At 67.4% G+C, this 112986-nt stretch carries 114 protein-coding genes and 1 riboswitch (2 of these 115 only partly in view); of the genes, 59 read left to right on the plus strand and 55 right to left on the minus strand.

Annotated features, from left to right (window positions below; all coding sequences use genetic code 11):
* The 3 genes from G6N58_RS04620 to G6N58_RS04630 form a co-directional block, all read right to left on the minus strand.
* Positions 1-847, minus strand: partial view of an Hsp70 family protein gene (locus G6N58_RS04620; protein WP_435406168.1) — the 5' end (the start) only. 902 nt of this gene lie to the left of the window's left edge; the window shows 847 of its 1749 coding nt (coding positions 1-847); its start codon is at positions 845-847; the stop codon falls past the left edge of the window.
* Between the two features lie 160 nt (positions 848-1007).
* Positions 1008-2060: an NAD(P)H-dependent amine dehydrogenase family protein gene (locus G6N58_RS04625; RefSeq protein WP_115279553.1), complete on the minus strand. Its 1053-nt coding sequence runs from the start codon at positions 2058-2060 to the stop codon at positions 1008-1010.
* A complete protein-coding gene (locus G6N58_RS04630) occupies positions 2060-3289 on the minus strand; it encodes a hypothetical protein (protein WP_115279552.1) in 1230 nt (409 codons plus the stop codon). Before G6N58_RS04630 ends, G6N58_RS04625 begins: the two co-directional genes overlap by 1 nt.
* A 38-nt stretch (positions 3290-3327) precedes the next feature.
* On the opposite strand from G6N58_RS04630, the gene G6N58_RS04635 reads away from it, so the two are divergent.
* On the plus strand, positions 3328-3909 hold the full coding sequence (locus G6N58_RS04635) for a TetR/AcrR family transcriptional regulator (protein ID WP_115279551.1): 582 nt from the start codon (positions 3328-3330) through the stop codon (positions 3907-3909).
* Here G6N58_RS04635 and wrbA read toward each other — a convergent pair.
* Both wrbA and G6N58_RS04645 read right to left on the minus strand, forming a co-directional pair.
* The gene (gene wrbA, locus G6N58_RS04640; protein WP_068918792.1) at positions 3902-4498 is read right to left on the minus strand and encodes an NAD(P)H:quinone oxidoreductase; all 597 of its coding nucleotides are present in this window, start codon (positions 4496-4498) and stop codon (positions 3902-3904) included. The genes G6N58_RS04635 and wrbA overlap by 8 nt on opposite strands.
* Entirely contained in the window at positions 4495-5244 is a 750-nt protein-coding gene (locus tag G6N58_RS04645) for a DUF3159 domain-containing protein (RefSeq protein WP_115279550.1), read from the minus strand. Before G6N58_RS04645 ends, wrbA begins: the two co-directional genes overlap by 4 nt.
* Positions 5245-5276: 32 nt before the next feature.
* Between G6N58_RS04645 and G6N58_RS04650 the strand changes: the two genes are divergently transcribed.
* Positions 5277-5735, plus strand: a complete 459-nt coding sequence (locus G6N58_RS04650; protein ID WP_435406167.1) for a nuclear transport factor 2 family protein — start codon at positions 5277-5279, stop codon at positions 5733-5735.
* A gap of 50 nt (positions 5736-5785) precedes the next feature.
* Here the strand turns inward: G6N58_RS04650 and G6N58_RS04655 are convergent, their stop codons facing one another.
* The 3 genes from G6N58_RS04655 to G6N58_RS30535 form a co-directional block, all read right to left on the minus strand.
* Entirely contained in the window at positions 5786-6109 is a 324-nt protein-coding gene (locus G6N58_RS04655) for a hypothetical protein (RefSeq protein ID WP_115279548.1), read from the minus strand.
* A 258-nt stretch (positions 6110-6367) separates the two neighbouring features.
* Positions 6368-6691 carry a hypothetical protein gene (locus tag G6N58_RS04660; protein ID WP_174904647.1) on the minus strand — a complete coding sequence of 108 codons (324 nt, stop codon included), beginning with the start codon at positions 6689-6691 and terminating at the stop codon, positions 6368-6370.
* A 390-nt stretch (positions 6692-7081) separates the two neighbouring features.
* Entirely contained in the window at positions 7082-7384 is a 303-nt protein-coding gene (locus G6N58_RS30535) for a hypothetical protein (RefSeq protein WP_174904646.1), read from the minus strand.
* A 660-nt stretch (positions 7385-8044) separates the two neighbouring features.
* On the opposite strand from G6N58_RS30535, the gene G6N58_RS04670 reads away from it, so the two are divergent.
* Entirely contained in the window at positions 8045-8275 is a 231-nt protein-coding gene (locus G6N58_RS04670) for a hypothetical protein (RefSeq protein ID WP_115279547.1), read from the plus strand.
* A 393-nt stretch (positions 8276-8668) separates the two neighbouring features.
* Positions 8669-9031: a hypothetical protein gene (locus G6N58_RS04675; RefSeq protein WP_115279546.1), complete on the plus strand. Its 363-nt coding sequence runs from the start codon at positions 8669-8671 to the stop codon at positions 9029-9031.
* A 96-nt stretch (positions 9032-9127) separates the two neighbouring features.
* On the opposite strand, the gene G6N58_RS04680 is transcribed toward G6N58_RS04675, so the two are convergent.
* From G6N58_RS04680 to G6N58_RS04695, 4 genes are all read right to left on the minus strand, one after another.
* Complete coding sequence (locus G6N58_RS04680; protein WP_115279545.1) at positions 9128-9784, minus strand: L,D-transpeptidase family protein; 657 nt, start codon at positions 9782-9784, stop codon at positions 9128-9130.
* A gap of 459 nt (positions 9785-10243) precedes the next feature.
* Positions 10244-10579: a hypothetical protein gene (locus G6N58_RS04685; protein ID WP_115279544.1), complete on the minus strand. Its 336-nt coding sequence runs from the start codon at positions 10577-10579 to the stop codon at positions 10244-10246.
* Between the two features lie 9 nt (positions 10580-10588).
* Positions 10589-12091, minus strand: coding sequence for a putative alpha/beta hydrolase (locus G6N58_RS04690; RefSeq protein WP_115279543.1), 1503 nt, complete (start codon positions 12089-12091; stop codon positions 10589-10591).
* On the minus strand, positions 12070-12327 hold the full coding sequence (locus G6N58_RS04695) for a DUF2563 family protein (RefSeq protein ID WP_435406197.1): 258 nt from the start codon (positions 12325-12327) through the stop codon (positions 12070-12072). Before G6N58_RS04695 ends, G6N58_RS04690 begins: the two co-directional genes overlap by 22 nt.
* A 245-nt stretch (positions 12328-12572) precedes the next feature.
* On the opposite strand from G6N58_RS04695, the gene G6N58_RS04700 reads away from it, so the two are divergent.
* The gene (locus tag G6N58_RS04700; protein ID WP_147289359.1) at positions 12573-13139 is read left to right on the plus strand and encodes a hypothetical protein; all 567 of its coding nucleotides are present in this window, start codon (positions 12573-12575) and stop codon (positions 13137-13139) included.
* A gap of 218 nt (positions 13140-13357) precedes the next feature.
* Here G6N58_RS04700 and G6N58_RS04705 read toward each other — a convergent pair whose 3' ends face one another.
* Positions 13358-13528, minus strand: a complete 171-nt coding sequence (locus tag G6N58_RS04705) for a hypothetical protein (protein WP_163907910.1) — start codon at positions 13526-13528, stop codon at positions 13358-13360.
* Between the two features lie 1433 nt (positions 13529-14961).
* Here G6N58_RS04705 and G6N58_RS04710 point away from each other — a divergent pair.
* The 4 genes from G6N58_RS04710 (at position 14962) to G6N58_RS04725 (ending at position 20230) form a co-directional block, all read left to right on the plus strand.
* On the plus strand, positions 14962-15525 hold the full coding sequence (locus tag G6N58_RS04710) for a hypothetical protein (RefSeq protein ID WP_163907912.1): 564 nt from the start codon (positions 14962-14964) through the stop codon (positions 15523-15525).
* Positions 15526-15662: 137 nt separating this feature from the next.
* Positions 15663-17759, plus strand: a complete 2097-nt coding sequence (locus G6N58_RS04715; RefSeq protein ID WP_163907914.1) for a DUF5631 domain-containing protein — start codon at positions 15663-15665, stop codon at positions 17757-17759.
* Positions 17756-18712, plus strand: coding sequence for a hypothetical protein (locus tag G6N58_RS04720; RefSeq protein ID WP_115279538.1), 957 nt, complete (start codon positions 17756-17758; stop codon positions 18710-18712). The genes G6N58_RS04715 and G6N58_RS04720 overlap by 4 nt, the downstream gene beginning before the upstream one ends.
* 24 nt (positions 18713-18736) lie before the next feature.
* Positions 18737-20230 carry a bifunctional phosphatase PAP2/diacylglycerol kinase family protein gene (locus G6N58_RS04725; protein ID WP_115279537.1) on the plus strand — a complete coding sequence of 498 codons (1494 nt, stop codon included), beginning with the start codon at positions 18737-18739 and terminating at the stop codon, positions 20228-20230.
* On the opposite strand, the gene G6N58_RS04730 is transcribed toward G6N58_RS04725, so the two are convergent.
* Positions 20181-20789, minus strand: coding sequence for a phosphatase PAP2 family protein (locus G6N58_RS04730; protein ID WP_115281815.1), 609 nt, complete (start codon positions 20787-20789; stop codon positions 20181-20183). The genes G6N58_RS04725 and G6N58_RS04730 overlap by 50 nt on opposite strands.
* Before the next feature lie 135 nt (positions 20790-20924).
* Between G6N58_RS04730 and G6N58_RS04735 the strand changes: the two genes are divergently transcribed.
* Positions 20925-22532 carry a hypothetical protein gene (locus tag G6N58_RS04735; RefSeq protein WP_147289356.1) on the plus strand — a complete coding sequence of 536 codons (1608 nt, stop codon included), beginning with the start codon at positions 20925-20927 and terminating at the stop codon, positions 22530-22532.
* 10 nt (positions 22533-22542) lie between these two features.
* On the opposite strand, the gene G6N58_RS04740 is transcribed toward G6N58_RS04735, so the two are convergent.
* Positions 22543-23961, minus strand: coding sequence for a 2-hydroxycarboxylate transporter family protein (locus G6N58_RS04740; protein WP_232067732.1), 1419 nt, complete (start codon positions 23959-23961; stop codon positions 22543-22545).
* 142 nt (positions 23962-24103) lie between these two features.
* Here G6N58_RS04740 and G6N58_RS04745 point away from each other — a divergent pair, with 142 nt between their 5' ends.
* From G6N58_RS04745 to cysC, 7 genes are all read left to right on the plus strand, one after another.
* On the plus strand, positions 24104-25330 hold the full coding sequence (locus G6N58_RS04745) for a CaiB/BaiF CoA transferase family protein (RefSeq protein ID WP_115279534.1): 1227 nt from the start codon (positions 24104-24106) through the stop codon (positions 25328-25330).
* Positions 25331-25398: 68 nt separating this feature from the next.
* On the plus strand, positions 25399-26274 hold the full coding sequence (locus tag G6N58_RS04750) for a hydroxymethylglutaryl-CoA lyase-like TIM-barrel protein (RefSeq protein ID WP_232067733.1): 876 nt from the start codon (positions 25399-25401) through the stop codon (positions 26272-26274).
* On the plus strand, positions 26228-26920 hold the full coding sequence (locus G6N58_RS04755; RefSeq protein ID WP_232067734.1) for a GntR family transcriptional regulator: 693 nt from the start codon (positions 26228-26230) through the stop codon (positions 26918-26920). Before G6N58_RS04750 ends, G6N58_RS04755 begins: the two co-directional genes overlap by 47 nt.
* Positions 26921-26951: 31 nt before the next feature.
* A complete protein-coding gene (locus G6N58_RS04760; RefSeq protein WP_115279531.1) occupies positions 26952-28316 on the plus strand; it encodes a sulfatase family protein in 1365 nt (454 codons plus the stop codon).
* Positions 28317-28381: 65 nt separating this feature from the next.
* A complete protein-coding gene (stf0, locus tag G6N58_RS04765; RefSeq protein WP_068918811.1) occupies positions 28382-29185 on the plus strand; it encodes a trehalose 2-sulfotransferase in 804 nt (267 codons plus the stop codon).
* Between the two features lie 10 nt (positions 29186-29195).
* Positions 29196-30107: a sulfate adenylyltransferase subunit CysD gene (cysD, locus tag G6N58_RS04770; protein ID WP_115279530.1), complete on the plus strand. Its 912-nt coding sequence runs from the start codon at positions 29196-29198 to the stop codon at positions 30105-30107.
* 30 nt (positions 30108-30137) lie between these two features.
* Positions 30138-32012, plus strand: a complete 1875-nt coding sequence (cysC, locus tag G6N58_RS04775) for a sulfate adenylyltransferase subunit CysN (RefSeq protein ID WP_115279529.1) — start codon at positions 30138-30140, stop codon at positions 32010-32012.
* Here cysC and G6N58_RS31025 read toward each other — a convergent pair.
* Entirely contained in the window at positions 31996-32733 is a 738-nt protein-coding gene (locus G6N58_RS31025; protein WP_115279528.1) for an IclR family transcriptional regulator, read from the minus strand. The genes cysC and G6N58_RS31025 overlap by 17 nt on opposite strands.
* A 98-nt stretch (positions 32734-32831) precedes the next feature.
* Here G6N58_RS31025 and G6N58_RS04785 point away from each other — a divergent pair, with 98 nt between their 5' ends.
* The 3 genes from G6N58_RS04785 to G6N58_RS04795 are packed head-to-tail and all read left to right on the plus strand — an operon-like array spanning position 32832 to position 35958.
* Positions 32832-34175 (plus strand): SLC13 family permease, encoded by a 1344-nt coding sequence (locus tag G6N58_RS04785; protein ID WP_115281814.1) that lies wholly within the window; start codon positions 32832-32834, stop codon positions 34173-34175.
* On the plus strand, positions 34172-35584 hold the full coding sequence (locus G6N58_RS04790; RefSeq protein WP_115279527.1) for an acyl-CoA synthetase: 1413 nt from the start codon (positions 34172-34174) through the stop codon (positions 35582-35584). Before G6N58_RS04785 ends, G6N58_RS04790 begins: the two co-directional genes overlap by 4 nt.
* Positions 35581-35958 carry a PaaI family thioesterase gene (locus G6N58_RS04795; RefSeq protein ID WP_115279526.1) on the plus strand — a complete coding sequence of 126 codons (378 nt, stop codon included), beginning with the start codon at positions 35581-35583 and terminating at the stop codon, positions 35956-35958. The genes G6N58_RS04790 and G6N58_RS04795 overlap by 4 nt, the downstream gene beginning before the upstream one ends.
* Positions 35959-35983: 25 nt before the next feature.
* Here the strand turns inward: G6N58_RS04795 and G6N58_RS04800 are convergent, their stop codons facing one another.
* Both G6N58_RS04800 and G6N58_RS04805 read right to left on the minus strand, forming a co-directional pair.
* On the minus strand, positions 35984-37390 hold the full coding sequence (locus G6N58_RS04800; protein WP_115279525.1) for an HNH endonuclease signature motif containing protein: 1407 nt from the start codon (positions 37388-37390) through the stop codon (positions 35984-35986).
* Between the two features lie 91 nt (positions 37391-37481).
* Positions 37482-38243, minus strand: a complete 762-nt coding sequence (locus G6N58_RS04805) for a trans-aconitate 2-methyltransferase (protein WP_115279524.1) — start codon at positions 38241-38243, stop codon at positions 37482-37484.
* Between the two features lie 21 nt (positions 38244-38264).
* Between G6N58_RS04805 and G6N58_RS04810 the strand changes: the two genes are divergently transcribed.
* Together G6N58_RS04810 and G6N58_RS04815 are read left to right on the plus strand one after the other, a co-directional pair.
* A complete protein-coding gene (locus G6N58_RS04810; protein WP_115279523.1) occupies positions 38265-39143 on the plus strand; it encodes an amidohydrolase family protein in 879 nt (292 codons plus the stop codon).
* A gap of 24 nt (positions 39144-39167) precedes the next feature.
* On the plus strand, positions 39168-40352 hold the full coding sequence (locus G6N58_RS04815) for an alpha/beta hydrolase family protein (RefSeq protein WP_115281813.1): 1185 nt from the start codon (positions 39168-39170) through the stop codon (positions 40350-40352).
* On the opposite strand, the gene eccE is transcribed toward G6N58_RS04815, so the two are convergent.
* The 12 genes from eccE to G6N58_RS04875 all read right to left on the minus strand — a co-directional run bounded on the left by eccE (position 40342) and on the right by G6N58_RS04875 (position 55762).
* Positions 40342-41208: a type VII secretion protein EccE gene (eccE, locus tag G6N58_RS04820; RefSeq protein WP_115279522.1), complete on the minus strand. Its 867-nt coding sequence runs from the start codon at positions 41206-41208 to the stop codon at positions 40342-40344. The genes G6N58_RS04815 and eccE overlap by 11 nt on opposite strands.
* The gene (mycP, locus tag G6N58_RS04825) at positions 41205-42566 is read right to left on the minus strand and encodes a type VII secretion-associated serine protease mycosin (RefSeq protein ID WP_115279521.1); all 1362 of its coding nucleotides are present in this window, start codon (positions 42564-42566) and stop codon (positions 41205-41207) included. Before mycP ends, eccE begins: the two co-directional genes overlap by 4 nt.
* Positions 42563-43993 (minus strand): type VII secretion integral membrane protein EccD, encoded by a 1431-nt coding sequence (gene eccD / locus G6N58_RS04830; protein WP_115279520.1) that lies wholly within the window; start codon positions 43991-43993, stop codon positions 42563-42565. Before eccD ends, mycP begins: the two co-directional genes overlap by 4 nt.
* A 29-nt stretch (positions 43994-44022) precedes the next feature.
* Positions 44023-44865, minus strand: coding sequence for an ESX secretion-associated protein EspG (locus G6N58_RS04835; RefSeq protein WP_115279519.1), 843 nt, complete (start codon positions 44863-44865; stop codon positions 44023-44025).
* 10 nt (positions 44866-44875) lie between these two features.
* Positions 44876-45163 (minus strand): WXG100 family type VII secretion target, encoded by a 288-nt coding sequence (locus tag G6N58_RS04840; protein WP_068918824.1) that lies wholly within the window; start codon positions 45161-45163, stop codon positions 44876-44878.
* On the minus strand, positions 45163-45456 hold the full coding sequence (locus G6N58_RS04845; protein WP_068918825.1) for a type VII secretion protein EsxS: 294 nt from the start codon (positions 45454-45456) through the stop codon (positions 45163-45165). The genes G6N58_RS04840 and G6N58_RS04845 overlap by 1 nt, the downstream gene beginning before the upstream one ends.
* Before the next feature lie 35 nt (positions 45457-45491).
* On the minus strand, positions 45492-47084 hold the full coding sequence (locus G6N58_RS04850) for a PPE family protein (protein ID WP_115279518.1): 1593 nt from the start codon (positions 47082-47084) through the stop codon (positions 45492-45494).
* Positions 47081-47395, minus strand: coding sequence for a PE family protein (locus tag G6N58_RS04855; RefSeq protein WP_115279517.1), 315 nt, complete (start codon positions 47393-47395; stop codon positions 47081-47083). Before G6N58_RS04855 ends, G6N58_RS04850 begins: the two co-directional genes overlap by 4 nt.
* Positions 47392-51357 (minus strand): type VII secretion protein EccCa, encoded by a 3966-nt coding sequence (eccCa, locus tag G6N58_RS04860; RefSeq protein ID WP_115279516.1) that lies wholly within the window; start codon positions 51355-51357, stop codon positions 47392-47394. Before eccCa ends, G6N58_RS04855 begins: the two co-directional genes overlap by 4 nt.
* Positions 51354-52877, minus strand: coding sequence for a type VII secretion protein EccB (eccB, locus tag G6N58_RS04865; protein WP_115279515.1), 1524 nt, complete (start codon positions 52875-52877; stop codon positions 51354-51356). Before eccB ends, eccCa begins: the two co-directional genes overlap by 4 nt.
* Complete coding sequence (gene eccA, locus G6N58_RS04870; protein WP_115279514.1) at positions 52874-54691, minus strand: type VII secretion AAA-ATPase EccA; 1818 nt, start codon at positions 54689-54691, stop codon at positions 52874-52876. Before eccA ends, eccB begins: the two co-directional genes overlap by 4 nt.
* Before the next feature lie 180 nt (positions 54692-54871).
* Positions 54872-55762, minus strand: a complete 891-nt coding sequence (locus G6N58_RS04875; RefSeq protein WP_115279513.1) for an oxygenase MpaB family protein — start codon at positions 55760-55762, stop codon at positions 54872-54874.
* Positions 55763-55841: 79 nt separating this feature from the next.
* On the opposite strand from G6N58_RS04875, the gene G6N58_RS04880 reads away from it, so the two are divergent.
* From G6N58_RS04880 to G6N58_RS04895, 4 genes are read left to right on the plus strand one after another with little or no spacing between them, the layout of a single operon-like run.
* On the plus strand, positions 55842-56462 hold the full coding sequence (locus G6N58_RS04880) for a TetR/AcrR family transcriptional regulator (RefSeq protein ID WP_115279512.1): 621 nt from the start codon (positions 55842-55844) through the stop codon (positions 56460-56462).
* Between the two features lie 41 nt (positions 56463-56503).
* A complete protein-coding gene (locus G6N58_RS04885; protein ID WP_172545008.1) occupies positions 56504-57484 on the plus strand; it encodes a 2-hydroxyacid dehydrogenase in 981 nt (326 codons plus the stop codon).
* Between the two features lie 49 nt (positions 57485-57533).
* Positions 57534-59708 carry an acyl-CoA dehydrogenase family protein gene (locus tag G6N58_RS04890; protein WP_115279511.1) on the plus strand — a complete coding sequence of 725 codons (2175 nt, stop codon included), beginning with the start codon at positions 57534-57536 and terminating at the stop codon, positions 59706-59708.
* Between the two features lie 45 nt (positions 59709-59753).
* Entirely contained in the window at positions 59754-60533 is a 780-nt protein-coding gene (locus G6N58_RS04895; RefSeq protein WP_115279510.1) for an SDR family NAD(P)-dependent oxidoreductase, read from the plus strand.
* A gap of 73 nt (positions 60534-60606) precedes the next feature.
* Here G6N58_RS04895 and fadD2 read toward each other — a convergent pair whose 3' ends face one another.
* The gene (gene fadD2, locus G6N58_RS04900; RefSeq protein ID WP_115281809.1) at positions 60607-62292 is read right to left on the minus strand and encodes a long-chain-fatty-acid--CoA ligase FadD2; all 1686 of its coding nucleotides are present in this window, start codon (positions 62290-62292) and stop codon (positions 60607-60609) included.
* Between the two features lie 67 nt (positions 62293-62359).
* Between fadD2 and G6N58_RS04905 the strand changes: the two genes are divergently transcribed.
* Together G6N58_RS04905 and G6N58_RS04910 are read left to right on the plus strand one after the other, a co-directional pair.
* Complete coding sequence (locus G6N58_RS04905) at positions 62360-63568, plus strand: DNA polymerase domain-containing protein (RefSeq protein WP_115279509.1); 1209 nt, start codon at positions 62360-62362, stop codon at positions 63566-63568.
* Positions 63569-63674: 106 nt separating this feature from the next.
* Positions 63675-64088, plus strand: a complete 414-nt coding sequence (locus G6N58_RS04910; RefSeq protein WP_115279508.1) for an STAS domain-containing protein — start codon at positions 63675-63677, stop codon at positions 64086-64088.
* A gap of 83 nt (positions 64089-64171) precedes the next feature.
* Here the strand turns inward: G6N58_RS04910 and G6N58_RS04915 are convergent, their stop codons facing one another.
* Positions 64172-66367 (minus strand): molybdopterin-dependent oxidoreductase, encoded by a 2196-nt coding sequence (locus G6N58_RS04915; RefSeq protein ID WP_115279507.1) that lies wholly within the window; start codon positions 66365-66367, stop codon positions 64172-64174.
* 86 nt (positions 66368-66453) lie between these two features.
* Between G6N58_RS04915 and G6N58_RS04920 the strand changes: the two genes are divergently transcribed.
* Positions 66454-67392 (plus strand): DUF808 domain-containing protein, encoded by a 939-nt coding sequence (locus G6N58_RS04920; RefSeq protein ID WP_115279506.1) that lies wholly within the window; start codon positions 66454-66456, stop codon positions 67390-67392.
* Here G6N58_RS04920 and G6N58_RS04925 read toward each other — a convergent pair whose 3' ends face one another.
* Positions 67393-68283 carry a LysR family transcriptional regulator ArgP gene (locus tag G6N58_RS04925; RefSeq protein WP_163907916.1) on the minus strand — a complete coding sequence of 297 codons (891 nt, stop codon included), beginning with the start codon at positions 68281-68283 and terminating at the stop codon, positions 67393-67395.
* A gap of 273 nt (positions 68284-68556) precedes the next feature.
* On the opposite strand from G6N58_RS04925, the gene G6N58_RS04930 reads away from it, so the two are divergent.
* Entirely contained in the window at positions 68557-68955 is a 399-nt protein-coding gene (locus tag G6N58_RS04930) for a heme-binding protein (protein ID WP_068918841.1), read from the plus strand.
* Here G6N58_RS04930 and G6N58_RS04935 read toward each other — a convergent pair.
* Together G6N58_RS04935 and G6N58_RS04940 are read right to left on the minus strand one after the other, a co-directional pair.
* On the minus strand, positions 68931-69320 hold the full coding sequence (locus G6N58_RS04935; RefSeq protein ID WP_115279505.1) for a DMT family transporter: 390 nt from the start codon (positions 69318-69320) through the stop codon (positions 68931-68933). The two genes, G6N58_RS04930 and G6N58_RS04935, sit on opposite strands and share 25 nt — an antisense overlap.
* 2 nt (positions 69321-69322) lie before the next feature.
* On the minus strand, positions 69323-69637 hold the full coding sequence (locus G6N58_RS04940) for a DMT family transporter (protein ID WP_068918843.1): 315 nt from the start codon (positions 69635-69637) through the stop codon (positions 69323-69325).
* Positions 69638-69649: 12 nt separating this feature from the next.
* A riboswitch (guanidine-III (ykkC-III) riboswitch) is annotated at positions 69650-69715 on the minus strand.
* 83 nt (positions 69716-69798) lie between these two features.
* Here G6N58_RS04940 and G6N58_RS04945 point away from each other — a divergent pair.
* Positions 69799-70014, plus strand: coding sequence for a hypervirulence associated TUDOR domain-containing protein (locus G6N58_RS04945; RefSeq protein WP_115279504.1), 216 nt, complete (start codon positions 69799-69801; stop codon positions 70012-70014).
* Between the two features lie 25 nt (positions 70015-70039).
* Here the strand turns inward: G6N58_RS04945 and G6N58_RS04950 are convergent, their stop codons facing one another.
* Complete coding sequence (locus tag G6N58_RS04950) at positions 70040-70321, minus strand: WhiB family transcriptional regulator (protein WP_272866085.1); 282 nt, start codon at positions 70319-70321, stop codon at positions 70040-70042.
* Positions 70322-70480: 159 nt separating this feature from the next.
* On the opposite strand from G6N58_RS04950, the gene G6N58_RS04955 reads away from it, so the two are divergent.
* Positions 70481-71074, plus strand: a complete 594-nt coding sequence (locus tag G6N58_RS04955) for an Rv1733c family protein (protein WP_147289355.1) — start codon at positions 70481-70483, stop codon at positions 71072-71074.
* A gap of 1 nt (position 71075) precedes the next feature.
* On the opposite strand, the gene G6N58_RS04960 is transcribed toward G6N58_RS04955, so the two are convergent.
* Both G6N58_RS04960 and G6N58_RS04965 read right to left on the minus strand, forming a co-directional pair.
* On the minus strand, positions 71076-71633 hold the full coding sequence (locus G6N58_RS04960; RefSeq protein ID WP_115279502.1) for a type 1 glutamine amidotransferase domain-containing protein: 558 nt from the start codon (positions 71631-71633) through the stop codon (positions 71076-71078).
* A gap of 37 nt (positions 71634-71670) precedes the next feature.
* The gene (locus G6N58_RS04965; RefSeq protein ID WP_147289354.1) at positions 71671-71871 is read right to left on the minus strand and encodes a hypothetical protein; all 201 of its coding nucleotides are present in this window, start codon (positions 71869-71871) and stop codon (positions 71671-71673) included.
* A 146-nt stretch (positions 71872-72017) separates the two neighbouring features.
* Between G6N58_RS04965 and G6N58_RS04970 the strand changes: the two genes are divergently transcribed.
* Positions 72018-73358 carry a sensor histidine kinase gene (locus tag G6N58_RS04970; RefSeq protein WP_115279501.1) on the plus strand — a complete coding sequence of 447 codons (1341 nt, stop codon included), beginning with the start codon at positions 72018-72020 and terminating at the stop codon, positions 73356-73358.
* On the plus strand, positions 73355-73972 hold the full coding sequence (locus G6N58_RS04975; RefSeq protein ID WP_115279500.1) for a response regulator: 618 nt from the start codon (positions 73355-73357) through the stop codon (positions 73970-73972). The genes G6N58_RS04970 and G6N58_RS04975 overlap by 4 nt, the downstream gene beginning before the upstream one ends.
* Positions 73973-73979: 7 nt before the next feature.
* Here the strand turns inward: G6N58_RS04975 and G6N58_RS04980 are convergent, their stop codons facing one another.
* The 3 genes from G6N58_RS04980 to G6N58_RS04990 are packed head-to-tail and all read right to left on the minus strand — an operon-like array spanning position 73980 to position 75866.
* Positions 73980-74582: a CbiQ family ECF transporter T component gene (locus tag G6N58_RS04980; RefSeq protein WP_115279499.1), complete on the minus strand. Its 603-nt coding sequence runs from the start codon at positions 74580-74582 to the stop codon at positions 73980-73982.
* Positions 74579-75274: an energy-coupling factor ABC transporter ATP-binding protein gene (locus tag G6N58_RS04985; RefSeq protein WP_115279498.1), complete on the minus strand. Its 696-nt coding sequence runs from the start codon at positions 75272-75274 to the stop codon at positions 74579-74581. The genes G6N58_RS04980 and G6N58_RS04985 overlap by 4 nt, the downstream gene beginning before the upstream one ends.
* Positions 75261-75866, minus strand: a complete 606-nt coding sequence (locus G6N58_RS04990) for a biotin transporter BioY (RefSeq protein WP_115279497.1) — start codon at positions 75864-75866, stop codon at positions 75261-75263. Before G6N58_RS04990 ends, G6N58_RS04985 begins: the two co-directional genes overlap by 14 nt.
* Positions 75867-76049: 183 nt before the next feature.
* On the opposite strand from G6N58_RS04990, the gene G6N58_RS04995 reads away from it, so the two are divergent.
* From G6N58_RS04995 to G6N58_RS05005, 3 genes are all read left to right on the plus strand, one after another.
* Positions 76050-76781 (plus strand): cutinase family protein, encoded by a 732-nt coding sequence (locus G6N58_RS04995; RefSeq protein ID WP_435406166.1) that lies wholly within the window; start codon positions 76050-76052, stop codon positions 76779-76781.
* A gap of 138 nt (positions 76782-76919) precedes the next feature.
* Positions 76920-77384 (plus strand): hypothetical protein, encoded by a 465-nt coding sequence (locus G6N58_RS05000; RefSeq protein WP_115279495.1) that lies wholly within the window; start codon positions 76920-76922, stop codon positions 77382-77384.
* 57 nt (positions 77385-77441) lie between these two features.
* On the plus strand, positions 77442-77759 hold the full coding sequence (locus tag G6N58_RS05005) for a helix-turn-helix domain-containing protein (protein ID WP_115281805.1): 318 nt from the start codon (positions 77442-77444) through the stop codon (positions 77757-77759).
* Here the strand turns inward: G6N58_RS05005 and G6N58_RS05010 are convergent, their stop codons facing one another.
* Both G6N58_RS05010 and G6N58_RS05015 read right to left on the minus strand, forming a co-directional pair.
* Positions 77760-78350 (minus strand): ClpP family protease, encoded by a 591-nt coding sequence (locus G6N58_RS05010; RefSeq protein ID WP_115279494.1) that lies wholly within the window; start codon positions 78348-78350, stop codon positions 77760-77762. It abuts the gene before it with no gap.
* On the minus strand, positions 78347-78949 hold the full coding sequence (locus G6N58_RS05015) for a ClpP family protease (protein ID WP_115279493.1): 603 nt from the start codon (positions 78947-78949) through the stop codon (positions 78347-78349). The genes G6N58_RS05010 and G6N58_RS05015 overlap by 4 nt, the downstream gene beginning before the upstream one ends.
* An 82-nt stretch (positions 78950-79031) precedes the next feature.
* Here G6N58_RS05015 and G6N58_RS05020 point away from each other — a divergent pair, with 82 nt between their 5' ends.
* The 3 genes from G6N58_RS05020 to G6N58_RS05030 all read left to right on the plus strand — a co-directional run bounded on the left by G6N58_RS05020 (position 79032) and on the right by G6N58_RS05030 (position 81916).
* Positions 79032-80639 carry an MFS transporter gene (locus G6N58_RS05020; protein WP_115279492.1) on the plus strand — a complete coding sequence of 536 codons (1608 nt, stop codon included), beginning with the start codon at positions 79032-79034 and terminating at the stop codon, positions 80637-80639.
* A gap of 70 nt (positions 80640-80709) precedes the next feature.
* Entirely contained in the window at positions 80710-81318 is a 609-nt protein-coding gene (gene lysE, locus G6N58_RS05025; RefSeq protein ID WP_115281803.1) for an L-lysine exporter, read from the plus strand.
* A 22-nt stretch (positions 81319-81340) separates the two neighbouring features.
* Positions 81341-81916 carry a TetR/AcrR family transcriptional regulator gene (locus tag G6N58_RS05030; protein ID WP_068918856.1) on the plus strand — a complete coding sequence of 192 codons (576 nt, stop codon included), beginning with the start codon at positions 81341-81343 and terminating at the stop codon, positions 81914-81916.
* Here G6N58_RS05030 and G6N58_RS05035 read toward each other — a convergent pair.
* From G6N58_RS05035 to G6N58_RS05045, 3 genes are read right to left on the minus strand one after another with little or no spacing between them, the layout of a single operon-like run.
* Positions 81913-82197, minus strand: a complete 285-nt coding sequence (locus G6N58_RS05035) for a hypothetical protein (RefSeq protein WP_115279491.1) — start codon at positions 82195-82197, stop codon at positions 81913-81915. The genes G6N58_RS05030 and G6N58_RS05035 overlap by 4 nt on opposite strands.
* 42 nt (positions 82198-82239) lie before the next feature.
* Positions 82240-82608: a heme-binding protein gene (locus G6N58_RS05040; protein ID WP_172545109.1), complete on the minus strand. Its 369-nt coding sequence runs from the start codon at positions 82606-82608 to the stop codon at positions 82240-82242.
* A 47-nt stretch (positions 82609-82655) separates the two neighbouring features.
* Positions 82656-82991, minus strand: coding sequence for a hypothetical protein (locus tag G6N58_RS05045; RefSeq protein ID WP_115279490.1), 336 nt, complete (start codon positions 82989-82991; stop codon positions 82656-82658).
* Between the two features lie 335 nt (positions 82992-83326).
* On the opposite strand from G6N58_RS05045, the gene G6N58_RS05050 reads away from it, so the two are divergent.
* The 8 genes from G6N58_RS05050 to G6N58_RS05085 all read left to right on the plus strand — a co-directional run bounded on the left by G6N58_RS05050 (position 83327) and on the right by G6N58_RS05085 (position 89972).
* Complete coding sequence (locus tag G6N58_RS05050; RefSeq protein WP_115279489.1) at positions 83327-84124, plus strand: SDR family oxidoreductase; 798 nt, start codon at positions 83327-83329, stop codon at positions 84122-84124.
* 20 nt (positions 84125-84144) lie between these two features.
* Positions 84145-85053 (plus strand): ABC transporter substrate-binding protein, encoded by a 909-nt coding sequence (locus G6N58_RS05055; RefSeq protein ID WP_115281799.1) that lies wholly within the window; start codon positions 84145-84147, stop codon positions 85051-85053.
* A gap of 49 nt (positions 85054-85102) precedes the next feature.
* The gene (locus G6N58_RS05060; RefSeq protein WP_115281798.1) at positions 85103-85786 is read left to right on the plus strand and encodes a queuosine precursor transporter; all 684 of its coding nucleotides are present in this window, start codon (positions 85103-85105) and stop codon (positions 85784-85786) included.
* 80 nt (positions 85787-85866) lie between these two features.
* Positions 85867-86511 (plus strand): 5-oxoprolinase subunit B family protein, encoded by a 645-nt coding sequence (locus tag G6N58_RS05065; protein WP_115279488.1) that lies wholly within the window; start codon positions 85867-85869, stop codon positions 86509-86511.
* Positions 86508-87383: a 5-oxoprolinase/urea amidolyase family protein gene (locus G6N58_RS05070; RefSeq protein WP_115279487.1), complete on the plus strand. Its 876-nt coding sequence runs from the start codon at positions 86508-86510 to the stop codon at positions 87381-87383. Before G6N58_RS05065 ends, G6N58_RS05070 begins: the two co-directional genes overlap by 4 nt.
* Before the next feature lie 28 nt (positions 87384-87411).
* A complete protein-coding gene (locus G6N58_RS05075) occupies positions 87412-87957 on the plus strand; it encodes a GNAT family N-acetyltransferase (RefSeq protein ID WP_068918862.1) in 546 nt (181 codons plus the stop codon).
* A gap of 177 nt (positions 87958-88134) precedes the next feature.
* On the plus strand, positions 88135-89268 hold the full coding sequence (locus G6N58_RS05080) for a uroporphyrinogen-III synthase (protein WP_163908593.1): 1134 nt from the start codon (positions 88135-88137) through the stop codon (positions 89266-89268).
* Positions 89265-89972: a sirohydrochlorin chelatase gene (locus G6N58_RS05085; RefSeq protein WP_115279486.1), complete on the plus strand. Its 708-nt coding sequence runs from the start codon at positions 89265-89267 to the stop codon at positions 89970-89972. Before G6N58_RS05080 ends, G6N58_RS05085 begins: the two co-directional genes overlap by 4 nt.
* Positions 89973-89990: 18 nt before the next feature.
* Here the strand turns inward: G6N58_RS05085 and nirD are convergent, their stop codons facing one another.
* The 3 genes from nirD to G6N58_RS05100 form a co-directional block, all read right to left on the minus strand.
* A complete protein-coding gene (nirD, locus tag G6N58_RS05090) occupies positions 89991-90344 on the minus strand; it encodes a nitrite reductase small subunit NirD (protein WP_276016616.1) in 354 nt (117 codons plus the stop codon).
* A gap of 2 nt (positions 90345-90346) precedes the next feature.
* The gene (gene nirB, locus G6N58_RS05095) at positions 90347-92884 is read right to left on the minus strand and encodes a nitrite reductase large subunit NirB (RefSeq protein ID WP_163907918.1); all 2538 of its coding nucleotides are present in this window, start codon (positions 92882-92884) and stop codon (positions 90347-90349) included.
* Positions 92885-92983: 99 nt separating this feature from the next.
* Positions 92984-93742, minus strand: coding sequence for an isocitrate lyase/PEP mutase family protein (locus G6N58_RS05100; RefSeq protein WP_068920177.1), 759 nt, complete (start codon positions 93740-93742; stop codon positions 92984-92986).
* Between the two features lie 165 nt (positions 93743-93907).
* On the opposite strand from G6N58_RS05100, the gene G6N58_RS05105 reads away from it, so the two are divergent.
* From G6N58_RS05105 to G6N58_RS30435, 5 genes are all read left to right on the plus strand, one after another.
* Positions 93908-94207, plus strand: a complete 300-nt coding sequence (locus G6N58_RS05105; RefSeq protein WP_068918867.1) for an Rv0250c family protein — start codon at positions 93908-93910, stop codon at positions 94205-94207.
* A 46-nt stretch (positions 94208-94253) separates the two neighbouring features.
* Positions 94254-95075: a succinate dehydrogenase subunit SdhC gene (gene sdhC / locus G6N58_RS05110; protein WP_068918868.1), complete on the plus strand. Its 822-nt coding sequence runs from the start codon at positions 94254-94256 to the stop codon at positions 95073-95075.
* Positions 95076-95102: 27 nt separating this feature from the next.
* A complete protein-coding gene (locus G6N58_RS05115) occupies positions 95103-97022 on the plus strand; it encodes a fumarate reductase/succinate dehydrogenase flavoprotein subunit (protein ID WP_068918869.1) in 1920 nt (639 codons plus the stop codon).
* Positions 97023-97024: 2 nt separating this feature from the next.
* A complete protein-coding gene (locus G6N58_RS05120; protein ID WP_068918870.1) occupies positions 97025-97777 on the plus strand; it encodes a succinate dehydrogenase/fumarate reductase iron-sulfur subunit in 753 nt (250 codons plus the stop codon).
* Positions 97778-97852: 75 nt separating this feature from the next.
* Entirely contained in the window at positions 97853-98011 is a 159-nt protein-coding gene (locus G6N58_RS30435) for a hypothetical protein (RefSeq protein WP_170314327.1), read from the plus strand.
* 10 nt (positions 98012-98021) lie between these two features.
* On the opposite strand, the gene G6N58_RS05125 is transcribed toward G6N58_RS30435, so the two are convergent.
* Both G6N58_RS05125 and G6N58_RS05130 read right to left on the minus strand, forming a co-directional pair.
* Positions 98022-98510, minus strand: coding sequence for a flavin reductase family protein (locus tag G6N58_RS05125; RefSeq protein ID WP_115279483.1), 489 nt, complete (start codon positions 98508-98510; stop codon positions 98022-98024).
* A gap of 64 nt (positions 98511-98574) precedes the next feature.
* The gene (locus G6N58_RS05130) at positions 98575-99663 is read right to left on the minus strand and encodes an NAD(P)H-dependent amine dehydrogenase family protein (RefSeq protein WP_115281797.1); all 1089 of its coding nucleotides are present in this window, start codon (positions 99661-99663) and stop codon (positions 98575-98577) included.
* Between the two features lie 226 nt (positions 99664-99889).
* Between G6N58_RS05130 and G6N58_RS05135 the strand changes: the two genes are divergently transcribed.
* On the plus strand, positions 99890-101725 hold the full coding sequence (locus G6N58_RS05135; RefSeq protein WP_115279482.1) for an acyl-CoA dehydrogenase: 1836 nt from the start codon (positions 99890-99892) through the stop codon (positions 101723-101725).
* Between the two features lie 253 nt (positions 101726-101978).
* Here G6N58_RS05135 and G6N58_RS05140 read toward each other — a convergent pair whose 3' ends face one another.
* Positions 101979-103286 (minus strand): acetyl-CoA C-acetyltransferase, encoded by a 1308-nt coding sequence (locus tag G6N58_RS05140; protein WP_068918873.1) that lies wholly within the window; start codon positions 103284-103286, stop codon positions 101979-101981.
* Positions 103287-103387: 101 nt separating this feature from the next.
* Between G6N58_RS05140 and G6N58_RS05145 the strand changes: the two genes are divergently transcribed.
* Entirely contained in the window at positions 103388-104755 is a 1368-nt protein-coding gene (locus G6N58_RS05145) for a 3-oxoacyl-ACP reductase (RefSeq protein ID WP_115279481.1), read from the plus strand.
* 2 nt (positions 104756-104757) lie between these two features.
* On the plus strand, positions 104758-105603 hold the full coding sequence (locus G6N58_RS05150) for a MaoC/PaaZ C-terminal domain-containing protein (RefSeq protein WP_068918875.1): 846 nt from the start codon (positions 104758-104760) through the stop codon (positions 105601-105603).
* Here the strand turns inward: G6N58_RS05150 and G6N58_RS05155 are convergent, their stop codons facing one another.
* The 3 genes from G6N58_RS05155 to G6N58_RS05165 are packed head-to-tail and all read right to left on the minus strand — an operon-like array spanning position 105604 to position 108253.
* Complete coding sequence (locus G6N58_RS05155) at positions 105604-106470, minus strand: formylglycine-generating enzyme family protein (protein ID WP_115279480.1); 867 nt, start codon at positions 106468-106470, stop codon at positions 105604-105606.
* Entirely contained in the window at positions 106460-107059 is a 600-nt protein-coding gene (locus G6N58_RS05160) for a TetR/AcrR family transcriptional regulator (RefSeq protein ID WP_115279479.1), read from the minus strand. Before G6N58_RS05160 ends, G6N58_RS05155 begins: the two co-directional genes overlap by 11 nt.
* A gap of 9 nt (positions 107060-107068) precedes the next feature.
* A complete protein-coding gene (locus tag G6N58_RS05165) occupies positions 107069-108253 on the minus strand; it encodes a glycoside hydrolase family 3 N-terminal domain-containing protein (protein WP_115279478.1) in 1185 nt (394 codons plus the stop codon).
* 78 nt (positions 108254-108331) lie between these two features.
* Here G6N58_RS05165 and G6N58_RS05170 point away from each other — a divergent pair, with 78 nt between their 5' ends.
* The 3 genes from G6N58_RS05170 to G6N58_RS05180 form a co-directional block, all read left to right on the plus strand.
* Positions 108332-108790, plus strand: coding sequence for a universal stress protein (locus G6N58_RS05170; RefSeq protein WP_115279477.1), 459 nt, complete (start codon positions 108332-108334; stop codon positions 108788-108790).
* A 67-nt stretch (positions 108791-108857) separates the two neighbouring features.
* On the plus strand, positions 108858-109031 hold the full coding sequence (locus G6N58_RS05175; RefSeq protein WP_068918880.1) for a DUF2613 domain-containing protein: 174 nt from the start codon (positions 108858-108860) through the stop codon (positions 109029-109031).
* Between the two features lie 37 nt (positions 109032-109068).
* A protein-coding gene (locus tag G6N58_RS05180; protein ID WP_115279476.1) for an alpha-(1->3)-arabinofuranosyltransferase crosses the window boundary here: on the plus strand, positions 109069-112986 show its 5' portion. The gene runs 240 nt beyond the window's last position; the window shows 3918 of its 4158 coding nt (coding positions 1-3918); its start codon is at positions 109069-109071; its stop codon lies beyond the right edge, outside the window.

Raw genomic sequence — 112986 nt, forward strand, 5'->3', positions numbered from 1 at the left:
CGCCGCCGACGGTCCCGATCGCGGTGAGCTGCGACCAGCTGATCCGGTTGCGCTGCAGTAGATCGTCGAGCGCGGCCAGGACGCCGGCGAGCGCCGGACGGATGACCTCTTCGAGCTCCCCGCGGGTGACGCGGGATTCGGTGGTGACGCCGGGCAGCGCCACGGTGACGGTGGTCGCCGTCTCCGCAGACAGGCGTTCCTTGGCGCGGCGGCATTCGTCGCGCAGCCGCGCCAGCGACCCCACCGCCGCGGTGGCCGCCGGATCCACGTCGCCGCGGCTGCCGATGTCGGCCAGCACCGCCGTGAGCAGTGCCTGGTCCACCTGGTCGCCCGAGAACTCGGGATACCGCACCGTCTCGGTCACCGGCCGGAACCCCGCGGCCGCGTCGGCCAGGGTGATGCTGGTGCCGCTACCACCGAAGTCCAGCAGCGCGACGACGCCGTTGGCGGCCAGCCCCGGATTGACCTGCAGGGCGGTCAGCGCCGTGACGGCGTCTGAGATCAACCTCGGCGCCACCCCCGACGGAGCGAGTGCGCGGTTGCCGCGTAGGGCGTTCTCGAGTGCGCGGACGGCGCCGGGCGCCCAGTACGCGGGCACCGCGATCACGACGTCGCTACCCGGGGAGGGGCCGCCGGCGGCAGCGGCCACCGCTCCCAGCGCTTCGACCAGCAGTTGGTCAGCCTGGTGCGGCGATCCGTCGACGGCGATCAGTGGCACCGGGTCGCCGATGCGTTCCACGAATCCACGCAGGACCAGGCCGGGTTCGGTGAGATTCGGGTTGTCCGACGGCAGCCCCACCTCCGCGGGCCGGTGTCCGTACAGGGTCAGCACGGAGCGGCGCGTCACCGGTGGGGCTCCGACACGCGCCGCAACCAAGTTGGTTGTTCCGATGGACAACCCGTAGGGGTCGCTCAACTTCTCACACCTTGTACTGGACGGCAGTCGAGAGGCCACCCTAGCCGCTGTGAGCCGCCGACGGGCAACCCGACACCCGCGTTGGTCGAATCTATGAGGTTGCTATGCGCGGCAGCCAGGCCAGCGGCAGCTCGGCCATCGTCACGAAACCCGCTGGTGCGGCGCACACGGCGGGCACCGCATTCACCGCCTGCATGGCCGTGGCGACGCTTGCCGCGTGCACGTGCTCACTCATCGGCACATCCCGGCGGAAGCTGGCCAACGTCACCACATGCGCCTGCAGCGACGGGGCGCCTTCGATGGTGATGGTCCAGCCGTGCTGCGGCGACGGCCAGTGCCGCGGTTGACGCTGGCCCAGCATCCACAGTGTCTCGGTTTCGATGACGGTGGCCCCGGCGCGCCGGCCGCGCCACCGCCACCGCTGCCCGGCAACCGTTCCGGCCTCGACGGTGCGTCCCAAGAACTCGCCGTCACGCTCGGCGGGTACCAGTTCGAGGTCGACGCTGACCTCGTCCAGATCGGCGCCCAGGGCGTCGCCGAGCAGCCAAACCTGTTGTTGGAAAAGCGCACTGGTGTACTGCAGCGACGGGCTGTCCACGGTGACATCAGAGATCGGCGCGCCGAACATCATCTGGCCGAAAGTGATGTCGGCACTGTCGTAGAGCGCCCAGTCGGCGCGCTCCTGAATGGTCACCTGCTCGATCTCGCGGCACATGCCGGCCATGGCCAGCGGCAGCACCGCGCCCAGGTTGCCGGGGTTGAGTCCCGTTCCGTGTAGGGAGCTGCCACCTTCCCGGCAGGCGTCGTGGAGCTCGTCGCGATGCCGGGCACGGGCCTGATGGAAGGCGAACGACGTGGTCACCACGTTCACCCCCGCCCGCAGGAGCTGGCAGACAACCGGTACCGAGGGGGTGCGCGGGGTGTAGAGCACGCAGTCGGGGCGGGCATCGAGAATCTCGGTGATCGATGTCGTCGCGGCGATCCCTACCGGATCGCGCCCGGCGAGGACGCCGGCATCGACGCCGTGTTTGTCCGCGCCGTGCGCTTTGACGCCGACCAGCTCGAGAGCACTGTGATCCAGTATGCCGCGCAACGCTTCGCGGCCGATTTCCCCGGTGCCCCATTGCACCACGCGGTAGGACATCAAACGACGGTCAGCGGCAAGGACTTACGGGATTCGAAAGTGAAGCTCGCGCCACCGCTGAACTTGACCACCTCGACCTCGGAGCGCTCCTGGGTGGCGGTGTCGCTGTGCTGCAGTTCGGCCATCCACTCGGTGTCGGTGCCGGTGACGTCGACGACGACGTGGGGATCGACAGCCGTGGCCACAGCCTGCAGCGGCTCGGTCGACGCCGGTGTGCACAACGCGATCCAGGAGCCGTCGTCGTGAGCGGGACTGCGGCGCAGGTGGATCCGTCCATCCTCGATGTCGGCGTCGACGTAGCCAACCGGGTTGAGCAGCGGGTGCAGCTCGAATACCCGCTGCACCCCTTCGATGCTCTTGGGCAGCTTCAAGGCTCGGTGGATGCGCTCGGCGGCGATGCCGGCCAGGCCGATCAGTTGTTTGGTGCAGATCTCGCGCGCCAGCCCTTCATCCGCGCGTTTGCGCACCGCGATGATGAAGGAGAGATTCAGCAGGTGCATCTGCAGGCAGACCTCGTCGGCGATGCGGACCAGTGCGGACTTGGAGAACGCGGCGAAGTCGAAATCGGCCAGGAGATCACCGGAGTAATCTGCCTGCCCGTCGTCGCCGCTGTCGATCTCGGTCAATTGCCAACCGGCAGCGCGGGTCTGGTTCACCTGGGCCAGGTGCGGGTGGTCTTCCACCTCAGGGTGGGACTCGTCGATGGTGACTGTCCACGCACAGTGGGGGTGGCGGTCCGCCGGAGCGCGGGGTGGCCGGTGAATGGGGCGGATCTGCGCACGGCGGTTGGTGGCCACCGCGGTGGCGTCGAAGGTGGGGTCTTCGATGTCATGGCACATGCCGCGGACATACTCTTCGCCCATCGGTTCGACGTCGAGGAGCGCGCCGCAGTGGTCGAGGTGGAAGGCGCCGTTCCAGCGGTCCTGGACGGTGTAGCGAAAATCCATGAACTGCGGCGGCGCGCCGATGTCGAGCTGCAGGCCTTTGAAGATGGTGATGACATCGTCGCCTTCGTACTTCAGCGCCTTCTGCATGCGGCGGGTGTAGATGGGACTGGCGCCCATCCACTCCTCGATGGCGACCTGCAACATCTCCTCACGGCCGAAATTGCTGATGCACCAGGCCATTCCAGACCGATCGATCAGCTGGCCGATGAGCAGCAGCTCGGGAACCAGGGTGACCAGTTGGTCCCTGGACAACGACGCATAGCGGCTGTGGGCTGCAGTCACGTCCCAAACATAGACAGGACAATGTTATAAAGTCAACGATGAAAAGTATCGCCACCCGCACCACGACCGCTCCCCGCAGGCGCGGTGACGAGACGCGCGCCAGGATCATCGAGGAGACGGTGCGCTGCATCGTGGACGAGGGTTTTCCGGCCGCCACGGCCAAACATGTCGCCGAACGTGCGGGGGTCACCTGGGGGGTCATCCAGTACCACTTCGGTGACCGCAACGGCCTGCTCACGGCCGTGGTCGACGATGGCGTGGCCAAGCTGGTGGAAAGCCTGTCGGCGGCCGAGGTGTCCGGTCTGCCGTTGCCGCGACGGATCGAGACGGTGGTGGACCTGGCCTGGGACTGCTACAGCAGCCCCACCTCAATGGCCGCCTTCGAGATCCTGCGGGCCACGCGTGGGGAGTCGTCGGAGCGGCATCTGATCGAGATGAGCGACGCCATCAGCGGTCTGGGACGGCTGATCTCCGACGACCCCGCCGATCGTACGGTCGCGGAGGTGATCTGGGCGGCGCTGCGCGGGATGGTGCTCGTCGAGATGATCGTCGATCAATCGCTGGACTGGCAGCGCGAGCGCCGGACCCTGGTCGACATGGCGGTCCGCTACCTCAGTTGAGCCGGTCGGCCACCGAAACGACGCGGGTGGCCAGGTGGTCCAGGGCGTTGTTGGTGGCCTCACTCAGGCCGTTCTTGTTCTCCGGTCCGGTGACGTGGCCGACGCCGTAGGGGTTGCCGTCGGCGAACTTCACGCCGTCGGTGTATCCCGGAGGGACAATGATCCCGCCGAAGTGCATCAGGGAGATGTAGAGCGCCAGCAGGGTGGTCTCCTGACCGCCGTGCTCGGTCTGCGAGGAGGTAAACGCGGCGTACACCTTGTCGGCCAGCTTGCCCTGGGCCCAGAGCCCGCCGAGGGTGTCGATGAACGTACGGAACTGCGACGCCGGTGACCCGAACCGGGTGGGCGTCCCGAAGATCACCGCGTCCGCCCACACGATGTCCTCGCCCGTCGCCGCCGGAAGATCCTTCGTGGCTTCGTAATTGGCCAACCAGGCTTCGTTCTCGCGGAACGACTCGGGATCCCGCGTCTCAGCGATGTGTCGAACACGGGTTTCCGCACCGGCCGCCTCCGCCGCGGCCGCGACGCGCTGGGCCATCTTGGCGCCGTGACCGGTGGCCGAGTAGTAGATGACGCTGAGTTTGCTCATGTCTGCTCCTTCGAAAGCCTGCCCATCCCGACATTACCGACGGTGCCCGCCGCGATCATGGCGATTCCCCACACGACCGGTAACGCATCGGTGACGAGTGCAAAAATGCCTGCGATCAAGACGAACATCGGCACCCACGCGAACAGCTCGGGCAGCGCGGCCGGCTTGTCCCCCGTCGCGCGGTCGGGGTAGTACTCGGTGAAGTTGATGGCGAAGAAAACAGCCGCCAGCTGCAGCACCCAAGCCGTCCAGAAGTTGTCGGGGTCATGCAACACGGCGTCACCGATGAAGCCGACGACGGCGTTGACGGTGAACACTGCCGCCCACACCCCGGAGATCACGTAGTTGATCTTCAGGAACAGCGAGCTGTCCCAATGCTCCTCGGGTGCCTGCTTTTTGGCGTACGCCAGGGTGAACGGGCGGCGAGCCACGATGGTCGCGATGACGAACACGGCCAGCACGATGTTGGTCAGTTCTCCTGCCCACATCTCCAGCCGGTCGGTGGTGGCATCGTCGACGATCAGCCCGACGGCGGCGAGCGCCACGAAGAACAGCACGCCGAGCACGTCGAGGGCGTACACGCCGAGGTGTCGCCGATGGCTGAGCCACAAGGTCAGCAGCGCCAGCCCGAGCGCGACGCACACCGCGATCTCGAAGTTCCCCGGCGTCGAGAACACCGAGAACACAATCCACGGCGCGATCCCCGACAGCGGCGACTTCAGATACCCGTCGACGAGTTTTGTCACGCGACGACTGTAAGCCGTGCTAAATGTCTTTCATGGGTGATCGGGAAGACATCGAACGCGTCAAGTATCAGTACCTGCGGGCCTTGGACACCAAGCACTGGGCTGACTTCGAGGACGCGCTCACCGAGGACGTCGTGGGCGACTACGGATCCTCGGTGGGCGAGGAGCACCACTTCACCGACCGCTCCTCACTGGTGGAGTACATGCGGTCGTCACTGCCGGCCAACGTCATCACCGAGCACCGGGTCAGCCACCCCGAAATCACCGTCTCCGGCGACACCGCGACCGGCAGGTGGTATCTCCAGGACCGCGTGATCGTGGCCGACTTCGACTTCATGTTGATCGGGGCGGCGTTCTACTCCGATACCTACCGCCGCACGTCGGCCGGCTGGAAGATCGCCTCGACCGGCTACCAGCGCACCTACGAGGCGACCATGTCGCTCAAGGGGCTGGACTTCAAATTGACCCCCGGCGCCGCGCTGGCGCTCTGACACACGAATGCCGCCCTGGATGATCCAGGGCGGCATGGTGTTTTGTGCGATCAACGAACGTTGACGTACACGGTTTGTGTGTTCATCGGGGCGTACTTGCTGTCGGAGTTGGGGCCGTAGCCGCCCTGGTTCGAGTTGTTGGTGTTGTTGTGCGGGAAGGTGGGGCCCTGTCCCACCGACACGACGGTGGCGTCGGCCAGTGGCGCGTTGGACAAGCGGTTGACGATCACCTTGTAGCCCTGGTCCTGCAGGCTGGAGATGGTGTCCTGGGCATTGCCGGCACCGGTCGGGGCGGCCATGGCCGGGGCAGCCAAGCCGATGAACGCGGCGGTGGCGGCGGTGGCGATGGTGGTGGCGAATCCGAACTTGGTCATGATCTCTGCTTCTCTCTGAATAGGTCTTGTGTGGTGTTCGGATCGGGGCGGGAGGGGTTTCTCGTTCCGGTCTGATGGTTGTAACCACGCAGCTCAGAGCCGCATTTCCGGTTGGCAGGGAATGCGCGAAGGGTGGCAGTTTCGTTCACACTGCACCCACCGCAAGGAAGTGCGAGTGGGGGTCGCGGTGAGCGCAGTGTGAACGCAGAAGCGCCCCGCCGGGGAGGGCGGGGCGCTTCGGTTCGGGAGCCCGTGGGGTCAGCGGACGTTGACGTAGACGGTCTTGGTGTTCACCGGGGCGAACTGGTTGTCGGAGTTGGGCGCGTAGCCACCCTCGGCGCGGTTGTTGGAGTTGGTGTGGCTGAAGGTGGGGCCAACACCTGTGGAGACGACGCTGGCTTCACTGAGCGGGGCGGTCGAGAGGCGGTTGACGATCACCTTGTAGCCCTGGTCCTGCAGCGAGCTGATGGTGTCCTGGGCGTTGCCGGCACCGGTCGGGGCGGCCATGGCCGGGGCGGCCAGGCCCAGGAACGCGGCTGTGGCGGCGGTGGCGATGGTGGTGGCGAATCCGAACTTGGTCATGATCTCTGCTTCTCTCTGAATAGGTTTTGTGGTGTTCGGATCGGGGCGGGAGGGGTTTCTCGTTCCGGTCTGATGGCTGTAACCACGCAGCTCAGGGCAGCATTTCCCGTTGGCAGGGAATGCGCGAAGGGTGGCAGAAAGTACTCGCCCAGGCTGCGGTCCGCGCGGGGCACCAAGTATCGATGTGCCCGTCTCTGAGCGACTATTGAGCGACAGCCCACGGCGCGCGGCTGAAGCCAGCGCATGGTGCTCACCAAGGTGGCATCGTGGATCGCAACGCATCCCGCGGTCGGGCTGCCGTCACTGCTATGGATGAAGAACGCACTGCCCTTGCCCGGGTCGTTTGCATGAATTCTACGCAAAGCTCTTGACGTGACCGTCCATCACTCATCAGGCCCAATCTGGGGGTAAACCCTCGCCAGGGTTGGATCGAGCGCAGAAGGCGAAGTCCGGCAAGGGATCACTAGCCGCCTTGAAAATGGCTCGGGACATGCCAACCGAATCGTCTGCGGCCGAGATGGCTGCGGCCACCACCTGCCAGCCGACGTCTATGCGCTGGTTAACATTCAACTTGCCGCCCGCGCCACCCGTACCAACCACCGAAATCACCTGTGCCGCAGAGTCAACAGAATTTGCGAAGCGGGGCGTCAACTCCGCGGCCGTGGGCACGTGCGTTGCTTCGAAGATCATCACACAGGCAGCAGCAACCAAAACGTGGCAAAGTCGTTGCGTCTGCCCAACGTTGGATTACGCCAGCCAAGGGTCATGTCATGGTTATGACATAACTTGGAGCCACGGCCGGACCTGCGTGTACGCGGCGGACGCACAACTGCGCGAAGGAGGGCGGCCGGGGCGGCGGTTACTGACAGACGCCGCCGTAGACACAACCTTATTGAGGTAGTTGGCCCATAAATTTTCGATTCCGGCGGAAACGAGCGCAGACTCCTAAACAGATTCAACGTCACGCGAATCTGTGGACGATGTGTCGATTCCGGTCCGAGTAATCACCGGTTATACGATTCCAAATTGACCGGATCACCATACGGAAACCCCCTGGGTCGTCCTTTGCAGCAGCCGCCGGGCCCTCCGCCGAGAACGGCGAAGGCAACGAAAGGATTGTTAGTTGCCGCATGCGCGACTTCCCTACTTGCGCTCACGGTGGGCGTTGCTTCCTGGCTCAAGCCGAATACTGACGCTTCCTCTACCGGGCACTTTCAAACATCGCCCTCGTACAGCGCCAATGAGATAAGCAGCGCCCAAGAAGCTATGTGAGATTCTGACGAAAAAGCACTGCGCGCGGTCAACGGCACCTTTGGAAGCCAGAATGTTGATGATCCGACTCTTGCGCTCGCTATGTCTATCGATACCCGATTTGCCTTTGAGATGGCATCTGAATACTTTTTGGACCAGCTTGAGCGCCACCCCGCGACGCCCCCGGATCTCGCGAATAGCTTCCGAAAGCTCGCCGATGGCTACACCGAGATGCTCTTCCTACAACTTGCACGCGCGCGGCAGGTAGAACTCGAAGAAGTTTATAGAACCACGGATGCTTTGGATGCCGAAATTGATAAAACCTACAGCTAGGGATTGCTTTCCGTTCGATAGCTTAAATTTCAGAACTGCGACTCGATTTGCGTAGAGACGCGACGAGGCCCCTCGGCGGTCCAAATTTCGATTCGGCATTCGGAAGCACAGTGGTTCGATCCCTCGCGACCGATTCTGGCGATGGAGACCCCGTTGATCGCGAGTGCAGTAGGCGATTGGAGCCGCAGAAATCAAGGCTACTATCGGGACATGACCGGCTTGTCACACGGAGGTATGCCCGCGGGACCATGGCCCCCGCATCAATCCTCGCACTCCGCACATTCCCGCGGTCCCATCCTCCTCGGCATCGCCGTCGGGTTAGTCGGTATAGCGGTGGCGATAGCGTCGTGGCTTCGCCCAATTGAAAGCGCGCATCGGGCCGCAGCAGGGCCAGTGGTCGAGCAGTACTCAGAACAAGAAGAAGCAATCGCCACGGAGGCGGTCTGCAACTCCCACGCCCTTATCGATCGAGCGACCAGCAACGCGGCCGGCCGTTCGAGCAATGATCCTGCGATCGGCGGCCTCATCTCACTCAACGTCCGAATAGGTTCCGTCGTAAGCTCCAACCTGATTGTCGAAACGGCGCAGAAATTCCCCGCCACGCCTGCTGCTCTACGCGATGCGGCGCGAAATCTGGCAATTGCATTCAATACCGTCACTTTGCTTCAGGTGGCGGAGGCGCCCGACCGCGAGCTGAAACAAGCCTACGAGAGTCTCGATGCCGCGAACACCGCGCTCCAAGGGGAGTGCAGTTAGCTTGAGGGCAATGGGGGGTCGAAGCAGGTCAGAACTCGCAGAAGGTGCTTCCGCGCCGCGCAGGCTGGCGCGCCAGGCCACCTCGGTTCTGAGCGACTATTGAGCGACAGCCACAACGGCCCCCGGCTGAAGCCAGCGCATGAGGCTCACCAAGGTGGCGTCATCGATGGAAACGCACCCAGCGGTCGCGCTGCCGTCACCGCTGTGAATGAAGAACGCACTGCCCTTACCCGGCACGCGCTGCTTGTTCACACCCATCACGACAGCGTGCGCGTACTCCGGAATCTGCAGGTTCTCGGTGCCGCCGGACAGACTGAAGGGGCATTGGTCCCGGGGGCAGACCTGCATGGTGTTGTACGTCGGACTGTTCACGTCGCCATCCCACCAGTGATCGGGGCCGACTTGGACGTATGGCAGCCCGCCGCCGGGGTTGGATTCGGTGCCGAAGGCAAAGTCAAGCGAGTAGACGCCCTGCGGGGTCATCTGCGAGCCCTCAAAGTGGTTTGGCGACATGCCCTTTGAGCCGATCTTGGCGGGGATCGCCGCCGCCACCGCTTGCCAGCCGGCGCCCGTGCGCTGGTAGACATCCATCTTCGCGTCCGAGCCGCCGGTGCCGACCACCGAAATGACTTGTGCCGCAGAGCCTACCGAGTTGGCGAACCACGGTGTCAACGCCGCTGCCGCGGGCGTGAGCGTAGCGCTGAGGATCATCACACACGCAGCAGCAACCACCACGCGGAGGAGTCGGCGCATCTATCCATCGTTGGCGCACGTCGGTCGAGGGTCAAGTAAAGGTTGAGACACGATTTGGCATCTCAGCCAGAGCTGCAGTTAGTCGGCGGACCCACTATCGCCGGCAGGGGGACGGTCCGGGCGGCGATTGCGGGCAGACGCTGCATAGACCCGGCCATTGATTTTGAGGTGGTTGGTCCAGTAGACGGCGATGCCAATAAGAACCAGCGCCGAAGCCCCCGCGACGAACAGCGCACCTGGGATGTTTGGCAGCTGGGACGCGAAACCGAACACGACGACCAAGGCGCAGCAGAGCCAATAAGTCCGCCGTTGAATCGAATCCGGGGATAGCCTGGCCGATCTCCAGAGCGGAGTGCTTCCGCCGATCGCGCTTACCATCAGCGCAAGGACAGCCGGCCAGACGAGTGGGTCGGCGCTCACCATGGAAACGCAGCCTCAGGCACGGGCCCGAAGGACGCCTCACTCACTGTCATCACCAAGCGCAGGCGGGCGATCGGGGCGGCGGTCAGAGGGGAACGCCGCGAGTATGCGTCCTCTTATCTTGATGTGACTGGTCCAGTTGAAGGCAATGGCGATCAGTGCCAAAGCGCTCCCGAGCCCGAAGAACAACCCCGAACGAATGTCGGGCCACTGGGACAGAAAAAAGAGCACCACGGCGAGCGCAGCGCCGGACCAGTACACACGACGTTGGATCGAATCTGGCGATAGAGCAGCGGATTTCCACGGCGGATAGAAACCCCCGACCGTGCCCAGGGCCATCGCGACGACGCCAAGCCAGAACAGCACGTAGGACATGTGTTGTCGTCAGCCTCCGCTAGTGGGTCGAGGTGTGTCGAAGGCGCTGCCAATCTTGCCGCCGACGTAATCACCCGCTTCGCTTGAGGCGTAAGCGATCACTCCAACCGCGATTGCCGCGGTCACAGGGTTTGTGAATGAGCCAGCGAGTAGAAGCCCACCCGCGGTACCGCCTGCGCCGACGACAAAGCTCCCAAGCGCGCCGCCTAGCTCCTCGTTCCTGTGGGGGTTCTGGGGATCGTTCACATAATCCCAACCGGCGAGTCCCAGCCCTAGGACGTCTCCAACCGCGCCCGCCTTCCGAGTAATGCTTTTGAGCACCTCGGCGTCACTGGCCGATAGCAAGTCCACCGGCAGTGCGTGCTTGCCTTGAGGTATTCCCTCCGCGTATGCCCGTGCAGACGCGATGCCCGGGTTGGCCGCATCCATCACGTCCGAGAGCACCTGCGTAGCGCCTTCGCCGGACATTCCCGCCGCAGTCAGCGCCTGGTACGCCTCGCGCGTTGTGGTCACCCGGGCGAGAGATTCACCCTGGTTCATGAGTTGGGTTGCTGCGTCACGGTCCATGGGCGGGAAGCCCAGAGACCCCTGCTCAAGTTGCCGTTGGAGTTCAAGCCGTGCCTGCGCCCGGGTACGGGCATCCCCGCCCAACAATGGATCGCGTGGCAGCGGGCCTGCGAAGTTTGCCATCCGGAAATCATCGAGGCGCTGTTGGGCAAGTTCGCGCTGTTCCGGTGACACCGGAGCGTCTGGCGGTGCCGTCGCGGTTGCGAAATCATTCAGTCGCGCCAAGGCATCCGCCTTCTCGAGCGTCCACGTGCCAGGACTGTTCACCAACGCTTCATCTTTGGCACGCTGATTGGTGTCGTAGTGCTCCGGGGCAGTCCGGCCGCGTTCTTCGGGGCTGACTACGCCGTCACCGTCGACATCCTCAATTCCGGCAGGGTCGTAGCCGTAATTTTTCCGCAGGTCGAAGGCCGTGGCCTCGAGCTTGTCGGTGTACTGGTCGCGGATGCGTTCAACCTCAACACATGCCGCACCGGTCAGTTCCCTCGCTTCGTCGAGGAGATCGGACCATTCTTCGTCGTCGGCGATCCTCTGGCCCACCCAACTGTCCAGTAGCGCCAACTGACCATTGAGTTCTGCGAGCTTTGCGCCTGATTGCTTCTCCGCCTCGGCGAGATCCGCGGCGATGTTTTGCAGGTCCACGGCAATCAGCGGTAATTGATCCTTCTGCACAAACAGTTGCGTCGTGGCGCGCTCAACCTCCTCGGAGTCTGCGATGGGGTGGACACCCCCTTCCCCATTCCAGGACTCCCCGAACCGCTGCTTGGCCTGAACCCACTCAGCCCATGTCTCCTCGGTGCAGCCGCCCGCATTCTGGAACGCGGACGCCAACTGCGCGATCTCCCCTGGGTCCCCGCTCTGCAGCGTTTCATCTATCTGCCAAGGGTTACCGCATTGCAGCAGGTCTGCAATCGCAATGTGCGTCAGGCTTGGGTAATCGGCCACGCCACCGCTCGCAACGCCTCCGCGTTGCGCTCCTCCATATCGACAAATGCGGACGCAGCGACATGCCCCTTGTCGCCCAAGACTCCGAGTCTGCGCTCGTGGTTCCGAAGCCGCGTCACATGCTGACCGTGCGCGTCGGACATGATCAGCTCGAAGTCGCCGGCAGCCGCGAACCCGCCGAAGATTCCAGATGAGACAGACCGCCGACCTAGTGCTTGCGCACCCTCGTCGGCCAAGCCAGCCGCGGTGTACGAGCGGTTAGCACCGGTGCGCATAGTCTCGACGTCGACTTCCACAATGCCCCCTGACAGCGAAGTTAGCTTTGACACTACTGGCGCCTTGGCACCCGTCAATTCACCAAATCGCGAGCGATTGCACGTTCAACTCAGGTCAGGGCCGCAACGTCACGTATAGCGACCGCGGCGCATACGAACGTCTATGAGTGAATTGCTGCTCAGGCCGACGGCTATAGCATCTCTGCATGACCGACTCACCGTATGGGGTTACGCCAAACGGCTCGTGGCATCCGTCGCCCCGCCCACCGTCACCGCAGCGAAATTTGCTCCCTGTAGTTGTGGTTTCGCTTGTGGTCGGGCTAGCTGCTATGGCTTTCGCCGTTGCCGGTTGGTTCCGCCCCTCCGATAGTCAATCGGCTGGAGAGTTGGACGCTGAGCCCGCATACAGCAGTTCCGACACCGACACCGACACCGACACCGACGGCGCGATCGCAGCAGTTTGCAACGCATACGATCTCGTCGACAAAGCAACTATGGTTGCCGGGGGAGAGACGAGTGACGATCCCGGAGTGGACTTCACGATTGCCGTTAACATCCGCACAACGGCAAGTCTAGGTGCTGCTTTTTACTTTCGCGTACTGAAAGAAAATCCTGCGACTCCGCAGACGCTGGCGGATCCCGTTCGCCAACTCGCATCGACTTACCAGGAACTGGTCCTACTCCAAACTGGACAGGCACCCAAGGAGCAACTCGACACCCGCTACGACCAAATCAACAAATTGGACGGACAAATAGTTCAGGTTTGCCGGTAACGGACCCCGTAAAAGCGCGCAGTCACAGGCGTTGATGAAGCATCGCGGCTGGCCGCCGCACCAATAGGACGGACGCTGCGGCACCGTCTATATACGTCAACTCGGGATGCATCAGACTGGCCATCTCGTAAGCAGACAGGCTTCCGCGGCATACCGTCGCGCCTTAGAAGGTTGGGGGCTCAGTTGATGACCCTGGTTAGCATTTAGCACGACCACTCTCAATAGATGCGCGTCAGAAGCACGATGGCTTCAAACTCTTCGATGCAGGCCCAGACGGGTAGTCCGTTGGCCTGCTGGCCATGCGCCAATGGAACCTTGGCATAGAACAAGGCAATGGGTGAATAGCGGGCCCTGGCATCGGCGATACCATCGACACGTGACTGGGTCACCCTACGGAGTCAATTCCGAGGCACACTGGCAGCAACCGCGCCTCGACACTTCAGTGCCCGGACCTCCCTCAAGTCAGAAGCCCAACCGCACCCTTGGGATTGCCGCGGTCACGCTTGCCGCGGTGGCGCTCGTCGTATCCGTCGGGTCTTGGTTCTTGCCTGCCCGTTTCGACGACTCCGCGGCCCGGGACACCCCGGCGGTTCAGTACTCGGCAGAGCAGCAGTCCAAAGCCACCGCGGCGGTCTGCGAGGCCCGCTTGCTCGTGAACGAGGCCGGAGACGTGTCGGGCGGTAAGACGAGCGACGACCCTGACATGCGGTTCACCATAGCAATGTCGCGGGCACCTTGAGTGGGGACTATTTGGCCACAGTCTTAGAACAGAACCCCGCAACACCCGTGGATCTCGCTTCTAGCGCGCAGAAGCTCATAGCCGCGTACAGCAAGATCACGCTTCTGCAACTTGCAGACGCCGGCCAGGAGCGGTTGGAACCGATATACGAAGAATTGGACAGCGCTGACGCAGAAGTTGCACAGGAATGTGAGTGATGGCGGCGACAAGCGATCCGTGGACCTTCGCGATGATCGGTGCGTAGTGGCCTGGTGAAGGCCCGAAGGGCGCGCCGCCGGTGCAGCGACACAGAGAGAGATGCAGTGCGCAATATGTTCGGCGGATACGAACACGCGCTACACCAGCTTCGGACCACAAACTTGACGCATCGAGAGGGCGCGGCCGCACAAGCCGGCCAACAAGCTTTCCAAAGAGGAGAAGGGCAAGCCGCGGCGGTTCCCAGCCCGTCAGCGAGGCCGAGATCGCGGATTCACCGGATGCGCTTTGCGAAGCGCACGACCTAATTGCCCAGGCCACCCGCACTGCAGCCTCCACAACGAGTGACGATCAAGCTGTGAAGTCGGTGATTGCCAGCAATGTACGCCTCGCTGCCAGCATCTCTTGCAAAAAATTCACGAAACCCCAACGCACTATTGGAGATATCGGGCGCACTTGCCGCTCTGGCCATGACTTACCAACAGACAACGCTGTTGCATTTGGCGGATGCCACGGAGCTGAGCTTGACGCCGCCTACACCACCTTGGACGAAGCAGATGCGAAGGTTTGCAGGCCTGCCAATGAATGGAGGTTCTTCCGGCGAGTGGACAGGTGCTCTCGTGGGCATCCGGCTACCGACTACGGCAACATCCAAGTCGGCCAGGGTTGATCGCGCTGCACAATCAGCAATCAGCCATGCAAGGTTTGCGGGCATTTCGTGGGACACGAGAACCTTCGGGTTGACGATGAGCCTTCGACAAGCCACGCCTCCCGCGGTGCTTCTTACATCAAGCCAACACGCCCGCTACCAACGTCATGACCGAGTGCATCTAGAGCCGGGCCGAAGTAGTGAATGGCGAGATCTCAACTGGGCGATACCATCGAATCATGACTGGCTCACCGTACGGGGTCACGCCAGGAGGGCCATGGGCTCCACCACCTTCCGACGTGCCTGTTGGTTCTCCGCAAAAACCCTCACGGGCAATAGTCCTAGTTGCCCTAGGTGTGGCCCTCGTATCACTGTTGGTGGCGATAGCTTCGTGGGTAAAACCAACAAGTGCCAGCAGTCAATTAAGCACTGAGGCCCCTAGCATTCAGACTTATAGCGATCAAGAAATTCAGCAATCGATCTCAAACATGTGCGCTGCCTACAAGGAAACAGCCACTGCAATCAGCACAGCCGGCTCGGCGCGCAGCGATGATCCAAACGTAAAGTTTACCATTGCCGTAAATGCACGCCTTGCGATTCTTGCAAACGCCAACCTACTTTGGCAAACCCTTTCTGCAAATCCACAACTCCCCCCCGACGTAACTAAAGTATTTTCCGACATGGCAGACGCTTATAGTGGGATATTAATGGGACAACTTTCGGACGTCCCAACTGAATCACTCAGCGAGGTGAACGCGAAGCTCGACGCAGCAGACAAGAAAGCGCTCGAGGTCTGTAAATGAAAGATCTACCTCCTGGCGATTGGTCGGATTTGCTAGTAGGCGCCTGGTGGCCAAGCGCGCAGGCGACACACAACGCGATGGCTTCGTCCTCGAATCGGTCTTCGACTGCAACGGCCTACGAGGACTATGCGTCCCAGTTGACCACCGTAGTTTCGGGAGCGCTGGCCGACCAGGAAGGCGCAACAGCAGACTCGGCCAATGCGAGCTTCAACGCAGGCACACAGCATGCATTGTGGATCGCGGAACATAACATCGCGAAAGCGGACGCCTACAAAGTAGCCGCCGATTCGCTAGAAGGTCTACGGTCCGAGTTGCGAACCGTCGCAGAACTAGGCAACTCCACAATCAAACAAATACAAAGCAATTCTGCCATTGTGGAAAAAGTGTTGCCTATTGCACAAACCGTTTCATTAGCGAATTCCGAAGCTGGGAGGATTTCGGCTATCTGGTCCGCCAAGGTCAGTGCAGCAGCCGAATCTGTACTAGCCTTGACCGGTGATGGTCGATCGCTCGAACAATTCGCCCGAGATAACGGACTCGAATTGACCCAAGGTCACCCTGAAGTAAAGACCGATTCGCTCGAACAGCAGATAATTAATAAGCTTGACTCACTTTCGGAATCATCCTCAATCGGCGGCCCCGAAAAATCAGCGCTTACCGAGCTTGGCAACTTGGGTCCTGACAGTCCGGTGAGTTTCGTCAAGGGGCCCTCACCACTCTTGCAAGATACGGCTACGGCGACCTATCCAACCGAATCGGCCCCGCTGTACAAAAGCACCGACCTGCCAGCCATGGTTAACGCCGTAAACGCGGGAGACATGCCAACGAAAACGATTCCGGCCGGAGTCAACGTAGACCAGGGTGTGACCGCTGGCGTCCCCGGAAGTGTCGGGGGCGGAGGCGGAGGACCGGCCGGACACCCCATGAATGCTCCGATCGCCAGCCCTGGAGGTAGTGCGTCCGGGGGAAACTCAAGCCTTCCCCCCACCACCGGCCTCTCCTCATCCACACCCAGCGCCCCACTCAGCCCCGAATCCCTGGCCGAGAGCTTCAACAGCGGCATGCAGTCCGGTGCGCCGATGTCGGCCGGCGCAGAAGCGCTCTCGCAGGGCATCTCGGAGACCGCTCAGCAGGCCCCGCAGAACCCGACGCCGCCAGCCCCCGTCGCACCCACCGCGCCGTCCGGCGGATTCGCCTACGAAGCGCCACAACACTTCTCCGAGCCAGCTGCGCCGGCGCCGGCACCCACCGAGACCACCCAGCAGCCCATGTACGCCGCGCCTGTGGCCGCCGCTCCGGCAGCGCCCGTCGCACCCATGGCGCCTATGCCCGCAGCCCCGGCGGGCCCGCTGCCAGCCTACGGATCTGATCTTCGACCCACTGCGGCAGCAGCCGCTCCCCCGCCACCTGTCGCCGCGCCAGCTCCATTGTCGGCTCCGACCAGCGCCGCCAGCGGCACCGCGGCAAGCAACCAGCCGGCTGTCGTCCGCCAAGCACCCACTGCGGCAGCACAAACCGGCGTGACACCGGCGGGCATCGCCGAGACTGCGATGGGATCAGCGGCAACCGGTGCCATCGCCGGGGCTGCCGCCCAACAATCCATTGAACAGGCCCGCCTGGATCGACTGCTCGAAGCTGTTGCCCGGCAGGAACCCAAACTCAAGTGGGCCATCGGCGACCGCGAAGACGGCACCACCGTCCTGGTGACCGACCTGGCGTCCGGATGGATCCCACCGCACATCGAGATCCCCAAGGGGGTCGAGCTGCTGCAGCCGCAGAAGCGGCGCGGCGGATTGGAACACCTGCTGGGCGAAACGGTCAATCACTCGATCTGGACACCGGGACACTACCTGCCCAACGCCAAAGACGTTGAGCCCGTTGAGATGACATTCCGGGCGCGCCAGGTCCCCGACATCGAGGAGCTCAACTGGGAGCTCACCCAGGCCACCAACTGGCGCGACGGCCTGCCGAGGCTGGCACACACCCTGACCAAGGCAGGGATCGCGGGCACCGGTGTCCTGGAATCCGAAGCCGACCTGCTGTACGAACACTTGACGGCGGCCCGGGACAAGGTGGTCAGGGCCTACCCCGACAGTGTCGACCCGACTGATGTGGGGAATTGGCAGCTACTAGCTGCTATCAGCGGACTCATCGCCAAGGACAAGACGACCTTGAAGTACCACTTTGCCTGGTTCCAAGCACTCAGCATGGCAACACAAGGGGGATCACGATGACCGACGACAGGCTTGTCGCCAACCCGGAAGCGTACGGAATAGCTGCGCAGACACCGCCACCGCCGGTGATCACACCCGACGCGGTGATTGCAGGCCAGGTTCCGATCGAGATGTTGCTGCAGGCATTGGGTATGGCTGCTAACGCCGGCGACCCGAAAGACAACGCGGAGGCTCAGAAAGGTCACGCTGAGCGTGAAGCGCTGACCGCCGAGGCAGCGCAGAAGTTCCCCGCCCAAGACGAGGCCGCCAAAGGTGAGATGCAGGGCGTCGACCAGATGGGCCAGATGGCCCAGCAGATGCCGCAGATGATCGGCGGTATGGCAGGGGCCATTTCGGGCGCACTGGGCGGAGCGCTGCAGCCGCTGGCCCAGATCCCGCAGCAGCTCGCCCAAACGGGCCAGCAGCTGCTGCAACAGGGCATGGGTGCCATGCAGAAGGCCGGCGGCGAGGTCAGCCCGGAGGACTTCAGCTCCGAAGTCCCCAGCGAGTTCTTCAATAGCGAGCCCGAAACCGGTTCCGGCGGTGGGGGTTCCGCCGGCGGTGGCGGTGGTATGGGCGCCACCACGCCGATGTCGGCGCTGGGTCCGGCGGCCACTCCGACGGGATCCACCGTCCCGACCTCGGGCCGTGCGGGCGTCGTCTCACAAGCTGCCCCGTCGGCGCCGCATGCCAACGGCCCGATGGGCGGTATGGGCGGCGGCTACCCGATGATGCCGCCGGGCGCGATGGGCGGTGCCGGCGGCGCGCAGGACAAGGACGACAAGGCCGCCACCAAGCGGGTCTCGCCGCCCTCGGTCAAGAATGGTGCCCCGGTGCAGGGCCGCATCTCCACCCCGCCGCCCGCGGCGCCCACCGTGTCCAAGAACGTCGAAGGCAAACCGGTGTCCACCCGGCGCATCATCGTCCCGAGCGACAAGCCCGACGCCAAGGCCGAGGACGAGAAGGGCAAGTGAACCCGGCCGATTAGGGTGGGGTAGATGAATCGCTGGCCCTGGCAACAACCTCGCGGCATCCGTCAGATCACGCAAGGCCTCGGCACGCTGGACCGCGAGGTGTTCGAAGCCATCGCGGACTCCCCCACCCCGCTGCTGGACACCCTGATGCCGCCGCTCACCCGCGCGGCCGACCACTCCAAGCTGTGGTTCGCCATCGCCGCCGCGCTGGCCGCATCAGGTCAGAACAAGGCCACCCGCGGGGCGGCTCGCGGAATCGTCACACTGGGCGTCACCAGCCTGTTCACCAACCAACTGGCCAAGCGCATGTGGACACGGCCGCGGCCACTGCGCACCTCGGTGCCGTTGCCTCGGCAGATCCGCCGCTTCCCCACGTCGAACTCGCTGCCCTCGGGCCATTCGGCCAGCGCAGCGGCCTTCGCGGTGGGCGTGGGTCTGGAAAGCCCGCCGCTGGGCTTCGGATTGGCGCTGCTGGCCGGCATGGTCGGGCTGTCGCGGGTCGCCACCGGCGCGCACTACCCCGGTGACGTCATCGCCGGCTTCGGGATCGGTGCCGGCATCGCCGTCATCGGCGGCAAGCTGGTCCCTCCGGTGGTGGAGACCCGGCTGCCGAAAACGGAACCGCTGTATGTCACCACCCTCAACCGGCCCGAAGGCGCCGGTGTGGTGCTCGTCGTCAACCCGGCGTCGGGCAGCGGCACCGGCGCCCGCGTCATCGACGAAGTGAAACAGGAACTGCCGCTGGCAGAGATCGTGGAACTGGGCGAGGACGAAGACCCGGAGCAGGTGCTGCGCGACGCCGCCACCCGCGCGGAAGTGCTGGCCATCGCCGGGGGCGACGGCACCGTGTCGACGGCCGCAGCGATTGCCGTGGAAGCGGACCTGCCGCTGGCTGTGTTCCCTGCGGGCACGTTCAATCACTTCGCCAAGGACATCGGCTGCGACACGGTGGCCCGCACCGTCCACGCCATCCGCCACGGTGAGATCCGGTGCGTGGACCTGGTGCGCATCAACGAGAACCGCATGGTGATCAACACCGCCAGCATCGGCGCCTACCCGCGCTTCGTGCAGACCCGCGAAAAGTACGAGCACCGCATGGGCAAACCGCTGGCAGGCATCTACGCGATGCTGCACACCCTGCGCCACGACACCCCGGTCACCATTCGCTACGACAACAAGACCGTGCAGACGTCGTTGTTCTTCCTGGGCAATTCGGTGTACCTGCCGACGGGCTTTGCCCCCTCGCGCCGCACCCGGATGGACGACGGCCTGCTCGATATCCGCCTGCTCGAGACCGGCAAGCGTTTCGCGCGGACGCGCATCCTGGTGTCGTTGGCGCTCGGCCGGCTTCCTCGCAGCCCGCTGTATCACGAGCTGCAGGTACCGGAGTTCACCTTCGAAGCCGTCGACGGCCCCATCCCGGTGGCGCGCGACGGCGAGGTCAGCGAGGACTTCGAACGGGTGACGTTCACATCGCGGTATCGCGTGCTGCAGGTGTTTCAGCCACGTACCTCGTGAGAGGTAGCGGCTTGATCACCCGGAGCCACAGCACGTACCAGGCGAAACCCAGGGCCCATCCGGCCACGACGTCGGAAGGGTGGTGCACGTTGAGCACCACCCGGCCGACACCGATCAGAACCACCACCACGGCACCGATCACCTTCAGCGGCGTGCGCCACCGCTCCGGCACCATCGGCAACACAATGGTCAGGTACGCCAGCACGCACACCATGACGCCCACCGCATGCCCGGACGGGAACGACGTGCCGTAGGCGTGCACAAACGCCGTGGCGGGCCGGGGGCGATCGGCCAGCTGTTTGGCCACCTCGGTGAGCAGCCCGCAGAGCTCGACGGTCACGATCATGAACACCGCAGCCCGCACGTAGCGGCGGACGAACAGCCAGATGATGAACACGACGCCGGCGATCCGGAACGCCCCCGGGCCCAGGACGGTGCAGAACACGTCCCAGGCGGTCACCCAGGACGGGTAAGTGGCGCCGATCGGGTGCAGTCCGTCCAGGAACCAGGAGTCGACGGCGGCCAGCCAGGCCCAGTCCTGGGTGTAGCCGAGCCACATCGCCACAAAGACCGCCACCGCGGCAATGGCTGCCGCCCCTGTTCGTCGACCCACCCTCACACAGGTATCACAGTATCGCCGTGCCGAATTTGCTCGGAGCCTCTACGATCCCCTTGGTCTACGAAGGGGATGGCAGTGGCGTCTGCAAAATACATGGGTTACCTCGGCGGCGCCGCGGTCGCGGCCGGAGTCGGGGCGGCCATCGCCGTCGCTGGACAGGGCACCGCGTACGCGGACACCGATACGTCCCCGGCGAAGTCCTCGGAGACGGCGAAGTCGGACAAAGCCGAGAAGTCGGACAAGACCGAGACCAAGGACACCGTCACGGCCGTCGACTCCACCGACAAAGACGAAGACCAAGAGGACAAGCCCACGAAGCCGGCCAGGCCGACGTTCGATCCTGCCAAGGCCGTCGCGGATCTGACCAAACAATTCGGCATCGGTAAGCCCATCAAGGCCGAGACCGAGGACAGAGACGCCGACTCAGACGACGAAGTCACCGAAGACGAGGTCACCGACGACGAGGTCACCGACGACGACACCGGCACCGTCGAGGAAGAGACGGACGAGGAGGTCGTCGAGCCCGCCGCGCCCGAAGCCGAGAAGCCGTCGGCTCCCGTCGTGTTCGATCCGCTGGGCGATCTGGCCGACAAGGCCAACGAGGTGGTCGCGTCGCTGACCAAGCCGCTGGCCTCCACCGTCGTCGCCCCGAAAGCCGACACCGACAGCGCGTCCGCCGACCCCGAGCCCGGTCCTGTGCCCTGGAGCTGGAACCCGTTCCGGCCGATGCCTCCGGAACCGGCGCCCAACGACATGCCAGGCGCACTGTGGACCATCGAGCAGCAGGTTATCCAGGCGTTCTCCGGAGTGCCGTTCCTGCAGCCGTTCGTCCGGGAGGGCTACGAAGCGGCCTTCCGCGGCAGCCAGTTCATCCCGTTCGTCAACGCCGTCATCCCGGCCATCAACATCATCGGCCAGCTCCCCAACCTGGCCAGCGGCGATCCCGTGACGTTCAAGACGGCCACCCAGAGCATCATCAACAACCTGATCGTCACGTTCCATCCGGTGTCGGTGCTGTACTACGGGTACGACGAGGTCGCCGACTTCATCAACCTCGAATACGAGGCGCAGGAACTCAAAGAACTGTTCTACTCGACGACCTGGGACATCCTGGATCCCTTTGCGCTGCTGCACAACCGGGGGCAGTCGGGTCTGCCGCTGTCCCCGTCCTCGCCGGGCCAGATCTCGCAGCCCGCGGCAACCGTGAAACTGGCTGCGGCAGTGCGCTCTACGGCAGACGCGTCGGGCAGCGACCCGTTCCGCGCCGACGATCCGGATCCCATCGGTATGCCCGGCGCACTGCTGCAAGTCCGCAACCTGGTGATGTACGCACTGCCGTCGCCGGCGCGGGAGGTTTTTCGCGAGGGCTTCGAACTGGTGTACCGGGCCAGCCAGATCGTTCCGGGCCTGAACATGGTGGTGCCGGTGACTGCAGTCATCCCGGCGGTCATCCAGGCACTGACCGGCGACAAGGCGGGCGCGCAGAAGGCGATCAACCAGCTGATCCTGGTCACCGGCCCGGTGTCGCTGCTGTACTACGGCTATGACCAGATCGCCGATCTGACCAATACCGAGGAAGCAAGCTTCGCCGCCAAGGAGCAGCTCTACATCACCGTGTGGGATACCTTCGACCCCAACTTCTTCCTGCACAACCAGGGCCAGTCGGGGCTGCGCTCGGCCTGAGCGGGCCGGATCAGAGCAAGACCGGCCCCAGCAGGGATAGCGCCAACACCACCAGGCCTCCGCCGATACGCGACGAGATGGACAGGAACGGCAGCAGCTCCAAACGGTTGGCGGCACCGAGCACCGCGAGGTCGCCGCTGGAGCCGAAGTCCGCCAGCCCCAACCCACCCGAGATCGCCGATTCGATGAAGTACAGCTTCACCAGCCAACCGATGAAACCGGCAGCCAAGGCAGCCACGATGACCACGGCGACTGTGGACAGCATGTAGATCGGGTCGCCCAGAAGCGAGATCACAGAACGGAAGTCGATGGCGACGATGCTGACGGCCACCAGAACCGCGGGGATGAAGGCGTTGGCGACCATCCGGTACCACAGGTCCGCAGCGTCGACGATGAAATCGGGGATGGGCAGGAAGATCTTGGCCAGCGCACATCCGATGATGAGGAAAACGTAGCTGTGAATCGACGGGACAAACCCGGCGATGGCGTTGGCTGCCATGAAAAGCACACCAGCCGTAAAGAACCCGGTGATGGTCGCGTTCACGGCCTGAACCGGGGCAATTTTCGGTGATTCAGGGCTACTCAGATCGGTCTTGCTGCTCGCCAGTTCACCGTTGCCGTTGAAGTTGCGGAACAGATTTGTCCGTCTGCGACCCATCCAGGCCAGAAGGCCGGCGATGACGATGCAGACCGTGTTCGCGACCACCACCGCCGGCACCAGCTGGGTCAAATAGTCTTCTGCGGCACCGCCCGAGTTGGTGGCGATCAGCTCGGAGATCGGGATGGCACCCGCAGCGACGCCGCCGCCCAGCACGGGTCCGACAACAAAGAAAAGCATCTTGCCTGCGCCATAACCGGTGATGTATCCGATGAACCCGAAGAGGGAGAAACAGATCGCGATGGTCGCGATGATCGGCAGGATGATCCGCGAACCGGCCTTGATGAGCACCGACCGATTCATGCCGAGGATGCTGCCGACAATCAGTGCGGCAACGATGAATTCGCCGAACTCGGAGAGATCGTAGAATTCCTCGATCGCCGTCGCGGCACCGTCGGGCATCACATCGTACGTATGCAGGATCGCCGGTACGAGGATGGCCAGGATCACCCCGCCGCCGATCTTGCTGAACCCGGGGATGGCGTTGCCGAGCACCATGAGCAGCCCTCCGATCGCCATCGTGATGGCGAAGCCGCTCGTCATACCGGGGGCCGGCGTGAAGACGAACGCGAGGACGACTACCGCCAGAGCGGCCGGTATGAACCATGCCAGCGGCAGTCCCAGCGTTGCGTTCATCTCGGGCTTGCGTTCCGGCCTGGCCTTTTCGGTTCCGGCCTGGCTCTCGCGAGCATGGGTCATGCTGCTCCTTCGAAATCTCTGTGAACTCGACCTGCGGCGGGGTGCCCACGCCGTCGAATCGCCGCCGCCCAACTCTGCGGCATAACCGGCAGGCTATGTGTCGGCGGTCACCCGTGTCAACCAGTTGTATACACAAATACGTTTGTTCTAGGGTTTATCCCGGGCCCAGACGGTTTAGTGCATACAATCGTACGAAGTTGAGGAGATCGCTCAGATGACGCAGCAAATCCAGGACACCCCCGATGCAGGCACTGGTCCGCTGGCCGGCCTTCGGGTCGTGGAAATGGGCCAGCTCATCGCGGGGCCGTTCTGCGGGCAAATTCTGGGTGACCTCGGTGCTGACGTCATCAAACTGGAACAGCCCGGCACCGGGGATCCCATGCGAGTCTGGGGCCGCAGCCTGCCGCAGGGCGAGTCCATGTGGTGGGCGGTGGTCGGCCGGAACAAAAAGTCGGTCACCGTCAACCTGCGCACACCAGAAGGCCAGGCTGTCGCCAAACGACTCATCGCTGAGGCCGACATCGTGGTCGAGAACTTCCGTCCAGGCACGCTTGAACGCTGGGGCATGAGCTACGAGGAGTTGACGGCGCTCAACCCCGGACTGATCCTCACGCGCGTGTCCGGATTCGGACAAACCGGCCCCTACTCGTCGCGAGCGGGCTACGGCGCCATTGGCGAGGCGATGGGCGGGCTGAGGTATGTGGTGGGCGATCCGTCGACTCCGCCATCCCGAGTGGGTATCTCGATCGGCGATACCCTGGCCGCATTGTTCGCTGCCCTCGGCACGCTGGGTGCGGTGTACGAACGCACCCGTAGCGGCCGTGGCCAAGTGGTCGATTCTGCGATCTACGAAGCGGTGCTCGGGATCATGGAATCCATTGTCCCCGAATGGGTCATCTCGAACTATCAGCGCGAGCGCAGCGGAGCCATCTTGCCCAACGTCGCACCGAGCAACGTCTACCCCACCAAGGACGGCGCGTGGATCCTCATCGCCGCCAACCAGGACACGGTGTTTGCACGACTCGCCCAGGCGATGGGCAGGCCAGAACTCAGCAGCGATGAGCGCTACAGCACCCATGGCGCACGCGGCGAGCGGCAGGCTGAACTCGACCAGATCGTCGCCGACTTCACCGCCCAGCACGAATCCAAGGAACTGGAAGAAACTCTGCTGGAGTTCTCGGTCCCGGTCGGCAAGATCTACCGCCCAGCGGACATGCTCGAGGACGAACAGTTCCTGGCCCGGCGCAGCATCATCGAAACCGAGCATCCCGTCCTCGGTTCCCTGCCGATGCAGAACACCTTTCCCCGACTCAGCCGCACCGACGGCAGTGTGCGCTGGCCCGGCCCACGTCTCGGCGAGCACACCGTCGATGTCCTCACCGAGGTGGGTGGCTACACCGCCGAGGACATCAGCACACTCGAGGCCAGCGGGGCCATCTGATGCTCAGTGACCAATTACCGGCTACGGCAAAGGTTGTCGACGTTGGCCTACGCGACGGTCTGCAGGCGGTGGACACGGTGTTGAGCACCGACGACAAGCTGGAGATCCTCGACGGTCTTCTGGCCGCCGGCTTCACCACTGTCGAGATCACCTCATTCGCTCATCCCCGCGTTCTGCCGCAGTTCGCCGATGCCGAACAGGTGATCGCCGGTGCACCGCGGTCACCGGGCGTCACGTACAAGGCCCTTGTCCCCAATCTCAAGGGGGCTTTACGGGCGATCGGCACCACGATCGACGAGATTGTCATGGTGGTTCCCATCGATGCTGAAACCGCGCGCCGCAACCAGAACGCCACCCCCACCGAGTTGCTCGCCGCGCTCGCCGTGACCGTCGAACACGCACATCAGGCCGGCAAGCAAGTGACCGCGGCCATCGCGACCGCCTTCTTCGCTACCTGCCGCGGCCCGGTCGGACTCCACGAACTCGAAGAGGTCGTGAAGCACGTGTCCGACGCAGGCGTCGACGCGCTGTATCTCGCCGGCACCAGTGGCATGGAAACCCCCGTTGAATTCGAGCGCGGCATCACACTGTGCAAGACACTGGTACCGCACCTGCCCGTGGGCGTCCACCTGCACAACCGCAACGGCTTCGGACCCGTCAACGCATTGGCCAGCATCGCCGCCGGCGCCGACTGGCTCGAAGCATCGTTTGGCGGGCTGGGCGGTGACATGTGGTTCCCAGGAGACAATTCCGTCCTGGGGAACGCACCGATGGAAGATGTGATCAACCTGCTGCACAGCATGGGTGTCGGCACGGGCATCAACGTGGATCGATACCTCGATGTGGTGCAGTTCTCCGAGAAGGTGACTGGCATCGGTTCCTATTCGTTCCTGTCCCGTGGCGGTACGCGCGACGACGTGGCTCGTGCACAATGGCCTGACTGAGACACCGGCGGAGAGGTCACCATTGTCCGAGCTGAGCGACGCGATCTTCGATCTCATTGTGCTGGGTACCTACCAGCCGGGCGAAAAACTCAACGAGCTCGAACTCGCCGAACGTTTCGGGGTCAGTAGGACACCCGTGCGTGAAGCACTCCAAACCTTGAGCAGCAGCGGCGTTATCGCCATCGAGCGACACAAAGGCGCACGCGTCGTCGACTACTCCCAGGATTCCATCGAGTCGATGTACTCCGCGCGGTCCATGATGGAGCCATATGCCGCGCGACTGGCGTCCGAGGTCATGGGCGATGGCGACATCGCCGCACTGCGCCGGCTCGCTGAAGACATGTACGCCAAGGTCACCCAGGATCCCAGCATCCCCGAGATCGCAGCGTTGAACAATGCGTTCCACACCTCGATCCTGGCCCACTGCCCGAACTCGCGGGTGGCCGAGATGACCACCAGTATGCTCAAACCGCTCGTGGCCTCCCGAACCTTCCGGGGGTACAGCGACTCCCAACTACTGCGCAGCGCGTTGCACCATCTCGAGATCGTCGACGCGATTGCGCACCATGACCCGGAGTGGGTCGAATCCATCATGCGCGCCCATATCAGAGCCGGATATCACAGCGTCCTGACCGGTACGGTGTGAAACCCGGAACCGCAGCAGGCAAGCTGGAGCGGTGAGCTCCGACGAGAACGTCCTGATCATCCACTGGCATGACCTCGGCAGGCACCTCGGCGCCTACGGACACAGCGACGTCACCAGCCCCAACCTGGATCGCCTGGCCGCAGGGGGCATCCTCTTCACCCGCTCACACGCCACCGCACCGCTGTGCTCACCGTCGCGGGGATCGCTGTTCACTGGACGCTACCCACAGACCAACGGCCTGGTCGGCTTGGCGCACCACGGCTGGGAATACCGCAGCGGCGTGCGCACGCTCCCTCAGATCTTCGGCGAGGAAGGCTGGTACACGGCGCTTTTCGGCATGCAGCACGAGACCAGCTTCCCGGCTCGGCTCGGGTTCGACGAGTTCGACGTGTCCAACTCCTTCTGCGAGTATGTGGTCGAGCGGGCAGTGGCCTGGCTGCGGGACGCGCCTGCACAGAAGTTCGTGCTCACGGCCGGGTTCTTCGAGACCCACCGCCCCTATCCGCACGAGCGCTATACGCCAGCCGACCCCGTCGACGTGCAGCTTCCCGATTACCTGCCGGACACCCCGGAGGTCCGTCAGGATCTCGCTGATTTCTACGGCTCGATCACCACGGCCGACGCCGCCGTCGGCGAGCTGCTGGACACGCTGGACCAGACCGGTCTGGCCGAGAACACCTGGGTGGTGTTCATGACCGACCACGGTCCTGCCCTGCCGCGGGCCAAGTCCACCCTGTACGACGCCGGCACCGGGATCGCGACCATCATCCGGCCGCCGCGGTCACGACAGGTGTCCGGCGCGGTGTACGACGAATTGTTCAGCGGAGTGGATCTGTTGCCGACGCTGCTGGAATTACTCGGATGCGACATTCCCGACGATATCGACGGGGTGTCTCACGCCCGAAATATGTCGAATTCCCAGCACGACACCGCCGCCCGTACTGCCATTTTTTCTACGAAGACCTACCACGATTCTTTCGACCCCATTCGCGCCATTCGCACCAAGGAATACAGCTACATCGAGAACTACGCCCACCGGCCGCTCCTGGATTTGCCATGGGACATCGAGGAGAGTGCGCCAGGTCAACTGGTGGGTCCCGCGGCCACGGCTCCGCGGCCCGAGCGCGAACTCTACGATCTGATCGCCGATCCCACCGAGACACGCAACCTGCTGATCGGCGAGGTCAGTACGGAGCATGAGGCGGTGGCCCGCGAGTTGGCGCTGCAACTCAACGACTGGCGGGTCAAGACCAACGACGTCATCCCATCTGAATTCGCCGGCACCCGGATCGCCGAGCGCTACACCCAGACTTACGCCCGCATCAAAGGCCTCGAACTCCCCAGCCGCTCGGCCATTGCCGAAAAACGAGGCATCACCAGCGTAATACAACAATAGTTTTGTTCACCCAGAACAAAATGGGCTTCGTGCGGTGCAAATGAATTGCCTATAGGCTCTGGCGCATGGCATCGCGCCCTACCGCCTATGTGGTGCTGGCATCCCAGCGCAGTGGCAGCACACTGCTGGTCGAATCGCTGCGGGCCACCGGCATGGCAGGCGAACCGCAGGAGTTCTTCCAGTACCTGCCGGAGACCAGCGCCGCCCCGCAGCCTCGGGAGTGGTTCTCCGACGTGGACGACGAGTCGATTCTGCGCCTGCTGGATCCGCTGATCGAAGGCAAGCCGGATCTGGCCCCCGCCGAGATCTGGCGCGACTACATCCGCACGGTCGGACGCACCCCCAACGGAGTGTGGGGTGGCAAGTTGATGTGGAACCAGACCCCACTGCTGTTGCAGCGGGCCAAGGACCTGCCGGACCGCTCCGGCGACGGACTGCTGGCCGCCATTCGGGACGTGATCGGCAGCGATCCTGTGCTGATCCACGTGCACCGGCCTGACAAGGTGTCCCAGGCGGTGTCCTTCTGGCGGGCGGTGCAGACCCGGGTGTGGCGGGGCCGACCGGATCCGGTTCGCGACGCCCGCGCGGAATATCACGCGGGAGCCATCGCGCACGTGGTGAGCATGCTCAAAGCACAGGACCAAGGTTGGCAGGACTGGTTCGCCGAAGAGAACGTCCACCCCATCGACGTGCCCTATCCGGTGTTGTGGCGCAACCTGACCGAGGTGGTGGGCTCCGTCCTCGAAGCGCTCGGCCTCGATCCCGGCCTGGCACCGGACCCGGTGCTGGAACGCCAGGCCGACCACCGCTCCGACGAGTGGGTGGAGCGCTACCGCGCCGACGCCGAGAGAGAAGGACTGCCAACGTGAGACTGACACTGTGACGGGCGCGATCGACACCACCCACGTCGACGAACTCCGGTTGCTGGAAGCCGAAGCCGTCCACATCATCCGGGAGGTGGTGGCCGAACTGCAGCGCCCGGTGCTGCTGTTCTCTGCCGGCAAGGACTCGATTGTCCTGCTTCGTCTGGCAGAAAAGGCCTTTCGGCCGTCAGCCCTGCCCTTCCCGGTGCTGCACGTCGACACCGGCCACAATTTTCCGGAGGTCATCGAGTTCCGCGATAGCCGGGTCGCGGACCACAAGCTCATCGTCGGCTCGGTACAGGCCACCATCGACAGCGGACGGGTCGCCGACCCCGGGCCCGGCGCCTCGCGGAACCGGCAGCAGACCAGGACATTGCTGGATGCGTTGGAGGAAGGCGGATTCGACGCCGCATTCGGGGGTGCCCGCCGCGACGAGGAGCGTGCCCGCGCCAAGGAGCGCATCCTGAGTTTCCGCGACGAGTTCGGGCAGTGGGACCCCCGCGCACAGCGTCCCGAGCCCTGGTCGCTGTACAACGGCCGCATCAAGAAGGGTGAGCAGGTGCGGGTGTTCCCGCTGTCCAACTGGACCGAGCTGGACATCTGGCGTTACATCGAACTCGAGAACCTGGAACTGCCATCCATCTACTTCGCCCACGAACGCGAGGTCGTGGCGCGCGACGGCATCCTGCTTGCTGTCTCGGACTACGTGCAGCCCAAGGGTGGCGAGCGATCGGCCGTCGAATGGGTGCGCTACCGCACCGTCGGGGACCTCACCATCACCGGCGCTGTCCGATCCCGGGCCACCGACATCGCCGGGGTGATCCGTGAGATCTCCGCTGCCACCGTCTCTGAACGTGGTGAGACCCGCGCCGACGACCGCACCAGCGTCGCCGCGATGGAGGATCGTAAGCGGGAAGGGTACTTCTGAGATGGGCGAGCGAAGCGACGGGGAATTGACATGACTCGCCAACTCCTGCGTATCGCCACCGCCGGTTCCGTCGACGACGGTAAGAGCACACTCATCGGCCGGCTGATGCACGACACCGACAGCCTGCCGTTGGATCACCTGGAGGCCGTCACCGACGAGGAAGGCGTGGCAGATCTGGCCGCGCTGTCGGACGGCTTACGCGCCGAACGGGAGCAGGGCATCACCATCGATGTGGCGTACCGCTTCTTTTCGACCGACACCCGCAGCTACATCCTGGCCGATACCCCGGGCCACGAGCGCTACACCCGAAACATGTTCACCGGGGCGTCGAATGCCCACGTCGCGATCCTGCTGGTGGACGCCCGCGCCGGTGTGCTGCGCCAGACCCGCAGACATGCGCGTATCGCAAAGTTGTTGGGCATCAAACACTTCGTGGCCACCGTCAACAAGATCGACCTGGTGGACTTCGACCAGAAGCGCTTCGACGAGGTGGCGCAGGAGCTGCAGCAACTCGCCGCGCGCCTCGGCGGTGCGGACCTGACCGTCATCCCCATCGCCGCGAAGCACGGCGACAATGTGGTGCACCGCTCGAACCGCACCCCCTGGTACGACGGGCCGGCCCTGCTGGAATACCTGGAGAACATCGAACTGGTGGCGCCGCACCCGGAGCCGTCGAAGCTGCGGCTTCCGGTGCAGTGGGTGTCGCGCCCCACCGCCGAGCAACGCCGCCGCTACACCGGCCGGTTGTCGGCCGGCACCGTGCAGGTGGGTGATGCGGTGGTGGTGCTGCCCTCGGGAACACGCTCCACCGTGACCGCCCTGGACACCCTGGACGACCACCGCTCCGTCGGGGTGGCTCCGCTGTCGGTGTCACTCGAACTGGCCGACGACATCGACGTCGGCCGCGGTGACGTCCTGGCCAGCGGGGCCGACGACGCCGTCCTGCCGGTACCCGCCCGCGAGTTGTTCTCCACCGTCTGCTGGTTCACCGACACCCCGCTGCGCGCCGGTGACCGGCTGGCTCTCAAACAGGGCACCCGCACCGTGCGGGCCACCGTGCAGGAACTGCACACCCGGCTGGACCCCGAGACGCTGGACGACCTCGACGGCCCGGTTGAGCTGGGGCTCAACGACATCGGGTCGGTGACCCTGCGCACCAGTTCCGTCGTGGTGACCGATCCTTACACCGACAACCGCGACAGCGGTGCCTTCATCCTGATCGACGAGACCTCCAATGACACCGTGGGCGCCGGCACCATCACCGAGGCCCGGGAGATCAAGGCGGGAGCGCAGACCCGCAACGACATCCGCTGGCATCCCTCCAGCCTCAACCGCGATTACCGCTGGCAGAAAACCGGACAGCGCGGGGCCACCATCTGGTTCACCGGACTGCCCGCCTCGGGCAAGTCGACCGTCGCGGTGGCTGTTGAACGCGCTCTGGTGGAGGCCGGCGACGTGGCCTATCTGCTGGACGGGGACAACCTGCGCCACGGTCTGTCCGACGACCTGGGGTTCTCAGCCGGCGACCGGGCCGAGAACATCAGGCGCGTCGGACATCTGACGCGGCTGCTTGCCGATGCCGGTGTGGTGGCGCTGGCGTCGCTGGTGTCGCCGCTGAAATCCGACCGAGAGATAGCCCGCACCCTCAACGAGGCCGCGAAGCTGCCGTTCATCGAGGTCTACATCGCCACCTCGGTGACCGAATGCGAGAAACGCGATCCGAAGGGCCTGTACAAACGCGCCCGCGCGGGGGAACTCTCCGGACTCACCGGGGTGGACGCCCCGTACGAGTCGCCCGAGAATCCCGACCTGGTCCTCGACACCACGGGCGCCGACATCGACGCGCTGGTGCAGCAGGTACTCGAGGTGTTGGACAAGGCGCGCGGTTCTATAGCGACCGGCTGATCCGGGCGGCGGCGTCGCGGACCTGTTCGCCCAGCTCGGTGAAGCGCTCGGGAACCAGCCGGCTGCTGGGCCCCGAGATCGACAGGGCTGCAACGGGTCCCGCAGAACTGACGATGGGGGCGCCCAGTGAACTGATGCCCGCCGACAGTCCCCCGATGTTCATCGAGTAGCCGCGTTCCCGGATCTCGCGCAACGCGCTCCGGATCTGATCCGGATCGGTCATCGTGTCCGGTGTCGGCGCCGTCAGCGGGCCGGTCAGGTAGTCCTCGACGTACTGGTGGTCACACGCGGACAGATACGCCAGGCCGGTGGCCGACGCGTGCAACGCGATACGCTCGCCCAGCGGCAGGAAGGCCCGCAGCCGGTGCGGGGTGTCCAGGCGCTCCACCAGCACCAGGGAATCGCCGTCGGGGGCGGTCAGGTGGATGGTCTCGGTGGTGGCCAACTGCAACTCGTTCATCACCGGAATGGCGATGTCGCGCAGGCTTTCTCCTCCCCCGGCCCGTCCGACCACCGCCACCACGCGATAGGTCAGCTGCCACCGCGTGGGCGTGGTGTCCGTCGGCCGTAGCCACCCCACCTCCTGCAGTGTCAGCAGCGTTCGCTGCACGCTGCTCTTCGGCAGTCCTACCGTGCGCGCCAGCTCGGACAGACCGACCGGCTGGGCTTCGGCGACGGCCTCCAGAACACGGAACGCCGACACCACACTCTCTGTGGCCACGGTTGCTTCTCCCCTCGCGTGTGAGTTAGGTTACGCAGCATCGGTCTAACAGACGAACCACTGGTCCATTCTACGGACCGTTGTCAAGGGAGGTGATCATGACGGCGCAACTCATAGCTCTGGCGATCTTCGTCGCGGTATTCGCAATCGCCGCGGTGCGCAACGTCAACATCGGCATCGTGATGTTCCCGGTGGCGTGCATCGTCGGCCTGTTCCTCGCCGACCTGAGCCTGTCGGACATCATCAGCGGCTTCCCGCTGAGCATCCTGGTGCTCCTGGTCGGCGTGACGTACTTCTTCGGGATCGCCCACAGCAACGGCACTATCGACTGGCTGATCCAGGCCTCCCTGGCGCGGGTGGGCAACCGCGATGCACTCTTCCCCGCGGTGTTCTTCGCGCTGACCGCTCTCATCTCGGCAATGGGCGCACCCCTCGGCGGGCTCGTCATGGCACCCATGGGCATGAGCATCGCGCACAAGCGCGGTATCGATCCGATGCTGATGGCGCTGGCCATGGGCTGCGGTCTGAGCGCCGGCGCCTTCGCCCCCACCAGCTTGTTCGGCATCATCACCTGGGGCACCGCCGCCGAGGCGGGCATCGAGCTGAGCCCGCTGCTGCTCTTCGGCGTGGCCGCCGCACTGAACCTCGTCCTGCTGGTGGTCGCCTACCTGCTCTTCGGCCGTCGCAAGCGCGAGAACGTCGAAGCACCAGCCTTCAGCGAGGCCATGGTGGCGCGCGGCGCCGCACTGCCGCAATACGGCGGATCGACGCTGGACATCGACGGACCCGACAACGACGACGACCTGAAGGCACCCGGGCGGCCCACCGGCATGCAGGTGCTGACCATCGCGATGATGGTGGTGCTGGTCGGCGCCGTCGTGGTGATGTCGCTGCTCGGCCTGACCCCAGACATCGGGGTGCTCGGTTTCGGACTCGGCGCGGCGGCAGCGCTGATGGACGCCAACTCCGGCAAGAAGGCCATGAGCCGGATCGACTGGGGCTCAGTGCTTCTGGTCGGCGGCATCATCACCTACGTGGGTGTGCTGACCGAGATGGGCGTGGTGGACATGCTGGGCGAGGGCGCCGTCCACCTGGGCTCGCCGCTGGTGGCGGCGGTGCTGCTGTGCGCCGCGGCCGGCCTGATCTCCGCGTTTGCGTCGACCACCGGCATGCTGGCCGCTCTGGTGCCGCTGGCACTTCCGCTGATCGCCGAAGGTGGCATCCCCGGGTGGGCGCTGATCTGCGCCATCGGCGTGTGTGCCTCGATCGTCGACGTGTCACCGTTCTCCACCGTCGGTGCCACCTATGTGGCCACCACCGTCGACGAGGAGGCCCGGCCGCGGATGACCAAGCTGCTGACCCGGTGGGGCCTGTCGATGGTGGTGATCGGCCCGGTGGCGCTGACCCTGGTGCTGATCCTGCCCGGAATGGCGTTCTCATGACCGAGACACTGTTGCGCGCCCTGCGCGACCGCGCAGAGGACCGGTTCGTCACCGTCGATGGTGAAACGCTGTCCCACCGCGCGTTGTACGACGCCGCTTCGGGTTTCGCCGCTGCAGTCCTCGGCAACGGGGATGCTCCCGTCGTCGCGGTTTGCGCGGTCCCCACCATGACGACGGTCGTGGCGGTCACCGGCGCCCTCCTCGGTGGCGTGCCGGTGGTCCCCGTCCCACCCGACGCCGGGACCGCGGAGGTGGCGCACATCGTCACCGACTCCGGGGCCACCTGCTGGGTGGGACCGCCGCGCGACGGGGTTGACCTGCCCGTACTGGAACCCGGATCCGCGGGTGACGGTGCGCTGCCGGCACAGACAGGTGCCCCCGAGCGGCCGGCGATGATCCTCTACACCTCGGGAACCACCGGAGCGCCCAAGGGTGTCCTGTTGAGCCGCAACGCCATTGCGGCGGGCATCGAAGGACTGGCCGATGCCTGGTCGTGGACCGCCGAGGACACCGTGGTGCACGGTCTGCCGCTGTTTCACACCCACGGCCTCATCCTCGGCGTCATCGGCTCGCTGCACCTCGGGTCCCAGCTGATCCACACCGGCAAGCCCACCCCCGAGCGGTACGCCGCCGCCGGCGGCACCATGTACTTCGGGGTACCCACCGTGTGGGCCAGGATCGTGCGTGACGAGGCGGCTGCGGGTGCGCTGGCATCGGCGCGGCTGTTGGTCTCCGGCAGCGCGCCGCTGCCGGTTCCGGTGTTCCAGCGCCTGGCCGAGCTCACCGGACTGGCGCCCGTGGAGCGTTACGGAATGACCGAGACCATGATCACCCTGAGCACCCGCGCCGACGGTGAACGTCGTCCCGGGTGGGTGGGGATGCCCATCGCCGGGGCGCAGACCCGCATCCAGTCCGACGACGGCCAGCCGGTGCCACACGACGGAGAATCCATCGGGCGGTTGCAGGTTCGCGGCACCATGCTCTTCGACGGCTATCTCAACCTCCCCGACGTCACGGCCGCCTGCTGGACCGACGACGGCTGGTTCGTCACCGGCGATCTGGCCGCCATCGACGAGTCGGGATTTCACCGCATCGTCGGGCGAGAGTCGGTGGACCTGATCAAGTCCGGCGGCTACCGCATCGGTGCCGGGGAGATCGAAACATCGCTGCTGGCCCGCTCCGAGGTGCACGAAGTAGCCGTGATCGGGATGGCCGACGACGACCTGGGCCAACGGATCGTGGCGTACGTGGTATCCGAAACCGGCTCCGGGAGTGAGGAACTCGCTGAACAGCTCATCGCCCATGTGGCCGATGACCTGTCCTGGCACAAGCGTCCCCGCGAGGTGCGCTTCGTGTCGTCACTGCCCCGCAACGCGATGGGCAAAGTCCAGAAGAAAGCACTGATGTGACCGATTCTTACGCACAGTTTCTCGGCGTCGAGGTGGAGAACTTCGGCAACGGCCACGCCACCGCAACACTGACCATCGGCGGTGACCACCTCAACCCCCACCGCACCGCCCACGGCGCACTGCTCTACAGCGTCATCGGCTCCGCGTTGGCCGCGGCCGCCAACAACGACACCCACAGCGGCGTGGTCAGCTCCATCCACGTGGACTATCTGGCGCCGGCCTATGAAGGTGACCAATTGGTGGCGGTCGCCGAGCTGGCCGAACGAGCAGCACGCGAGGACATCTTTGCCATCCGCTTGACCCGACCCGCTGATGCAGTGACTGTCGCGCGCGCCAGCGGCCGGGCGACGCGCCGGGAGAAGAAGCCCGCTTGACAGCGGTCGGATGCGCAACAACCAGTTAGGGGTCGTCGCCGGGCGGGTCCTCGTCTTCGGGTTCGTCGGGGGCGAGGATGCGGTCGGGGTGGTGATACGGGTTGGTGCGGGATTGGCCGCAGTCCAGTGCTTTCGGGGGGATCCACTCGGTGATGCCGTCTTCGGGGCGGTTGCGGGTGGTCCAGCCGGTGGTCTCGACCATGCGGTTGTCCGGGCCGCAGGCCAGGGTGAGGTCGGTGACGTCGGTGTTGCCGCCGTCTTTCCAGTCTTTGTTCGCGTGGTGGACTTCGGAGTGGTAGCCGTCGGCGGTGCAGCCCGGGGCGGTGCAGCCGCGGTGCTGGGCCAGCAGCACGATGCGTTGTCCCGGTGAGGCGACGCGGCGCGTGCGGCCGAGATGCAGCGGCACCCCTTTGTCGTCGAACAGTGCCAGCCAGAGGTAGGCGTGGGAGGCCATCCGGATGACGTCGCGCATCGGGATCAGGGTGCCGCCGGCGGTGAGTCCGTGTCCGGCTGCTTTCTCGAGGTCTTTGAGTTCGGTGCGGATGATGATCGTCGCCGGCAGCCCCTTGTGCTGTCCCAGCTCTTGGGAGGCCAGGATCGCTCGACCTGCCGCGAGGAACGCGTCGTGGTTGCGCTGACTCTGTGTCCGCGCATCCTTGGCTGCGACCTCGGGGTCGGGCTCCCCGTTCACCTGCGGGGCATCGTCAGCCGGGTTGCACATGCCGGGGGCCGCCAACTTCGCCTCCACGGCTTCCCACGTCGCCGCCGCCTCGGGGGTCAGGTACCCGGAGAAGGGAACCATCCCGTCGGGGCGCTGTTTACCGCGGCGCAGCCCGCGGCGGGCTTGGCGGTCGGTGTCGGTGAAGGTGCCGTCCTGATCGAGCAGGTACTTCAACCGGTCCGCAACAGCAGCGAACCCGTCAACCCCGAGAGTGCACGCATGCCGGGCCAGGTCGGTTTCGGCGGCCTCGCGGGCCTGGAAGTCCACCGACTGCGGCAGGGTGCGGAAGAACGACTTGATCTCGCTGACATGCTCAGGCCCCAATTGACCCTTCGCCTGCGCGGCCGCGACATTCGGCAGCGCCGGCGGCAGGGTTTCGCCGGTCAGCGCGGTGCGGGGGCCGAGGAGTTCGGCGTTCTTGAGGCGGCGGAAGGCTTCGGCTTCGCTGATCCGCAGCCGGGCGGCCAGGACTTTCGTGAAGCTGCTGGCGCCGAGCTCTTTCGGGGTGCATTCGGCGCGCAGACGTTGGTAGACCTTGTGGTCGAGCACAGGCTGTTGCCAGGCCAGGGTTTCGCGGCGCTGCTGCAGGTCCAACAACTCCAGTGCAGTGAACCCGTCGATCGACAGCGAGTTCATCTGAGCCTGAAGCTGTTCCATCTGCGTCAGGGCAGCCAGCATCGCCTCACGATCGGCGACAGCTGACGTTCCCATGCCTTCAAACTAGACCTGGGGTCCGACAAAAATTCGAACGATGTGACGTCAGATACCCAAGTGGCACAGGAGTTTTCAAGGCGTCACAGCGTCATGCCTTGCGGGCGACGACGAAGATGCGCCGGAAGGGGTAGAACGTGCGGCCGTCGGGACGGGCGGGGTAGGCCTGCGCCAGCAGCGGGGCCAGCTCGGCCCGATACTGCTGCCAGGCCTCCTCGGACAGCCGGCTCTTCACGGCGGTCAGTGCCGACCCGGTGATCCAGTCGAGAACCGGTGTCTGGCCGGTGAGTTCGTGGACATACGTGGTCTCCCAGGCGTCCACTGCGCAGCCGGCATCGGTCAACAGCTCGGCGTAGACCTCCGGTGCCGCAGTCACCGAATCCTGAAACGGGATGTCGCGCAACGCCTCGGCAAAGGTGTCGCGGCGGGCCACCTCCTGCAGCGCGCGGTGCGACGGCGCCTCGAAGTTGCCCGGCACCTGGAACGCCAGCCACGCCCCCGGTGCCAGCTCCCGCGCCCAGCGCACCACGAGCTCGGCGTGGTCGGGAATCCAGTGCAGCACTGCATTGGAGATCACCACATCGGTGTCGGCGGCGGGCTCCCACTCGGTGACACTGCCCACCGCCGCGTCGATGCCGCGCTCGCGGGCCGCCGCCACCATCTCCGGCGAGCTGTCCAGCGCCTCGATCCGCGCCTGCGGCCACCGCTGCGCCAACGTCGCGGTCAGGTTGCCCGGCCCGCAGCCCAGGTCCACCACCCGCCGCGGCTGCTTGGCGTCGATCCGCGCGGTCAGGTCGAAGAAGGGGCGGCCGCGGTGGTCGGCGAAGGCCAGATAGACGTCGGGGTTCCACATACCTGCCATCATGGCCACACCATGGGAGAAGCTGAAGAGGTCCGCAGGATCTGGGAGTCGCTGGGGCTGCCGGGCATCATCGACGTACACACCCACTTCATGCCCAAGCCGGTGATGGACAAGGTGTGGCAGTACTTCGACGCACAGGGCCCGCTGATCGGCCGACCCTGGCCCATCACCTACCGCGCCGACGAGGCCCAGCGCGTGCGCACCCTGCGCGAATTCGGGGTCTGGGCGTTCACCTCTCTGGTCTACCCGCACAAACCCGACATGGCGGCCTGGCTCAACCAGTGGGCGGCCCAGTTCGCCGCCCGGACCCCCGACTGCCTGGCCACCGCGACGTTCTATCCGGAACCCGGCGCCGGCGACTACGTGCACGCCGCCATCGCCGCGGGCACCCGGGTGTTCAAGGTGCACATCCAGGTCGGTGACTTCGAACCCAACGATCCCCTGCTCGACGCCTGCTGGGGTGCGATCGAGGACGCCGGGATCCCGGTGGTGATCCACTGCGGTTCAGGCCCGGTGCCGGGCAATTACACCGGCGCGGCACCCATCGCCCGGCTGCTGCGCCGCTATCCGCGGTTGCCGCTGGTGATCGCGCACATGGGCATGCCGGAGTACGGCGAGTTCCTGGACCTGTGCCTGACGCACGAGTTCGTGCGACTGGACACCACGATGGCCTTCACCGGCTTCTCCGAGGAGATGATGCCCTTTTCTCCCGACCTCACCCCGAAACTGCGCGACGCAGGTGAGCGGATCCTGTTCGGCAGCGACTTCCCGAACATCCCCTACCGCTACGCCGAGGCGCTGCGGGCCATCACCGAGCGGCCGGGCGTCGACGACGCCTGGGCGCGCGGCGTCCTGTTCGGCAATGCCGCCGCCCTCTTCGGCCTCGAATGACAACACCCGTTACCATCGGCGGTGGTGACTGACCCCATAGATCCGCCGATCCCGATCCTCGACGTGCCGGGCGCTGACGCCGGGCGGCGCGGACTGCCCGCCCGCTCGCAGCTCACAGCGGTGCAGCGGGCCACCGTGGATCTCTCGGTGATGGCCGATCTGGGATTGCGCACCGCGGTGGCATCGATGATCGGCGCGGCCATGCTCCCCACCATGGTCTCCGAGCTGTTCCGGCGCAGCACCATGTCCCGCGAACGCGAGGCCCTGAAGTTCTACGCCGACCTGGCCGCCGCGAAAGACCCCAAGGTGTCGTTCCCGGCCCCACCCGAGGCACCCGTGGTGACCGCCCGGCGGGCCAACCCCCTGGCTCAGTGGGTGGCGCACGGCGACGTGCACAACCTGAGTTTCCCCAGCTCGTTCCGCGCCATCAACCCCGAGCTACGGGAGCTGTGGAACGGGTTGGAGCGCAACAACACTGTGCGGGCCCAGCACTGGCGCCACGGGGACGGGCCCCGGCCCACCCTGTGTGTGATCCACGGCTTCATGGGTTCGGCGTACCTGGCCAACGGCCTGTTCTTCTCGTTGCCGTGGTTCTTCAAGTCCGGTTACGACGTGCTGCTGTACCTGATGCCGTTCCACGGCCAGCGCGCCGAGAAGGGTTCACCCTTCAGCGGTTTCGGTATCTTCGCCAACGGCATGGCCGGTTTCGCCGAGACCATGGCGCAGGCCATCCACGACTTCCGGTCGGTGCTCGATCATCTCGAGGCCAGCGGTGTGCCCAAGGTGGCGGTCACGGGTCTGTCGCTGGGTGGCTACACCTCGGCGCTGGCGGCGTCGGTGGACCACCGGATCCAGGCCGTCATCCCCAACGTTCCCGTCGTGACACCGGAAGCCGCATTCGACGACTGGTGGCCGGCCAACAAGCTGGTCAGCGTGGGCAGGCACAGCAGTGGAGTGTCCCGGGAGGCCTCGGTGGCAGCCTCGGCCTTCCACTCGCCGCTGAACTATCCGCCGCTGGTGCCCAAGGACCGCCGGCTGATCATCACCGGACTCGGCGACCGGCTGGCTCCGCCTGAGCAGGCCGAGGCGCTGTGGGAACACTGGGATCGCTGTGCGCTGCACTGGTTCCCGGGCAACCACCTCATCCACGTGAGCCAGCGCGACTACCTGCGCCGGATGACGAAGTTCCTGTCCCCCATCATGTTCTGACGGTCAGCAGCCTGCTGGATTCCGGGTGCAGTGCGGCCAGGATGGACCGCTGCCGGCCCCGCAGTGGTCGCAGGTTCGGCAGCGGTGCCGTCGCCGGGGCCTGCTCGCTGCGTACTGCGCACACCGCGGTGACATCCGGTTGCGACGGCGCCCCGGTGAGCTCGACGGCGGTCCACACCTCGGTTTCCACGGTGGCCCGAAGCTCGTCGAGCGTCTGATCCAGGCCGCCGTCGGTGGGCACGGCGTAACACGTGAGGAAGCCGCGGGCGCCGTCGGAGACGGCGCGCCACCGCTCCCTGGCCTCCGGTCCGACGAGTTCGGGGACGTCGACGTCGGTGGTCGCCACGGGGTAGCCGAGCTCACGCAGGTGATCGGCCAACCGGCGCAACGTCACCTCCGCGGTCTCCCGCAACGGCAGGTCGGGCGAGCGCGCCTGCAGCGCAGCCATGTTGACCGCGGCCGACAGCGTGAGGCTCACCCAGGTGGCCCGGCCGGCGGCCGTGTCCCGCCGGGTCACCCGGACCGCGTCGCAGCGCACCCCGTAGCGATCGAGGTAGCCGGCCAGGATGTCCAACGGCAGCTCCTGCCCGGGATCGGAGTGCACCCGCAGCACCGCGGTGGTGCGGGCGTCGGTCTCGGCGTGCTCCACCTGATGCCGCGGGGCTTCGGATGAGCGCAGCAGTGCGATCCGCCTGCGCAGCAGCGTGGTGACGAAGGCACCCCGCCACCGGGCGAATACGATGACCACCAACGCGGCGGCGATCCCGAGCAACCACCAGTCGAAGGTGCTGCGCCACGGATAGGCCATCATCGCCGGGATCCCCACCAGCAAGGCCAGCGTCAGTCGGCCCGTCATCGAGATGTCTCCTTCCGTCGCTGAACCACCAACGCGGTGGCAACGACCACGAGCGCCAGGGCGGCGGTGCCACCCAGGGCGATGGTGCGCGGCAGGTGATCCGCCGGGGGCGGCGCCGCGGGGGCCGCGACCCGCGCGACGCCCGCGCTCCGGGGTTCCGGCAGCTGCCAGGTCAGCGCCGCCACCGGATCGACGATGCCCGCGCCCACCAGATTCGACGGGCTCTGCGCACCGCCGCGCGCGGTGGCCGTCAACCGTTCGATCACTTGCGCCGCGGGCATCTCCGGAAACCGGCTGCGGACCAGGGCGGCCACCCCCGCCACATAGGCGGCGCTGTAACTGGATCCGTGGATGGGGGCCATCCCGTCGCGACCGTCCGGAACGCCGTCGGCCAACTCCCCGTCGCCGGCGTTGCTGACCGAGACGATGTTCTGCCCCGGTGCGGCGATTCCCACCCACGGCCCGGACATGGTGAACGGGGACGGTTGCCCCTGGGGTGTCACCGCCCCCACCGACAACACATACGGCTGCCACGACGACGGCAGCGACACCGATACCACCCCCGCCCAGTTCCGGGGATCCTCGGGGGCTACGTTGCTGGACAACGGGTTCGGTGCACATGCCAGACCGCTGCTGGAGCCGGCGTCGCCGGCCGCCGCCACGATGACGGCGTCGCGTTCCACGGCCGCATAGCGCAGGGCCGCACCCAGCGGGTTCTGGTCTATGGTGCTGTCAGGACCCAGGCACGTGACCGTCGAGATGGTGATGACCCGAGCCCCCTGGTCAGCGGCGCGCACCACCGCGCGGGCCAGCGAGTCGACGGCGATGGTGGCGCTCTGGGCGTCCTGGTCATCCCCGGGGTTGGTGGGGGCGTACCGGGCCGACGTCTGCCGCAGGGCGAGCACCCGGGCGGCGGGGGCGACCCCGGAAAAGCCGCCGGGTCCGGGTTGCCCGGCGATGATGCCGGCCACCAGGGTGCCCTGGCCGTCGCAGTCGGTGAGTCCGTCGGTGTTGGCCACGTAGTCCCCACCACCGTCGACGTTGGGCAGCCGCGGGCCCGGTTGCACCCCGGTGTCCAGGACAGCGACCGTCTGCCCCTCGCCGCGGGAGAATCGCCACGCGCCAGTCAGATTCAGCACGGTCTGGGCGGCGGGCACAGCGGCAGCGTCGAAGTCGGGGGTGCGGCCAGTGAGGACGCACTCACCGCGCTGCGACATCGGTGTCTCCGGGCCCGCGGTGCCCGGCGGCGCAGCGAAGTTCGGGTCGACGTCCGGCGGGGTGATGGCCCAGGCACTCGGGCAGCCGGCAAGCGTCACCGCTGCCGCGACGGCCGCACACCGGAGTCCGAGCCGGGTCATCGATCCAGGATCCAGGTGAAGATCCCCACCAGGTAGGCCATCACCGGGATCAGTGAGGCGTCCACCGCGGACGCCAGGAATCCGACCAGGCGTCGCATCGGCAGCGAATAGCTCTCGGCGGAGGCGAGTTTCGGGTTGGCTGCCACGAAGACCCAGCACGCCACCAGACCCAGCAGCACCGCCGCGGCCCACAGCGCGGCAAAGTACCGGCCCTGGGTGATGAACACCGCCAGCAGGATCACCGTCACCAGGTGCGGCTGGGCCAGCAGCCACGCCTTGCACGCCACGGTGTCCCAGACCCGGGCCCGCAGCACGGCGGCCACCCCGGTGGCCACCACCACGTACCACGCCCACAGGCTGGGCGATTCCGGGCGTCCACCCAGCGCAACCGCCCCGAGCACCGACAGCACCGTTGCGCCCGCGATGAACCCGGTCTGGTGTGCCTCGCTGATGCGCACGCGGCGCGGCAGGTCACGCAACACCGACACCGGCGGCGCCGACGGCGTGGGATCACCGGGCGCCGGGATGACCGGCAGTGGCAGCCGCGCCCACATGGCGGACAACTGCGCGGCCTGCACGGTCACCAGCAGCGCCGCGACGATCAGCCCGCAGCCCAGCGACAGCAGCGGCAGCGTCGGCCACAGCACCGAAACACCGGCTGCCAGAACAACTCCGGCGCCCACCACGGTGGCGGCGGTGAAGAAGGCCCGGGAGGCCGTCGCCTCCGCCGGCGCCAGGATGACGCTGATCAGTGACCAGGCCGTCACGCCGGCGGCGGCCAGCAGCACCTGGGCCGCCCCGAGGTCACCGGGCACGGCAAGGTAGAACGCCGCCCCGATGGGCGCCAACGCCGCGATCGCGACCTCCACGGCGGCGTCCTGCGCGCGAGCCCGCAGCAGCAGTGCCGCCACCGCGGTGACGGCCGCCAGCACCGCGACGGCGTACAGACCGTAGGGCGATGCGGTGGCCAGCGTGTGGGTCACGGCCAGCGCGGTGATGGCCAGAATGGTTGCCACCACAGCGGTCCTGGCCGCCAACCGGACGTGCTGGATGCCCCAGGGACGCAGCCGCGACGACGAGAAGATGACCGCGGCGTCGGCGATGTCCTCGACGATGCCCGGCGCCGCCGGACCCACCGGAATGGGTGCCACGGCGAGCAGGTCGCCGTCGACCACACCCACGGTGTCGAGGCTGGCGTCCAGGCTGAAGGGTGCGCCACCGATCGGGGCCAGACTCACCTGTCGCGGGGTGACGTCCGCGGCATCGCCGGGCAGCAGCCGGTGCACCGCGGGCAGGATCTCGCGCAGCGGCAGCTCAGCGGGCAGTGCCACCTCCGTGAGCCGGCGCTCGGACAGGATCGCCACGCGGACGATCGGCAGTACCGGGGTGTGGCCCGGGGTGAGTGGGTAAGTCGTGGACTCACTCATGGGTGCGGTTCTTCTCTTTCGGTGGTGATTCAGGCCCGGCGCGCGGTGAAGTCACGCGCCAGATGTGCAGCGGGAAACCAGGACCCGTCGGGCAGGGTGGCGGTCAGTCTCTCGATGGCCATGGCGACGGCGAACGGCGTGGCGGGAGCGAAGGTGGAGATCCACTCTCCGTCGGCGGCTCGGGTGGGGCTGACCAGCAGCCGCCCCTGTGCCGTGTCCACCAGTGCGATGCCCACGTCCGACGTGGTGTGTCTACCGTCGCGGCGCTGCCCGGCGACCACCTCGACGTACCTGCGCGGGCCGCTGAAGACGGCCTCTACGACGTGGCGGGCCGCGGCGGGCACACCCAAGTAGTTCAGCACCACGGCGAGTTCGGCTCCCCCGCGCAGTTGCGCGTCGGCGCGGGCGCCCACCCGGGCGGGCAGCGCGAACTCGGGAAAGCGGGCGGCGTCGCGGGGCCCCAGTCCGGCGGCCAGGATCGGCACCAGCGCGTCCGGGTGGTCGACGGTCAGCTCGGTGAAGGTGACCAGTTGCGCGCTGCGCAGGGCAACCACGGTGCGTCCGTCGTGACGGGCGATGATGCCGCGCAACAGTTCTCCGGAACCGCTGCGGACGTAGCGCAGTTCCAGCCACTGCTGCGGAAAGCACACCACCCGCAGCCACTGCGCGACCGGCATCGAGATGCCTGCGCCGGTGATGATCCCGAGGTCGGTCAGCGCGCGGATCTGCTGTTCGCAGAAGCCGGCGCGCTCACCGGCGTCGCGGTACGGGGTGGTGATGCCCAGCACCCATGGCAGTGCGCCTGCACCGACGGCGTCGGCGCAGTACCAGGCCGCGTCGACGGTCAGTTCGACGGCGTTGACTGTTCGCACCGGCGTCCCTCTACCCCCACTTGGCGCCTTCGGCCTGGTCGCGGGCCTGCATCGAGACGGTGTTGGTCTCGTGCGTGGCCGCCATGGCGCGGTAGGCGCGGACCAGTTCTTCCATGGCCGTGTTCCACTGCGCCTGCCAGGCCTGGTAGGTCATGCCGGTGTCACCCTGCCAGGCGCCCTGCAGCGCAGCCTGCTCGGCCGCGATGTCGGCGCCGACGGCCTGCAGCGCGCCTGCGTAGCTGGACATTTCGCCGGCGTGGCCGAGCATCGCCGGGTAGTTGTACATGATCTGCGACATCAGATTCCTCCGTAGGTGGTGGCGGCCGCGGCATCCTCGGCGACGTAGCTGGCGCCGGCCTCCCCGAGGTTGGCCTGGGCGAGATCCAGCAGGGTGTTCACCTTCGCGGCCACCTCGACGTAGCGGGCGTGCGCGGCCTGGAAGGCGGCCGAGGACTCACCCATGTGGAAGGCCTGCGCTGACATGGCGGCCTGCTCGGCCTGCGCGAGGGTGCTGCGCATCAGCGCGGTCTTGGCGGCGAAGGCGGACTCCGAGGCGACGATCTGTGGAATGTGGGCGTCCAGCATGCTCATGGTTGTTCTCCGGTTCCGTGGTGGGGATTTCGGCACTAACGCTGTTGCTCAGGCGGCGGCCCCTCTCGGTCGGGATCGTCGGTCCAGGTGGACGGCAACAGCGGCACGCTGGGCCCGGCGCCGAAGGCATCACCGTCGAGCGCAGTCAGTCCGGCCGCGTCGGCGGCGCCCGTCTTGGCCTGGGTGCTGCGGAGCCCGGACGCGCCGAGCGTGCCTGCGCCGTGCTGCGCGGACTGGGCCGTGGTGTGCGGGATCGGCTTCTCCTCGGCCGGTGGTGAACTGGGGCCGTCGTCCATCGTCATGTACTCGTCGCGGTGGGCGCGGTCCTTGATCTCGGCGCCGCGGCGGCGACGGGCCTTGCGGCGTGCCTGCGTGGCTGCCAGTGCCGCTGCGGAACTGGCGGCCGCCATGTCGGAGGCCGGCGCGCTGGCCTTGTCCCCGTCGGTCAGGGTGGGTCCGGCGTCACCGTCGGGATCCATGCCCGCCACCGCGTACGGCACCGCCGGGGATGCGGGTGCGGCGGGGGCGCTGCCTGCCGGCGCGGTGCCGGTAGCGGTGCTGGGGGCGGGCGCAGCGGTGCCCGCGCTACCACCGCCGGGGGACGCGATACCGGCCGCGGGCAGGCTCGGCTGGTTCACCGCCGCGGGCACCGCGGCGGGGACGTCCAGCGGCGGCAGGTTGGCCAGCAGTTCCAGCAGCTTGAGCAGCTCCAGCAGCTTCTGCGCCAGCGCGCCGAGGATGCCCAGGGTGAGCGCCAGCAGCGGCTGGATCAGCAGCTGCGGATAGGTCAGCGAAGCGCCGATCCACGACACCGCCTGGTAGGCGACGGCAAACAGGAACGGTCCCCAGGTCTGCAGTGCGGCAGCAGGATTGGTGAGGAAGTCGGTGATCAGCCGGATGGAGTTGCCGATCGGATCCTGGAAGAAGTCCACCAGCGGTTGGAACAGGGAGTCGGTGAACTGCTGGTAGTACCGCAGGAGTTCCTGGATCAGGTTGGCGATGTCGGTGGCCGAGCCCGCCTCGGCCGCTTGGGCCTGAGCCCCGGATCCGGTGAGCGAGGCCACCATCGACCCTGCTTCGCCCACCCCGGGGGTGAGCACGAACGGAGCGGGAGTGGTGCGCGGCGCGGAGGCCAGCGCCGTGCCGGCGATCCCCTGGTAGGTGGCCATGACAGTGGCGGCCTGGACCCACATCCGGACGTAGTCCGCCTCGTTGACCGCGATCGGAATGGTGTTGATGCCGAAGAAATTGGTGGCCACCAGCACCGCGTTCAGGGCGTGGTTGGCGGCCAGCTCGGCCAGCGTGGGCATGGCGGCCAGCGCGGCGGTGTAGGCGGCGGCGGCGGTCTGCTGCTGCGCGGCGACGGCAGCGCTGGTGATGCCGGCCTGCGTCAGCCATTCGAGGTAGGGGGCGTGGGCGGCGACGTACTGCTCGGCACTGGGTCCCTGCCAGGCGCCGGCCTGGACCGATCCCAGGATCGAGGTGAGTTCGGCTGCGGCCGAGGCGTATTCGGCCGACAATGCGTTCCAGGCCGCCGAGGATGCCAGCAGCGGCCCGGGGCCCGGGCCGGCGGACAGCAGCGTCGAGTGCACCTCGGGTGGGGAGGCGATCCAGATCGGGGCCGTCATGAGCCGCCGCGAGCGATCAGATAGGCGCCTGCAGCCTGGGCATCGCCGGTGGCGTAGCTGGTGCCGGAGTCGCCGACGCCCAGCCCGGAGCGCCCCAGTTCGGCGATCCCCTGCGCGGCGACGGTGGTGTGCTCGGCACCCTGGGCGCCGAAGCCGGCGGCGGTCTGCAGGGAGACCGGGTCGGCGGCCGCCGGGATCACCGCGGTGATGGCGGGGGCGGCCGCGGTGTGCGCTGCCGCCAGTCGGGCGGTCAGGGCCTCCACCGCGGCACCGGCCGCCAGCATTGCCTCGGGAACCACGCGAAGGGTCATGAGTGGTGCCTTCCTCTGGTGTGCGGGCCGTCTCCGATGTCCGCCCCCAACAACGGATTGACGAGTTGCAGATGGGTGGCCGAATCGCTGTCGTCGAGCAGCAGCGCCCGCCCGGGTGCCAGGCGAGTGAAGCGGTGGCCGCGGATCTTGCCGCTCTCGGCCGGGTTGCCGGACAGCATCAGGGTGGTGGCCTGCAGGTCATTGAGCCTGCGCAGCAACGGATTGGTCATCAGTGCGTGCGCGGACCCGGTGGCCCTGGCGGTGACGATCACCCGCAGGCCGAGGTCGGCGGCCTGCGACAACAGCCCGATCAGCGGCGTCCACGGGCGTTGTCCCACATAGGGTCCCGACATGGCGGGCGAGTCGGGGATGGCGTCGACGTCGTCGATCAACAGGTAGTGGGTGTGCCCGGTGTACGTCCAGTGCTGCAGGTTCTGGGCCGACAGGCCCTGCGGCGGACGGCGCTGGTCGATCAGCGCGGCCAGCCCCAGCATGGCCGGGGTGATCCGGTCGATGTTGGGCGTGTATTCGTTGTCGGGGAACAGCGGCTCCTCCACCAGGTGCAGCCGCCGGTCGATGACGGTGAACGCCACCTGGTCCTGGGTCGAGTTCTCCCGCACTGTGCGGATGATGTGCCGCAGCAGGGTGGTTTTGCCGGAGCGGGTGTCGCCGAACACCATGGTCAGCGGCGCCACCGCGAAGTCGGCGATCACCGGGGTCAGGTCATCCTCGCGCTGCCCGATCACGACGCGCTCGCCGCCGCGGTACAGCGGTGCCACCGCCGCGGGCTCGAGGTCGGTGGGCAGCAGCCGGAGCGCCGGTGCCGACACCCCGGAATGGCGGGCATTGAGCTCGGCGATCCGGTCCAGTTGTGGTGTCGCGACGAGGAACTGCTCAGCGGCCATGGTCAGGCCGCGGCCGGGCTGGTCGGCGGGGATGCTCTCGGCGGGGCGGCGCAGCGCACCGGTGACGCGCACGTTGCTGTCCCGGGGATCGGGCAGCCGCAATTCGAGTCGCAGGCCGAGGCCGTCGCGCATCGCCAGCGGCACCTCCAGCCAATTCGGCGTGGTGATCACCACGTGGATGCCGTAGGCCAGCCCGGAGTTGGCCAGCTCGGTCACCCTGGCCAACAGGGGGTTTCGGGTGTTGAACTGGTCAGTGTTGTCGCGGCCGAAGGCATACAGGTTGTCGATGACCAGGAACACGTGCCCGTAACCGTCATCAACAGCTCGGCCGCCGCTGCGCCGGCGCGCCTGCAGCAGCGCCTCGAGTTCGCCGAAGGTGCGCCGGATGCGTTCGCCGTCGAGCGGGGAGGCCACGCTGCCGACGTGCGCCAGATCGGCGATGTCGACCAGGGTGCCGCCGCCGTAGTCGATGCAGTAGAACGTCACGTCGCGGGGGCTGTGCATCTCGGCGGCGGACTGGATGAACGTCAGCAGCGCGCTGGACTTGCCGGACTTGGGCCCGCCGTGGATCACCACATTGCCTGCCGCCGAGCGCGCGTCGAACACCAGGGCGTCCCTGCGCATCTCGAAGGGCCGGTCGATCTCACCGAGCGGCCAGCGCCACTGTCCCGGTCCGATCCCCGCGCCGGCCAGCACCGCGGTCAGCGCCACCGGTTCGTCGAGTGGCGGCAGCCACAGCGGCGGCGCCTGCGGCCCGTAGTGCGTCAGCTGATCGCTGATGGTGGCGATCAACTTCCTGGGCGGTGTCTCGGGGGTGTCGTCGGGGTCCAGCAGCACCACGTCCTGATCGAGTTCCACCGCGGCGGCAGTGAACAGCGTGGGCACGGGCGCGGCGGGCACCACGTAGGACGTCGGTCGCCGGGGCGGTTCGTAGATGCCGTCGACGTAGGTGCTGCGGAACTTGACCGGCTCGGCCCCCGGGGCGGGCACCAAGAAGCCGATCCCTTTGTGTTCCTTGCCCGATTCGATGTGGTAGGCGTCCTCGACGCCGATGATCTGGCGTGACACCGAGGGACTGGCCACCTTCAGCCCGATTCGGTAGGAGGTGTTCTTGTCGATGTCCTTGATCTTGCCGACGTCGAGAGTTTGCGAGGCGAACAGCAGGTGGATTCGGAACGACCGACCTTTGCGCGCAACGTAATCGAAGAGTTCCGCGTACTCGGGATGCTCGGCCAGCATGAGAGTGAACTCGTCGGCGACCACGAACAGCGTCGGCATGGGGGGAAGATCGTGGCCGGCGTCGCGCGCCGCCTCGTATTCGGTGACCGAGTTGAACGCGCTGCCCTGGATCCGGCGGCCGGCGTCACGCAACACGCTCTCGCGCCGGGCCACCTCACCGCGCAGGGTGTCGGCGAACCGGTCAGCCAGCGACTTCTTCTCTGCCATGTTGGAGATCACGGCGACGACCTGTGGGAAGTTGCGGAAGATGTCGGCGCCTGCCTCACCCTTGAAGTCGGCGTAGATGACGATCAGCCGCTCGGCCGAATGAGTGGTCAATAGCGACAACAGGATCGACATCAGCATCTGGGACTTGCCCGAGCCGGTCATACCGATCATCAGGCCGTGCGGGCCCATTCCGCCTTCGGCTTCGTCCTTGAGGTCGAACAGCAGCGGCTCACCGGTGGCGGTGACGCCGATCGGGACCCGCAGTTCGTCTTCGCGGCGCCGCGGCGACCACAGCGTCGGCACGTCCAGCTGGGACGCGTCGGCGATGTCCAGCAAGGTGGTGAAGGTGGCGCCGCGGGTTGCCGCCGAACGTAATCCGGCGTGGGTGGGGTTGGAGTCCCAGCGCGAGAGCTGCCGAGCCAGGTGAGCGGCTTCATCGGCGCTGAGCGCGTCGGCGCGGTCGACATACGGCTGCCACCCGCCGCTGCGCCACCGCGCGAGGGCGCCGCCCGCCACCAGTAGCTGCGGCCGCTCGGGGTCGGGGTACTGATCGGGAGTGGGCGGGGTGTCGGAGATCTGGATGACGGTCACGCCGGCCAGACCCACCGACAGCACCGATCCACTCAGGTCGTACCCGGGGTCGTCGACCACGATCACCAGGTGGCGCAGGCTCTCGTCGGGAGTGCCGGTGAAGAGTTCGCGGTCGGCGAGTGCGGGCCCGATACCGGCGATGAGTTCATCGGTGTCGGCGGCCAGATGTCGCGCCGGGCCGGCGCCGTCGATGCGGCCGGGAATGTCACTGTGCGGCAGCCACTTCAGCCAGGACCAGGTGGGATCCTCGAGGTAGGGGCTGGCCAGTGCCACGCCGAGGACGCCGGCGTCGTGCCAGGTGAGCGCCTGGGCCAGCCAGGCCCGTACCGCGGCCCTGGCCTCGTCGCCCTCCCCCACCACAGTGATGCGGGAGACCTTGGTGAGGTCGATGCCCACCGGCGCGTCGGGCACGGTGCGTTGCGCGTCGAGCAGACTGCGTAAAGCGCTGTGCGACACCGGCTCGAGATCGATGTCGGCGGCGGCGTCCTTGACCCGCAGCGAGGTGTCCAGGGGCACGTCGTGGCGACCGGCCCGGACCACCAGGAAATCAGAATCGTGCGGATCGCGTTCCCAGAGTCGGCGCGGGCCCTGCGGTCCGGCGAGGACGGCTGCGAGTGCGCCGGGTTCGGGGTGTGACCACAGCAGCGACGCCCGCTGCGCATCGGCCGCAGCGCGCACGTTGTCCCGGACCACCGAGAGGTAGCGCAGGTAGTCGGCGCGTTCGGCGTCCACCTCTTCGGTGCGCATCTTGTTGTCGTTGCCGCGGTACAGCGCGGTGGCCGCGAGCAGCAGCACGAAGGGGAAGAACAGCGTGGTGGGCGAGATCAGCCGCATGCCGGTGGCCACCAACGCCACGATCATGCCGACGATCAGCAGGACGATGAGGTACGGCAGCGCGCGGCGCAGCAGCGACGGCGGCACCACCCGCGGCAGTTCGGGCGGGGCCTCGATGGTGATGGTGCCCTTGGTTGCCGCCGGGCGCGGCAGTCGACGCCGGGCCTCGAAGATGAGCCGGCTCATCGAATCTGGCCCCCGGTCTGGGACACGGTCTGATACACCGCGAGAGCACCGTCCTTCGACAACGCCGGGCCGGGACGCAGCAGCGACAGCACCGGCCAGGGAATGGGGGTGGCGGGCTCGGTCAAGCCGAGGGCCTCCACCGTCTTGCGCAGTTCGTCGGCGTCCCCGCCGGCCTCGATGCCGTACCGGACGCCGGTGTCGGATACCCAGAACAGCGCACCGGCCGGCGGCGCGGCGGGCTCGGCGCCCACCGTCTGCACCAGGTAGCCGGTGCCGGCCGGGATGGCCACCCGGGAGGCCGGGCCGGAGCCTGCGAGGTCCACGGTGCCCACCCCATCGGCCAGTGGCAGGGCGGCGCCGGCCAGCAGGGTCAGCGAACTGCTGTTGGCGTCAACGGGTTTGGTCCAGTTGATACAGCTGATCGGCGCGGAGGCGGCGTCGATCAGCTGCAACTGCTGCGCGGGGAACGCGTCGGCGTCCAGCAGTTGCGAGACCGGCATGGCCGCGATCTCGTCAGCGCCCAGGCGCGGCGGCTGCTGCAAGCCATAAGAATCGACGTTGCGCAGCATGGCCGCGAGCACCGGGGAGACCTGCTGCAGGCCGTCCGGCAGCACCGCGTAGTAGAGCAGTGTGTTGTCCGCGCCGTAAGCGGTGACCACCGAACCGACCGGCGCGCCGACCGGCAACGGGAACTGCGCCCACTCCCCGGCACCGGGAACCTGCGGGGCGCGCAACGGGACACCCTCGGGGATCGCGTTGAACAGGCCCGTCGAGATGGGTCGGGGCGCAGGGAGATTGGTGCCGAAACCCAGCGCGCCGGTGGCGGCGCGGTCGGCCAGGTCGATGGGGCTGCGTCGGCCACCCCACAGCAGCCAGGTACCTGAGCCGGTGTCCACCAGGACGGCCTGATCCGCAGCCAGGGGCGCGGCCTGCTCACCGGCGCCGGACGGGGCTCCGGCCAGCACGCTCACCCCTGGGGCCACGGTGTCGCTGCCCTGACACACCGTCCAGTTGGCGCCGCGGTCGCCGGCCTGCACCATGCGCTCCGGGGCACCCGGGATGCCGATCATCGCACCTCGCGGAAAGCGGTCCAGCTCAGAGCTTTTCACCTGCTCGGGCAGCACGTCCTGGCCGGCGATCAACCGGGCGGAGGCGAGGTTGAGCACCGGATGCAGGCGGTCGTCGACGCGGACGTACAGCGCGGCGGTGTCGCGGTCGGCCAGTACAGGGTCATCGCCTGCCGCACCGCCCGGACGGATGAAGGAGAAGACGAAGCACCCGAGCACCGCGGTGACCAGGATCAGCGCGCCAATCAGCACGGCGCGCGACTGCGAGCGCAGCGGGTCCACCAGCATCCGGGTGTCGTGCATGGCAACCCCGGATGCGATGCGGCGCATCACGAATCGCCATCCGGTGACCTGGTGGCGGGTGACGAACCCGCGCCGGTAGGTGACCTTCTGGGGGTTCGCGTTCTCCGGGGTGCGGGACGTGAAACCCTGCCGGTCGTCGCCGCCCGTCATGCGGGCACCGTCAGTCCCAGCCCACGCAGCAGCGGCACCACCGCGCCGCGGACGTCGCCGGCGGTGATGGTCATCAGCTCCTCATCGGTGAACGACTCGCTGCCGGAGTTCTCCTGGTGGTCCAGGCGGAACTCGCGCTCCTCCTCGGACCGCTCCACCACGTTGCGCACGAAGCGGCCGTTGCCGGCGATGTCGAGCTTGCGGCGCTCGACGCCCGCGGCGTCGGGGCTGGTGGACGCGGCCAGCTGGCCGAACAGTTCCTGCAGGTCGTCGAGGGCGGCCTGATCGAACACGCTGTCGCGCTGCTTGGCCATCGCCGTGGCGATCTCCACCAGCTCGGCGGCGTTGTAGGACGGGAAGTCGATGCTGCGGGTGAACCGCGAGCGCAGGCCCTCGTTGGTGTCCAGGAAGCGGTCCAGGTCCGCGCGGTAACCGGCGATGATGACCACCAGCCGGTCGCGGTCGTTCTCCATCCGGGCCAGCAGCGTGTCGATGGCCACCAGACCGAAATCGTTCTTGGCCCCGGTGGCCACCAGCGCGTAGGCCTCGTCGAGGAACAGCACGCCGTCGAGAGCGCTGTCGATGATGCCGTTGGTCTTGGCTTCGGTCTCGCCGATGTGCTGACCGATCAGATCGGCGCGGTGCACCTCGCGGACGTTCTCCTTGCGCAGCAGGCCCAGCCCGCAGTAGATCTTGGCGACCACCCGGGCGATGGTGGTCTTGCCGGTTCCCGGTGGGCCGGCGAACACCAGGTGGTGCGAACGCTGGGCGACGGCCAGCCCGCGTTCCTGGCGCAGCAGCGCCATGGCCACCGAGCTCTTGAGGCGCGCCACCTGGTCCTTGACCTCATCGAGGCCGATGAATTCGCTGAGCTGCTGTTCGGCCTCGGCCAGGAGCTCGGCCTTGCGGTCGTGCGCGCCGGGGTCCACGAAGTCGGCTTCGCTGGGTTCGGTGTGCACATCCCATGGGTCCGTCCTGGCCTCGATCCGGGCAGCCGTCGTGGTGACGATGCCGAAGCTGGGGTCGGAGAGGGCGAGTTCGATCTGTGCGTTGTCGGGGTGCGCGGCATAGAGATCCTGCAGCGTCTCGGCGGCCTCGGCCTCGTCCCCATGGGCGCGTAGCGCCAGTGCCTTGGCCAGCGCCCCATCGGTGGCGGCCAGCGCGCAGGGCCCCTCGAACTCCTCCAGGTAGGACAGCGCCGGGGCGAACATGCCCAGCCGGGCCAGCGCGGTACCCAGGGTGATCCTGGCCGCATGGCCGAACACCTCGTCCAGCGTGGTGTCGTTGACGATGGGCGTCAGCAGCTTCACCACGTCCGACCACCGCCCCGCCCGGAAGTGCAGGGCGGCCGCCACCCAGTGGGCCTGCGGCAGTTGCGGCCTGCCGGCGAGCACGCGATTCACCACGGCGTCGGCCTCGGCGAAATTCCCGCCGGTAGCCAGCGCCGCCGCGTAGGCGAGGTGGAAGTCATCCGGCGTGCCGGCGTCGAATTGCAGATACAACCCGGTGTCGTAGCGAAACGACAGTGCACCCGGAGCCAGGTCGACCAGGCGTTGCAGGACGCCGGCGGTCTCGACGGTGGACGAGACGGCTTGCAGCACCCGCAGCGAGACGTCGCCGGCCGCTGCCAGGCCGGTCCACGCATCACACTGGTCGTGGGCGATCCTGGTCAGGGCCGCAAAACCCGACCGGGCCGCGGCCAGATCGGCCGGCCGACGGCGGTCATACACCGTCAGCCCGAGTCCTCTGCAGGACGTGGCGAACCGACTGACGACGTCCCCGTCGACGCGCAGGGTGTCAAACCGAGTGTTCATGGGCTCCTGTATCGGGGACGCACGAGGCCGCCCCCGCGTCTTTCCTGGCTGTTCAGGGCTAGGCCGATCGAGCTGAAGTTAGCATTGCATAAGCTAACTGTCGAGGCGTCCGTCCGCCCCGTCGGGACCCTGGAGACACCTCCCGCAGGGCGCTGATCAGCAGAGATGCCCGGCGGGGCGTCAGACCAGCGGGCGGCCCGTCCGGATTCGCCAATCCAGATCCCGGAGAAGGACGTTGAACGGGAACTGCCGTACGGGACGCGGCAGCAGCCGGTTGGCCACCCGCAGGACTGTCATCAGTCGGTCGAAGCGTCGCTGTCGCTGCCGGTCCCAGGGCAACTGCATCTCGTCGCGGAATCGCTGCGGCAGGAAGCCCGTGGTGATCAGCAGGGCCAGCGCCTCGGAGTGCTCCTGCAGCATCCGCGGCAGTCGCACGCCGCGGATGCGGCTCACCGCGATGGGATAGAGGTAGTCACGGACGGCGTCGTCGATGTGTACCCGGTTCAGCGATTCCTGCCAGTACGCATCGAAGGCCGCCCGGTCGGCCGGCCACATCTCGGCGGGCACCTGCAAGGTGGTGCCCAGGGTGACGCTCTCGGCGTAGTGCTGATCGGCGGTCTCGTCGTCGAGTTCACCGACGAACGTGCGGTAGGCGTCCACCGCCCCCTTGTAGAGGCACGCCGCGACCCACAGTTGGAGATCCTTGTCGAAGGCGTTGTACTGCACGGGACTGTCGTCGGTGGAGTACACCTGAGCGTGCGCACGGTTGACGGCCCGCCGGAACGCCGCCTTCTGCGCGTCGGTCCCGCGGCCCGCGACGGCCAGGTAGGTGAAGGTGGTGCGGGCCCGCTTGATCGGGTGCAGGTCCACCCGGCCGCTCTCGACGCGGCTCTCCATCACGCCGTACCCGACACCGGGCCGGGCCAGTTGCATGATCACATTGGCGGGCCCGAGCAACAGGGCGATGCCCATCAGCCCTTCGTCGATGCCACCCCGGCGTCCCGTCCGGCGGGCGCGGGGCGCATCGCTGGCCGGCCGCTCGACATGGGACACCGGATCCGTCATCGTCATAACCCCGCCTGACGCCGAATGTGAGAACACCTGTTTCAGGATCTTGCCCGGGCGAATAGACGGGTGTCAAGATGTTCGGGTGAACCCGGTACGGCCTTACCGCGGCGTGGATGCGCGCGAGCGGGACGCCTCGCGGCGGCAGCGGTTCCTCGAGGCGGGGCTGGACCTGCTCGGCGGCGAGGATGCGCCGGAGGAACTGACCGTCCGCACCATCTGCAAGCAGGCCGGGCTGTCGCTGCGCTACTTCTACGAGAGCTTCACCGACAAGGACGACTTTGTCGCCGCCGTGTTCGACTCGGTCACCGGCAGGCTGGCCGCCACCACCCAGGCCGCGGTGGCGGCCGCGCCGGCAGCCGAACAGAACCGGGCGGGCATCGCCAACATCGTCGCGATCATCTCCGAAGATCCGCGCCTGGGCAGGCTGCTGTTCAGCACCCGCCTGTCCAACCGGCTGGTGCTGATCAAGCGGGCCGAACAGGGCGGCATCTTCGCGATGCTGTCCCGCGAACACATCCAGTCGGCACTGCAGGTGCCAGGCAACAGCCGCATCAGCGCCGTCGCGCACTTCGTAGTGGGTGGGGTGGTACAGACCCTCTCTGCATGGCTGTCCGGCGAGATCGCTTTGGGCCCGGACGAATTGGTGAAGCAGCTGCACACCATCCTGGACCAGCTGCACGAACCACAGCTGTTCCGGGCCTGACGGCCGGAGGGACGTTCCGGGCCGGCGGATACCATCGCCGGATGGACAACAACACGGTGGCGCTGAGAGTTCTCGCGCATTTCAAGCCCAGCAGCAGAGCCGCCGAACAGGTCGCCGAAGAGTCGAGCTGGCTCGATGTGCACTGGGTGGCGGAAAATGACGACGAGGCCTTCTACCGTGAGCTGCCCGAAGCCGAGGTGATCTGGCACAACCTGCGTCCACTGACCGCCGAGGACATCGCCAAGGCACCCAAGCTCAAGCTGATCAACAAACTGGGCGCCGGCGTCAACACCATCGACGTGGACGCCGCCACCGCGCGCGGGATCGCCGTGTCCAACATCCCCGGCGCCAACGCAGCGTCGGTGGCCGAGGCGACCGTGCTGTTCATGCTGGCCGCGATGCGTCGCCTGCCCGAGCTGGACCGCTCCACCCGCGACGGCACCGGCTGGCCGGCCAACCCCGAGCTCGGCGACACCGTGCGCGACCTCGGCAGCTGCACCGTCGGCCTGATCGGGTACGGCAGCGTCGCCAAGCGCGTCGAACAGATCCTGCGGTCCATGGGCACCAAGGTGCTGCACACCCGGACCGTGCGCGACGAGCACCACGTGGGCTGGGTGACGCTCAACGAGCTGCTCAAGACCAGCGACATCGTGTCGCTGCACCTGCCGCTGAACGCCTCCACCGAGCACCTCATCGACGCCGACGCCATCGCGAAGATGAAGCCGGGGGCCATCCTGGTCAACACCTCACGCGGCAAGATCGTCGACGAGGCGGCGCTGGTGGAAGCACTGAGCAACGGCACCTTGGCCGCGGCCGGCCTCGACGTCTTTGCCGAGGAGCCGACCCCCACCGACAATCCCCTGCTGGCGCTGGACAACGTGCTGCTCACCCCGCACGTCAGCTACTACACCGCCGACACCGTGACCCGTTACCTGGTCTCGGCGATCCGCAACTGCCGGCGGCTGCACGACGGCAAGGCGCCCTACTCCGTGGTCAACGAACCGGCGGCGGCCAACTCCTAAGCGGTAGGCTCGTTCCCAACCAACCGGTTGACACGGAGGATGGGCAACGATGCCGATTGCGATCAATCCCGAGCATGTGGACCTAGCCGACTCGGTGCGGTCACTGGTGGCGCGGGTCGCGCCGTCGGAGGTGCTGCACAACGCTCTCGAAACACCGCTGCAGAACCCGCCGCCTTACTGGAAAGCCGCGGCTGACCAGGGTCTGCAGGGCCTGCACCTGGGCGAGTCGGTAGGCGGTCAGGGCTTCGGCATCCTGGAGCTGGCGATCGTGCTGGCCGAGTTCGGCTACGGCGCCGTACCGGGCCCGTTCGTCCCGTCGGCCATCGCCAGCGCTCTGGTCGCCGCGCACGATCCCGACAGCGAACTGCTGAGCGAGCTGGCTACCGGCGCGGCGATCGCGGCGTACGCCATCGACTCCGGGCTCACCGCGACGCGCCAGGGTGACGCGTTGGTGATCCGCGGCGAGGTCCGTGCGGTGCCTGCCGCCGCGCAGGCGTCGCTGCTGGTGCTCCCCGTCGCCATCGAATCCAGCGACGAGTGGGTGGTGCTCGATGCCGCAACCGTCGAAATCGAGCCGGTGCCGAGCGTCGACCCGCTGCGGCCGGTGGCCCACGTCCGCGTCAACGCCGTCGAGGTCGTCGACGACCGGGTGCTGTCGAATCTGAGCCGAGCCCGCGCCCGCGCCTTGATCTCCACCCTGCTGTCGGCCGAGGCCGTGGGCGTCGCCCGCTGGGCCACCGACACCGCCGCGGAGTACGCCAAGATCCGCGAGCAATTCGGCCGGCCCATCGGCCAGTTCCAGGCCGTCAAGCACAAGTGCGCAGAGATGATCGCCACCACCGAACGCGCCACCGCTGCGGTGTGGGACGCTGCCCGGGCCATCGACGAGCAGGATGAGCACGTCGATTTCGCCGCGGCCGTCGCCGCCACGCTGGCACCCGCGGCCGCGCAGCACTGCGCGCAGGACTGCATCCAGGTGCACGGCGGCATCGGCTTCACCTGGGAGCACGACTGCAACGTCTACTACCGGCGGGCGCTGGTGCTGGCAGCGAGTTTCGGCCGCGCCGAGGACTACCCGCAGCGGGTGGTCGACACCGCGACCGCGACCGGCATGCGCGGCATCGACATCGACCTGGACCCGGACACCGAGAAGCTGCGCCAGGAGATCCGCGCGGAAGTGGCTGCGCTGAAAGAACTTCCGCGCGACGAGCGCACCGTGGCGATCGCCGAGGCCGGCTGGGTGCAGCCCCACCTGCCCAAGCCGTGGGGCCGGGCGGCGACACCGATCGAGCAGATCATCATCGCCCAGGAGTTCTCCAGCGGCCGGGTGCGCCGCCCGGCGATGGGCATCGCGGCGTGGCTGATCCCGTCCATCGTGGCGTTCGGTACCGACGAACAGAAGCAGCGGTTCCTCCCGCCCACCTTCCGCGGCGAAATGATCTGGTGCCAGCTGTTTTCCGAGCCCGGCGCCGGATCGGACCTGGCCAGCCTCACCACCAAGGCCACCAAGGTCGACGGCGGCTGGCGCATCACCGGTCAGAAGATCTGGACCACCGGCGCGCAGGTGTCCCAATGGGGTGCCCTGCTGGCCAGAACGGACCCGAGCGCTCCGAAGCATCAGGGCATCACCTACTTCCTGCTCGACATGAAATCCGAAGGGGTGGAGGTCAAGCCGCTGCGTGAGCTCACCGGCCACGCCATGTTCAACACCGTCTTCATCGACGACGTGTTCGTGCCCGACGACATGGTGCTCGGCGAGGTGAACCGCGGGTGGGAGGTCAGCCGCAACACCCTGACCGCCGAGCGGGTGTCGATCGGCAGCAGCGAGCCCGGCTTCCTGGCCACCCTCGACGGCTTCGTGCAGTTCATCAGGGACGGTCACTTCGACCAGATCGAGCAGAACCGGGCCGGCACGCTGATCGCCGAGGGCCACGCCGCCAAGCTGATGAACATGCGCTCGACGCTGCTGACGCTGGCCGGCGGTGATGCGATGCCGTCGGCGGCCATCTCCAAGCTGCTGTCGATGCGCACCGGACAGGGCTACGCCGAGTTCGCGGTGGCCTCGTTCGGCACCGATGCCGTGCTCGGTGACACCGCGACGCCGCCGGGCAAGTGGATCGAGTGGCTGATGGGCAGCCGGGCCACCACCATCTACGGCGGCACGTCCGAAGTACAGCTGAACATCATCGCCGAGCGCCTGCTGGGGCTGCCCCGCGATCCGTAGGGCCGGAATGGAATAGTTGGCGGTGCTCGGTGGTAGTACTCCTGCGTGAAGATCGAGCTTTCCGGCAAAACCGCACTTGTCACGGGTTCGACGCAGGGCATCGGGCTCGCGATCGCCGAGGGCCTGGCTGCGGCCGGCGCCCGCGTCGTCGTCAACGGCCGCAGTGCCGTGCGCGTGGATGAGGCGGTCTCACGCATCGGCGGTGACGCGGTCGCTGTCGCCGCCGACGTGACCACCGACGAGGGAGTGGCGACGCTGCTGGAGCAGGTGCCCGCCGTCGACGTGCTGGTCAACAACCTCGGCATCTTCGAAGCGGTTCCAGCCCGGGAGATCTCCGACGAGCAGTGGCGGCGTTTCTTCGACGTCAACGTGCTCTCGGCCGTACGGCTGATCCGCGCCTACCTGCCCGGCATGACCGAAAAGGGTTGGGGCAGAGCCATTCAGATTGCCAGTGACTCCGCCCTGGTGACACCCGCGGAGATGATCCACTACGGCGTCTCCAAGACGGCGCTGCTGGCGGTCACCCGCGGCTTCGCCAAGGACGCCGCCGGCACCGGGGTCACGGTGAACTCCGTCATCGCCGGCCCCACCCACACCGCCGGCGTGGAGGATTTCGTCTACCAGCTGGTCGACAAGAACCTGCCCTGGGAGGAGGCCCAGCGCGAGTTCATGAAAACCCACCGCCCGCAGTCGTTGCTGCAGCGGCTCATCGAGCCCGAGGAGATCGCCAACATGGTGGTCTACCTGGCGTCACCGCTGGCGTCGGCCACCACCGGCGGCGCCGTGCGGGCCGACGGTGGCTACGTCGACTCCATCGTTCCCTGACGCCGAGCGTGCGCATTGCGACACATGTGATGGCGCGTCGGGGGTACAGACACGCACGCTCGGCGTGTTTGGGCTACTGACCGTCGATCTCGATATCCTTCAGCTCGCGCTTGAGGATCTTGCCGGTGGGATTGCGCGGCAGTTCGTCGAGGAAGATGACCTCCCGCGGCACCTTGTAGCGGGCCAGGTTCTCCTTGACGTAGAGCTTGATGGCCTCTTCGTCGACGCTGGCGCCTTCGACCTTGACGACGAATGCGCGCAGCCGGTGGCCCCACTCCTTGTCCTCCACGCCGAGTGCGGTGGCCTCCACCACCTCTGGATGGCCGCTGATCAGATCCTCGACCTCGGCGGGGAACACGTTCTCGCCGCCGCAGACAATCATCTCGTCGTCGCGGCCGCTGACGTAGAGCAGGCCGTGCTCATCGAAGTAGCCGACATCGCCAGAGGACATCAGCCCGTCGATGATGGCCTTGCCGCCGCCGCCGGTGTACCCCTCGAAGGGGAAGGTGTTGCCGACGAAGATGCGGCCCACTTCGCCCTTGGGCACCTCGACACCGTTCTCGTCGTACAGCTTGACCTTGACGCCCTTGACAACTGGCCCGACGGTGGCGGGGTTCTTCTTCAGGTCTTGCGGGCGGGCGATGGAGGCGAACGCGATCTCGGTGGACCCATAGAGGTTGTAGACCACCGGGCCCAGATCCTTCATCGCGCGGGTGGCCAGCTCGGCGCCCAGTTGCGAGCCCGACACGAAGACGATGCGCAGCTTGGACAGATCCGGCTTCGGGTCCGTCTTCTCCAACTCGTCGAGCAGCCGCGACAGCATCACCGGCACCACCACCATGGCGGTCACCTTGTGCTTCTCCAGGTCGGCCAGCACGGTGGCGGGCTTGAAGCGCCGCCGCAGCACCAGGGTGGAACCCAGCATCATGGCGATGGTGGCGTGCAGGAAGCCCAGCGCGTGGAACATCGGGGCCGGCAGCGACGTCACCTCACCGGATTTGAAGGGCACGTGCGACAGCACCCCGCCGATGGGCGCCAGCGAGGGCGGCGAGCTGCGGTTGGCACCCTTGGGGGTTCCGGTGGTGCCGCTGGTCAAGATGATGATCTTGGAGTGCTTGCCGGCCTTGGGCGGCGGCGACGTCGAGGACTGCGAGATCAGGTGCTCAAGGGTCTCGGCGTCGCTCTCCGACGGTGCGTCGTTGTCCGGGTTGGTCGGCAGGGCCCGCAGTTTGCCCAACGGGGGGTCGGCCGCCGCGACTGCCTTGGAGTACTCGTCGTCGTGAATGATCAGCTTGGCGCCTTCGCGCTCGCTGACCTCTTTGATCTGTGGACCGGAGAACTCGCTGTTGAGCAGGATCAGCCGGGCGCCGACCTTGGCCGCGCCGTAGAGCGCGATCAGAAACCACCGGTGGTTGCGGATCAGCAGCGCCACTCCGTCGCCACCCTTGACGCCCTTGGCCAGCAGCGCGTTGGCGACGGCGTTGGCCGAGTCGTTGAGCTCCTTGAACGTGATCTCGCCGTCGTCATCGATGATGGCCGTGCGATCGGGGGTACGCCGTGCATTCAGCGCCGGGATCATGCCGAACTCGCCCCACCGCCGAATGTCGGCCAGCATCGCGACGATGTTCTGCGGCGGTTCGAGCTTGAAGGCACCCGCCTCGAACATCTTGCGCGCGTAGTGCAGTTCGGCTGACCCGCGTTCGGCGAGCTGCTGTGCTTTGGCCACCGCTTGCAACGGGAGGTCAGTGAGGTTCGGCATGGCGTTCACCCTATGTGACGGGTGTCGCACCGGGGTCCGAAAACTCCCGCGCAATTAGCATGGCGGGATGGCCGGTTCGCTGCAGGTGGACGTCGGGGGCCGCGAGGTCACCGTGACCAACCCGGACAAGGTGGTGTTTCCGGACGCGGGCGTCACCAAGCTCGATCTGGTCAACTACTACCTGGCCGTCGCAGAGGGGGCGTTGCGCGGGGTGTACGACCGCCCGATGGTCCTCAAGCGCTTCGTCAAGGGCATCACCGAAGAGGCGGTGTTCCAGAAGCGCGCCCCGGAGAAACGGCCGGACTGGATCGACGTCGCCGAGCTGAAGTACGCCTCGGGCACGTCGGCCAAGGAAGCCGTGCTGCGCGAACCCGCCGGCCTGGTGTGGGCGGTCAACCTCGGGTGCGTCGACCTCAACCCTCACCCGGTGCGCTCCGGAGACCTCGACCATCCCGACGAACTACGGGTGGACCTGGATCCGATGCCCGGCGTGACCTGGCAGAACATCCTCGACGTGGCCCAGGTGGCCAAAGAGGTGCTGGAGGACCACGGGCTGACCGCCTGGCCGAAGACCTCGGGGTCGCGCGGGTTCCACATCTATGCCCGCATCCATCCGCACTGGCCGTACAAGCAGGTCCGGTTGGCAGCCGAAACGGTGGCCCGCGAGGTGGAGCGACGTGCCCCGGAGCTGGCGACCAGCCGGTGGTGGAAGGAGGAACGCGAAGGCGTCTTCGTCGACTTCAACCAGAACGCCAAGGACCGCACCGTGGCGTCGGCGTATTCGGTGCGTTCCCGCCCCGACGCCCGGGTGTCCACGCCGCTGCTGTGGTCCGAGGTGCCCGACTGCCGGCCCGAGGCCTTCACGGTGGCGACGGTGCCTGCGCGCTACGCCGAGATGGGTGACCCCTGGGAGGGGATGGACGACGCCCCCGGTGACCTGACCCAACTGCTCGCCTTGGCCGAGGAGATGGGCCCACCGGAGAAGGCACCCCGCGGCGCCCGCAAGATGCCATTGATCGAGATTGCCCGCACCAGGACCAAAGAGGAGGCGCTGGCGGCGCTGGAGACCTGGAAAGAGCGCCACCCGCAGGTGGCGCAGCGGCTGGAGCCCATCGACGTCCTGGTCGACGGCATGCGCGGCCCGAGTTCCCTGTGGTACCGCATCCGGATCAACCTCCAGCACGTACCGGAGGGGCAGCGCCCGCAGCAGGAAGATCTGGTGGCCGACTATTCGCCGTGGGAGAACTATTCCGGCGGCCAGTACCGAAGAAGCTGAATTCTCTTACTGAAGCGTTAGTGCTTACTCCCGAGTACCTTACAAACGCTGCTTACTGTCGAAGACACGGAAGTTCGATACACCGCGTCCCGAGGGGAGCAGTCACATGCCCACCGTATTCCGCTATGGCAATCCGGTCGTCGAAATCGGTGGCGCGCAGGTGCGTTCGTTGTGCCGGCAGCTCGCCACCGTCGTGCGGGTCACTGGTGACGTCGACGCCACCAATGTTGATGAGCTGATCCGTCAGGTCACCCGCTCGATCATCCGGGAGAAGCCGTTCATCCTGGACCTCAGTGGGGTGGACGCCTTCGCTCCGCTGGCCGTGGCACTGTTGACGGCCGTCGACGAAGCGTGCCGACGTACCGACGACGAGTGGATGCTGGTTCCCAGCGCCGCCGTCGCCGCGATGCTGACCGGCGAACATCCCACCGCATCGTCGGTTCCCGATGCGCTGCAATGCTTCTCGGATGCGATGACCGAGCGTCGCCGCCTCCTGCCCATCCTGGCCAAGTCGGCCTGAGTCTTAGGAGATCCCATGTTGATCGATGTTCGCTGGCTGGCATACCTCGTCAAGGGCCGTCACAGGGCCGCCGCCAAGGCTGTCTAGCTCGGCACTGATTCCAACCGGACCGGCACGCCGTTGAGTACGGCCATACCGGCCAATTTCTCGAGATCCTGGGGCTGATTGGACGTCAGTTCGTTGACGTTGGCGCCCGGCCTCTCATTCGCCAACTGCCATCCGCCGCCGCGGTGGCCCCAGCCTTGGGGCACCGCGACGGTGCCGGCGGGTACCTCGTCGGTCACCAGAACCGTGGCCACGATGGCCCCCTGATTCGACACGATGCGCACCTGCCCGCCGTCAGCGATCGCGGCGGCTGCGGCGTCGGCGGGATTGATCCTGGCCCGCTGCTGCCGGTCCCCCTTCATCAACGTCGGGCTGTTGTGCATCCAGCTGTTCTGTGACCGCATCTCGCGAATTCCGATGAGCAGCAACGGGAATGCGGGGTCGACGGGCACCCCTGCGGGCAGCCGCCGCACCTCGTCGGCGATCTGCGGGGGATCCAGACGCACCTTGCTTCCGGGCAGGCGCACCACCTTCGCCAGCACCCCGGTGGGGGCATGGTCGGCCAACACGATTCCGTGCGGGTGGGCGGCCAACGTGCGCAGGTTCAGTCCGCGTCGCCGCAGCCCGAACCGATCGCCGTAGGGGCCCAGCCGCAGCAGCACCCCCATCATGGCCCGGGGTGTCATCCGCAGGAGCCCACGGCGCTCCAGCCATGCCAGCACGGCGTTGAACCGTTCCAACGGTCCCGTCGCCAACAGGGACAGCCGCATCCGGCGGGCCAGTTCGGCATACACCTGCCATTCCGGCCTGGCCTGCCCGTAGGGTGCCAGCACGGCATCGGTGGACTGCACGAACAACGTCGGCGAACACGCCGCGAAGGCGATCGGCAGGTCGTCGCGTTCGAGCATGGTGGTACCCGGCAGGATGTAATGGGCCAGCCGGTTGGTCTCGTTGACGTACAGGTCGAATGAGACGAAGAGCTCGAGCTGACCTACAGCGGCCTCCAGCGCAGCGCTGTTCGGCACAGACAGCACCGGATTGCCCGCGACCACGAACAGTGCCCGCATCTGCCCCGGCCCCGGGGTGGTGATCTCGTCGGCCATCAGAGCGGCGGGAAAGGTGCCGTTGACGTCGGGCAGATTGCCGATCCGCGAGCGCATGGAGTCGTAGCTGAAGCTGCCGAGCCGCTCCCCGAGCTCTTCCAGCGGGATCACCGGGTGCGACATCAGGGTGCCGCCGGCGCGGTCGAGATTGCCGGTGACCGCGGTCAACGCGTCGAGCAGAAAACTCACCAGGGTGCCGTGCGTGCCGAGGCAGGCACCGGTGCGGCCGTAGGCCGATGCCGACGGCGCCGACGCGAAGTCCCGCGCCAGCGCGCGCACCGTCTCGGCGGGCACTCCGGTCCGCGCGGCGGTCTGCTCCGGCGGGAACGGCGCGCACAGCCCGGCCAGCCCGTCGAGGCCGACGGCCTGGTGCTCGACGACCTCGCGGGATTCGAGACCGTCGGCGAACACCACCTGCAGCATCGACAGCAGCAGCCAGGCGTCGGAATCCGGGCGGACCTGCACGTGCTCGTACTGACGCGCGGTCTCGGTGCGGCGGGGATCGACCACCACCACCCGGCCGCCGCGGCGCACGATGTCGGCCAGGTCGTCCTTGATGCGCGGCGCCCGTAACGCACTGCCATGGGAGACAAGCGGATTGGCCCCCAGCATGAACAGGAAATGGGTGCGGGGCAGGTCCGGGAACGGCAGCTGACTGGCCGCGCCGTAGAGCAGCTTGCTGGCCACGAACCGGCTGTTGATGTCCTGCGAGCCGGCCGAGTACAGATGCCGTGAGCCGATGCGGGCCATGAACACTCCGGGCCACAGGCTGGTGGCGTAGCCGAACGCGGCCGGATTGCCGAAGTACTGTCCGACGCTGTGCCCGCCGTGGTTGGTGATGATCGTCGACAACCGGGCGGCGATGTCGGCCAGGGCCTCGTCCCAGCTGACCTGTTCGAAGGTGCCGTCCTGGCGTCTGCGCAGCGGTTCGAGCACCCGGTCGGGGTCGTTCTGCACGTCGGTGAAGGCGATGCCTTTCGGACACGCCCGGCCGCGTGAGAGCGGGTGGTCGTGATCGGGGCGCAGGGACACCAGCCGGCCGTCGGCGACGGTGGCGATCAGACCGCACATCGGTTCACAGATACGGCAGTAGGTGATCCGCTGCTCGGCTCCTGGCGGCGATGTCGACATGAGTAGACACGCTAGGAGATGTGTCTACTCTGTGTGACGCGATTGCCACACACCACGTTCACAGGGAACCGGTAGCCTTGCGCTTCATGAGCGCCGGTCTGTTCGGGCTGTTGGACGATGTTGCCGCGATCGCCCGTCTGGCGGCCGCATCGGTGGACGACATCGGGGCTGCCGCCGGCCGCGCCACCGCGAAGGCGGCGGGGGTGGTGATCGACGACACGGCCGTGACGCCGCAGTACGTGCAAGGCATCGAACCGGCGCGCGAACTGCCGATCATCAAGCGGATCGCGATCGGCTCGCTGCGCAACAAGCTGGTGTTCATCCTCCCGGCGGCCCTGCTGTTGAGCCAGTTCGCCCCATTCCTGCTGACCCCGATCCTGATGCTGGGTGCGACCTACCTGTGCTACGAGGGCGCCGAGAAGGTGTGGGGCACGATCTCCGGCCACGGCGGCCACGCGGCACCGGTGGCGGCCCAGGGTGAGGACGCCGAGAAGTTCATGGTCACCGGGGCCATCCGCACCGACTTCATCCTGTCCGCCGAGATCATGGTCATCGCCCTCAACGAGGTCGCCGACCAGTCGTTCTTCCCGAGGTTGATCATCCTGGTGGTCGTCGCACTGGTCATCACGGCCGTGGTGTACGGCGTGGTCGCCGGCATCGTGAAGATGGACGACGTGGGACTGCACCTGACCCGGCGCAGTTCGTCGTTCGCGCAGAAGGTGGGCCGGGGCCTGGTGGCCGCGATGCCGAAGCTGTTGGCGACGCTGTCGGTGGTCGGCACGGTCGCGATGCTGTGGGTAGGCGGTCACATCCTGCTGGTGGGCGTCGACGAGCTCGGCTGGCACGCCCCGTATGCGCTGGTGCACCACGCCGAAGAGGCGGTACACCACATCGCGGGTATCGGTGCGGTGCTGGCCTGGTTGATCAACACCGCAGCCTCGGCGGTGATCGGCACGGTGGTGGGCGCCGTGGTGGTCGCGGTCATGAGCGTGCTGCCGTTCGGCAAGCACGCCAAACACGCCTGATCAGCGCAGCGCCGGGGCGGCCGCCGCGCGAACGGCGGCGGTGATGGCGGTGACGGTGGCGCTGTCGAGCTTCCAGCACTGCCAGTACAGCGGGACGTCCAAGTGGGCGCGCGAGATCCGCACGAAGGAGCCGTCGGCCAGGGCGGACGCGGCGAGATGTTCGGGATACATCCCCCAGCCCAGCCCGGCCAGGGCCGCCGCCCCGAAACCGTCGGCGGTCGGAACGTAGTGCACCGGGCGACCGATCGTCCGACGAAAAACCTTGCGCAGCAGCATGTCCTGCAGGGCGTCATCACGGTTCCACGCCAGAGAGGGTGCCTGTGACGCCGCGTCGCGGGTGAACCCGTCCGGGAGGTGGCGTGCCATGAACTCGGGGCTGGACACCGGGACGTAGCGCATCACGCCGAGCGGCTGCACCCGGCAGCCGGACACCGGTGTGCGCTCGGTGGTCACCGCCCCCATCACCTCCCCTTCACGCAGCAGCCGTGCCGAGTGGTCCTGGTCCTCGATGCGGATGTCCAGCAGCACGTCGGGCAGCCCGGTCAGCACAGCGGTGAACCAGGTGGACATGGAGTCGGCGTTGACGGCGATGGCCACCCTGGTGCGGTGCGCCGCACCGCCCGCGGTCTCGGCCAGCGCCTCGGCTTCCAAGAGCGCGGTCTGTGCGGCCAGCCGCAGCAGCGGCACGCCGGCGGCGGTGGCGCGACAGGGTTTCTCCCGGACCACCAGTACTTGCCCGACCCGCTGCTCCAGGGCCTTTATCCGCTGGCTCACCGCCGACGGTGTGACGTGCAGGTGGTCAGCGGCGGTGTCGAAGCTGCCGAACTCGATCACCGCTGCCAGTGCGGCCAGCTGATCGGCGCCCAGGCGAGCGTCAGGAGCCGGTGCCATCCCACCTCCGAGTCACAGATCGGTCACGATTGGGACTGACGGTAACCTAAGAATTCGCGGCAAACTCTAAAGAAACTCAAGCAACGTGCAGGTTTGTTCGCTTTCAGCAGAGCACTCCGCTCCATGTGCGGCGAACATCACGGCACTGCGGTGTAACGCTCCGACATCCGGGTAGATCTTCGTCTACAGCTGTTTCGAGCACGAATTCCGTTTCGGTACTTTGTTTTTCGGGACGGGAAATCGGAACCACACATAGTGGAGAGAGAAGTGATCATGAGTTTCAGTGGCAAGTCCGCACGCCGGCGCATCGCCGCCACCGCTGCTACCTGCCTCTTCGGGGGGCTGGCTGCAGCAACCGCCGTCGCACCCGCGGCATCGGCGGCGCCGGACTGCAGCCCGGCCGGCGTCAACGGCACCGTCGACTCGGTGACGGTGGCGGCACAGCAGTATCTGGCCGCCCACCCCGGCGCCGGGGGCGTGGTGTCTGCGGCCGTGACGCAGCCGCGGGATGTGGCTGCGGCCAACATCCGCAACTACTTCACCGCCAACCCCGGGGAGTACTACGAGTTGCGCGGCATCCTGGCGCCCATCGGTGACACTCAGCGTGCGTGCAATACGACGGTGCTGCCGCCGTATCTGGCCAGCGCCTACGAGGAGTTCGTCGCGGGCTGATCCGAACGCGGACGATCCGCCGCCGCGGTGCGGCGGCGGGTCGGACGCTCCTCGGGCAGCAGCTTCAATCCGGCCACACAGGCCACAATTCCGCTGAGGAACACCAGCTTCCACACAGAGGCCGACTCGGTGCCGCTGACCACGGCATAGCCGACGGTGAGTGCCGCACCGAGCCCGGTCCACACGGCATAGGCCGTCCCTATCGGAATTTCGCGCACCGCCCAACCCAAGCCGCCGAGGCTGGCGACCAGTGCCACCGCGAAGACCACCACCGCGGTCGCCTGGGTGAAGCCCTGAGACTGGCCGAGCGCCGTGGCCCACACCGCTTCCAGGACAGCACTGACGAGCAACACGACCCACGCCATGCTCAGCTCACCACCTTCAGGCCGACCACGCTGCCGACCAGTCCGAGTAGAAGCAGGCTGCGCGCCGCCGTCGCACGTTCTGCGCCGGTGACGATGCCCCACAGGACCGTGAGGGAGGCGCCGATTCCCACCCAGACCGCGTACGCGGTGCCCGTCGGCAGGTCGGTCATCGCATAGGCCAGACCGGCCATGCTCAGCGCCATCGCGACCAGGAACACCACCACGGGAACGGGCCGCCGGAATCGGTCGGAGGCGGCCAGGGCCACCGCCCATACGGCTTCCAGCACTCCAGCCAGCACCAGGATCGTCCACGCCATGGCAAGACCTCCTACGAGTCAGTCTTGTCCGGTGCGGGTACTGCTCCCTCGTCCGCGAGACCGATTTCCAGCCTCCAAGCAGCGACGATACACCGGCGTTCCAACATCGTCATGTCCCGGAAACGTGTGACTCGACGTGAGGACGGGGTACCCCGTCTGCCATGAGCAAAGAGCTGGAAAAGGGCGACAAAGTCACGTGGCAGAGCCACGGCAACACGGTGGAGGGGACAGTCGAGCAGAAGATCACCTCGGACACCGAAGCCGCCGGCCGCACAGTCCGGGCCTCGTCGGACGATCCGCAGTACCGGGTGACGAGCGACAAGAGCGGCAATGACGCCGTGCACAAGCCGGACGCCCTGTCCAAGAAATCGAGCTGAGCCTCACCGCAACGGGGCCCTGAGCTCAGGCGCCCCGGCTGTCGGTCTGCGCTCTGCGCGCCCGGGAACGCTCACGTGCCGTCATGGCTCCCCACACACCGAACCGCTCCGGCAGCTGGAGCGCGTGCTCTCGACAGGTGACCAGGACCGGGCAACCGCGGCACACCCGCTTCGCTTTTTCCTCGCGCTCCCGCAGGGCCTGGCCCCGGTGATCGTCGGGGAAGAAGATGTGGGCCGGGAGCGCGCGGCACCGGCCCTGCAGCTGCCATTCCCACACTGATTCGAGTGCCCTCGGTGGCTCGCTCATCGGCATCCTCCCCACGGCTTGGCCCAACGGATTTCGGGTATTCCCATCGTCAGTGCAGCCCGCCTCGGCGCCCACCCATCTGATCGCGGTGAATCTTGGCCAGTTCGAGTAGATGTGACACGATGGAAACATGCACGTAACAAAGGACGGGGTGAGCTGATGATGCGATCGTTCACCCTGCGTTGTCGATGGCTCTTTCTCGCCCTCGGCCGCAACCCTTTGGTCCGTGCCACCGATCGCCTCGAAGCGCTGGCCGTGCTCGTGGTTTTCGCGGTCGCGCTGATCGCCATCCCGTTCGCGTCACAGGCGGGAGACGATGCCTACGACGCCCGCCTGCAGATGATCGACCAGCAGATGCGGACCACCAATCACATCGCGGCCACCGCCGTGGGCGGCACCGCCATGGCCGCCGGCAGGTACAACCGTCCCGGCCCGGTGCGCGTCCAGTGGAAAGACGGCACCGAGACCCGCACCGCCCTGGTCAGCAACCCCACCCCGGTCGCGGCCGGAGATACGGTCACCGTGTGGACCAATTCGGCCGGCGAGGTGGTCAGCGCCCCCGAAACTCCCCAGCAGGCGCGCGCCATCGCGTCCGGCCGCGCATGGACGGTGTGGGGCTCAACGGTCGCATTCGTCGCACTGGGCGCGGCCGCCGCTCGCTTCGGCCTCGACCGGCTGCGGGCTCAGTCCTGGGAGCGCGAATTGCTGCTGCTGGCCCACAACGATGACGGCTGGGCCGACCAGAACAGCTGACTCAGGTGTGCGCTGGCGTGCCGGAAAAGCGGTCGGTGATCGCCTGGCAGAACGCAGGCAGGTCCTCCGGGGACCGACTGGTGATGACGTTGCCGTCGATGCACACCTGCTGGTCCACCACGGTGGCTCCGGCGTTGCGCAGGTCGGTGCGGATGCTGGGGTACGAGGTCAGGGTCCGGCCCGCCACCACCTGCGCCTCCACCAGCGTCCACGGACCGTGGCAGATGGCCGCCACCGGTTTACCCGACTGGACGAAAGCTCGGACGAACGCCACCGCCGACTCATCCAGTCGCAGCTTGTCCGGATTCACGGTGCCCCCGGGCAGGATCAGCCCGTCATAGTCCTCCACGCGCGCATCGCCGACGGCACGGTCCACCGACATCGTGCCCGCGGGCTCGATGTCGTGGTTGAACGCGTGGATGTCCTCGGTACTCAGCGAGAGCACCTCGACCTGTCCGCCGGCGTCGCGTACCGCGTCGCGGGGCTGCTCCAGTTCGATCTTCTCCACTCCGTCGGCGGCCAGAATGGCGATTCTGCGGCCTGACAATTCATTCGGCATCGTCGTTGACTACCCGACGACCCCACGCTGAATCAGGTCAGTGATGGCCGGGTCGGTCGTCGCCTCCGCGACCGCGATGGTGGTGGCCCACGATGAGGTCATCGGCCCCCTGCGAGTGCCGGACATGACCCACCGGGTCGTCTGCGCCGTGCTTGGCTCCGGCGATGCCCGCAGTACCCAGAGCACCCGCCACCGCCATCCCGACGAGCAGTACCCCTGCAGCAATTCTCGTTCGCATGATCGTCCTTTCCGAAGGTTGTGCACCCACCTTGGCAAGGCCACGCGCGCACCACCATTGGACTTTGGTCGGGGTTGCCGCACTGCTACGACCAAAGTCGTAGTCGCAGAGCCTCGAAAGACCCGTTGCCCACCTAGTCTGAGCAGATGTGGCCGAGACGAGCCCGCACGCTCGGCCGCCGCGAGACGGCCCGGCCGTTTCCGGTGCGCGCGGCGGTGTCGTGGTTCGTGGTGGGCAGCCTGGTGGCCATTGCGGTGATCATGGTCGGGGGGTTCTTCGTGCTGCGGGGTGTGGCGATCGACGAAGCCACCCAGGACACCCGGGAACGGGTGCGGTCCGAGGGCCGACTGGTGGAGGCGGCGGGCCTGCGGGACGGCATCCGCAACGGGGACCCACAAGCACTGCGGCAGCTCGACAGCGTGATCCGAAGCCAGGTGCTGGGCGACTCGATCGTGCGGGTGAAGCTGTGGGCGCAGGACGGCACCATCCTTTATTCCGACGAACCGGCCCTGATCGGTCAACGGTTCACGCTGGGATCCGAGGAGCGCGAACTGTTCGACACCGGTCAGGTCGACGCCGAACTCAGCGATCTGACGCAGCCCGAGAACGCCTACGAGCGCCGGGAGGACCGGTTGTTGGAAGCCCACACCATCGTGCACACCCCCGACGGCACTCCCCTGCTGTTCGAGATCTACCAACGGTTCAGCGCCGTGAGCGCCAGCGGTACCCGGCTGCTGTCGGCATTGGCACCGGTGCTGATCGGCGCCGTGGTGGTGCTGCTGTTGTTTCAGGTGCCGCTGGCCTACTCGATGGCCCGCCGGCTCCAGCGCGGCTACCGGGACCGAGAACAGCTGCTGGCCAACGCTATTGCGGCTTCCACCGGCGAACGCCGTCGCATCGCGGCTGGCCTGCACGACGGGGTGGTGCAAGATCTCGCGGGGGTGGCCTTCGGCTTGGCGCCGCTGGCAGATGCCGCGGCGCGCCGCGGCGACGAGGCCGAGGCCGGCGCGCTGCGCGACGCCGCGGTGACGCTGCGCAACGGGATCCGGGACCTGCGGACCCTCCTGGTCGAGATCCACCCCCCGAATCTGCACGCGACGGGTCTGCATGTGGCACTCAGCGACCTGCTGAGCCCGCTGCAGGCCGACGGCATCACCACCACGCTGACGATCGACGAGGAATTCGGGGACCACCCTGACGACGCACTGCTGTACCGGGTGGCCCGGGAGGCCGTCCACAATGCCCGCCTGCATGCCGCGGCGAGCACCGTCGACGTCTCGGTACACCGGGAAGAGGACACCGTGCGCCTCGATGTCGCCGACAACGGGCATGGTTTCAGCGATGACGAGCGCCGTGCGCGCACCGCCGAGGGACACGTGGGCCTCACCCTGCTCGACGAGGTGGTGACGCAGGCCGACGGCGTGCTCGCCGTGCACTCGACGCCGGGGGCAGGTACCACGGTGTCGGTCAGGATGCCACTGCGATGATCCGGGTATTGCTGGTCGACGACCACGGCGTGATCCGTGACGGGCTCGGCCGACTGATCGCCGCGCTGGACGGTATCGACCTGGTGGGGGTGGCCGCGGATGGGGCCCAGGGCGTCGCCGAACACGCCCGCCTGCTACCCGACGTTGTGCTGATGGATCTCGACATGCCGGTGCTGGACGGGATCGAGGCCACCCGTCAGATCGCCGCCGCGCGGCCGGAGACCGCGGTGGTGGTGCTCACCGCGTTCGCCGACCGCCCCCGCATCGTCGGCGCTCTTGCGGCGGGGGCATGCGGCTACCTGCTCAAGGACGTCGACTCCGCCGAGGTGGGCCGGGCGATCGTCGAGGCTGCGCACGGCGGATCTCCCATCGATCCCAGGGCCGCACACACCGCTCTCGACACCCCGGCGACCCCTGGGCCGCTGGAGCGTCTCTCACCGCGCGAGCGCGAAGTGCTGACGCTGCTGGTCGAGGGGCTGCCGAACAAGCTGATCGCTCGGCGGTTGACGATCAGCGACAAGACGGTCAAAGCGCACCTGACCCGGATCTTCCGCGTGCTCGACGTCGCCGATCGGACCCAGGCCGCGTTGTGGGCCAGCCGTAACGGCCTGTGAGCCGCCCTCAGTCCAGCCTGCGCGCCACCAACGCCTCGGCGAAGCCGTCGGCGGTGCGCAGCGCGGCCACCACCACCGGAGCCACCACCACCCGCGGGGAGAACCGCAGGCCCCGCGCCCGGCGCGCCTCCTCGACCTGCGCAACCGTCTCGATCATCAGCGGGATGGCCCGGATGGTCAGCGCCAACGCGAGGGCCACCTGGTCGACGGGAAACCCGAAGCGCCCCAACGGCCGCAGTGCTCCCGTGATGGCTCCCAGCATCTCGGTGGTCCGGGTGGTCGCGGTGACCACGGCGGCCAGCGCCACCGACAACAGCAGGATTCCGCAGACCACCACGGCCCGGCGCCAATCGGTGAACAACAGCTGGAAGGCGAAGATGAAGACCACCACCCACAGCACGGGGCGCAACTGCGCGGCCAGCACACGGATCCCGATGCCGGACACCAGCACCGCCACCGCGACCGCAGCGGTGGCGACCGCGAGCCTCAGCGGAGTGTTCACCACCACCGTCATCAGCGTGATGGCCCCGCCGAGCCCGAGCAGTTTCAGCCCCGCGGGGCTGCGGTGCAGCACTGTGGTGCCCGGGCGGTAGCTCCCCAGTACGGTCATGCCATCAGCCTGCGGTAGGCGGCCACGGCAGCCCGCGGTGTGTCGTCGGCCCGCACCGCGCCGTCGTCGATCACCACCACCCGGTCGAAATCGTGCACCAGATCCAGATCATGGGTGACCACGATCAGCCGGGTCGCCAGGCCGGCCAGGGCGTCGCGCAACATCGCGGTGTTGCGCAGGTCCAGCAGGGTGGTCGGTTCATCGGCCACCACGACGGCGGGTTCGGTGACCAGGACGGCCGCCAGCGCCAGCAGCTGTTTCTGACCGCCAGAGAGCAGATGAGCGGGATGATCGGCGTGCCCGGACAAACCGAACCGGTCGAGGACCTCACGCGCTCGCTGCCGTCGCTCGTCTCGCGACAACCGGTGGCGCGACAGGGACAATTCGATGTCCTCGGCAACGGTGGGCATCAGGATCTGCCGATCGGGGTCGGTGAAGACGAAGCCGACCTTGCGCCGGACCGCGCGGGCGGATTTCTTGGTGTCCAACCCGTCGACCCGCACCGCTCCGTGGTCCGGGAGCACTAGTCCGTTGATCATCCGCGCCAGTGTCGACTTACCGCTGCCGTTGGCGCCCAGGATCCCGACGCGGCGTTCGGTGAGCGTCAGCGAAACATCTTTCAGGACAACACGTTCCCCGAACGAGTGCGAGACCCGGTCGAAGACGATGCCCGCGGTCTCAGGCGGGGGCACGTCGACGGCGCAACGGGGTGATCAGGCCCGGGCGGGCTCGGTGCACCTGCGCGGCGACCACGGCGGCCACCACCGCTTTGGCGATGTCGCCGGGAAGATAGATGCCGTTGGTGGACAGCGCCGCCCACCAGGACAGGTCGGTGCGGATCATCAGTCCGGCGGTACCGAAGGCATAGATCACCGCCATCCCGCCGACGATGTTGATCAGGATGCCCCAGAGCACGCGGTACCGCGGGATCATCAGTCCGGTCAGCGCGCCGATGACGATCACCGCGGGCAGCCAGCCGACGAAGAAGCCCGCGGTGGGCGAGGCCAGTGACACCAGCCCGGTCCGGGCTCCGGCCAGGATCGGCAGGCCCGCGATGGCCAGGGCCGCGAACAGCGCGACAGCCAGCGCACCCTTACGGGCACCCAGGATCGAGCCCGCCAGCATCACCCCCAGTGTCTGCAGGGTGATGGGCACGCCGCTGGCACCGATGGTGATGGTGCCGGGCAGGCCGAGCGCGGCGATCAGTGCGGCGAACACCGCGGCCTGCGCCAGGTCGGCCGGGGTGATGGCCGCGCGTCGTCGCCAGGATGATCCGTTCTGCATCGACGCATTATCGTCGCTGCCCGGCCCAGACCCACCGACCCCCCTGTTCCGACCCACTTCCCGCTAGCCGGAATAGCCCGTTGCGACTAGCGGTTCCCTGAGATGGAAGCCAGCGTCGATGCCCCGAGGCAGCGTTCGCGGGAGTCTTTTGTCACCCACTTGAGCCCTGCGAAAGGTACGACCATGAGCCACGTTTCGACAACCTCGTCCACCCGCATCTCCATGGGGCTCGGCGCTGCCGCCGTCTCACTGGCGGCCCTGTTCGCACCGTCGGCCACCGGCATCGCGGCGGCGGCACCCACCCCGGCCTGTGCGGATGTCGAAGTGGTGTTCGCCCGAGGCACATTCGAGGCACCCGGTGTGGGTGACACCGGCCAGGCGTTCGTCAATGCACTCACCTCCCGGTTGCCCGGCAAGACCGTGGACGTCTATGGAGTGAATTACCCTGCTTCCCTTGATTTCTCGGCCGCTGCCAACGGCGTTGCCGATGCTGCCAACAAGATCGAGGCGGTGGCGGCCAGTTGCCCCACCACTGACATCGTGCTCGGCGGCTACTCCCAGGGCGCGGCGGTCGCCGGCTACACCACCTTCGACGCGGTGCCCGCCGGGCTGAACCTGCCCGCAGGCCTGGGCCCGATGCCGGCCTCGACCGCCGCACATGTCGACGCAGTGGTGCTGTTCGGAACGCCGGACAACTGGTTCCTGAACCTGGTGGACCGCGGCGCGCCGCCCATCACCGTGGGCCAGCAGTACTCGGCCAAGACCCTGCAACTGTGCGCGGCCGGCGACCCGGTGTGTTTTGCCGGCGGTTTGGATCGGGGTGCCCACAGCTCCTACAAGGTCAACGGCATGGCCGATCAGGCTGCCGACTTCGCAGTGGCCCATCTGGCCTCCGCGCCGTCGTCCGCCGTCTGAGCTGCTGAATCACATTGATGAAATTTTTTTGTGATTTCGGTTTATCCAATTCGTGATCTGGCAAATCGATATACAGCGATCAACCCGGTCGCTCAATGAGCCAAGGGATTTTCACCGCCTCGGAATAGGACATTCCTGATGAACACAGTCCTGTATTTCAGCCCCACTGGTGTCGCGTACGAGACCCGCGCTTTCACCAGGGCCGACATCTCCGCACTGGTTGCCGACCACGGGTTGGAGAGCCTCACCAGCGCCGACCGCCAATTCGACTTCTGGTTCGCGCCCACCGGTCGACGCTGCCAGCAGCGGGTCAACCACAGCGCCACCGAAATGCTGCTGGCAACCACCCGATTCTCGGCCAAAAACGTGCCTCTGCTGCGCGGCTCCGTGGTGATCGCGACCCACGATTCCGAGGGTGAACTCGACGGTCTGAGCTGGCAGCAGCTCGATTCACTGGCCGCCGCCATGCGCGATCTGTCCAAACGCGACGTGCGTGCCCTGGCCCGGCGCATCGGGGCGCAGACCACCCGTCGGCGCCCCGCGCCGGCCACCAAGACCGCACCGGCCGCCGCGGCACCCCAGCCCCGGGTCCGGGTGCGCTGATTCCGCCCGCGGCGAACACCGGACCCGGGTTGGTCACCGGTGGCCCACGATGGGTTCATGGGTGAGGTCATCGGGATCAACCGCCGACGTCGCGCCGAGCCGGAGCCGTTGCTGCGGGAACTGCTCGGCCGCCGGTTACGGGACATTCGCGAACACCGCGGCGACCGGCTGGTGGACGTCGCCGCCCGCGCCGGCGTCTCACCGCAGTACCTCTCCGAAATAGAGCGTGGCCGCAAGGAGCCGTCCAGCGAGATGATCGCGGCCATCTGCGGTGCCCTCGAGATCCGGTTGATCCGGCTGCTGGGCACCCTCAGCAGCGATATCACGCGTGCGCCTGCCGGGCCGGTGCATGGCCCGACCCTGCTGGCCGCCTGATCACGACCGCTCCTCGAGCACCAGGTCGGCCAGGCCGTAATTCACGGCACCGTGCGCGTCGAACACCCGGTCCCGGTCGGTGTCGAGCCGAAGCTGCTCGGCGCTGCGCCCGGTGTGCCGGGCCAGGATGTATTCCAGCTGCCCCCGCACCCGCACCACCTCATCGGCCTGCAGGATCAGGTCCGGGATGGTGCCGCGACCCTGTGCGGCAGGCTGGTGCAGCACGATCCGACTGTGCGGCAACACCGCTCGCCGTCCCGGCGTTCCGGCCGCCAACAGCACCGCACCCGCCGCGACAGCCTGGCCGATGCACGTGGTGGCCACCGGCGCCTTGATGAACCGCATCGTGTCGTAGACGGCCAGCATGGCCGACAGATCGCCACCCTCGGAATTCACATAGAGGCTGATCTCCTGCTCGGGATTGTCGGCCTCCAGATGTAACAGCTGCGCGATCAGCGCGTTGGCCACCCCGGAATCGATGGCGGTGCCCAGATACACGATGCGCTCGGCGAGCAGATGCGAGTACACATCCATCACCCGCTCCCCCGCGGCCGAACGGGTGATGACGTTCGGAATGGTGTACGTGCTCACGCGCTGATCCCGAACTGTCGCTTGTGAGTCGGTCCGATCTGCCCGAAGCGATCCACCACGGCGTCGATGAATCCGTACTCCCTGGCCTGCGCAGCGGTGAACCACCGGTCATGCAGGGAATCGGTGAAGATGCGGTTGATGTCCTGCCCGGTGTCCTCGGCGATCAACCCGAGCACCGTGTCGCGGGTGTACCGCAGATCATCGGCCTGCACCTCCACCTCGACCGCGGAGCCGGCGATGCCCGAGGAACCCTGGTGCATCAGGATCCGGGCGTGCGGCAACGCCCGGCGCTTGCCCGGCGCGCCCGATGACAGCAGGAATTGACCAGCGCTACAGGCCAATCCAAGTGCCAGGGTGCTGACGTCACCGGGCACCAGCCGCATCACGTCGCGGATGGCCAGCATGGCCGGCACCGACCCACCGGGCGAGTGGATCCACAGGGCGATGTCCTCATCGGAGTCGGCGGCCAGCGAGAGCATCTGGGTCATCAACACGGTGCCGTTGTCGTCGTCGAGCGGTCCGTCGAGCACCAGCACCCGCTTGCGGTAGAGGTCGTCGCGCAGTTGCGCGCTGAACAGTCGTGGTTTGTCCTCGGTCATGACCCGACACTGCCCCAGGAGAGGCGGCGCGGGGCCCTCACGCTGCTGTCGGCAGAACACCCGGCCCAACTACTGTGAATCCATGACACCTGCGGGTCCGGGAGGCGCGTCCACCTCGACGTGGGCACCGATGCGCTCGCCGGTCTACCGCGCGCTGTGGATCGCTCAACTGGTCTCCAACCTGGGCACCTGGATGCAGACGGTGGGTGCGCAGTGGATGCTGGTCGGCGACCCGCGCGCCGATGTACTGGTCCCGCTGGTGCAGACCGCGACCACCCTGCCAGTGATGCTGCTGGCACTACCGTCGGGCGTGCTGGCCGACCTGATCGACCGGCGCCGGTTGTTGATCGCAACGATGGGAGCAATGGCCGCCGGGGTGGGTCTGCTGGCAGCGCTGACCGGAGCCGGGCTGACGACGCCGGCGGTACTGCTGACCCTGCTGTTCGTGATCGGCTGCGGGCAGGCCCTGGTGATGCCGGCGTGGCAGGCAATTCAGCCTGACCTCGTTCCAGCGCACCAGATTCCGGCCGCAGCCGCCCTTGGCAGCATGAGCATGAACCTGGCCCGGGCCATCGGGCCCGCCATCGCCGGCGTACTCGTGTCGGCGTCGGGGCCGACGCTGGTGTTCGCGCTCAACGCGGTGTCCTTCATGGGCACCGTCGCGGTCCTGGTGTGGTGGCGACGCCCTGCGGTCGAGCACACCTACCCCTCCGAGCGTGCCCTGGCCGCCCTCAGCGCCGGCGGCCGGTTCATCCGCAGCTCCCCGATCGTGCGGCGGATCCTGCTGCGCTCCGCCTTGTTCGTTGCCCCGGCGAGCGCGCTGTGGGGGTTGTTGCCGGTGATCGCGGCTGACCAGTTGGGGCTGTCGTCCTCCGGATACGGGCTACTGCTGGGCGCGCTGGGCGTGGGCGCGGTGATGGGCGCATTCCTGCTGTCGCAGTTGCGTTCACGGTTCGGTCAGAACATGCTGCTGTCCGTCGCCGCAGCGGGGTTCGCGGCCGCCACCGTGGTGCTGGCGCTGGTGCCGAACTTCGTCATCGTGCTGGCGCTGTTGTTGATCGGTGGCGCGTCGTGGTTGCTCACGCTGTCGACGCTGAACGCGGCCATGCAGCTGAGTCTGCCGTCGTGGGTCCGGGCCCGGGGGTTGTCGGTCTATCAGCTGGTGTTCATGGGCGGGCAGGCGCTGGGCTCATTGACCTGGGGACTGGTGGCCGGGGCAACCACCAGTGTGGTCAGCCTGCTGATCAGCGCGGCGCTGCTGTTGTTGTGCGGGGCCTCCACCCTGTGGTGGCCGCTGCACGCCAAGACCGGCGACCTGGACCTCACCCCGTCGTCGCACTGGCCTGAACCGAACCTGGTCTTCGACCCCGAACCCCTGGACGGGCCAGTGCTGGTCATCACCTCCTACCGCATCGCGCCCGAGGACGAAGCCGGGTTCCTGGCTGCCATGGACGTGATGGGCCGGTCACGTCAGCGCACCGGCGCCTCGCAGTGGCGGCTGTTCCGCAGCGTCGAAAAGGAGTCCACTTTCGTCGAGACGTTCATGGTGCGGTCCTGGGGCGAGCACATGCACCAGCACTACACCCGGCTCACCGGGCAGGACCGGCTGATCGAGGAGGCCGTGGCCCGCTATGTCGACGGCCTGCCGGACTCCGAGCACTATGTGGCAGTCCGTCCCACGCCGCGGTGATCAGTTTTGCTAATGCGTCGGTAGAAACATTAGCTGTACTGATTCATCAGGCGCCTTTAGCGTGGTCGCCGTGAGTACCACCGCGCTGGTCGTCGTCACCGGATTCCTGACGTCGCTGACCCTGATCGCCGCCATCGGCGCCCAGAACGCCTTCGTGCTACGTCAGGGCATCCGTGGGGAACATGTGATCGCGGTGGTCGCGCTGTGCACGGTGTCGGACATGGTGCTGATCGCCGCGGGCATCGCCGGCTTCGGCGCCCTGGTGGGCGCGCACCCCAGCGTCGTGACGATCGCGACCGTGGGCGGGGCGGCCTTTCTGATCGGCTATGGACTCCTGGCAGCACGACGCGCCGCATCGCCGGGCACGCTCACCCCGTCGGACTCCGCGCCCGCCCGGTTGGCCGGGGTGATCGCGACCTGCCTGGCCCTGACGTTCCTCAACCCGCACGTCTATCTCGACACCGTGATCCTGTTGGGCGCCCTGGCCAACGAGCACGCCGACAACCGCTGGCTGTTCGGGGTCGGCGCGGTGACTGCCAGCGCCGTGTGGTTCACCACCCTGGGATTCGGCGCCCAACGACTCAAAGGACTCTTTGCCACGCCACTCACCTGGCGCATCCTCGACGGCATCATCGCTGTCACCATGATCACCCTGGGTGTCGTCTTGGCGTGGCCCTGACGGCAACGGGCACACTTGAGCCATGGACCCTGCCATCGGCCTGCGCGAACGCAAGAAGATCAAGACGCGACGGGCCATTCGTCGTGAGGCGTTCCGGCTGATCGAAACCCAGGGGTACTGCAACACCACGGTGGAGCAGATCTCCGACGCGGCCGATGTTTCCACCAGCACGTTCTTTCGGTACTTTCCGTCCAAGGAGTCCGTACTGCTCTACGACGACCTGATCGAGCCGGTGATCGATGCGTTCGTCACCGCACCGGCTGATCTGGCCCCCATCGCGGCATACCGTCACGCGGTCCGGCAGACGTTCGCCGAGATGGAGGACGCCGACCGGGATGACGCGCTGCGGGGCCAGCGTCTGATGTACGCGATTCCCGAAGCCCGCGGCCTGCTCTACGGCGAATACATGCGCTGTATCGACCTGATCACCGACGCCCTCCAAACCCGAATGAGGCGGCCTGCCGACGATTTCGAGCGCCGCATGCTGGCCGGCGCCCTCATCGGTGTGGTGATGGCCGCCTCCGACGGCACGCCGGTACCCGCCGATCCGGTGGAACGAGGATTGACATTCCTCGAATCCGTTCTGACACTTGACTAATCGAGATAGCTGCCTCCCGGCCTGTCACGATTGGTGTTCAGTCCGCTCGAGCCGGAATCCAACGCCGACAGTCCCCCCGTGGCGCACAGCCAGTCATCATCACACGGGTACGGAACCACCGGCAGGGCCACGGACGCGCCGGTCTGATTGGGCCCCTCGTAACACAGGGAGGGTCCGCTGCTACTGACGCAGTCGGCTGTCGCCGGCGCGGCGCCAACCACACCGGCAGCCAGTGCAGGCAGCACCAGGGCTGCCGCACACGAGAGTTTCACGATCTTCACGGCACACTTCCTTTCCACCATGCGGCGGCGTGACGAGGCACGCTATTCGGCAGGGAGCACCGGTCCGCCGCAGCGATTACGGAAGTCGACCATCGGCTGGCGAATGCCCTGCAGTTCCGCCCTGACCTGCGGATGGGCGTCGGCGTACTCCAGTACCTTGGTCCGGATCTCCTCTCGCGGAAGCCCTTTGAGGCTGGTGAAGAAGAAGTTGACGTCCGGATGGGTGAACAGATACGCCGAGGTCGCCGCAGTGACCCCGGTGGACACGCCGGCCAGGTCCGCGGCCGTGCAGTTGGGCGGCGGAGGCGGCGGCACCGGCTCGGCCGAGGCGATGGCAGCGCCGCCCAGCAGCATTGCGCCGGCGCCCATCGTGATCGTGAGCGCTCGGCGCCCACTCATCCACAGCGACATGTTCTTCCCTTTCAATTGTGGTGTTTCAGTTGATTTCTCGAGCGCGTTCACCGACGGCCACCCCCGCGGGGCCGGTTGGGCCGGTCCGGTCGGTCCGGTCGGTCCGGGCGCACCGGCGGGTTGAGGTCGGCGTCGAGATCGAAGGCGAACCCGACGCCGTATTCGTCGTCGCACAGATAGTCGTAGGTGCAGGGGTAGGGGTAATACGGCCCAGCGCCGGAAGGGCCGTCCCCGGTGTCTGATCCGCGAACGTCACCCTGGGAACACAGCGTGACGCCCGCCGAGCTGGTGCAGTCGGCCGCTGCCGGACTCGCCAGGACGAGCCCGATCACAAACGGTGGCACAGCCAGAACAGCCGCCGAAGTGCCACTGCGCACACGCACGGCACACTTCCTCTCCGCGCGTGTCGACGGGGCCGACGACCGCGATGCGAGACCCCGACCAGTCGCACGCCGCTCATGTGGACGAATGTTTTCCGTCTGGCACGACAATAAATCCGAGGACTCGATCTCGACGGCAATTCATCGAAGTACTCGGCCTTGCAACACCAAATGCCGAGTACAGCAGCTCACACGGTGACCATGGTCCCGGATGTATGCAACTTTGATACTCATCAGCTCAGTTGTGGTGATCGAACTGGCACCCGGTCACAGCGAAGCGGGTACGACATCACCGAGAGCCTCTCCACGTTGTGGCGCAATCTGGTCACAATGGGGTGATGGTCCACTCCAAGTCAGTTTTCATCACCGGCGCCGCAGCCGGAATCGGGCGCGCGACCGCACTGGCCTTCGCCCGCCGCGGCTACACCGTCGGCGCCTACGACATCGACTCCGACGGCCTGCGATCCCTGGCCGACGAGATCACCGCCCTGCACGGCACCGTGCTGACCGGACACCTCGACGTCACCGATGCCGAGGAGATGAGCACGCGGACAACCGAATTCGCGGAGTTCGCGGGCGGGCGCCTGGACGTGCTGATCAACAACGCCGGCATCCTGCTGGCCGGGCAATTCGAGAAGCTGGAGCTGGCCGCCCAGCACCGCGAGATCGACATCAACGCCAAGGGTGTGGTCAACGGGCTGTATGCGGCGTTTCCCCATCTGCGGGCCACCCCCGGCGCGGTGGTGGTCAACCTGGCGTCGGCCTCGGCCATCTACGGCCAGGCCGAGCTGGCCACCTACAGCGCCACCAAGTTCTTCGTGCGCGGGCTCACCGAAGCGCTCGACATCGAGTGGAGCGGCCACGACATCCGGGTGATCGCGATGTGGCCGCTCTACGTGCAGACCGCGATGACGTCGAACATCAGCACCGGCACCACCCAGTCACTGGGGATCAATCTCACCGCCCAGGACGTCGCCGACGCCATCGTCGCCGCGGTGTTCGGCAGCCGCGTGCGAAAGGCAGTGCACCAGGTGCATTTCCCGGTCGGCGGCCGCACCAAGGCGATGACGCTGGGATCCCGCTTCTCCCCCGCCTGGCTGACCCGCGCCATCAACAAACGCCTGGCCAAGCATTGATCCGCCGGCGCGAACTGCTGATGCTGGCCGCCACCGCAGCGCTGGCGGCCGCCTGTGCCCGCCAGGAACCCGACGCCGACCAGACCGGCGGGCCCGTCACCGTCAACCACGCCTTCGGAGAGACGACAGTGCCGGCCCCACCGCAGCGGGTGGCCAGCCTCGGGCTCACCGAGCAGGACAGCCTGCTGGCGCTCGGCGTGGTCCCGATCGCGACCACCGAATGGTTCGGCGGTGAACCATTCGCGGTGTGGCCATGGGCCCGTGCGGCACTGGGACCCGCGCAGCCGCGGGTGTTGAGCCTGGCCAACGGCATCCAGGCAGGCGAGATCGCAGCCCTGCAGCCGGACCTGATCGTGGCCACCAATGCCGGCGTCGATGCCGACACCTACGCAGCGCTGTCGAACATCGCACCGACCATCCCGCAGTCCGGCCGCGACGCCTTCTTCGAGCCGTGGAAGACCCAGGCGCTGACCATCGCGACCGCGGTGTTCCAGCGGCCGAAGATGGAGTCGATCATCCAGGCCGTCGACGACGCCGTGGCGGCGGCGGCACAGGCGCACCCTCAGTTCCGCGACAAGACGGTGGCACTGCTGGCGGGCCGGCCCTGGAACGGTGTCATCGACGTCACCCCCGCGGGTTGGCGCACCGACGTCCTCACCGGACTGGGGCTCACCGTCGCCGAGCTGGACCCGGTGCCGCTGGACCGACTCGGCACGCAGTTGTCCGACATCGACGTCCTGCTCTGGACCACCGAAAACGACGCCGAACAGGCGGCATTGTCGGCCAACCCGGACCTCGCGCGGCTGGGCCGACGCAATGTGTTCACCACCAAGGAGCTGGCGGGGGCCATCGCGTTCTCGTCTCCGCTGTCCCTGCCGGTGGTGGTCGATCAGCTGCCACCCCTGCTCGCCCGGGCCCTGGGCGGCTGAGCCGGCCGCGGATGTCTGTTTGGATATCCGGGTGAACAGCAACAAGCAGATGAGCATCGAACACTCTGGGCAGCCCACCGGGTACGCAACGGTGGGCGCCTCGTACTACCCCATCCTCGTGGCGGTCTTCACCGCCCTGGTTCTGATCTCCAACATCACCGCCACCAAAGGTGTGGCCTTCGGCCCGCTGCTGACCGACGGCGGCTTCCTCGTCTTCCCCCTCACCTACGTCATCGGGGATGTGCTCTCCGAGGTGTACGGCCTCAGGGCCGCCCGCCGGGCCATCATCGTCGGCTTCACCATGCAGGCGCTGCTGGTGGCCGCGCTCTGGGTGACCGTGCGCCTGCCCGCCGCCGAAGGCTACGAGAACCAGGCAGTGCTGGAGACCATGGTCGGCTCCATCACCGGGCTGGCCGCCGCCGGACTCGCCGGGTTCCTGGTGGGGCAGCTGGTCAACGCCTACCTGGTGGTGCAGATCAAGCAGCGCACCAAGGAATCTCATCTCTGGGCGCGACTGCTGGGCTCCACCGTCGTCGGGCAGTTCGCCGACACCCTGGTCTTCTGCGCGGTGGCGGCGCCGATCATCGGCTTCGGCGACATGTCGTCGTTCGCCATGTACGCCACGCTCGGCTGGATCTACAAGTGCGCCGTGGAAGCGGCGCTGCTGCCCGTGACCTACCGCGTCATCGCCTTCGTCAAGAATCGTGAGCCCAGCTATCAACCCATGGCGTGAGCTTGAGCGGCCTTTAAGGCATCTCTGGCGAGTCTCTGAAGGGCGCGGCACCCGACCTTACCCACGAGTAACTTCGTGGCATGAGCGCGATCATGGATACCCGAGTGACCGTCCGTGACTACGGCGACCAGGCCCTGCTCCTCGACTGTCCCGGCACCGACGAAGTGCTGGCCTGGACCGACGTCCTGACCCGGGCCGCGCTGCCCGGCGTCGTGGACATCGTGCCGGCGGCACGCACGGTGCTGATCAAACTGGACAGACCCGCCTTCCAGGCCCCCACCCGGCAACGGCTGGCCCACCTATCCGTCGAGGACACTGCTGCGCAGACGGCCGCCGACGCCCGGGCCGACGTCACCATCGACGTCACCTACGACGGCGACGACCTGGACGAGGTGGCCCGGCTCACCGGCCTGGAGCGGGCCGGGGTGGTGGCTGCGCACACCGGCACCCTGTGGCGGGTCGGGTTCGGCGGCTTCGCCCCGGGTTTTGCCTACCTCATCGGAGGTGACCCCCGCCTCGAAGTGCCGCGGCGGGCCGAACCGCGCACCAAGGTTCCCGCAGGAGCCGTCGGTCTGGCCGGCCCGTTCAGCGGCGTCTACCCACGGGAGTCACCCGGCGGGTGGCAACTGATCGGGCGCACCGATGCCGTCTTGTGGGACATCGACCGACCGAATCCGGCGCTGTTGACACCGGGGATGTGGGTGCAGTTCAAGGCCGTGTCATGAGCGCCGCCCTCGAGGTGGTCCGCACCGGGCCACTGGCGCTGATCCAGGACCTCGGCCGCGCCGGCCTGGCGCACCTGGGGGTCGGGCGATCGGGTGCCGCGGACCGCCGTGCGCACCGGCTGGCCAACCGGCTGGTGGCCAATCCCGATGACTGGGCCACCGTCGAGATCACCTTCGGCGGTTTCGCGGCGCGGGCGCGCGGCGACGTCGACATCGCTGTCACCGGCGCCGACACCGATCCGATGGTGAACGGAATCCCGTTCGGCACCAACAGCATCCAGCATGTCCGCGATGGGCAGCTGATCGAGTTGGGGGTCCCCGAGGCCGGCATGCGCAGCTACCTGGCCGTGCGCGGCGGCATCGACGTCGAACCGGTGCTGGGCTCGCGCAGCTACGACGTCATGTCCGCCATCGGGCCGTTGCCGCTGGCGGCCGGCGCCACGCTGCCGGTGGGCCGGCACACCGACGACTACCCGGAATTGGACCAGGCACCCGTCGCGCCGATCGAGGGCCGGATGCTCGACCTGCGGGTGACCCCCGGCCCGCGCGATGACTGGTTCGCCGATGCCGACGCCCTGGTGCACACCGTGTGGGTGGCCTCAGAACGCAGCGACCGGGTGGGGATGCGGTTGTCGGGCACACCCATGCAGCACCGCTGGCCGGACCGCCAACTGCCGTCGGAGGGCGCCACCCGCGGGGCGATCCAGGTGCCGCCCAACGGCCAACCGGTCATCCTCGGCCCCGACCATCCCGTCACCGGCGGCTACCCGGTGGCCGGGGTGATCATCGACGCCGACATCGACAAGGTGGCCCAGATCCGGCCCGGCCAGCCGGTGCGGCTGCACTGGTCCCGACCTCGAACCGCTGCCTGATCGGGGCGAACCTGGTAGACCTGCGGGGGTGTACACCCAGGTCCTCACCGCCCGCCTGGTCCATACCTCCGACCTCGACACCGAGACCCATGACCAGGCCCATGCCATGGTGGCGGCGGCGTTCTCAGGCGACTTCAGCGCCGCCGACTGGGAGCACGCCCTCGGCGGCATGCACGCGCTGATCTGCCATCGCGGGGACATCCTGGCTCATGCCGCAGTGGTGCAGCGCCACCTGCTCTACCAGGGCCGGGCGCTGCGCTGCGGCTACATCGAGGCGCTGGCGGTGCGTGAGGACCACCGCGGCCAGGGTCTGGCCACCGCGCTGATGGATGCCGCCGAGCAGGTGATCCGCGGCGCGCATCAGATCGGGGCACTGTCGGCCACGGAGCTGGGCCGACCGGTCTACGAGCGCCGCGGCTGGCAGCCCTGGCGCGGCCCCCTGTCGGTGCTGGCGCCCGAGGGTCTGACCCGCACCGCCGGCGACGACGGCTCGGTCTACGTGCTGCCGGTGTCGGTCACGGTGGACACCGGTGCCGAGCTCGCGTGCGACTGGCGTGACGGCGACGTCTGGTAGACCTCACAGCGCACCCCCGGGCCGGGTGAGCGCAAGTTCACGCCAGGGTCACCCCACGACGGCTCGGCGAAATACGGCATTCCTACCGTGGAGGCATGAGTCCCGGCAGCCAGGTCCGACACGCGTGTGCGATCGACGGATAACCTCGTGGGAACGATGACTGAACACACAGGTCAGATGAGTGAGGTGGAGTGGGCTCCGCTCACCGGATACCGCGTGGCCGTGACATCGGCGCGGCGATCCGAGGAGCTGTGCGCGCTGCTGCGCCGCCGCGGCGCCACGGTGTCGAGTGCTGCCGCCATCGCGATGGTGCCGCTGCCCGACGATGTGGACTTGCACCGGTACACCGAGGAGCTGATCGAGAACCCGCCCGACATCGTGGTGGCCACCACCGGCATCGGATTCCGCGGTTGGGTGGCCGCGGCCGACGGCTGGGGGCTGGCCACCGACCTGATCGACGCGTTGTCGAAGGCCCGGGTGGTCTCGCGCGGGCCCAAGGCCACCGGCGCGCTGCGCGCGGCCTCCCTGCCCGAAGAGTGGTCCCCCGAATCCGAGTCCTCCCGCGAGGTGCTGCGGTATCTGGTGGAGAAAGGCGTCGGCGGGCAGCGCATCGCCGTGCAGCTGCACGGCGCCACCGACGAATGGGATCCGTTTCCCGAATTTCTCGACGAGCTGCGCAACGCAGGCGCACAGGTGGTCCCCATCCGGGTGTACCGCTGGACGCCGGTGCCCAGCGGCGGAGCCTTCGATCAGCTGGTCTCGGGCATCGCCGAGCAGCGCTTCGACGCGGTGAGCTTCACCTCGGCACCCGCCGTGGCGGCCACCCTGATGCGGGCCCGCGACATGGGGCTCGAGGACCAGGTGATCAACGCCCTGCGCACCAACGTGCACGCCATGTGCGTGGGCCCGGTGACCGCGCGACCGCTGGTGCGTCTTGGTGTGCCGACCTCGGCGCCCGAGCGGATGCGCCTGGGCGCCCTGGCCCGCCACATCACCGACGAATTGCCGGTGCTGCAGTCGCGCGCGCTCACCGCCGCCGGGCACCTGGTGGAGATCCGCGGCACGTGTGTGCTGGTCGACGGGGCGGTGAAGTCGCTGTCCCCCGCGGCGATGGCCACCATGCGGGCCCTGGCCCTGCGCCCGGGCACCGTGGTCTCCCGCCAGGACCTGTTGGCCGCCCTGCCGGGCGCAGGCAGCGACACCCACGCCGTCGAGACCGCGGTGCTGCGGCTGCGAACAGCCCTGGGCGACAAGAACATCGTCGCCACCGTGGTCAAGCGTGGCTACCGGCTGGCGGTAGACGAGCTGTGACGGCGGTATTGGTGGCCCACGGCACCCGCAAATCCTCCGGCGTACAGATGGTCGGCGAGCTGGCCGACCGGGTTTCCGCTCAGCTGCGGCAACCGGTCCGGGTGGCGTTCGTCGACGTGCTGGGCCCGACGCCGGCCGAGGTACTCCGCGGCGTCGACGGTCCCGCAGTGCTGGTTCCGGCGTTCCTGTCCTCGGGCTACCACGTGCGCAAGGACATCCCCGAGCATGTCGAGGCCAGCGGTCACGCGGACGTCACGGTGACCGCAGCGCTGGGGCCGTGCCCGCAGATGGTGCAGGTGATGGTCGAGCGGTTGCTCGAATCCGGTTGGCATCCCGGCGATTCGGTGGTGATGGCCGCTGCGGGCACGTCCGATCCGGATGCCCAGCGCGATCTGAGGGTGACCGCCACGCTGCTGTCGGCGGCCATCGGCAGCCGGGTCGAGTTGGCCTATGCCGCCACCGGTGAACCCCGGGTGGCCGATGCGGTGGCGCAGCTTCGCGGGCGCGGCGCCCGGCGGGTGGTGGTGGCGTCCTACCTGCTGGCCGACGGGCTGTTCCAGGACCGGTTGCGCGACAGCGGGGCCGACGTGGTCAGTGCACCCCTGGGACTGCATCCCGGCACCGTGCGGCTGATCACCAACCGGTTTCGACGGGCCCGGGTGTCTCGCGATTCGTGGAGTCTCACCGGCGCTCACCGCCGCTGAGACTCCACACATCCCGTTTCAGCGGCCCACGTGCACGGTGCCGTCGGCGGCAACGCGGGTGGCGTAGACCGGCACCGAGACGGCCGGGTCGTCCAGGCAGCTGCCGTCGTCGAAAGCGAAGGCCTGCTTCTTGATCGGCGACTGCACACACGCACGGCCGCCGCGGTCGCCGACGATGCCGCGGGACAGCACCGCCGCACCGGAGAACGGGTCGATGTTGCCCAGCGCCACCACGGTGGTGTCGTCGAGCCGGAACAGCGCGGCCTGGGATCCGTCGTCGAGCAGCACGCCCACACCTCGGCCCGGGATGAGGAAGTCCAGGGCGCAGGCGGCAGTCCAGACCTGGAGGTCGCTGTTGAGGTCACCGAGCAGGGTCACGAGGTCTTCTCCTTGGCGGGCATGGCCGGCATGCCGACGGGAACCATTCGGCCGGAACGCTTTTCGAATGTCACAGTGGGATCGGGCGCGCCGGGGGCGTTGACGAAGGAGACGAACCGGGCCAGCTTGTCCGGATCCTCCAGCACGCCCTTCCACTCGCAGGCGTAGCCCGCGACATGGCGGGCCATCGCAGCCTCGAACTCCTCGGCCAGTCCCAGCGAGTCGTGGCACACCACGTCTGTGAGGTGTTCGATGCCGCCGTCGAGGGCCTCGATCCACGGGGCGGTGCGCTGCAGCCGGTCCGCGGTGCGGATGTAGAACATCAGGAAGCGGTCGATGTAGCGGATCAAGGTGTCGGTGTCCAGGTCACCGGCCAGCAGTTCGGCGTGCCGCGGGGTCATGCCGCCGTTGCCGCCGACGTAGAGGTTCCAGCCGTTCTCGGTGGCGATCACACCGACGTCCTTGCCGCGGGCCTCCGCACACTCCCGGGCGCAGCCAGAGACCCCCATCTTGATCTTGTGCGGGGCGCGCAGTCCGCGGTAGCGCAGTTCCAGATCGATGGCCAGCTGCACCGAATCCTGTTGGCCGTAGCGGCACCAGTCGCTGCCCACACAGCTCTTGACCGTGCGCAGCGACTTGCCGTAGGCGTGCCCGGACTCCATGCCGCCGTCGACCAGGCGGGCCCAGATCTGCGGCAGCTGGTCCACCCGGGCACCGAACATGTCGATGCGCTGGCCGCCGGTGATCTTGGTGAAGAGCCCGAAGTCCTTGGCGATCTGTCCGATCAGGATCAGCTGCTCGGCCGTGATGTCACCGCCGGGGACCCGCGGCACCACCGAATAGCTGCCGTTGCGCTGGATGTTGGCCAGGAAGTGGTCGTTGGAGTCCTGCAGGGCTGCCTGCTCACCGTCGAGGATGTGCTCGCTGCTGGTGGACGCCAGGATGGACGCCACCACGGGTTTGCAGACGTCACAACCCTTTCCGCGGCCATGCCCTTGCAGCAGACCGGAGAAGGTACGCACCTCGGTGGCGGTGATGATCTCGTACATCTGCGCGCGGGAGTACGCGAAGTGCTCGCACAGCGCCGTGGACTGTGCCACCCCTTCGGCCTCGAGCAGTTGCTTGAGCAGCGGCACACACGACCCGCAGGAGGTCCCCGCCGAAGTGCACTTCTTCAGCGCGGGCACATCGGCGCAGCCGTCTGCGATGGCGCACGTGAGGTCGTGCTTGGTGACGTTGTTGCAGGAACACACCTGCGCGGTGTCGGGTAGCGCGGCGACACCCAGAGACGTTGCCGCAGAACCAGACTGCGCCGGGGCGATGAGCGCCATCGGGTCACCGGGAAGCTGCCCGCCGACCATGGGCCGCAGCACGCCGTAGGCGGAGGCGTCACCCACCAGCACACCGCCGAGCAGGGTCTTGGCGTCATCGGAGAGCACCAGCTTGGCGTAGGTCTGCTTCACCGCATCGTTGACCACCACGTCGAGAGAGTTCGGGGTGACGCCCATCGCGTCGCCGAAGCTCGCGACGTCCACCCCGAGCAGTTTGAGCTTGGTGGACATGTCGGCCCCCGGAAACTCCGCGCCACCGCCGAGCAACCGGTCGGCCACCACCTCGGCCCCGGCGTAACCGGGCGCCACCAGCCCGTAACAACGCCCCTCGATGGCAGCCACCTCACCGATGGCGAAGATGTTCGGATCCCGTGTGGTGCACGACAGGTCGGTGATGACACCGCCGCGCTCGGCGATCTCCAGGTCAGAAACTCTGGCCAGCTCGTCCCGGGGCCGCACACCCGCGGCGAAGATCACCAGCCCCGCGTCGATGAGCGTCCCATCGGACAGCGACACCGCGAGGGTGCCGTTGTCGGTGCGTTCGATCGAGTCGGTGCCGACGTCGACGTGCACCGCGATTCCCAGGCCGGAGATCATCCGGCCCAGCAGTGCCCCGCCCGCCGGATCCAGCTGCTGGGACATCAGACGAGGGGCGCGTTCCACCACGTGGGCGTCGATACCGAAGCCGCGCAGGGCGTTCGCCGCCTCCAGGCCCAGCAGCCCGCCGCCGATCACCACACCGGCACGCGTCCGGCCGGCAGCCAGCGCCGTCTGCACGTCGGCCCGGATGGCGTCGAGATCGTCGAGCGTGCGGTACACGTGGCAGCCGGGCAGATCATGTCCCGGCACCGGGGGAACCCAGGCGTAGGAACCGGTGGCCAGCACCAGCGCGTCGTACCCGAACCGCAGTCCGTCGGCGGTCGTCACGGCCTTGCCCGCACGGTCGATCCCGGTGACCGCGGCACCCACGTGCAACCGCACCGAGGGGTCTCCGTGGTAGTCGCTGCCGGGCAACACCATCTGCGTGCGGTCCCAGTGCTCCGTGTAGGCGGTCAATCCCACCCGGTCGTAGGCAGCGTCGGCTTCTTCCCCGAGCACGGTGATGCGCCAGGTTCGGTTTTCGTCCCGGGCGCGCACCGCCTCGACCAGGCGGTGGGCCACCATGCCGTGTCCGATGACGACCAGTTCCTGCGTGGTCTGCATGGCGCCAGGCTAGGAAGCCGATATTGCGGCGATGTCGCACTGTGTGAACCGGCAATCACACTGTGCTCACTTCGCCGGACGGCGCGGTGTGAGACCTGCTCAGCTCCAGCGGCCGAGGAGCTCCGTGGCCCGGGTGGCCAGCGCCATCTGGAAGAACGGCCCGAAGCTGATCCGCCCCACGCCCAGCGGCCCGAAGGAGGCCAGGTCGTCCTGGTCCGGTAGTGCGATGGCGTTGACCGGCAGCGGCAGTTCGGAGGTGAGGCGGCGCTGCACCTCGTCGGTGTGACGACCCACGGGGTACAGGCTGTCGGCGCCGGCGGCCGCGGCCTCCTTCATGCGCGCGATCGTGGTGTCCACCCGGTCGGCCTCGTCACCGTGCTGCTTGAGGATGTAGTCGGTGCGGGCGTTGATCACCACGTGCACCCCGGCACTGTCGGCGGCGGCCCGCAACGCGCCCACAAGGGCGGCGTGTTCGCTCGACGAACGCAGGCGCCCGCCTTCACCGTGCACGGTGTCCTCGATGTTGAGGCCCACCGCACCGGCCTGCAGCAGTCCGGCGATCAACTGGTCGGCGGGCACTCCGTACCCGGATTCGATGTCGACGGACACGGGCACGTCCGCGGCGGCGGTGATCTGCGCGACCCGGGTCACCAGGTCGTCGAAGGACATCCCCTCGTTGTCCGGTTTGCCGATCGAGTCGGCCACCGGGTGGCTGCCGACCGTCAGTGCGGCGAACCCCGCCTGGACGGCGAGCCCCGCGGACCAGGCATCCCACACGGTCGGCAATACCACCGGATTGCCCGGTTGGTGCAGTGCCAGCAGTGCGTCGGCCTTCTTGGCCAGGGAGTCGGTCGAGATGTCGCCCACGGGAGCCTCCTGAGGTGGTGTCGGTGTGGTGTCTAAGCCAATCGCAGCCGGGTCGATGACATTCCGATACGTGACGCGGGTCACGTTCGGTTAGTGAAGTGGCTAGCATTGGGTGTCGTAATGTGATTCCTGCCACCTTCAGCCCAAGGAGGTCACTTGTCCACCACCACCGAACTCGCCGAACTGCACCAACTCATCAGCGGTCTGCGGCGGTGCGTGACATCGCTGCGGTCGAAGTACGGGGACAGCCCGGCGATGCGCCGGATCGTCCTGGACGCCGAGCGCATTCTCAACGACGTCGAGATGCTCGATCACGACGCCCACGACCTCGACCTGAGCCGCTGCGTGCCCCAGCATTCGGCCGAGAAGATCGGGATCCCGGACACCCAGTACGACCGCGATTTCTGGCGCGACGTCGACGACGAAGGCGTGGGCGGCCACAACCGAACACGATGAGCTCACCGCTCGTCGCGCGTCCCTTCACAGATGCAGGAGCCTTGAGATGAGCGCGCCCACGTCAGACCGCCGTCGCACCGGAGTGTTCTCACCTGGGCGCGCTCAGATCTCACAGCGCACACTGCGAACCGACAACTGGCTCAAGTCGCCGATCGTCACCAACCTCGGGTTCGCGGCCTTCATCATCTACGCGACGGTGCGGGCCTTCATGCAGAACTGGTACTACGTGCCTGAGTACGGGTACCTGACCCCGTTCTACTCGCCCTGCATCAGCACCGGATGCGTGCCGGAGGCAAGCCATTTCGGCCAGATCCTGCCCGACGTGTGGTGGCTGCCGTACGCGGCGCTCTCCCTGCCGTTCCTGTTGTTGTTCCGGCTGACCTGCTACTACTACCGGGGCGCCTACTACCGTTCGGTGTGGCAGTCCCCCACCGCCTGCGCCGTCGCCGAACCGCACGCGACGTACACCGGTGAGACGCGACTGCCGCTGATCATCCAGAACACCCACCGCTACTTCTTCTACATCGCGGCCATCATCTCGGTGATCAACACCTATGACGCGGTCATCGCCTTCCACAAGCCCGACGGCGGGTTCGGCTTCGGCCTGGGCAATGTGATCCTGCTGGTCAACGTGATCCTGCTGTGGACCTATACCGTGAGCTGCCACTCCTGCCGGCACATCGCCGGCGGCCGGCTCAAGCACTTCTCCAAACACCCTGTGCGGTACTGGCTCTGGACCCAGATCAGCAAGCTGAACACCCGCCACAAGCTGTATGCGTGGGTGACGCTGGGCACGCTGATGTTCACCGACTTCTACATCATGGCGCTGTCCGCAGGATGGTTCCCCGACCTGAGATTCGTTGGCTGACAACTCCATAGACTGTGAGGATGTGCGATGAGTGACCTGGAACGGCACGAGTACGACGTCGTCGTGATCGGTGCCGGCGGGGCTGGTTTGCGAGCGGTGATCGAGGCCAGGGAACGGGGCCTGCGGGTGGCCGTGGTGACCAAATCGCTGTTCGGCAAGGCCCACACCGTGATGGCCGAGGGCGGCTGCGCCGCGGCGATGCGCAACGTGAACACCAAGGACTCCTGGCAGGTGCATTTCGGTGACACCATGCGCGGCGGCAAGTTCCTCAACAACTGGCGGATGGCCGAGCTGCACGCCCAGGAAGCGCCCGACCGGGTGTGGGAACTGGAGACCTACGGAGCGCTGTTCGACCGCACCAAGGACGGCAAGATCAGCCAGCGCAACTTCGGCGGGCACACCTACCCGCGGCTGGCGCATGTCGGCGACCGCACCGGTCTGGAGATCATCCGCACCCTGCAGCAGAAGATCGTCAGCCTGCAGCAGGAGGACAAGCGCGAGCTCGGCGACTACGACGCGCGGATCCGGGTGTTCCACGAGACGTCGATCACCGACCTGATCCTCGACGACGGACGTATCGCGGGCGCCTTCGGTTACTACCGGGAGACCGGCAAGTTCGTGCTGTTCGAGGCGCCCGCCGTGGTGCTGGCCACCGGTGGGATCGGCAAGAGCTTCAAGGTGTCGTCGAACTCGTGGGAGTACACCGGCGACGGTCACGCCCTGGCACTGCGGGCCGGCTCCGGGCTGATCAACATGGAGTTCATCCAGTTCCACCCCACCGGCATGGTCTGGCCGCTGTCGGTGAAGGGAATCCTTGTCACCGAGGGCGTACGCGGTGACGGCGGGGTGTTGAAGAACTCCGAGGGCAAGCGCTTCATGTTCGAGTACATCCCCGACGTGTTCAAGGGGCAGTACGCCGAAACGGAAGAAGAAGCCGACCAGTGGCTCAAGGACAACGACTCCGCGCGCCGCACTCCTGATCTGCTGCCCCGCGACGAGGTGGCCCGGGCCATCAACGAAGAGGTCAAAGCGGGCCGCGGCACCCCCCACGGCGGGGTGTACCTCGACATCGCCTCGCGCATGCCGGCCGAGGAGATCAAGCGTCGGCTGCCGTCGATGTACCACCAGTTCATCGAGCTGGCCGAGGTGGACATCACCAAGGACGAGATGGAAGTCGGCCCCACCTGTCACTACGTGATGGGCGGCATCGAGGTGGACCCCGACAGCGGCGGCGCCGACACTCCGGGCCTGTTCGCCGCCGGTGAGTGCTCCGGCGGCATGCACGGCTCCAACCGCCTGGGCGGCAATTCCCTGAGCGACCTGCTGGTCTTCGGTCGCCGCGCCGGGCTGGGGGCCTCGGATTACGTGCGCGCGCTCTCGGACCGGCCGAAGGTGACCGACGATCACATCGAGGCGGCCACAGCGCTGGCCTTGAGCCCGTTCGAATCGAAGGCCAACCCGGAGAATCCGTACACCCTGCAGTCCGAGTTGCAGCAGTCGATGAACGACCTGGCCGGCATCATCCGCAAGGAAGGTGAGCTCCGCGAGGTGCTGGCCAAGATCGACGAGCTGAAGAGGCGCTACGCCAACGTGGTCGTCGAAGGCGGCCGTGTCTTCAACCCGGGCTGGCATCTGGCCATCGACCTGCGCAACATGCTGCTGGTCAGCGAATGTGTGGCCAAGGCTGCCCTGGAGCGCACGGAGAGCCGGGGTGGCCACACTCGCGACGACTTCCCGCAGATGGACGCCCACTGGCGCAACAAACTGCTGGTGTGCAAGACCGTGACCGACGGCGCCGGCACCGAGGCGGTGGTGCCCGACGTGACGGTGACCCCGGAGCAGCAGCCGGTGATGCGACCCGATCTGCTGGCCACCTTCGAGCTCTCCGAGCTCGAGAAGTACTACACCGACGACCAATTGGCCGAACACCCAGACCGGAAGGCCTGACCATGGCTGCCTATGACGCAAAACTTCGAGTGTGGCGCGGCGACGACTCCGGCGGTGAGCTCAAGGACTACACCGTCGAGGTCAACGACGGCGAGGTGGTGCTCGACATCATCCACCGGCTGCAGGCCACGCAGGCCGGCGACCTTGCGGTGCGGTGGAACTGCAAGGCCGGCAAGTGCGGTTCCTGCTCGGCGGAGATCAACGGGCGCCCGCGCCTGCTGTGCATGACCCGGATGTCGACCTTCGGCGAGGACGAAGTGGTCACCGTGACGCCGATGCGAACCTTCCCGGTGATGCGGGATCTGGTCACCGACGTGTCCTTCAACTACGAGAAGGCCAGGGAGATCCCCGCCTTCACACCGCCGAAGGACCTGCAGCCCGGCGAATACCGGATGCAGCAGGAGGACGTGAACCGCAGCCAGGAGTTCCGCAAGTGCATCGAGTGTTTCCTGTGCCAGAACGTCTGCCACGTCAACCGTGACCACGAGGAGAACAAGCTCGCGTTCTCGGGCCCGCGTTACCTGATGCGGCAGGCCGAACTGGACATGCATCCCCTCGACGTGCACGGGCACCGGGCCGAGCAGGCGCAGGAGGAGAACGGCCTGGGCTATTGCAATATCACCAAGTGCTGCACCGAGGTGTGTCCCGAGCACATCAAGATCACCGACAACGCCCTGATCCCGATGAAGGAACGCGCCGCCGACCGCAAGTACGACCCGATCGTCTGGCTGGGCAACAAGCTGTTCCGGAAGTAGCGCGCAGCGGCTATCGGCTGCCGCTTTCGCGGGTACCCTCGCGGTAGCGGCCAGTCAACGACGAGAGGCAGCCCCATGATGCGAGAAACCACCAGCGTCAACGACATTCGCACGGCGATCCGCGAGCTCGGCGTCCGCGCCACGCTCGCCCGAAAAGAGGGCCGGGACGCCGACGCCAGAGAACTGGAGCAGCGCGTCCAGGGTTACCGCGAGCAGTTGGCCACCCGGCCCTGACGCGGCGGGGTCAGGCCCCGAGCTTGCGGAACGTGCTGCGGTGGAAGACGATGGGCGCCACGTCTTCGTGCACGGTCAGTGACGTCACCCGCAGCACCACGATGGTGTGATCGCCGGCGGGCACCAACTGCTCGATCGCGCTTTCCAGCCACACGCTGGTGCCGTCGATGAAGACGGCCCCGCCCTCGGTGGACACCGTGGTCAACCCGGCGAACCGGTCACCGGTCTTGGCGGCCAACGTGCGCGCGGCGGCATCGTGGGCCTCACCGAGCAGGCTGATGCCCAGCAGCGGCAGATCTTCGAGCTTCGGCCACGTGGTCGAGCTGTTCTGCACGCAGAAGGACACCAGCGGGGGATCCAACGACACCGGTACAAAGGTGCTGGCCGCCAGGCCGACGCGCGTGCCGTCCACTTCGGCGGCGATGGCGATCACCCCTGACGGGAAATGACCGAAGGCTTCCCGCAGGGTGGTCGGTGACAGGTCACTGGGTGCACTCATCGGTTCCGAACCTACGCGATACGGGTGACGGTGGCATCAGCAGGAATCTCGCTGATCGGAACCCTCAATCGGCCGACCAGCGCGCCGCCTCCACCGTCGGCGGGTTGTCGGACCGCAGTGGCACCTCGAGGCCGTCGTAGATCGCCGGTTTCTGCTGGGCCAGCCAGCTCAGTGCACCGAGCAGGCGATTGGTGGCGGTGGTGTTGCCGCCGTCGGCGCGGGTGCCGCCGGGCACGTCGGCGCGCACCGTGATGGTCAACTCCGGGTCGCCGTGCACGATCACCCGGTGATCGCCGGCGCCCTGGTCCGGTGTCGGCCAGTCCGGCGCGCAGGCCGGGTCGATGCGGGTGATGTGCTCGATGACGACCCGGGGACGCCCGTCCACCTTGCCGATGACCTTCAACCGGAACGCCCCCTGGGTTCCGGCCTCGAAGTGACCCATCACGTTGTCGACCGGGCCATCCAACGGCCGTCGTTCGAGTTCTTCGGTGATCTCGTCGACGTCGAGGCCCAGTCCGCGTCCGATCAGCCGGACGTTGCCACCCCACACCATGGTGGGGATGGACGGCAGCAGCATCATCGGGACCTCGTCCAGCGACTTGCCGAAGCCGCACAGTTCGCGCACCGAGTAGGGCTGGTCGTAGGTGGAGTAGTCGAAGATCTCCTGGCAGACGATGGTGTCGATCCGCGTGCACAATCCGGCGGCCAGGACAGCCAACGCGTCGTTACCCCACCCCGGGTCCACGCCGCTGACGAACAGTGACGCGCCTCCTGCTTCGGCAGCCTGGCTCAGCCGGTCGCGCAGTTCCGCCGGTGCGGAGGTGGGGTCGTAAAGCGAGTACAGCGCGGGGGTCACCACGTGCACTCCGGCGCGCAGGCACCGCTCGATGTCGGCGGCCGCGTCGTCGGGGCGGATGTCCCCGGACGCCATGTAGGCCACCGCGTCACAGTCGGCGATCACGTGGTCGGCTTCGGCGGTGGCCAGGATGCCCGTGGTGTCGTCCAGTCCGGCCAGGACGGCGGCGTCGGTACCCACCTTGTCGGGGGTGGACGTGATGACGCCGGACAGGGCAAGACCCGGGAATGCACGTAGCGACCGAATCGCCGTGGCGCCCATATTGCCCGTTCCCCATACCGCGACACGCAGCTGCATCCGGTCACCGTAACCCACCCTGGCCTGCGCCATCGTCTGTTTGACGGGTGTCAATTACACTGGTGGCCAACCGGTGGGTTGATTAGCCGCGGAAACTAGCTCACAGTGGTTTGCGTTTGGGTTACCGGTGGGTATAGTTGAAGGGGTTACTGGTGGGTAACTTAGACCGAGTACCCAACCGGAAGGCAGATTTTCAACCGGTGGATTCTCATCGAGGAGGAAGCACGTGAGCCACTACAAATCCAACGTTCGCGATCAGGAGTTCAACCTCTTCGAGGTACTCGGGTTCGACAAGGCCCTGGGCCAGGGCAGCTACGTCGACGTCGACACCGACACCGCGCGCGAGATGCTGCACGAGATGAGCCGGTTGGCCGAGGGGCCCGTGGCCGCGTCCTTCACCGAAGGCGACCGCAACCCGCCTGTCTTCGACCCGGCCACCCACTCGGTGAAGCTGCCGGAGGCGTTCAAGAAGTCCGTGCACGCCGTGACCGAGGCCGGTTGGGACAAGGTCGGTATCGAAGAAGAGCTCGGCGGCACCCCGGTACCCCGCGCGATGGTCTGGGCGCTGGCCGAGCACGTCCTCGGCGCCAACCCCGCGGTGTGGATGTATGCCGGCGGCGCGGGATTCGCCAGCATCTTCTACAAGCTGGGCACCGAAGAGCAGAAGAAGTGGGCCGTCATCGCCGCCGAGCGCGGTTGGGGCTCCACCATGGTGCTGACCGAGCCCGATGCCGGTTCCGACGTAGGCGCCGGCCGCACCAAGGCCGTCAAGCAGGAGGACGGCTCCTGGCACATCGACGGCGTGAAGCGGTTCATCACCTCCGCCGACTCCGACGACATGTTCGAGAACATCTTCCACCTGGTGCTGGCCCGTCCCGAGGGCGCAGGTCCCGGCACCAAGGGTCTGTCGCTGTTCTTCGTCCCGAAGTTCCACTTCGACCCCGAGACCGGCGAACTGGGCGAGCGCAACGGCGCGTTCGTCACCAACGTCGAGCACAAGATGGGTCTGAAGGTCTCCACCACGTGTGAGCTGACCTTCGGTCAGCACGGCGTGCCGGCCAAGGGCTGGCTGGTGGGCGAGGTCCACGACGGCATCGCCCAGATGTTCGACGTCATCGAGATGGCGCGAATGCTGGTGGGCACCAAGGCTATTGCCACGCTGTCCACCGGTTACCTGAACGCTCTGGAGTACGCCAAGGAGCGCGTGCAGGGCGCCGATCTGACGCAGATGACCGACAAGACCGCTCCCCGGGTCACCATCACCCACCACCCCGACGTGCGCCGGTCGCTGATGACCCAGAAGGCGTACGCCGAGGGCCTGCGGGCGCTGTACATGTTCACCGCCACCTACCAGGACGCCGAGGTCGCCGGTGCCGTGCACGGCGTCGATGGTGACCTCGCGGTGCGGGTCAACGATCTGCTGCTGCCCATCGTCAAGGGTGTCGGCTCCGAGCAGGCCTACGCCAAGCTCACCGAGAGCCTGCAGACCCTGGGCGGGTCCGGCTTCCTGCAGGACTACCCCATCGAGCAGTACATCCGCGACGCCAAGATCGACTCGCTCTACGAAGGCACCACCGCCATCCAGGCGCAGGACTTCTTCTTCCGTAAGATCGTGCGCGACAAGGGTGTTGCGCTGGCGCACGTCGCCGGACAGATCGAGGAGTTCATCAAGAACGAGTCCGGCAACGGGCGCCTCAAGGCCGAGCGGGAGCTGCTGGCGACCGCGCTGACCGACGTGCAGGGCATGGCTGCGGCGCTCACCGGGTACCTGATGGCTGCCCAGGAGGACGCCGCCAGCATCTACAAGGTGGGCACCGGTTCGGTGCGCTTCCTGATGAGCGTCGGCGATCTGATGATCGGCTGGCTGCTGGCCCGCCAGGCCGCGGTGGCCGTCGCCGCATTGGATGCCGGTGCGACCGGCGCCGACAAGTCCTTCTACGAGGGCAAGGTGGCCGTGGCGTCGTTCTTCGCAAAGAACTTCTTGCCGCTGCTGACCAGCACCCGGTCGGTGATCGAGAACCTGGACAACGACATCATGGAACTCGACGAAGCCGCTTTCTGATCCCTGTGACACGAATGAACCCCCCTGCCTCGGCAGGGGGGTTCTTTTTTGGAGTATGAGAACCGCCGCCAGAATCCCCTCAGCTCCAGCGGCGGGACCCTCTCCACAAGGGTGGCCCCGTGTTGCCGTCGGGTCGGGGGGTCAGACGGCAACACGGAGCTATCCAGTACATCGAATGCCCGCCGCGGGGCGTTACACGGTGGCCGAAAATTCTCGAACCGGTTTTCCGGCAATCCCCGCCAACGCGCTGAGCTCAGGCTTCGAGGATGGCCGTGACACCCTGGCCGCCGGCCGCGCAGATCGAGATCAGGCCGCGCACCGGCTTGCCGGTCTCCTTCTTGCGCTCGGCCAGCTGCTTGGCCAGTTGAGCGACGATTCGCCCGCCGGTCGCGGCGAACGGGTGCCCGGCCGCCAGGGACGAACCGTTGACGTTGAGCTTGGCGCGGTCGATCGACCCCAGCGCCTGGTCGAGGCCCAGACGCTCCTTGCAGTATTCGTCGGATTCCCAGGCCGCCAGGGTGGCCAGCACCACCGAGGCGAACGCCTCGTGGATCTCGTAGAAATCGAAATCCTGCAGCGTCAGACCGTTGCGGGCGAGCAGTCGCGGCACCGCGTAGGTGGGCGCCATCAGCAGTCCGTCCGCCCCGCTGACGTAGTCCACCGCGGCGGTCTCGGCGTCGACGAACCAGGCCAGAGGCTCATGCCCGTGGGCGGAGGCCCACTCCTCGCTGGACAGCAGCGCCACCGAGGCACCGTCGGTCAGCGGGGTGGAGTTGCCTGCGGTCATGGTGGCATCCCCGTTGCGCACCCCGAACACCGGCCGCAGCCTGGCCAGCTTCTCCGCGGTCGAATCCGCGCGCAGGTTGTTGTCGCGGTAGAGGCCGAGGAACGGCGTCACCAGGTCATCGAAGAACCCGCGGTCATAGGCCGCCGCCATGTTCTGATGGCTGGCCGCAGCCAGCGCATCCTGGTCGACGCGCTTGATGCCCATCTGCTTGGCGGTGACGGCGGCGTGCTCACCCATCGACATCCCGGTCCGGGGTTCGCCGTTGGTGGGGATCTCGACTCCCAGCGCCGCGGGCAGCTTGCCCACGAGCTTGAGCCGCTCGACGTTCGACTTCGAGCGCCGCAGCCCCAGCAGCACCTGGCGCAGGTTGTCGCCGAAGGCGATGGGCGCATCGGAAGTGGTGTCCACACCGCCCGCGACTCCGGACTCGTACTGTCCCAACGCAATTCCGTTGGCGACGGCGATCGCCGACTGCAGGCCGGTGCCGCATGCCTGCTGCAGGTCGTAGGCCGGGGTGTACGGCGAGAGCGCCGAGCCCAGCACACATTCGCGCATCAGATTGAAATCGCGCGAGTGCTTGAGCACCGCGCCGCCCACGACGGCACCCAGGCGCTCGCCCTGCAGACCGAACCGGTCGATCAGACCGTCGAGGGTGGCGGTGAACATGTCCTGGTTGGACGCCTGGGCGTACGCGCCGTCGGAGCGGGCGAAGGGGATCCGGTTGCCGCCCAGAACGGCCACCCGCCGGCGGGCCTGATTGTTCGAACTGGTCACGGGGAACCTCCGTCTAGAAGTCAGGTCGGGTGTCTGTCTTCGATACTACCGAGCTATATTACTCTGGAGTAAGTTCGATGTGGACACCACTTGGACATCACATGGAAGGTAGGCCCGTGGCTTCCGATCTGTTCTCACAAATCGTCAACTCGGCTCCCGGCTCCATCCTCGCCAAGCAGCTCGGCGTGCCGCAGCCCGAGCCCCTGCGCCGGTACCGGCCCGGCGAGCCCCCGCTGGCCGGGCCCCTGCTGATCGGCGGCGAGGGCCGGGTGGCCGAGCCGGTCCGCACCGCGCTGGCGCAGGACTACGACCTGGTGGGCGACAACCTGGGCGGTCGCTGGGCCGACCAGTTCGGCGGCCTGCTGTTCGACGCCACCGGGATCACCACCCCGGTGGGCCTCAAGGCCCTGCACGAATTCTTCACCCCGCTGCTGCGCAACCTCGGCCGCTCCGGCCGGATCGTGGTGGTGGGCACCACCCCGGACGCCATCACCGACGTCGACGAGCACATCGCGCAGCGGGCGCTCGAGGGCTTCACCCGCTCGCTGGGCAAGGAACTGCAGCGCGGCGCGACGATCGCCCTGGTGTACCTGTCACCGGAGGCGAAGGCGGGTGCCACCGGGCTGGAGTCGACGTTGCGATTCCTGCTGTCGGCCAAGTCCGCCTACGTCGACGGGCAGGTCTTCTACGTCGGCGACGCCGATTCCGCCGCCCCGACCGACTGGGACAAGCCGCTGGACGGCAAGGTCGCGATCGTCACCGGCGCCGCCCGCGGCATCGGTGCCACCATCGCCGAGGTGTTCGCCCGCGACGGCGCGAAGGTGGTGGCCGTGGACGTCGAGGCTGCCGCGGACGCGTTGGCGGAGACGGCGGCCAAGGTCGACGGCACGGCGTTGACCCTCGACGTCACCGCCGACGACGCCGTGGCGCGCATCACCGAACACCTGGCCGAGCATCACGGCGGCAGGGTCGACATCCTGGTCAACAACGCCGGCATCACCCGCGACAAGCTGCTGGCCAACATGGACGACGCCAAGTGGGATTCCGTGATCGCGGTGAATCTGCTTGCCCCGCAACGGCTGGCCCAGGGTCTGGTGGACAGTGGCAGCCTCGGCGAGGGCGGCCGCATCGTCGGCCTGTCGTCGATGGCCGGCATCGCGGGCAACCGCGGCCAGACCAACTACGCCGCCACCAAGGCCGGCATGATCGGCATGACCCAGGCGCTGGCACCGGTGTTCGCCGAGAAGGGCATCACCATCAACGCCGTGGCCCCCGGGTTCATCGAGACCAAGATGACCGACGCCATCCCGCTGGCCACCCGTGAGGTGGGCCGCCGACTCAACTCGCTCTTCCAGGGCGGTAAACCCGAGGACGTGGCCGAGACCATCGCCTACTTCGCCAGCCCGGCCAGCAATGCCGTGACCGGCAACACCATCCGGGTGTGTGGCCAGGCCATGCTGGGGGCCTGATCGTGAGCGAACAACCGAACGGACTGCTGAACCTGGCGCGCGCGGCTGCGGGCGCGTTGCCGTTCGTGCGCCGCGGCGACAGCCTGCCGCAGCGCACCGTCAGCATCGACGAACTGGCCATCGACCGGACCCATGTCGCCGCCTACGCAGCGGCCACCGGGTTGCGGTTCGGCGATACCGTCCCGCTGACCTACCCGTTCGCCCTCACCTTTCCCGCGGTGATGTCACTGCTCACGGCGTTCGACTTCCCCTTCGCGGCAATGGGTTCGGTGCATGTGGAGAACCAGATCACCCAGCTTCGGCCCATCGCGGTGACCGACACCGTGAACGTCCGGACCCGCACCGACAACCTGCGTGAGCACCGCAAGGGTCTGCTGGTGGATGTCCTCACCGACGTCCTGGTGGGCAGCGAACCGGCCTGGCAGCAGATCACCACCTTCCTGCACCAACAGCGCACCAGCCTCTCGGACGAGCCGAAGGCACCGCCGCGCAAGCCGCAGAAGCTGCCGCCCCCGCAGGGACTGCTGAAGATCACCCCGGGACAGATCCGGCGTTACGCGTCGGCCGGCGGAGACCACAACCCCATCCACACCAACTCGGTCGCCGCCAAGCTGTTCGGCTTCCCCACGGTGATCGCCCACGGGATGTACAGCGCCGCAGCGGTGTTGGGGAACATCGAGGGACAGCTACCGGACGCGGTGAGCTACCACGTTAAGTTCGGCAAGCCGGTGATCCTGCCGGCCACCGCCGGCCTCTACGTCGACCGGGTGGCGGGCGGCTGGGACCTCTCACTGCGGAATCTGAAGAAGGGCTACCCGCACCTCACGGGTGAGATACGCGCGCTGTAGTCAGGCCGCGCAACGGAATCCGATGTGGGTGGTGGCGCTGTCCTGCGACTGCGGCGACCTCGCCGCGGGGCGGTAGCGGTGGCAGTACTCCGGTGCACACAGGTGCGATCCCCCTTTGAGCGCCTGGTTCACCGACGGGTCACCGTCGGCGGGGGCGGGACAGCAACCGTTGCGGCTCTGGTGCCGCGCCGCGTAGCGGGTGGTGGTCCACTCCCACACGTTGCCGATCATGTCCGACAACCCGAAAGCGTTGGGCGGGAAGGTTCCCACCGGAGAAGTACCCACGAAACCCAGCGCCCCGTCGTTGGCATAGGGAAACCGGCCCTGCCACGTGTTGGCCATCAACCGGCCTCCGGGTGCCACCTCGTCACCCCAGGCGTAGATGGTGGTGGCGCCCGCGCCCGCCGCGTACTCCCACTCCGCCTCGGTGGGCAGCCGCCTACCGGCCCACTGCGCGTAGGCCGCGGCGTCGGGGTAGGCCACCTGCACCACGGGGTGGTCCGGCCGGGCAGCCACGTCGGAGTCCGGACCGAAGGGATGCTTCCAGCACGCCCCGGGCACCCACGTCCACCACTGCCGCCAGTCGCGCAGGTTCACCGGCCCTGGCGTCTGCCGGAACACCAGCGCACCCGGTTGCAGGTCGGCCTCGGCCACCCCGGGATACAGCGTCGGGTCCAGCGGCCGTTCGGCGACAGTGAGGTAACCGGTGGCGGACACGAATTCGGCGAACTGCGTGTTGGTCACCGGGTGCGTCTCGATGCTGAAGGCCGGCACCGACACGGTGTGGACGGGACCCTCCTCGGGATAGAACCGCGTGGAGCCCATCTGGTAGCTGCTTCCCGGCAGGGCAACCAGCTCACTGAGCATGCGGCTTGCCCTTCAGGCCGCGCCAGAACAGATTGATCATCAGCTCGGAGGCGTCGTCGACGTCGACGTCCCCGGTGCTCACCCGCGCGGCCACCGCCTCCCCCGCGCCCACCAGGGCGATCGCCATCATCTGGAAGTCGGTGTCGGGCTCGGGGTTCCGGGTACCCGCGCTGAGCAACCGGGCCACCAGGTCGATGATGCGCTCGCGGCCTTCGCGCACGGTGTGGGCGAAGGCCGTGGAGCTGGTGGCCTGGGTGTAGAGCACGATCCACGAGGCACGATTGGCGTCGATGTAGCGCAGGAAGGACAGAATGGTGTTGCGCAGCATGTCTTTCGGCGACAGCGTGAAGTCGACATCGGCACGTACCGCTTCGACGAACCGACTGAGCTCGCGAGCCAGGCAGGCGCCGAACAATTCTTCCTTGGAGCCGTAGTAGAGGTAGAGCATCGGCTTGGAGATCTCCGCCTTGGCGGCGATGGCGTCCATGGACGTCTCGTGATAGCCGTTGATGGAGAACACCTGTACGGCGGCGTCGAGCATCTGTTGCTCACGGACTGCCCGCGGCAGCCGCTTCGTCCCACCAGCCATGCGACCAGATTAACCGGCACAGCCGGGATGCGGCCCCTTGACCTGCGCCATCCGCGCCACCGAGGCGTCCACAGCCGCCATCGACAGCTCGCCGCCGGCCACCGCCTGCTCGAGGCGGTCCAGCACGGCGGGCACCTCGGCGGTGGACAGCCAAAGGGCGGTGTCGGCGCCGGCCTGCAGCGCACCGAGCACCGCGTCGGGCACCCCGACGCGGTCGCTGATGGCCTGCATACCGGACAGGTCGTCGGTGAAGACGGGTCCGTTGAAGCCCGGCCCGCCGTACCCGCCGGTGCGCAGCAACTGATAGGCCGCCGGGCTGAGGCTGGCCGGTGTCGAGCCGGTCAGCCCGGGCACCTCGAGGTGGCCGACCATCACCGCGACCGGGGCCTGCATCGTCAGCGTGCGGTAGGGCACCAGGTCCGATTGCATCAGCTCGTCCAGCGGCGGGGTGGACACCGCACCGGTGTGCGAATCGCCGGAGCCGCTGCCGTGCCCCGGGAAATGCTTGAGCACCGGCAACACCCCGGCGTCACGCAGGCCGCGCGCGTAGGCGCCGGCGTACTCCGTCACCGCGGCGGCGTCCGACCCGAACGACCGGTCGCCGATCACCGTGTCGGCGGCCGCACTGCTGACATCGACCACCGGCGCGAAGTCGATGGTGATGCCCAGCCCACGCATCGCCCGGCCGCGGTCCAGCGCGATCTGGTACACCTGCTCGGGCGTGTTGCTCGCCGCCAACTCGCGTGCCGAGGGCTGCGATCCGATGAGCCCGGACAGCCGCGACACCCGGCCGCCCTCCTCGTCGACGCTGACCGCCACCGGCAGCGGCCCGGAGACGTCGTTCAGCCCCGCGGCCGTGCCGTCGGTGAGCATCGTCTTGTCCGTCCAGCTGCCGACGAAGATGCCGCCGACGTGGTGCTCGGCCACCACGGCGCGGGCGTCGGCGCCATCGGACACCCCGACCATCAGCAGCTGGGCCAGCTTGTCACGGGTGGACAGGGTCGCCACCGGGTCACCGCAGGCCGTCGGCGCCGGAGCCGCAGGCAGCGGGTTCGACAGCGGGGTGGACTGCGGGCTGGTGATCGTCTGCTGCGACGGTGCCGCCAGCTCGGTCGGGGCCTGGGCGGCCGGTGCGCAGGCCGTCAACAGGGCAGGCAGGGCGGCCAGGCACAGGAGCGTCCGGGTCAGAACCATGCCCTCACTGTTGCACGCGGGCCGCCGCGGCTGAAAGCGACTGGCCCCGCATCCGCGGCACACCTGCGAAGATGAGGCATGACGGTCTTGGTGATCGCTTACGACGGAACCCACAACGCGCGCCGCGCGGTGCACTATGCGGGACGGTTCCTGGTTGCCGAACGTGCTGTGGTGCTGACTGTCTGGGAGCCCCTGCGCAACAGCACCACCGACTCGGTGAGCATCGACCTCGATGGTCCCCCGGACCTGCCCGAGGACGACGACCTGGACATCGCCTTCGCCGACGCCCAGCGCACCAACGATGACGGCACGGCACTGGCCCGCGACATGGGCCTGGCCGCCGAGAGCCTGGTGGTGGCGGTGTCGGGAACCGTCTGGCGCACCATCATCGACTCGGCCGACAAGCTGGACGCCGATCTGATCGTCACCGGAACCCGCGGCACCACCGGCGTACGGTCCCTGATCCAGTCCAGCGTGGCCGACCGGGTGTTGCGCCACGGTGGCCGGCCCGTGCTGATCGTGCCGCCGGGGCAGTGACGCGCGCCGTGCTAGGTTGGCGGACGTTGCTTTCCCGTCTGTCCGACCCTGCTGAGGAGCTCTCCACATGACCCGGTTCGTGGTGCCAGCCGCAGCCAGCATCGTGGTCGGTCTGCTGCTCGGTGCGGCCGCGGTGTTCGGTGTGACGCTGATGGTGCAGCAGGACACCAAGCCGCCACTGCAGGCGGGCGACCCGGCGTCCTCGGTGCTCAACCGCGTCGAATACGGCGACCGCAGCTGACCTGAGCACCACAACCGCAGGCGTCCTTCCGGGAGGACTGTCCCGGCGCTGGCTCTGGCTCGTCGGCGCTGTCTCACTGGCCCTGGCTTTCGCCCAGGCTCCCGGGCTCATTTCCCCGGACACCAAACTCGACCTGACCGCCAACCCCCTGCGGTTCCTGGCCCGTGCGGCCAATCTGTGGAACAGCGAACTGCCGTTCGGACAGGCACAGAACCAGGCCTACGGCTATCTGTTTCCCCACGGTGCGTTCTTCCTGGCCGGGGACGTGCTGGGGATTCCGGATTGGGTGATCCAGCGGCTGTGGTGGGCGCTGCTGCTGGCTGCCGGTTTCTGGGGGCTGCTGCGGGTGGCCGAGGCCCTCGGCATCGGCACGACGGCCTCGCGGGTGGTGGCCGCGACAGCGTTCGCGCTGTCGCCGCGAGTGCTGACCACGGTGGGCTCCATCTCGTCGGAAACCCTGCCGATGATGCTCGCACCCTGGGTGCTGCTGCCGGTGATCCTGGCGCTGCGGGGCGACTCGGGACGGTCCCTGCGGGTGCTGGCGGCCCGCGCCGGCCTCGCGCTGGCGCTGATGGGAGCGGTGAACGCCGTCGCCACGTTCACCGCCTGCCTGCCCGCGATCATCTGGTGGGCCTGCCACCGGCCCAACCGCATCTGGCTGCGGTTCAGCGGCTGGTGGCTGCTGAGCAGCGCACTGGCCGTCGTCTGGTGGGTGGTGGCGCTGCTCTCTCTGGGGCGCATCAGTCCGCCGTTCCTGGACTACATCGAATCCTCGGGCGTCACCACCCAGTGGACCTCGCTGACGGAGATGCTGCGCGGCACCGCGGCCTGGACACCGTTCGTGGCCCCCGGCGCCACCGCGGGCACCTCACTGGTGACCGGGCCGGTGGCGGTGCTGGCCACCACGCTGGTGGCGGCGGCCGGGCTGGCGGGCCTGGCGCTGCGCAGCATGCCGGCCCGCGGCCGCGTGGTCACCGTCCTGCTGGTCGGTCTGGTGTTGATGGGGCTCGGCTACGCCGGCGGGCTCGGTTCACCGATCGCCCACCAGGTGCAGCTGTTCCTCGATGATGCGGGTGCGCCGCTGCGTAACGTACACAAGTTCGAGCCGCTGCTACGCCTGCCGATCGCGCTGGGGTTGGCGCATCTGCTGGGCCGGGTGCCGTTGTCGCTGCAGTCACTCACCCGCCCCGAGAAGGACAAGCGGGTGGCGGTGGGCATCGTGGTGCTCACCGCGGTGGCCGTGGCGACGTCGTTGGCGTGGACGGGACGGCTGACCCCGCCGGGCACCTTCACCGCCATTCCGTCCTACTGGCACGAGACCGCGGACTGGCTGGATGCCAACAACACCGAACGGGGGAGGGTACTGGTCGCGCCCGGCTCGCCGTTCGCCACGCAGGTGTGGGGCAGCAGCCACGACGAGCCGCTGCAGGTGCTCGGCGACAGCCCCTGGGGCGTAAGGGATTCCATACCACTGACCCCGCCGCAGACCATCCGCGCCCTGGATTCGGTACAGCGACTGTTCGCCGCCGGCCGCCCCTCCGCGGGCCTGGCCGATACCCTTGCCCGACAGGGCATCTCGTATGTCGTGGTGCGCAACGACCTGGACCCGGACACCTCGCGCTCAGCTCGGCCCGTGCTGGTGCACCGGGTGGTGGACAACTCCCCGGGCCTGCAGAAGGTGGCCCAGTTCGGCGACCCGGTTGGGCCGGGAACGCTGGAGGGATTCATCAGCGACAGCGGGCTTCGGCTGCGGTACCCGGCGGTGGAGATCTACCGGGTCGACGGCGCCACCAGCGGCCCGTATCTCGCCGACGCCGACACCATGGCCCGGGTGGACGGCGGACCCGAGTCGCTGCTGCGGCTCGACGAGCGCCGCCGCCTGCAGGACCGTCCGCCGCTGGGCCCCGCGCTGCTGACCGGTGACGCCCTGGCCGCCGGGCTGAGCACGCCGGTGGTGACCGTCACCGACACCCCCGTCGCGCGCGAGACCGACTACGGCCGCGTCGACGACCACTCCTCGGCCATCCTGGCCGAGGGCGACCCGCGGCACACCCACAACCGCGTGCCCGACTACCCCTCCCCCGGCCAGGAACTGGTCTACGGCGGCTGGGACGGTGGCCGCATCAGCGTGTCCAGTTCGGCCGCGGACTCGACAGCCCTGCCCGACGTGGCACCCGCGTCGGGGCCGCCCGCTGCCATCGATGCCGACTCCGCGACCAGCTGGGTGTCGAACTCGTTGCAGGCCGCCCTGGGTCAGTGGCTGCAGGTGGACTTCGACCATCCCGTCACCAACGCCACGCTGACGCTGACGCCGAGCGCGTCCGCGCTGGGCGCCCAGGTGAACCGGATCCAGGTGTCCACCGAAAACGGCACCACCACCGTCGGGGTCGACGAACCGGGAACCCCGATCACCGTCGCGCTGCCCTATGGGGAGACGCCCTGGGTGCGCGTCACCGCCATCGGGACCGTCGACGGCTCCGGCGGCGTGCAGTTCGGTATCACCGACCTGGCCGTCACCCAGTACGACGCATCCGGTTTCGCGCACCCGGTGAACCTGCGGCACACCGCTGTGGTGCCCGGCCCGCCGGACGGTGCGACTGTGGCGATGTGGGATCTGGGCTCGGAATTGCTGGGCCGGCCCGGCTGCGTCGACACCCCCGATGGGGTGCACTGCGCGTCGCCGCTGTCTCTGGCCCCCGAGGAACTGGGCAGCCTCAGCCGGACTTTGACTGTGCCGCAGGAGGTTTCGCTGACACCCCAGGTGTGGGTGCGGCCACGCCAGGGACCCGAGCTGGCTGATCTGATCCGCCAGCCGGGCACCGCCCGCGCCGACGGTGACGCCGATTCGTTCGACGTGCTGGGCACCGCCTTCGCCGCCGCCGACGGCGATCCGCGGACCTCCTGGACCGCGCCGCAGGGGGTGGTCCAGCACCGTACCGCGCCGACGCTGACCCTGACGCTGCCGCAACCCACCCGGGTGAGCGCGGTCGAGCTCACGCCGAGCGCCTCCCCGCTGCCCACCCATCCGTCGCTGGTGGCCATCGACCTGGGTGACGGTCCGCAGGTGCGCAGCATGGCGCCCGACGGGCCCCAGACACTGGAGCTGCACCCCGCGGTCACCGACACGATCAGGATCAGCCTGCTGGACTGGGCGGACGTGATCGACCGCACTGCACTGGGATTCGATCAGGTGAAGCCGCCCGGCCTGGCCGAGGTGGTGGCCTTGGACCCGGACGGCCGCCCGATCGCCGCAGCCGACGGTGCCCGCAACCGCGCGCGGGAAGTAACGCTGCCGTGTGGCCGGGGCCCGGTGATCGCGGCGGCGGGGCGGTTCCTGCAGACCTCGGTCACCACCACCGTCGGTGCCCTGCTCGACGGCGGCCCGATCGCCGCGCAGGTGTGCGACCGCACGCCGCTGACGCTGCCCGCCGGCCAGCAGGAGGTACTGGTCAGCCCCGGTGACGCGTTCTTCGTCGACGGGATCCAGCTGACCTCACCCGCCAACGCGACCCTGCCGCCCCCGCGCACCGAGGCCGCGCGCATGGGGCGCTGGGACGCCGACCACCGCGAAGTCGACGTCAGCGCCGCGGATGCCGACCGGGTGCTTGTCGTCCCCGAGAGCGTCAACGTGGGCTGGGCCGCCCAGGCGGCCGACGGCACCGCACTGCGGCCGGTGACCGTCAACGGCTGGCAGCAGGGGTTCGTGATCCCGGCCGGCGTCGACGGCACGGTGACCCTGGATTTCGCGTCGAACGGGTTGTACCGGGCCGGATTGGCCACCGGCCTGGCACTTTTGCCGCTACTGATGGTGCTGGCGTTGTGGCCGTCGCGGCGGGTGGGTTCCGGTGGTTGTGACACGTGGCGGCCGGGTCCGTGGATGCTGGTCGGGGTGCTGGCTGCGGGCGGTCTGCTGGCCGGTGTTGCGGGGGTCGTGGTGTTCGGCGCAGCCGCGGGA

This window comes from Mycolicibacterium tokaiense, assembly GCF_010725885.1.
GTDB lineage: Bacteria > Actinomycetota > Actinomycetes > Mycobacteriales > Mycobacteriaceae > Mycobacterium > Mycobacterium tokaiense.

Coding starts and splice junctions, on each gene's coding strand:
- G6N58_RS04915 (WP_115279507.1), bottom strand. CDS start 66,367: ATGTCGACATCGCCGCCAGGAGCCGAGCAGCGGATCACCTACTGCCGT.
- G6N58_RS04660 (WP_174904647.1), bottom strand. CDS start 6,691: ATGACCAAGTTCGGATTCGCCACCACCATCGCCACCGCCGCCACAGCC.
- eccA (WP_115279514.1), bottom strand. CDS start 54,691: ATGAACACTCGGTTTGACACCCTGCGCGTCGACGGGGACGTCGTCAGT.
- G6N58_RS04885 (WP_172545008.1), top strand. CDS start 56,504: ATGGACAACAACACGGTGGCGCTGAGAGTTCTCGCGCATTTCAAGCCC.
- G6N58_RS05125 (WP_115279483.1), bottom strand. CDS start 98,510: ATGAGTGCACCCAGTGACCTGTCACCGACCACCCTGCGGGAAGCCTTC.
- G6N58_RS04970 (WP_115279501.1), top strand. CDS start 72,018: ATGTGGCCGAGACGAGCCCGCACGCTCGGCCGCCGCGAGACGGCCCGG.
- eccCa (WP_115279516.1), bottom strand. CDS start 51,357: ATGAGCCGGCTCATCTTCGAGGCCCGGCGTCGACTGCCGCGCCCGGCG.
- G6N58_RS05115 (WP_068918869.1), top strand. CDS start 95,103: ATGAGTGACCTGGAACGGCACGAGTACGACGTCGTCGTGATCGGTGCC.
- fadD2 (WP_115281809.1), bottom strand. CDS start 62,292: ATGCCGAACCTCACTGACCTCCCGTTGCAAGCGGTGGCCAAAGCACAG.
- G6N58_RS05060 (WP_115281798.1), top strand. CDS start 85,103: ATGAGCATCGAACACTCTGGGCAGCCCACCGGGTACGCAACGGTGGGC.
- G6N58_RS04980 (WP_115279499.1), bottom strand. CDS start 74,582: ATGACCGTACTGGGGAGCTACCGCCCGGGCACCACAGTGCTGCACCGC.
- G6N58_RS05055 (WP_115281799.1), top strand. CDS start 84,145: ATGCTGGCCGCCACCGCAGCGCTGGCGGCCGCCTGTGCCCGCCAGGAA.
- G6N58_RS04850 (WP_115279518.1), bottom strand. CDS start 47,084: ATGACGGCCCCGATCTGGATCGCCTCCCCACCCGAGGTGCACTCGACG.
- G6N58_RS05155 (WP_115279480.1), bottom strand. CDS start 106,470: ATGCTCAGTGAGCTGGTTGCCCTGCCGGGAAGCAGCTACCAGATGGGC.
- G6N58_RS05030 (WP_068918856.1), top strand. CDS start 81,341: ATGGACCCTGCCATCGGCCTGCGCGAACGCAAGAAGATCAAGACGCGA.
- G6N58_RS04950 (WP_272866085.1), bottom strand. CDS start 70,321: ATGAGCGAGCCACCGAGGGCACTCGAATCAGTGTGGGAATGGCAGCTG.
- G6N58_RS04875 (WP_115279513.1), bottom strand. CDS start 55,762: ATGACGATGACGGATCCGGTGTCCCATGTCGAGCGGCCGGCCAGCGAT.
- G6N58_RS04720 (WP_115279538.1), top strand. CDS start 17,756: ATGACCGACGACAGGCTTGTCGCCAACCCGGAAGCGTACGGAATAGCT.
- G6N58_RS04995 (WP_435406166.1), top strand. CDS start 76,050: ATGAGCCACGTTTCGACAACCTCGTCCACCCGCATCTCCATGGGGCTC.
- eccD (WP_115279520.1), bottom strand. CDS start 43,993: ATGAGTGAGTCCACGACTTACCCACTCACCCCGGGCCACACCCCGGTA.
- G6N58_RS04955 (WP_147289355.1), top strand. CDS start 70,481: ATGATGCGATCGTTCACCCTGCGTTGTCGATGGCTCTTTCTCGCCCTC.
- G6N58_RS04855 (WP_115279517.1), bottom strand. CDS start 47,395: ATGACCCTTCGCGTGGTTCCCGAGGCAATGCTGGCGGCCGGTGCCGCG.
- G6N58_RS04710 (WP_163907912.1), top strand. CDS start 14,962: ATGACTGGCTCACCGTACGGGGTCACGCCAGGAGGGCCATGGGCTCCA.
- G6N58_RS04805 (WP_115279524.1), bottom strand. CDS start 38,243: ATGTGGAACCCCGACGTCTATCTGGCCTTCGCCGACCACCGCGGCCGC.
- G6N58_RS05120 (WP_068918870.1), top strand. CDS start 97,025: ATGGCTGCCTATGACGCAAAACTTCGAGTGTGGCGCGGCGACGACTCC.
- G6N58_RS04945 (WP_115279504.1), top strand. CDS start 69,799: ATGAGCAAAGAGCTGGAAAAGGGCGACAAAGTCACGTGGCAGAGCCAC.
- G6N58_RS04680 (WP_115279545.1), bottom strand. CDS start 9,784: ATGCGCCGACTCCTCCGCGTGGTGGTTGCTGCTGCGTGTGTGATGATC.
- wrbA (WP_068918792.1), bottom strand. CDS start 4,498: ATGAGCAAACTCAGCGTCATCTACTACTCGGCCACCGGTCACGGCGCC.
- stf0 (WP_068918811.1), top strand. CDS start 28,382: ATGGCATCGCGCCCTACCGCCTATGTGGTGCTGGCATCCCAGCGCAGT.
- G6N58_RS04965 (WP_147289354.1), bottom strand. CDS start 71,871: ATGCGAACGAGAATTGCTGCAGGGGTACTGCTCGTCGGGATGGCGGTG.
- G6N58_RS04890 (WP_115279511.1), top strand. CDS start 57,534: ATGCCGATTGCGATCAATCCCGAGCATGTGGACCTAGCCGACTCGGTG.
- G6N58_RS05000 (WP_115279495.1), top strand. CDS start 76,920: ATGAACACAGTCCTGTATTTCAGCCCCACTGGTGTCGCGTACGAGACC.
- G6N58_RS04905 (WP_115279509.1), top strand. CDS start 62,360: ATGGCCGGTTCGCTGCAGGTGGACGTCGGGGGCCGCGAGGTCACCGTG.
- G6N58_RS05050 (WP_115279489.1), top strand. CDS start 83,327: ATGGTCCACTCCAAGTCAGTTTTCATCACCGGCGCCGCAGCCGGAATC.
- G6N58_RS05170 (WP_115279477.1), top strand. CDS start 108,332: ATGACGGTCTTGGTGATCGCTTACGACGGAACCCACAACGCGCGCCGC.
- G6N58_RS04990 (WP_115279497.1), bottom strand. CDS start 75,866: ATGCAGAACGGATCATCCTGGCGACGACGCGCGGCCATCACCCCGGCC.
- eccE (WP_115279522.1), bottom strand. CDS start 41,208: ATGACGGGCCGACTGACGCTGGCCTTGCTGGTGGGGATCCCGGCGATG.
- G6N58_RS04960 (WP_115279502.1), bottom strand. CDS start 71,633: ATGCCGAATGAATTGTCAGGCCGCAGAATCGCCATTCTGGCCGCCGAC.
- G6N58_RS04625 (WP_115279553.1), bottom strand. CDS start 2,060: ATGTCCTACCGCGTGGTGCAATGGGGCACCGGGGAAATCGGCCGCGAA.
- G6N58_RS04700 (WP_147289359.1), top strand. CDS start 12,573: ATGACCGACTCACCGTATGGGGTTACGCCAAACGGCTCGTGGCATCCG.
- sdhC (WP_068918868.1), top strand. CDS start 94,254: ATGAGCGCGCCCACGTCAGACCGCCGTCGCACCGGAGTGTTCTCACCT.
- G6N58_RS04935 (WP_115279505.1), bottom strand. CDS start 69,320: ATGGCGTGGGTCGTGTTGCTCGTCAGTGCTGTCCTGGAAGCGGTGTGG.
- G6N58_RS05175 (WP_068918880.1), top strand. CDS start 108,858: ATGACCCGGTTCGTGGTGCCAGCCGCAGCCAGCATCGTGGTCGGTCTG.
- G6N58_RS04810 (WP_115279523.1), top strand. CDS start 38,265: ATGGGAGAAGCTGAAGAGGTCCGCAGGATCTGGGAGTCGCTGGGGCTG.
- G6N58_RS04650 (WP_435406167.1), top strand. CDS start 5,277: ATGGGTGATCGGGAAGACATCGAACGCGTCAAGTATCAGTACCTGCGG.
- G6N58_RS04800 (WP_115279525.1), bottom strand. CDS start 37,390: ATGGGAACGTCAGCTGTCGCCGATCGTGAGGCGATGCTGGCTGCCCTG.
- eccB (WP_115279515.1), bottom strand. CDS start 52,877: ATGACGGGCGGCGACGACCGGCAGGGTTTCACGTCCCGCACCCCGGAG.
- G6N58_RS04930 (WP_068918841.1), top strand. CDS start 68,557: ATGAGTTTCAGTGGCAAGTCCGCACGCCGGCGCATCGCCGCCACCGCT.
- mycP (WP_115279521.1), bottom strand. CDS start 42,566: ATGACCCGGCTCGGACTCCGGTGTGCGGCCGTCGCGGCAGCGGTGACG.
- G6N58_RS05160 (WP_115279479.1), bottom strand. CDS start 107,059: ATGGCTGGTGGGACGAAGCGGCTGCCGCGGGCAGTCCGTGAGCAACAG.
- G6N58_RS04670 (WP_115279547.1), top strand. CDS start 8,045: ATGTCTATCGATACCCGATTTGCCTTTGAGATGGCATCTGAATACTTT.
- G6N58_RS05020 (WP_115279492.1), top strand. CDS start 79,032: ATGACACCTGCGGGTCCGGGAGGCGCGTCCACCTCGACGTGGGCACCG.
- G6N58_RS05165 (WP_115279478.1), bottom strand. CDS start 108,253: ATGGTTCTGACCCGGACGCTCCTGTGCCTGGCCGCCCTGCCTGCCCTG.
- G6N58_RS05145 (WP_115279481.1), top strand. CDS start 103,388: ATGGAAGGTAGGCCCGTGGCTTCCGATCTGTTCTCACAAATCGTCAAC.
- cysC (WP_115279529.1), top strand. CDS start 30,138: ATGACTCGCCAACTCCTGCGTATCGCCACCGCCGGTTCCGTCGACGAC.
- G6N58_RS04785 (WP_115281814.1), top strand. CDS start 32,832: ATGACGGCGCAACTCATAGCTCTGGCGATCTTCGTCGCGGTATTCGCA.
- G6N58_RS04940 (WP_068918843.1), bottom strand. CDS start 69,637: ATGGCGTGGACGATCCTGGTGCTGGCTGGAGTGCTGGAAGCCGTATGG.
- G6N58_RS04725 (WP_115279537.1), top strand. CDS start 18,737: ATGAATCGCTGGCCCTGGCAACAACCTCGCGGCATCCGTCAGATCACG.
- G6N58_RS05015 (WP_115279493.1), bottom strand. CDS start 78,949: ATGACCGAGGACAAACCACGACTGTTCAGCGCGCAACTGCGCGACGAC.
- G6N58_RS04910 (WP_115279508.1), top strand. CDS start 63,675: ATGCCCACCGTATTCCGCTATGGCAATCCGGTCGTCGAAATCGGTGGC.
- G6N58_RS04925 (WP_163907916.1), bottom strand. CDS start 68,283: ATGGCACCGGCTCCTGACGCTCGCCTGGGCGCCGATCAGCTGGCCGCA.
- G6N58_RS05080 (WP_163908593.1), top strand. CDS start 88,135: ATGAGTGAGGTGGAGTGGGCTCCGCTCACCGGATACCGCGTGGCCGTG.
- G6N58_RS04685 (WP_115279544.1), bottom strand. CDS start 10,579: ATGTCCTACGTGCTGTTCTGGCTTGGCGTCGTCGCGATGGCCCTGGGC.
- G6N58_RS04845 (WP_068918825.1), bottom strand. CDS start 45,456: ATGAGCATGCTGGACGCCCACATTCCACAGATCGTCGCCTCGGAGTCC.
- G6N58_RS05005 (WP_115281805.1), top strand. CDS start 77,442: ATGGGTGAGGTCATCGGGATCAACCGCCGACGTCGCGCCGAGCCGGAG.
- G6N58_RS05070 (WP_115279487.1), top strand. CDS start 86,508: ATGAGCGCCGCCCTCGAGGTGGTCCGCACCGGGCCACTGGCGCTGATC.
- G6N58_RS04730 (WP_115281815.1), bottom strand. CDS start 20,789: ATGTGGCTCGGCTACACCCAGGACTGGGCCTGGCTGGCCGCCGTCGAC.
- G6N58_RS05040 (WP_172545109.1), bottom strand. CDS start 82,608: ATGTCGCTGTGGATGAGTGGGCGCCGAGCGCTCACGATCACGATGGGC.
- G6N58_RS05130 (WP_115281797.1), bottom strand. CDS start 99,663: ATGCAGCTGCGTGTCGCGGTATGGGGAACGGGCAATATGGGCGCCACG.
- G6N58_RS04635 (WP_115279551.1), top strand. CDS start 3,328: ATGAAAAGTATCGCCACCCGCACCACGACCGCTCCCCGCAGGCGCGGT.
- G6N58_RS04790 (WP_115279527.1), top strand. CDS start 34,172: ATGACCGAGACACTGTTGCGCGCCCTGCGCGACCGCGCAGAGGACCGG.
- G6N58_RS30435 (WP_170314327.1), top strand. CDS start 97,853: ATGATGCGAGAAACCACCAGCGTCAACGACATTCGCACGGCGATCCGC.
- G6N58_RS04975 (WP_115279500.1), top strand. CDS start 73,355: ATGATCCGGGTATTGCTGGTCGACGACCACGGCGTGATCCGTGACGGG.
- nirB (WP_163907918.1), bottom strand. CDS start 92,884: ATGCAGACCACGCAGGAACTGGTCGTCATCGGACACGGCATGGTGGCC.
- G6N58_RS04655 (WP_115279548.1), bottom strand. CDS start 6,109: ATGACCAAGTTCGGATTCGCCACCACCATCGCCACCGCCGCCACCGCC.
- G6N58_RS04920 (WP_115279506.1), top strand. CDS start 66,454: ATGAGCGCCGGTCTGTTCGGGCTGTTGGACGATGTTGCCGCGATCGCC.
- G6N58_RS04840 (WP_068918824.1), bottom strand. CDS start 45,163: ATGTCGCAGATCATGTACAACTACCCGGCGATGCTCGGCCACGCCGGC.
- G6N58_RS05065 (WP_115279488.1), top strand. CDS start 85,867: ATGAGCGCGATCATGGATACCCGAGTGACCGTCCGTGACTACGGCGAC.
- G6N58_RS04745 (WP_115279534.1), top strand. CDS start 24,104: ATGACGCAGCAAATCCAGGACACCCCCGATGCAGGCACTGGTCCGCTG.